We start from the raw sequence: 81,674 nt of genomic DNA on the forward strand, positions 1-81,674 counted from the left end.
AAACGCATGCACCGACACCAGCACGCCGGAGCGTACCAGGAAGGTACCCAGCAGGCTCAGCGAGAAGGCTGACAGGGCCAGCAGCACGGTCCACGCCTTGAAGGTGGCACGCTTCTCGCTCACCGTCAGCGAGTGCAGCAGAGCGGTACCCGCCAGCCAAGGCATGAAGGAGGCGTTTTCTACCGGATCCCAGAACCACCAGCCGCCCCAACCGAGCTCGTAGTAGGCCCACCAGGAGCCGAGCACGATGCCCAGGGTCAGGAATACCCAGGCCGCCATGGTCCATGGTCGCGACCAGCGGGCCCAAGTCGCATCGAGACGGCCGGTCATCAGCGAAGCTATGGCAAAGGCAAACGCCACCGAGAAGCCCACATAACCCATGTAGAGCATCGGCGGATGGAAGATAAGACCCGGATCCTGCAGCAGCGGATTGAGGTCACGACCATCTACCGGGAAATAGGGCAAGGTGCGGGTGAAGGGATCGGAGGTGAACAACACGAAGGCAGTGAAGCCGACCGAGATCAGCCCCAGCACACCGAGTACCCGAGCCACCGCATCGAGCGGCAGACGGCGGCTGAACATGGCTACCGCCGCGGTCCAGCCACCCAAGGTCAGTACCCACAGCAGCAGGGAGCCTTCGTGGGCGCCCCACACCGCCGAGATGCGATAGGCGAGCGGCAGCAGGCTGTTGGAGTTAGTGGCCACATACTGCACGGTGAAGTCGTTATCGATAAAAGCCCAGGTCAGGCAGATAAACGACAGCAGCAGCAACAAGAACTGGGCATAGGCGAGCGGACGGGCCGCCGACATCATGCCAAGACGCCCCCAACTGGCGCCCAGCAGCGGGTAGCTACCCAGCAGCAGGGCGGTGGCAAAGGCCAGGATCAGCGCAAACTGACCTAATTCCGGGATCATGAAGGCATTCCTTTCAATTGAACGGTGACAACAGCCGCACCACGCACGGCAGGCAAAGCGGAAAAGGCAAACACCACAGGGATCACTGCTTGGCTCCCTTCAACTGCGCCTCGGTATACTCCGGCTTGAAGTGCATGCCGTTGGTGGCATCGGCCACTTCCGGCGGCATGTAGTTCTCATCGTGCTTGGCCAGCACCTCGAACGCCTCTACGGTCGTGGCATCCTTGAGGGTGCCCTGGGCAACAATCCCCTGCCCTTCACGGAAGAGATCCGGCAGGATGCCATCAAATTGCACCATCACCTGATGACCACCATTGTCGATCAGGTTGAAGCTGACCTTGAGGCTGTTTGGATCGCGCTTGACAGTGCCGGGGACCACCAGACCACCAATGCGCAGGCGCTGCCCCTCTTCAGGCTTGATCTTGTCCGGCCCCTTCCCCTCCACCAGCTCGCTCGGGGTATAGAAGAGGTCGATATTCTGACTGAGGGCGTAGAGCACCAGCCCGCTGACGGTCGCCAGACCCAGGGTGATGGCAAGAATGATGGTGAGGCGTTTTTTGCGTCTCGGGTTCATAGGGTGTTCTCCATCTGCTGGGCCGCCTTGCGACGGGCCTCACGCGCCTGTTTGCTGCGCAACTCGGCGAGCAAGCTGCGGGTTTTCATGCGGGTAGAAATGATGATGCCGACCAGACACACCAGCGTCAGGCCAAATGAGAGCCAGACATAGAAGGCGTAACCGCCCATCGCCATAAAATCACTGAAAGACGCAAAGTGCATGCTTACTTCTCCTGCTCTGCAATCTCTTTGACCCAGGGGCGATGCCACTCCCGCATCAGGAGTTCATTGCGAAAACGCATCAGGGTCAGGGCACCGAGAAACGCGGCAAACGCCAAGATCATGATCAGCAGCGGCCAGAGCATCTCCGGTGAAATGGAGGGTTTGTCAAATTTGGTGATGGTGGCCCCCTGATGCAGGGTGTTCCACCACTCCACCGAGTAGTGAATGATGGGCAGGTTGATCACCCCAACCAGTGCCAGAATGCCGGCCGCACGGCCAGCGACCACCTTGTCGCTGAAGGCGTTGTAGAGAGCAATCACGCCGAGGTAGAGAAACAGCAGGATCAGTTCAGAGGTGAGCCGTGCATCCCACACCCACCAGGTTCCCCACATCGGCTTGCCCCAGGCGGCACCGGTAAAGAGGGCAATAAAGGTAAATACGGCGCCGACCGGCGCAATGGCTGCAACCGTCATGTCCGCCATCCGCAATTGCCACACCAGGCCGATAAAGGCGGCAACCGCCATGGTGGAGTAGGCTCCCATGGAGAGAATGGCGGAAGGCACGTGGATATAGATGATCCGGAACGAATCTCCCTGCTGGTAATCCGCTGGCGCAAACGCGAGGCCCCAGACAGTACCGATCACAAACGAGAGCAGACTAATCACCGCAAACCAGGGCAACAGCGTGCCTGCCAGCTGATAGGCACGCTCCGGTTTGGCATAAGGGTGCAACCATTTCCACATAGCTCACAAAACCTTTTTGTTATTAATCGTTTGGCGAGGCCTACCATACCGACCACGGGGCAGCATCAAATACCCCGAAAGCAATAAGCGGCACTCTCCTTGATCCATCGCAACATTATTTTTTGCAAAAAGACCCCATTCGGAGCCAAATTCGGTTCAGCTCACGGCCATCAGTTTAGGCTGACCCGCAACGCTGCCGACACAGCCAGCGGAGTCAGTGTCAAAGCCCCCACCAGCATGGCGGCCAGAATGGCCAGCTGCCCGCCATAGGGCAAGCTCATCCCCGCGGCATCGATGGCTGAGGTGGCAAAAATCAGTACCGGAATATAGAGCGGCAGGATCAGCAGACTAAGCAGCACCCCGCCTTTGCGCAGTCCCACCGTCAACGCGACTCCGACCGCGCCGAGCAGACTCAATACTGGAGTGCCCAGTGCCAGCGTCGCGACGACAGCCAGATAGGTGTTCATATCCAGCGACAGCAAAATCGCCAGCAAGGGAGAGATCAGCAGCAGCGGCAATCCGGTCAGCAGCCAGTGAGCGACCACTTTCGCCAGCGCCAGCAAGCCCAGCGGGTGCGGCATCAACATCATCTGCTCCAGCGCGCCATCGGCAAAGTCGTCGCGAAACAGTCGCTCCAGCGACAACATGGCCGCCAATAGCGCCGCTACCCAGATAATCCCCGGGGCAATACGGGCCAGCAGTTTGGGCTCCGGGCCAATCCCTAACGGAAACAGGGTGATGACGATGAGGAAAAACCAGAGCGGATTGAGAATATCGGAACGCTGGCGCAGAGCCATCAGCAGTTCACGGTGAATAAGGTGCATAACAGCGCGCAACATGGCGTTACTCCTGCAATGTCGATGCGAAGGGGGTCAACGAGATAGTCTTCAGCCGTCCCTGCATCAGGGTCAGATCCTGATGAGTGGTGAGGATCACCATGCCGCCCCGCTCGGCGTGGGCCAGAAAGAGCTGCTCGAGCACCTTGACCCCTTGCTTGTCGATGGCGGTAAAGGGTTCATCGAGGATCCAGAGTGCCGGTTTCTGTGACAGCCAGAGTCTGGCCAGAGCCACCCGGCGTTGCTGGCCGGCAGAGAGTTGCCCGGTCGGGTTCTCTTCAAACCCGGCCAGCCCTACCCGGGCCAATATCTGCCACAAGTCGATCTCTGTTTGCTGCGGGTGATGTAACTGCTGGTAGAACTTCAGGTTTTCAAAAGGGGTCAGCGCCGCTTTGACACCCGGCTGATGACCGAGATAGAGCAGATTGGCATGATACTCATCACGACAGTGACGAATATTCTCCCCATTCCAGCACACCTCACCGGCAAACGGCTGCGACAGCCCGGTCAACAACCGCAACAGGCTTGTCTTGCCGACCCCGTTGGGCCCTTCAATTTGCACCAGATCGCCGGGCGCAACAGAGAAAGAGAGGTGTTCAAACAGAGTGCGATCTTCGCGCACGCAGCTCAGATTGTTAACTTGAAGCAGCATGGGGATTTTTTCAGAGAAAATGAAGCGGTCTGCATCTTAACACAGTATTGGAATACGTCTTTTCAAAGATGCAACAATTGAACTGACTGGCGACCGGGATCACAAAGAAAATGTGGTAGAAACCATCCGCTCAACGCAGCTGGGGGAAAAGCGGCTGAACGCCATAAAATTCAGGAAGGCAATTGCCTTCCTGAATCATCAAGAGCGACCTTTTCGCAACGATATCAAGAGCTCAGCCTCTGCCTTTGGCAACTCGCACTCACTCATGACTTCATCAAGATCGGCGCCCAGTTCGACCATCTTGGCCGCTCGGCTGTAGAGCCTGCGTTCGGGATCCTGCATGGTCAGCTCTTGCTGGCGCTCATTGACCTGCTGCATCGCCCCTTCCACTGACTGCAGACGCTGCCCCATGCCAATGGCGCCGGTATGGAGTTCCATCATCTGCTTGCGCAAGCTTTCCAACTGACCTTGCAGCGTTGCCACACTGGCCTCGGACTCCTGCTTGCTGCGCTTGCTCTTGAACCAGATATAAGAGGCAAACGCCAAGGCAATCAGGGACATCCCCAAGGCAACCATCTCGATTATCAAAACATCACCTTACTTATCAGAGGGAACCGATATCTTCCCACTCTTCATCGGAGAGCAGCTTGTTCAAGTCAACCAGGATCAGCAGTTGCCCATCGCGGTTGCTCACCCCCTGAATAAACTTGGCGCTCTCTTCAGTGCCGACCGCAGGTGCCGCATCGATTTCGGAAGAACGCAGATAAACCACTTCCGCCACGCTGTCTACCATGATGCCGATCACCTGCTTCTCGGCCTCGATGATCACAATCCGGGAGTTTTCACTAACATCACCGGAAGGCAGACCGAAGCGGGAACGGGTATCGATGACAGTCACCACATTGCCACGCAGGTTGATGATCCCCAGTACGTACTCAGGCGCACCCGGCACCGGTGCAATTTCGGTGTAGCGCAACACCTCCTGAACCTGCATCACATTGATGCCGTAGGTTTCGTTTTCCAGTTGGAAGGTTACCCATTGCAGCACTTCATCTTCGGCCAGATTCTGTGCAATATTGCGCTTTTCTGTCATGTTTTTATTCCTTTTATGAAAACGTCTACTGCTAAAACTAGCAATAAAACAGCTCGATTGCAGAAGTTATCAGCGACCTTCTATGTTAACCCCACGTTCCAGCAACAGGAGCAGTTCGCGGACGTGTAACAGGGCACACATTTTTTCTTTGACCATACCAGCCAACCAGGGGCGCTTGCCCTCCTGATGGCGCCATTTCACCTGGTCACGGTGTAACAATTCAGTCCCTTTGAGATGATGGCAGGCTAATCCCCACGGCGATTCACCAAGCATAATCAGATACTTGTAATCATCGATCTCGAGATGCTGACCCGGCATGACCCACTGGGCAGTATCGACCACATTCATCTTCTGCTCGCGGGAGGTCATGATCCCCTTGTACCAACCCGGTTGGCCAAACAGGGAGGTGATCTCGCCCAGCTGATGAATACCACCCAGCTCGGTCAACGGCACCGCAAACGTCACACCCGCGACTTCAAAGAAAAGGGCCTGAAACTCTTTGCCGGTATCGATATTTTCCCAGGTGACCGGTTCACTGGCCTCTACCGGAGCAACCTCCAGCGCCGTCTCGGTCAGGATAGTAGTATGGGGCTCCGCAACCTCGGGGAGCAGCACCTCCTCAGGCCATTCAGGCTCCACCGGCAGCAGTGATTCCTCTGCCACAATCTCCAGCGGAGTGGTGAGTGTTATCTCCTGGGTGAAGGCATCATTTTCGAACTGGACTTGTCCCACCTGAGCCAATAGCTCACCAAGTTGGGCAAGCCGTGGATCGCTTTCGAGGTAAGGTGCGGCGACTACCTCAGGGACGCTTTGGGGCTGACGTTGCAACTGTAAAACAGGGGCGGATTGAGCCTCTTCCACCTCATCCAGCACCAGTGGCTCATCGAGCAGCAGGGAGTGGAAATAGTCATCCATCGCCCGAACTTGAATGGTATCTCTCATGCCGTCACCTCATGAACCCGTTGCCGCTCAAGGGCATCAAGATGATTGAGCAGCGTTTCATATGCATAGGTTCCACGACTCCCGGGAGAATAGATAGACGGGGGGATATGCAGCAAGCTGGCATCCCGAAACTTGGTATCAATAGGGATCACCGCGTTCCACACCGAATCCCCATATTGATCCTTGATCGACTTCAAGGTCATCAGAGAGGCACGGGTGCGCTTGTCGAACATGGTCGGGATCACGGTATAACGGAACTTGTCACGCTTGGAACGCTGCATGATCTCGAATGTTTTCATCATCCGCTCCAACCCCTTGAGGGCCAGAAATTCGGTCTGGACAGGCACCAGAATGCGATCGCAGGCAGCCAGCGCGTTGACCATCATCACCCCCAGTACTGGCGGGCAATCGATTAGCACATAATCATATTGCTCCTGAATGCGCAGCAGTGCCCGCTTCAGTACCAGTCCCATCCCCTCACGATTGCCCATCACCCGATCAAGGGTCGCCAAGGTAATAGATGCTGGCAGCAAGTTGATATTTTCAAACTTGGTCTTGAGCGTCAGTTTATTGACAAGCTCGGCTGTCGGTTTGACAGCTTGAAACAACTCATAGAGGGTTCCATCCAGGCGATCTGAATCAAAATCAAGATATGCAGTCAGCGAAGCATGGGGGTCGGTATCAATCAACAGCACCCGTTGGCCACGCTGGGCCAGGATCCCCGCAAGCGAGACCACTGTGGTGGTTTTACCCACACCACCTTTCTGGTTGGCAACCGTCCAAACAATCACTGTATCAATCCTGCCTTGTTGTTATGCGTATGCCACCACCGGGCAAGGTGATCACCTTTATCTCTCCTGCATCCACCGCCTGTTGTACAGCAGGAATCGGTTCAGCAACTACCGTAGGCGTTGCAACCACAGGTGCTGGCGGCACCCAGGCAAACTTGGAGATAGCGACCACAACCTTGCGATTCTGCAGTCTGCCCTGCTCGCTGCCGTTGTCAGCAAAGGGGGAAAACTCGCCATATGCCTCGAACGCCAGACGCTGGGGGGCGATCCCATCAGCAATCAAGCCATTGAGTACCGCTTCGGCCCGAGCAGCAGAAAGCGCCCAGTTAGAACGATAAATTTCATTATTTATCTGTTGGTTATCGGTATAACCCCGAACCCTTACATAGTTATCGACCGGTTTGAGAATACTTGAAAGAGTATTAATGACCGGTGCAGCGTTTGGTCCCAAAAAGGCACTACCGCTGCCAAACAACAACCCGGAACTAAGTTCTATCGTCAGCCAATTCTCATCTTGCGTCAGTTTGACGATACCGGCATCCACCAGCGAGCCCATGCTCTGTTGCAACTGCATATCGAGTTTTGCAAGTGTCGCGCCATCTTGCAGCACTGGCACACCAGAAATAGGAGCAAGTGAAGGAGAGGGGGATGCTGGGCTTTCCAGCAATGATGGAGAGGCAGATACCGGGTTATCCAGCAGGGAATTACCCTGCCCTTCAAGCAAGCCATTGCCGCCAGACTGCATGACACTGAACGCCTGGCTCATACCATCAATCACCGCGCGATACTTGTCCTTATTCACCAGTGCAACAGAGTAGAGCACCACGAACAAGGCAAAGATCAGCGTCATATAATCGGCATAGGAGACCAGCCAGCGGTCAAGATGCTCGCGACCCTGCAAGTGCAACCGATAGCGCTTGCGCATGGCTACTCTCCTTTCAAATAGGCCCTGAGCCGGCGTTCAACCTGCAAGCCGTTTTCACCATGGGCGATAGCCAGCAGCCCTTCAAGGGTCATCTCCTGAAAGAGTGCATAGTGATAGTGAAATGCGCGTAACCGATTGGCGATAGGCAGGTAGATGAGGTTGGCAAACCCCACTCCATAGATGGTTGCCACAAATGCCACTGCGATCCCCGCCCCCAGCGCAGACGGGTCTTCGAGATGAAACATGGCCTGGATCAGGCCCAGCACGGCACCGATGATCCCGATGGTCGGACTGTACCCCCCCATGGCTTCAAATACCCTGGCGGCATGTTCATTGCGCTCCTGCTCGATATCGATGTCCGCTTCCAGCAGCATACGGATATCCTCTGTGGAGACCCCATCGACAATCATACCAAGCCCTTGGCGGGTAAAGTTGTCTTCCTCCTGCTCGGCCTGATTTTCAAGGGCAAGCAGCCCTTGCTGGCGCGCAAAGACGGCCCATGACTGCAACCGTTCGGCCTGCGTCGCAAGATCCTGGCGGGGAGGGGTAAAAATCCATAACAGCTGGCGCAACGCCAGCAGGATGTACTTGGCTGGAGTCTGCAACGTGACGGCGCCGATGGTACCACCCAGCACGATCAAAAAAGCGGGGCCGTCCACCAGCGTCAACAGGGAGCCGCCATGCCACAGTTGGGCAATGGCAATAGCCCCCAATGCCAGGAGCAGACCGAGCAAGCCCATGATTAGCGCCCCAACTCAACCAGAATACGCTGGGCCACCTTGTCCAGAGGGAGTGATTCGCTGGCAATCCCCGCTTTAGCTACTGCTTGGGGCATACCATATACCACGCAGGAAGCCTCATCCTGAGCCCAGATGGTTGATCCCTGCTCTTTCAGCAGTCTGGCGCCATCACGGCCATCTGCGCCCATACCGGTCAGCACAATCGCCAATACCTTGTCGGCATAGGTCTTGGCCGCAGAGGCAAAGGTAATATCCACACAAGGCTTGTAATTTACCTTGTCGTTGCCATCCACGATGCGAATGCGAGCCCCTGCACCACGACCTTCCAGCAGCATCTGTTTGCCACCGGGAGCAAGGTAGGCATGTCCTGGTTTAAGCACATCGCCATCTTCCGCTTCCTTGACGCCAATCTGGCATAACCCGTTGAGACGGGCAGCAAACGCGGCGGTAAAAGTGGCTGGCATATGCTGGATAAGCAGGATTGGATGGGGAAAATCCCCCGGCAACTTGGTCAGCACATTTTGCAAAGCAACAGGCCCGCCGGTAGAAGTACCGATCGCCACCAACTGATAACTCTTGCCACTACGCTTGAATGAAGCACTTGGCACAGTGCGTTGCAGGTCAGGCTGACGATCAGGAGTTCTGGACGCTGTGCTGCCCAGAGGAGCACGAGCAACCGGTTCAGGTGCTTTGGGGCGAGCAGCGGATGTCATCAGGAAGCGCTTGCGGGAGATCTCCTTCACCCGCTGTTGCAACAGTCTGACCGCTTCATCTTTGTCTCTGGCAATGTCCTCAAACTTCTTGGGCAAGAAGTCGAGGGCACCGGCGTCCAACGCATCCAGCGTAGCCTTGGCCCCTTCATGGGTCAGGGAGGAGAACATCAGAATGGGGGTTGGGCACTTGGCCATGATCTCCCGCACCGCACTGATGCCATCCATCACGGGCATTTCGATGTCCATGGTGATCACATCAGGGCGCAGCGACATCGCCTTGTCCACCGCTTCACGTCCATTCTGGGCCGTATCAATCACCGTCAGCATGGGATCCTGATTGATGATCTCGCTCACCCGACGGCGAAAGAAGCTCGAATCGTCGACAACTAATACCTTGACTGCCATTGTTGTTTTTCTAACTCCTTGGGCCTGAGCTATTAATGTCTACGCGCATATGCTTTGAGCAGACTCGGCACATCCAAAATAAGAGCAATTCCGCCATCACTGGTAATGGTCGCACCGGCCATGCCAGGGGTGCCTTGCAGCAGATTATCGAGTGGCTTGATCACCACCTCTTCCTGACCAATCAGGCTGTCTACCACAAACCCGATTTGCTGAGTGCCAATCTGCACGATCACCACATGTCCGGTATCCTGGCGTGAACGCTTGTTGGCGCCACGAATCAACCACTTGTGCAGATAGAAGAGCGGTATCGCCTTCTCTCGCACAATGATGGTGAGCTGGCCATCAACCATGTTGGCCTTTTTCAGATCCAGATGGAAAATCTCGTTCACACAACCAAGGGGAAGTGCGAAGGTCTGCTCACCCACTTCCACCATCAGAGTCGGCAGAATGGCTAGCGTCAACGGAACCTTGATTTCGAGACGGGTACCTTTCCCCCAGGTGGAATCGATGTGCACCGATCCATTGAGGCTGACAATGCTGGTTTTAACCACATCCATTCCGACACCACGGCCAGAGATATCAGAGATCTCGGCCTTGGTTGAAAAGCCCGGAGCAAAGATCAGGTTATAGGCATCGTTGTCACTCATGCGAGCGGCAGTATCTGCATCCAGAACACCGCGACTGATTGCGATGGACTTGAGTTTCTCAGGATCCATCCCTGCCCCATCATCCTCGATGCAAAGCAGAATATGGTCACCTTGCTGGGAAGCGCTAAGGGTAATTGTCCCTTGCCGCGGCTTGCCCGCTTTCTCCCGCACATCCGGCATTTCGACCCCGTGATCGCAGGAGTTGCGAACGAGGTGAACCAGAGGATCGGCGAGCGCCTCTACCAGGTTTTTATCAAGATCGGTCTCTTCCCCCACCATCACCAGCTCAATCTCTTTCTTGAGGGTTCTGGCCAGATCACGCACCACGCGCGGGAAACGACCAAATACCTTCTTGATTGGCTGCATGCGGGTTTTCATCACCGCACCTTGCAGGTCAGCCGTTACCACATCCAGATTGGCAACCGCCTTTGACATCTCTTCATCATTACTGGCAATACCCAGGCTCACCAGCCGGTTACGAACCAGTACCAACTCACCTACCATGTTCATGATGACATCGAGGGTCTTGGTATCCACCCGCACCGTCGTATCGCTTTGCACGGCACTGTTTTCTGCTGGCGCAGGCGCCGCCTTGGCAGCAGGCGCTGGTGCCTTGGCTGCTTCAGCGGGTTTTGCGGGGGCTGCCGGTGCTGGTTTGGCAACAGGAGTGGCCGGTTTGGGCGGAGTCACCGCAGCAGGTGCGGCAGGTGCGGCAGGTGCGGCAGGTGCGGCAGGTGCGGCAGGTGCGGCAGGTGCGGCAGGTGCGGCAGGTGCCATAGTACTCTGAGGCCCTTGACCACGACCATGCAATTCATCAAGCAGGCGTTCAAACTCATCATCATCGATAAGCTCGTCCACCTCTTTTTGCACGGACTTCAGAGGATTCACCTCTGGCGCCCCCATGTGCTGTCCCTGGCCATGGAGCTGGTCCAGCAAGGCCTCAAACTCATCATCGGTGATATCGCCAGAGCCACCCGCTATCGGGGCTGCAGCAGCCGTCTTGGTCGGAGCCCCACCCACGCCGTGGAGCTCGTCCAGCAGACGCTCGAATTCGTCTGCAGAAATTTCATCGATCGAGCCGCCGCCATTGACAGGAGCAGGCTCGCTGCTGATGGCTGCGGGTTCAACAACTTCTGAAACAACTTCTTCAACAACTACTGGTGCTGCAGGTTCAGATTCTACAGCCGCAGCCGCACTGGTAGCCGTGCGCAGTTGCTCTTCCCCTTCCGGCTTGCACAACTCATGGAGGTCATGAAGCAAATCATCTGACGCAGGGCTGGGTGCTTCGCGATTTTGAACCTGGGCGAACATGACATTGATGGCATCCAGCGCTTGCAGGATCACATCCATCAGCTCCGCAGTAACGGTTCGCTTGCCATTACGCAAGATATCGAATACGTTTTCCGCACCGTGGCATACATCAACCAGTTCACCGAGCGACAGAAAACCTGCCCCCCCTTTCACGGTATGGAAACCGCGAAAGATGGCATTCAACAGGTTCTTGTCATCGGGCCGCTTTTCCAAGTCGACCAGTTGTTCAGACAACTGTTCCAATATTTCGGATGCTTCGACCAGAAAGTCTTGCAGTATGTCTTCATCAACTTCGAAGGCCATGCGTCACTCCATTAGAATCCCAAGCTAGACAGCAGATCGTCCACATCATCCTGACCATTGACCACATCGGCACGAGCCTCAGGGTTCATGATAGGGCCCTCTGCTTCAATCCCGTTGACAGGAATACTACGAGTTGAATGCTCAGCAGAAGCCTCACCAAACATGGTCAGCATTTCTATTAATTTTGTTTCAACTTCCTGAACAAGCTTGATGACCTTGCGGATCATCTGACCTGTCAAATCCTGAAAATCTTGTGCCATCAGGATTTCTGTCAGCAGTTGCCGTAATTTATCGGCATCAGACTCTGAAGCCTTAATAAAATCATCAAGTTGGTGACATAAGGATTTGAACTGCCCCACGCTCATGTCACGAGACATTAGGGCATTCCAGTTCGGCATCACCAACTGGATATTGTCATTCAGGCGATCCGCTATCGGCAAACTGGCTTCCACCGCATCCATTGTGCGATTGGCCGCTTTGTCGGTCATATCGATAACGTAGCTCAAGCGTTCCCGAGCATCGGGAATGTCATGAGTAGCCAAATCGGGAATACGGGGGTCGAGGCGAAATTCTTGAAGTGAATCATGCAGTTGTCGGGTCAGCTGACCTACTTTTTCAAACAGATCGGCTGCGTTGGGGGCACATACTTCGGCAAGCAGTTCATCGGCCAGCTCAAATTCGCCTTGCTCCAGATGAGCAACAAGCATCCTTGCCTGGTCGAGCGAAATCATTGCTCTCGTTTTGGCCATCATCCCTGCAGCTCCTTAGCCAATTCGTTCGAAAATTTTGTCGAGTTTTTCTTTGAGCGTTGCTGCGGTGAAGGGCTTGACGATGTAACCGTTGACGCCAGCTTGGGCGGCTTCAATGATCTGCTCACGTTTAGCTTCAGCGGTTACCATCAGTACCGGCAGATGCTTGAGCTTCTCATCGACACGGATGGCTTTAAGCAGGTCAATACCTTGCATGCCAGGCATGTTCCAGTCGGTAACTACAAACTGAAAATCACCATTTTTCAGCATCGGCAGCGCTGTATTGCCGTCATCCGCCTCATGGGTATTGTTGAATCCCAAGTCGCGCAGCAAGTTCTTGATAATCCGGCGCATCGTTGAAAAATCGTCAACAATGAGGATTTTCATGTTCTTGTCCAAAATTCCCTCCTAAATAGCCACCAGAGTGGCTCACTTACATGATGCTAAAAACGGGTTGTGTCGTGCGGATTATGCCTTAGAGTTTCATCTCAGTGTAGCCAGTACAAACACTTATAGATGCCAATCTCTCAAACGAGCACGTAATCTGTGCATTGCCTGACTGTGGATCTGGCTCACACGCGACTCGCTGACATTCAAAACCTCGCCAATTTCGCGTAAATTCAGCTCTTCATCGTAGTAAAGAGAGAGAACCAAAGCTTCTCTCTCTGGTAGACGACCAATTTGCTCGGATAATTGAATCTGAAATCGCTCGGCAGCCAATTCATCGAATCCCGAACCTGAAGGGGCATCATCGGGGTTGCCGATCACATCCTCGCTGACCCCCAAATCTTCAATGCCGATAATTTTGCCGCAGGAGACATCTTGCAGCATCGCATGGTAATCAGCGATGGAAACCCCCATCTCGGCTGCAACCTCGGTATCTCGCGCGTCACGCCCGTGAGTCTGCTCGACATTCTCGATCGCCTCTGCAATAGCGCGACTGTTGCGATGCACAGAGCGGGGTACCCAATCACCACGCCGGATCTCATCCAGCATGGCGCCTCGGATGCGGATCCCGGCATACGTCTCGAAGCTGGCCCCCTTGCTACCGTCAAAATTGCGGGAAGCTTCAAGCAGCCCAATCATACCTGCCTGGATCAGGTCATCCAGCAAGACACTGCTGGGCAGGCGAGCCAACAAATGCTGGGCAATTCGCTTGACCAGGGGAGCATGACGCTCCACCAGCACGTAGGAATCCTGATGACGCAAGTACGCTTGGGCTTTATTCACGGGAACCTTCCTGTGTTGTGGCCGGTTTCTGCAACAAATTTTCCAGGAAAAACTCCAGATGGCCGCCCGGCTGGTTGGGAACCGGCCAGCTCGCAGCCTTGTTGGCAAGGGCCCGGAACGCCAGTGCGGCCGGCGACTTGGGAAACGCCTCGACAATCAGCTTCTGCTTGCGCACAGCGGCACGCAGATTGGTGTCATAGGGTACACAGGCGACCAGTTCCAGCGAGGTATCGAGGAAACGATCCGTTACCCGGGTCAGTTTGGCAAAGAGCTCCTGCCCTTCCCGCAGACTGCGCACCATATTGGCCACAACCTTGAAACGAAACACACCGTGATCCTTGGAGAGGATCTTGATGAGGGCGTAGGCATCGGTGATGGAGGTCGGCTCATCACAAACCACCACCATGATGTCCTGAGCTGCGCGGGTGAAGCTCAGCACCATGTCGGAGATCCCCGCGGCCGTATCCACCAGCAGGATGTCGACCTGGGTCTTCATCTCGCTGAAGGCACGGATAAGCTCGGCATGCTGCACCGGAGAAAGCTCGACCATGGACTGGGTGCCCGAGGTCGCAGGTACGATCATCATGCCGTAGGGGCCTTCGACGATGATATCGTCGATGGTGCATTCACCCGCCAGGACATGAGAGAGGTTGCGATGAACCCGCAGCCCCAGCATGACGTCGACGTTGGCCAGACCCAGGTCGGCATCCAGCACCATCACCCGCTTGCCTTGGGCGGCCATGGCTCCGGCCACGTTCAGGGTCACGTTGGTCTTGCCCACGCCACCTTTACCACCGGAAACGGCGATTACTTTTACTCGATTGTTTTGACGCATTTTGCGCAGACCACTCGCCTGATCCATATACATGTTACTCATAAAACTCCGAATCTTCGGCCTCGCCAAAGCCTGCGCCCCAGAAATAGGGCTCCTCTGTTTCTCGCTCCAGCGAGCCCATGGCAGCCCCGACGAGCTGCGCCGCATTGGCAACCTGAATATCTTCCGGAACCCTTTGTCCGTCAGTGATATAGCTGATGGGCAATGAATTCTGGATACACACGTTAATCACTTCGCCCAGATTCAGACTTTCATCCAATTTGGTAAGTATGCAGCCGCTAAGCGGAATACGCCGGAAATGGTCCACCGCCTCCTGCATCACCCGACGCTGGGACGTTGCCGACATCACCAGATAACTGCGGATCCGCACCTTGGCATTCTTGACCAGGGTATCGAGCTGCTCGGTCAGCCGGATATCCCGCTGACCCACCCCGGCCGTATCGATAAGTACCAGCCGACGATGGCGGAACTGATAAAGGGCATTGGCCAGCTCTTCTGCATCACGCACCTGCCGCACCGGACACCCCATGATGCGACCATAGGTCTGCAGCTGTTCATGGGCACCAATCCGGTAGTTGTCGGTGGTGATCAGCGCCACCTGCTCGGCGCCATATTTCATGGCGAAACGGGCAGCCAGCTTGGCGATGGTAGTGGTTTTGCCCACCCCGGTCGGACCAAGCAGCGCCACCGCGCCACCCTGACGCATGATCTCGTCCTCACTGATCTTGAGCTGAGCCGTCAACACTTCCGCCAACTGGGCCATTGCCTGATGGATGGACATATCTTCGGGGATCAGTCCCGCAAGTTGATCGGCAAACGCATCATCAAAGCCCAGTTTCTTGAGCTCCTTGATCAGCAGGGCCCGCATCGGTTCGCGGCGCTCCACCTCTTGCCACATCAGCCCGGAGATCTGATGCTCCAACAATTTGCGGATGCTGGCCATCTCCTTGCGCATCCCTTCCATCTCCTGATCCCGCTGGGCAGGTTGAGGGGGGCGCTGGCCGGACGCAACCCGAGCTTTAGGCTTGGCAGGTTCGGGAGCTGCGCCCCACTGCCCCTGCTCGGCCAATGTTCTGGGCGCAGCATTGGCAGCTGCCAGCCCGACCGATTGGGTATTGCCCATTGGCGCCCCATTGCCCGGCTTGAGCTTCTGCTGGCGCGCCAGCAAGGCGGCCAGGGTATCGGCATAATGTTCGTTCTGCTCCTTCGCCGGCGTCGGCTCGGGGCGGATCATCTGCCGTGCAGCAGACGAAATATTGACGCTCTCATCGTTCAGCTGACGGCGAACCGGCGCATCTTTGGGCCCCGGGACCTGGGATTGATAATCGACTGCGGCGACTATCTCTACCCCTCCGGTGACCTTCTTGTTGGACATGATGACGGCGTCAGGCCCGAGAGTCTCCTTGACCTCGGCCAGAGCCGTTCGCATATCCTTGGCAAAAAACCGCTTAATCTTCACCCGTCGTCTCCGCTAACTAGTTCTGCCCTACCGCACTGACGATGCGGATCTGCTTGTCGTCGGGCACTTCCTGATAAGACAGAACGCGCAATCCAGGAATGGCATTCTTGACAAATTTCGCCAGGGTATTGCGCAAGATCCCTGATGTCAGAAGCACGGCCGGTTGGCCTTCCAATTCTTGTCGTTGAGTGGCTTCCACCAGCGAACGCTGCATCCGCTCTGCCAGACCCGGTTCAATACCGGCACCATCACCGCCACCTGCCTGCAGGGATTGATGCAATATACGTTCCAATTCCGGTGCCAAGGTAATCACCGGCAGCTCGGGATCGGGGCCTGCAATCTCCTGCACAATCAGGCGACGCAGGGCAATCCGGCAAGCGGCCGTGAGCACTTCCGGATCCGGACTGCGCGGCGCGTATTCAACCAGGGTCTGCAGGATAGTGCGCATATCGCGGATTGGCACGCCTTCATTGAGCAAATTCTGCAATACCTTCACAAGGTTACCCATGCTGATCACTTCCGGCACTAGACCTTCGACCAGCTTGCTCTGATGTTTGCCAATCATGTCGAGCAGCTGTTGTACCTCGTCATGACCCAGCAACAGAGCTGCATGGTTGGTCAGGATCTGGCTCAGATGGGTAGCCACCACGGTCGCGGTATCTACCACCGTATACCCCAGCGTCTGTGCCTGAGAGACCATCTCCTTGGCAACCCAGACCGCTTCCAGTCCGAAGGCGGGATCCCGGGTGGCTATCCCCTGGATCTGGCCGAACACCTGCCCCGGATTGATGGCCATCTCCTTATCATGGTAGACATTGGCCTCGCCGGTACTGACCCCCATCAAGGTGATGCGGTATTGGTTTGGCGCCAGATCCAAGTTGTCGCGAATGTGGACGGCCGGGACCAGAAAGCCCAGCTCTTGCGAGAGTTTCTTGCGCACCCCTTTGATCCGGTTGAGCAGTTCGCCACCCTGATTGCGATCCACCAGCGGGATCAGCTGATAACCCACTTCCAGCCCGATGATGTCCACCGGCATCACATCGTCCCAGCTCAGCTCTTTCTGCTCATGGGGTTGTTCGGCAGTGGCAGGCAGTAGCTCGCCCTTGGCCGCTTTGGCGGCAGCCAGTTTCTCGCGGCGCAGCAACCACCAGGCGCCAGCGGCGGCAAGAGCCCCCAGACTCAGGAAGGCGAAATGCGGCATCCCCGGCACCAGCCCCATCATCAGCAGAATCCCGGCCGAGATGATCAGCGCCTTGGGATTGTCAAACAGCTGGCCTAGTACTGCGGTACCCATGTCCTGATCGGTATTCTGACGGGTCACTATGATGGCGGCGGCGATGGAGAGCAGCAGGGAGGGGATCTGCGCCACCAGACCGTCACCGATGGCCAACAGGGTATAGATCTCGGCCGATTCGCTGAAGGTCAGCTGGTGCTGCATCATCCCGATGATGAAGCCGCCGATGATGTTGATAAAGAGGATCATGATGCCCGCAATGGCATCCCCTTTGACGAATTTGGAGGCACCATCCATGGAGCCGTAGAAGTCGGCTTCCTGGGTCACATCCTGGCGACGCTTCTTCGCCTCTTCCTGATTGATAAGGCCGGCGTTCAAATCGGCATCGATGGCCATCTGTTTGCCCGGCATCGCATCAAGGGTAAAACGGGCACTCACTTCCGCGATCCGCCCGGCACCCTTGGTAATGACCACAAAGTTGATGATCATCAGGATGGTAAAAACGATGATGCCGACCGCATAGTTGCCGCCGATCACCACGTTACCGAATGCCTCGATCACATGACCAGCCGCCGCACTACCATTATGACCTTCCAGTAACACCACCCGGGTCGAGGCAACGTTCAACGCCAACCGCAGCAAGGTAGCGAGCAGCAGTACGGTCGGGAAGGCAGCAAATTCGAGGGGGCGGCGGGTATAGACGGATACCAGCAGCACCACGATGGAGAGAGCAATGTTGAAGGAGAAGAGCACGTCCAGCATCAGCGGCGGGATGGGTAACACCACCATACCGAGCGCGGCCAATACCAGCAGAGGGGTGCCAAGGCCTTTGCCCAATACTCCCCGGTACTCTTTGAACTGGCCCAATACTGCCTTGAATTCCATCGCGCTTCTCAATTTCAACCTGCTGTTGCCAGATTAAAGCAAACATCAAGCCAACAATGCAAGACATTGAAATACAATGGATTTATTTTGACTACGTCAGAACTTTGTCATTTTCGATATTCAGTCGGAATGGGCAGATCTTTAGCCAGCGGCTGGGGACGGCGTCCCTGACCGCGGCGGAATTTCTTGAGCTGGAAGACATAGGCGAGCACCTGGGCAACCGCCGCAAACAGCCCTTCCGGGATCTCGTGGCCCAGCTCGGTTGAGTGGTAAATAGCCCGGGTCAAAGCCGGTGACGGCATGATGGGGATCTCGTACTCTCTGGCGATCTCCCTGATCTTCATTGCAATTTCATCGGTGCCCTTGGCCACGACCTTGGGCGCGGCACCGGGTTTTCCCGCATCATACTTGAGCGCTACCGAGTAGTGGGTCGGGTTGGTGATCACCACATCGGCCTTGGGTACATCCCCCATCATCCGGCGCATCGCCATCTGCATCTGCAACTGACGGATCTTGCCCTTTACCTCGGGCTTGCCTTCGCTGTCCTTGAACTCGTCCTTGACCTCCTGTTTGGTCATCTTGAGCTGACGCATGTGGTTCCACTGCTGGAACGGCACATCGATGGCCACGATGGGGAGCAGGGCGCAGCAGAGGATGATCAACATCCAGAGAAACAACTCCAGCGCATCGATAATACCGCCGGGGAAACCCTCCATGGATAGGTTGAGCAGATGATTAAACTGACTTGATAACATCCACCAGGCAAACAGGGTGATGAACACCACCTTGGCGATGGATTTGACCAGCTCAATCAGCGACTGCACCCCGAACATTCGCTTGAGGCCGCTGAGCGGGCTCAGCTTGCTCATCTTGGGCATCATGGCTTCGGTGGAGAAGTTCATCCCCCCCATCAGGGTGTTGCCGATAAAAGCGGCAATCGCCACCAGCGCAAACAAGAGTCCCAGCGGAAGCACCAGCTCCCCCAGCAGCGCCGGCACCATAGCGATCATGGCATTGGGATCGAAAGCCTGCTCCCTGTCCAGAGTAAAGCCCATGGTGACTACCTTGATCATGGCAGTCGCCAGCGAGCCCTTGAGCATCAGCAGGCCAAATACCGCCGAGAGCAACACGCTGGCGGTTCCCAACTCTTTTGAACGTGCAATCTGCCCTTTTTCACGGGCCTGTTGCAGTCGTTTGCCCGTGGGTTGTTCGGTACGTTCCTGGTCGGTATCAGCCATGAGCGCCCCCGAAGCACTGGGTGTTGATCAGCTCGCAGCTGACCTCCTGCACCCGCTCCCACATGATGTCGAAGTGGCCGAGGAACCCGCCGATAGTGAGCCAGAGGATGAGCAGACCCGACATCATGCTGACCGCAAAACCGATACTGAAAATGTTGAGTTGCGGCGCCGCCCGGGTCATGACACCAAAGGCGAAGTTGATTAAGAGCAAGGCGACGATGGCTGAAAGCGACATCACCAAAGCAGCCTGATACATCACACCCAGAAACGCACTCAGGGTTTTCATGGATGAAACCGAGAGGCCGTGCTCGGAGACAGGCAGTGTCTCGAAACTAAGAATGACCAGCCGCAGCATCACCAGATGACCATCCAGCGCCAGAAACACCAGGGTCGCCAGCATCAGATAAAACTGACCCACCACGGGGGCAGACTGGCCATTCATCGGGTCCACCAGGGTGGCAAAACCCAGACTGGTCTGCATAGCGATGACCTGACCGGCCATCACGAAGCTCTCCATCAGAAACTGGGTCATCAGGCCGAGGGCAATTCCGATCAGCAACTGCTGGCCCAATAACAGAAAGCTGCCGACCGAGAAGAGTTCAATGGAAGGCATTTTCGGAAGCAGCGGGGCAATCAGAAAGGTGATGGCCAAAGCCAGCCCCATCCGTACCCGCGCAGGAGCGAGGCGGCTGCCGAATACCGCCATCACCATCAGCAGGCTGCTCACCCGCGCCAGCGGCCAGAGGATGGAAGACAACCACTCCATGATCAGAGCGGTTGTGTAGGTCATCCCACCACCTCGGGGATTTGGTTGACCATCAGTATGAAGAAGTCCATTAGACTCTGCATTCCCCAGTGAGCACCAATTCCCAGGGCTAGCAGGGTCACGATAAGACGAGGCAGAAAGCTCAGGGTCTGTTCGTTGATGGAGGTGGCCGCCTGAAAAATGGCTACCACCAGCCCGATAGCGAGACTGGGCAGGATCACGGCGCTGACCATGATATTGACCAGCCAGAGCGCCTCGCGAAAGACGTCGACAAAGGTTTCAGGACTCATGTTCGGGCTCCTTGCGCTCGACCGGCTAACCGGCACCCAGTCCGAAACTGTTGGCCAGTGACCCCAGAATGAGGTTCCAGCCATCCACCATCACAAACAGCATCAGCTTGAAGGGCAGCGAGACGATCATCGGCGAGAGCATCATCATCCCCATCGCCATCAGAATACTGGCGACCACCAGATCGATGACCAGGAACGGCAAGAACAGCATAAAACCAATCTGGAAGGCGGTTTTCAGCTCGCTGGTGACAAACGCAGGAATCAGCACTCGTAGCGGCACATCGGCAGGTTTCTCCACCTGCACGTTGGCGATCTCCATAAAGGTGTTGAGATCCTTGATCCGGGTCTGGGCCAGCATGAACTGATGGATGGGCAACTCGGCCCGCTCCAGCGCCTCCTTTGCCTGAATGGTCTCGGCCAGATAGGGCTGCAACGCCTCATCATTGATGCGATCCAGCACCGGCGACATGATGAAGAATGACATGAACAGGGCGATGCCGATCAACACCTGGTTGGAGGGACTCTGTTGCAGACCGATCGCCTGGCGCAAGATACCCAACACCACAATGATGCGGGTAAACGAGGTCATCATGATCACCATGGCCGGCAAGAAGGAGAGCGCGGTCATCAGCGCCAGTACTTGCAGGGTCAGGCTGTACTCCTGAGAGCCATCCCCCATGGTCTTGACGGTCACCGCCGACATGGCGTCCTGTGCAAGCGCAGGCCAGGAGCAAAACAGTGGTATCAGCAGGCTGACCAGCAGCCCCGTTTTCAGCCATAAGCCGTTAGCTTTTTTCATGCTTGCCCATCAATTTGCCAAGCTGCTGGGAAAACGCCTGCGGCTGGTTTTCGTCCAGCGGCTCCTCCAGCCGGTAGAGAAAGTTGACCTGCTGCGGTGTTACGCCGACCAGCAGTTGCTGTTCGCCCACCTTGACCACCAGCAGCTTCTCTTTGTAACCCACCGGCAACGAGGCGATGACCCGCATCTGGCCGCCCCCCATGGCGGTTGCCAGCTTGCTCTTCTTGAGCAGAAAGCCCAGCACCAGAATGAGACCAATCACCATAAGACTGGAGAGCAACCAGGAGCTCAGACTAGGCACGTTGGCAGATGCCGCTGTCTCGGCAAAGACCGGAACAGGCAGCAATAACAACAGGAGGCGCATCATTTGAGCTTCTTGATCCGTTCAATCTGGCTGATGACGTCAGTCAGGCGGATACCGAACTTGTCGTTCACCACCACCACCTCGCCGTGAGCGATCAGGGTACCGTTGACCAATACATCCAGCGGCTCGCCTGCAACACGATCCAGCTCCACCACCGAGCCCTGGTTCAGCTGCAACAGGTTGCGGATGCTGATCTGGCTGCGGCCCACCTCCATGGCGATAGTGACCGGAATATCGAGAATGGTGTCGAGCTTGCGGCGCTCCTCGGCACTGATAGGGGCATCATCTTTCAACTCTTCCAGCGGGGCTGGCTTGGCTTCCGCCGTCACCTGCTCCTCCAGAGCCGCAGCCCAGGCATCAGCCATCAGATCCTCTTCCTCAGTTCCGCTCATCTTGTTTCCTTATGCTACTTCGTGACCGTTTACCGTAATAAACCGTCAATTATCGCTGTTGATCTTCGATACTGCGCTCGAGCTCTTCCAGCTCGGCCTCGCCATCAATTCGTACCCCGCCCCGGGTCACCAGATGCATCTCCGTCTTGACCCCTTCCGGACGTTTGAGCTTGTCGGTGATCTTGAGCGCCACATTATCCTTGGTGCGGCCCATCTTGGCGTGGAAAGTGGGCAAGTCCTCCACAAAAACCAGCAAATTTTCCGGCATATCGACCGGAATGATATCGCCGGGTCGCAGCTCCATCAGTTCACGCAGGGTGAGTTCGGTCTCCAGCAGCTTGGCCCGCAGCTCCACCTTGACGTCCATGATCTCGTCACGCAGCGCCTTGCTCCAACGTACGTCGGTATCCCCCTTGTCACTCTGCACACCGGCATCCAGCAGCTCGCGGATCGGTTCCAGCATGGAATAAGGCATCGCCACGTGGAAGTCGCCGCCGCCACCATCGAGCTCGATGTGGAACGAGCTGACCACGATCACCTCGGTCGGGCTGACGATGTTGGCCATTGCCGGGTTCACTTCGGAGTCGAGATACTCGAACCCCACGTCCATCACCGGCGCCCAGGCATCCTTGTAATCCTCAAACACCAGTTTGAGCAGCATCTGGATAATGCGCCGCTCGGTCGGCGTAAACTCGCGCCCTTCAATCTTGGCGTGATAACGGCCATCACCACCGAAGAAGTTCTCTACCAGGATGAAGACCAGTCGAGCCTCCATGGTGATGAGTGCCGTCCCCTTGAGCGGGCGGAAGCGCACCATGTTGAGACTGGTCGGCACAAACAGGGTATGAACATACTCGCCAAACTTGAGCATCTGCACGCCGTTGATGGAGACCTCGGCGGTACGACGCATCATGTTGAACAGGCTGATCCGCATATGGCGGGCGAAACGTTCATTCACCAGCTCCAGCGTCGGCATGCGACCACGGACGATGCGGTCCTGGGAGGAGAAGTCAAACTGGGCTACGCCGGGGTCTCCAGCGCCGCCTATCTCTTCCTCTTCGACATCATCGACACCGTGCAAGAGGGCATCAATTTCGTCCTGACTTAACAGATCGCTCACGCTTCACCTACTGCATTACAAAGCCGGTAAACAGCACTTGTTCGATAACGGGGGAAGAGACCAGGTCCTTGAGCACCCGACGGCACTCTTCCAGTGAATCCTTGCGCAGCTTCTCCTTGCCTTCGAAGGTCATCAGCTGTTCGGCACTGGCTGCACTGAATACCCGCAACAGGGTGCCTTCAATCAGGGGAATATTCTGTTTGGCCAGCGTCTCGTCGGCGGTACCGCGCACCATCAGCTGGATCTTGATCTGAACCAGTCGATCTCGCTGGGCACCTGCGACGTTGAAGACAAAGGGACGCGGCATACCGACATAGAGGGAAGGTTTAGGCGCTTCCTCCTTGGGTGCGGCCTCGGCACCTTCCGCCGCTTCAGCGGGCGGTTTATCGGAGCCGGAGAGCATCAGGAAGGCGCCAACACCACCACCGCCCAGCAAAATTACCGCTAGGGCAATGATAATGATCAGCTTCTTTTTCTTGCCCGCAGCCGGGTCTTTTAGCGTCAACTCGTTATCGTCAGCCATCCCTTGTCCACCCTAGTCTCAAACTTGTTCGATATCATAAACTTACTCGGGATTGCATCAAGCATAGAAATCAATTCCGGAACCGTTTGTCGATTCCACCAGCAAACTGGGGTTGGAAGTGGTGAGTTCCCCTTCAACCAGCCCGTTACCGGACCGCGGCTGACCGCTACTCTGACCTTGCTGCCCCTGCCCGTTAAAGGTGGGCTGGCCCTGTTGCTGCTGTTGTTGCGACTGCTGCTGCACCTGCGTCTGACCAAGCTGGATCCCCTGCCCTGCCAGCATGTCACGCAGCCGGGGCATCGCCTGCTCCAGCATCTCGCGGGTCTGTCCATGTTGTACCACAAAATGGACGTTGGCCTGGCTGTCAGCTCCCATCTGGATCTGGATCTTCATCTTGCCAAGGCCGAGGGGGTCGAGCTGAATTTCCGCCTGTTGCAGTTTTTCGGCCAGCATCACATTGACCTTCTGGTGCAATTCGGCAGGTGCTTCCTGACTGGCTAGTTTCAAATGGGGTAAATTCTGCGGCTCACGGCGCAGCGTCGTCTCAGCGGCGGGCGCCCGGCTATCGGCTACCTGTGGCTGAGTCTGGCTGTTCTGGCCATGCTGAACGGTCTGGCTCGGGCTGCTCTCACTGCTAGATGTCGTCGCAACCAGGCTCTTCTCCGCCTCACCGGCCTTCGGTTTTACCTCAAGCGAAGCCGCTTTGCGCACCTCGTCGGTGCCGGTCACTTCCATCTGCTTGATGCCGGCTGAAATAGTCGACAGCGGCGCTTGCGGCCCTTGAGATTCAGCCTGTGCCAACACCTGCTGCGGCGCCACCATCACGGGGGCGGCAGCACTATCGGTTGGAGTCGTCGCATTTGTCGTTACGCTGCTCTGGGCTGCGGCACTTTCTGCGGCACTTTGCGCCGTCGTCACGGGCGCCGAACCTTGATTAGCGGCAGTGGCTGGCTGCTGGCTTCCCTCGGCAGCACTCTTTTCTGCCCCCTTGCCAGCTACCCCACTTCCATCCGCAGTTGCTGAAGTGGTTGCAGCGCCCGCCTCAGGCTGCTTGAGCCCCTCGCTGAAGGCCTTGAGCGCAGCCCCCTGAGTCGCGGCTTGCGTCGCCTGCCCCTTGTTAGTCAAAGCATTGCTGGCGGCGAGATCGGATTTGCTGTCGCCAGCCTCTTTTGCAGCGAGTGACTCCGCGGATTTGGCGGTGCTTGCCGACTCATCGACCGGCAACATCTTGGCCAGCTGGGCCATTCGCTCTGCCCCCGTGAGGGGCTTGGTGTGCTTGCCATCTGCCCCGAGGGTCTCGCCCTTGGCAAAGGCTTTCTTCCCGGCCTGCCCATCCGCAGTAGTAGCGGCATCTTCACCTTCAGAGGAGAGAACGGCAGCAGAGGCATCGCCCTTAGCCACCACTCGCGCCGCTGAGGAGGATACGGTGGTTTCTGGAGTCGAGTTGGCGGTCGTCTCCAGCGGCGACTGCGCCCCGGTCTGACCGGCAAGCTGGCTGGCAATTCTGGCAGCGGCAGGAGTCTGCTCGCCTTCATCAAGTGCAATCCCCTCCTGCTCACCCTCTTGCGGCAACGGATTGCCGTCTACCGCAGTGGCGCTCTGTTGGGCCGCCACCGCCAGATGGGGAGTCACTAACGAGGTATCGAGCTTGAGGGAGTCTTGCAGACGGAGCAGAAAGTCGGTGGCAGGGACCTCCTCCACCTTGTTATCGGCGTCAGGATCCTCCTCCTTGCCGATCTCCTCTTTGGGAGAGGCGCTCTCGGTCGCCAAAGATTTGGCTGATCGGACATGGTTACCGCCCTGAGTGGCCTCGGCGGCGCCCTGCTCGCTGTTCCGGACCTTGGCAATCAGGATGGCGAAATCCCCCTTGCTGTCGCTGCCGGTTCCCCCATCGATACTTTTGCTCTCGACGGAACCGCTCAGAGGCGCTTTGTCCAACCCGTTCGCCGGAGCCGAAGGCGTTTGTGTCAACAGTGTCTGCATCATGATGGGATCCCTGAATTCTGGTGGCCCCCAAAGAGATGGCCGCCGACAATGTCCATATCAAAGCAAGTTACAGGCCAGATTGATGAAAACGTCGCAACATGGCGTACTCATCTAGCATCTTCTGCTCCTGACGCTGGGCTTTCTGCTGCTCGCGGCTCGCCTGCTTCTCCAGCAACAGCTCCACCGCCTTGCGCCGCTGCTGGGCCGCCAGCCACTCTTCACGGCGCTGTTCCAGCGCCTGACGCACCTGCAACACCCCTTCGTACTGCTGGGTCGCAGCCTGTTCGAGCTTGTTGATAAAGGCGTGATACTGGGTATTTTGTTGAGGCGAAATCCCCTGCAGGCCGCGATCGGTCCACTGCTGGTGATAGATCTGGCGGTACTGATTGAGGGCATTTTGCTGATCCATGAACAGCTTGAGATCCTGCTGCGCCTTCACCAGCGCCAGCGCACACTGCTGCTCCGCCTCCACCAGCCGATCGGCCAACAATACCAACCCTTTACTCATCGTCGACCTCTCTGTTACCGATCATCATCAGCGCATCAATGGCATCGCCACCATCTGCAAGGCTTGCAGGCCATCATCGTAGTGAATGACCTCGCGCATCCCCTGCTGCAAGAACTGATCCAGATAGGGTTTTTGAATGATGGCGCGGTCAATACGAGGATCGGAACCCTGACTGTAGGCACCGATGGTGATGAGATCCCGGTTCTGCTGATAGAGGGAGTAGAACTGCTTGAGGGTGCGCGCCAGATCCATATGTTCCGGCGAGGTCACCATAGGCATAACCCGGCTGATGGACTTCTCGATGTCGATAGCCGGATAGTGGCCCGCATCGGCCAGCTCGCGCGACAACACTATGTGGCCATCGAGGATCGCCCGCGCCGCATCGGCAATGGGATCTTGCAGGTCATCCCCCTCGGTCAGTACGGTGAAGAATGCCGTGATGGAGCCCTGGCCGTCACTGCCGTTGCCCGCCCGCTCCACCAGCGCCGGTAATTTGGCAAATACAGACGGTGGATAACCCTTGGTCGCTGGCGGCTCGCCCACCGCCAGCGCGATTTCACGCTGGGCCTGGGCATAACGGGTGAGGGAGTCCATCAAGAGCAGCACATTAAGCCCCTGATCGCGGAAATATTCTGCAATGGCCAGCGCCGTTTCACACCCCTTGAGCCGCATCAGCGGCGAGGCGTCAGCGGGAGCCGCTACCACCACGGAGCGGGCACGGCCCTCCTCTCCCAGAATGTCTTCGATAAACTCTTTCACTTCCCGGCCCCGTTCACCGATGAGGCCGACCACCACCACATCCGCCACCGAGCCACGGGTCATCATGCCCAGCAGCACCGATTTACCGACACCGGAACCAGCAAACAGCCCCATCCGCTGGCCCTGACCAACCGTCAGCACGGCGTTGATGGCGCGCACCCCCACGTCCATCGGCTGATGGATCGGGCGGCGAGAGAGCGGGTTGATGCGGTGCTGGGCAAACTGCACGGTCTGGGAGGAGAGAATGGGGCCGAGGCCATCGAGTGGCTGACCAATGCCGTCGATGACTCGACCAAGCAGGTTCATGCCAACCGGAATGCCGTGCTCTTCGGTGATGGGCACCACCCGGGCACCGGGGATCACCCCCTTGAGCTGCTCGCTCGGCATCAGATAGAGGCGATCGCCAGAAAAACCGACCACTTCAGCCTCCAGCGTGCCATCAAGGGTATCGATGCGGCAGAGGGCACCGATGGCTGCGCGACAGCCGATGGCTTCGAGGGTCAGCCCCACCACCCGGGTCAATTTACCGGCGACCGGCGGTTTGGGGGCGCTGTCGCGTACCTTGTACCCTTGCAACCGGTTCAGTAGCGAGCCGCTCATCTGGCCTCCTGAGAGCTAAAAAGTGCAGCCGGACAGCAACGTCCGGCATCGGTTATGGGCGTGGATCCTGCGAGGCCGGTTTCTGCGACGCATTGTCCCGCAAGAAGTTACGCAGCAACTGATCGATGCGCCCGGAGAGGGTCAGATCGATGCTGGAGAGCTCGGTAGCCAGTTGCAGATCGCCGGGGGAGAGGGTGGGATCGCTCTGCAATCGCCAGTGGCGCTTGGCGCACTCTTCGGCGCCAAATGCCTGCTCGATTCGCGCTATATCGTCGGGATGCAACATCAGAGTCACCCCCTGTTCGGCGGCAGGCAGCAAGGCCAGCCCCTCTTTAAGCGCCTCCAGCAGAATGCGGGGGGAGGTCTCCGCTTCGTGACGAATAAGCGCGCGGGCCAGTTGCATCACCAGCGAGACCAACTGCTGCTCCACCGCCTGATCCAACTCGTTAAGCGGATTGGCAAGGCGCGCGGCGAGCCCCTGCCAGTGGGCGATCTCCTGCTCCACCAGCTCGCGGCCCATGGCCAGCCCCTCCTCGCGCCCCTGTTCGAGACCGGCAGAGTGGCCCTGTTGCAATCCTTCCAGCTTGCCCTCTTCCATCCCCTTGGCATAACCGGACTCGCGCCCCTCGGCCATCCCCTCTTCCCAGGCGGCCTGACGGATCGCTTCAAGCTCTTCGGCGGTGATGCTGGGGGTCGGCTCCTGTTCGGGCTCCGGCTCCACCACCTCCTCTTCCTGCTGATACCAGTCAGGGGCCAGGCCAAGAGCATTGGTAGGCGCTCCCGCCTCTACCTCGACCTCCATCTCGGGCCAGCCCCAAGTCTCAACCCGGGCATCATCACCCTCGGGGCGCACATAACCACGCAGTTTGTTGTTCATGCTTTGCGCGGCTCCTCACCACTGCCTGATGCGGGCTTGGCATCGCGGTTCTGTTTATGGGCCATGGCTTAGAGGAACTCCTCGCCGCCACCGGCGCCCAGCATGATCTCGCCGGCATCCGCCAGACGACGGGCGATGGAGAGGATCTCTTTCTGGGCCGCTTCCACTTCGGAGACCCGGATCGGCCCCATGGCCTCCAGATCGTCCGCCAGCATTTCGGCCGCCCGTTTAGACATGTTCTTGAAGATCTTCTCGCGCATCTGATCGTCGGAGCCCTTGAGGGCGCGTTGCAGCAGATCCCCCGGCACTTCCCGCAGCATGGTCTGGATGCCGCGATCGTCCACATCGATGAGGTTTTCGAACACGAACATCAAATCCTGGATCTGCTGGCTCATCTCTTCATCCGACTCGCGGATAGAGTCCATCAGCTGGCCTTCGATATTGGTATCCAGGTAGTTCATGATGTTGGCCGCAGCCTTCAGGCCGCCCATCTTGGCTGCCTGGGCACCCGCCGCACCGGCGAACTGTTTCTCCATGATGTCGTTCAGCTCTTGCAGCGCCGCCGGTTGTACCTCTTCCAGGTTGGCGATACGCATCACCAGATCGAGGCGCACCTGCTCGGGGAACTGGCTCAGGATCTCGGCGGATTGCTCCGGCTCCAGATAGGAGAGCACGATAGTCTGGATCTGCGGGTGTTCGTTCTGGATGATGCTGGCCACCTGACGTGCATCCATCCACTTGAGCGAATCGAGGCCGCGGGCGCCGGAACCGAGAATGATCTGATCCACCAGATTGCTCGCCTTGTCCTCGCCAAGGGCCGCCACCAACGCCTTGCGCACGAAGTCTTCGCTGCCGATACCGATGTTGGTGTACTTCTGGATATCGTCGATGAATTGACGGTGCACCGCCGCCACCCGATCGTGACTGAAGTCGGACATGGAGGCCATCGACATACCGAGCCGCTGCACCTGCTTGGGCTCGAGATGACGGAAGATCTGGGCGGCATCCTCTTCATTGAGGCTCAACATCAGCACCGCAGCCATCTCCATCCCCGACATCTGGTCGAGGATCTGGCGCTGACTGTCAGTGATGTCATTGCCGGTGACTTGACTCTTCTTTTCTTCAGGCATCTTTGTTCGTTACCCATTCTTTAATGACCTGAGCGGCCAGATCCGGCTCGTTCGCCACCAGCGCACGTACCGCCTTGAGCAAGTCTTCGTCACGGTGCAGATCCGGCAGTTTCAGCTGGCCATCGCGTACACCAAATACCTGATCGTTCTCGACTTGTGCTGACAGCAGACTCAACTCGTCGTCGCCACCCAGTACGGTGTGGTTGTCGAAATCCACTTCCCCTTCCGGTTTGGCATCCGGGTAGAGCAGTCGCTTGAGCATGGGGCGAACCACGGTGACGATCAAGACGATGATCACCAGTACCGAGGCGGCAATCCGCACCGCACGCCAGAACCAGGGCTGATCGTAGAGCGGCACTTCGGCCACGGTATCCAGCTCTGGGCGATTGAACGGAATTGCGACCACCTCAAGGGTATCACCGCGGGTCACATCAAAGCCAAGGCCACCGCTCAGCAAACGGCGCAATGTATCGAGTTCTGCCTGGGTGCGCGCCTCACGGGTCACGGCCCCGTCGGCACCGGGCACCGCTTTGTAATCCACGGCAACCGAAACAGTCATGCGGCGAATGCCACCCATCTGGCGACGGGTATGGCTGACGGTGGTATCCAGCTCGAAGTTGCGGGTTGCCTCTTTGCGGGAACGGCCCGAAGCGGCAGCGCTGGCACCATCACCACCGGTCGCCTCCTCGGGAATATTGGAGGCGGCAGGGGGCTGGTTGGAGAGTGCACCAGGCACACCACCGTTGCTACCGCTGGCGCTGTTCTCTTCCATGGTCATCTCGGAGCGCACTGCAGGCAAGTCAGGGTTGTAAGTCTTGCGGGTCTGCTCCTGCTGGGAGAAGTCGAGGGAGAGATCCACTTCCGCCGTATAGTTGTCGGCCCCCAGCACCGGGATCAGGATGGCGTCAATTTTTTGTTTGTACTCCAGCTCCTGCTTTTGCTGCATGGCAAACTCTTTGCGAGTCTGGGCCGAGATTGGGTCTTGCGAGCCGGAGTTGAGCAGGCGGCCATTCTGGTCGGTGACGGTGACGCGGGTCGGCTCGAGACCGTGCACGGCAGAGGCAACCATATCGACGATGGAGTCCACCTCCCCCTGCCCCAGCGCCGCCCCTTTCAGGTTGAGCACCACGGTGGCACTGGGTTTGCGTTCGTTGCGGGCAAACACGTTGTCTTTCGGGATAGCCAGCAGCACCTGGGCCTTGGCCACATTCTGAAACTGCTCGATGGCGCTCGCCAGCTGGCGCTCGCGGCTCAGCTTCAGACGTTCACTCTCCATCCGCTGGCTGACGCCGAAACTGGAATCTTTCAGCAGGATATCTTCACCACCGATGTTGCTATCGGTGGCATTGGCAAGACCGGCACGGGTCAGGGCCAGTTGGATAGTGGGGTAGCTTTCGGCGTTGACCAGCACGCTCTTGCCATCCACCTCGTAGGGGATCTTCTGCTGATCGAGGAAATCGAGAGTCTTCACCAGCTCCTGAGTGGTGTAGGTGCCGAGGGGACGCATGTCCGGCTCCTTGCCCCACAGCAGGATAAACACCGCAATGGCCAGACAGATGGCAAGCCCCAGGATCAGGGTGATTTGCCGCAGCACATCGGTGTTGGACAGGAAGCCCAGCGCCGAACTCTTCTGCTCATTTTCATCGAGGGCGGCGGTGCCCTCATCGTTTATCAGCAGATCGCCGTTTTGGTCAGTAGCCACGATTTATGTCCTTATTGCTGACATGTTCATGATGTTCAGTCGTCATGGTTTATTGGCGTCGCTTATACCGGCATGTTCATGATGGTCTTGTAGGCATCGACCATCTTGTTGCGCACCTGTACCGTGGCTTCAAAGGCGATGGAGGATTTTTGGCCCGCGATCATCACCTCGGCCAGATCCACCGACTTGTCACCCATATCGAAACGGGTACGCAGATCATTGGCGGCCCCTTGCAGCTCGTTGACGTTGCCAAGCGCCTGTTGCAGCAGCTGACCAAAGTCGGAGGTTACCTGACGACCGGGTTGTGCCAGCGGCGTTGCGCCTGCTTCGATCTTGAGCGCCTGCATCTCTTGCATCAGGCTGCTTGCACTAATTTCCATTTTCCATCCCCAGACAAATCATTGACGCTGGCATGCAACAAGCAATTAGAGTGCCAATGCGTTAAAGCACGACACGGATGAGTGGCCAGACCAGGCCGGACGGGTTCGACAACGGCAGGTGGCTCTGATTAAATCCGACTCTGACGCCCACTTTTGCTGGCTGGCAAGGAGTCCGCTCTGGATTATCGCAAACCCGTGTTCAAGGCGATGGACTACATCAGCCACCATCTGGATGACAATCCGGGCCTGGATGAGGTCGCAGCGGCGGCAGCCATCTCCACCTTCCACTTCCACCGTATTTTCAAGACGATGGTCGGCGAGACCATTGCCGGATTTACCCGGCGCCTGCGTATGGAGCGCGCTGCCCGTCGCTTGCTCGCCTCCCCCCAGAGTGACATCACCACCCTCGCACTGGCCGCCGGGTTCTCCAGCTCGCAGAATTTCGCCAAGGCCTTTCGCCTGCACTTCGCCATGAGCCCCTCGGAATACCGCCAGCAGCAGGGGGGAAACTGGAAAAGCAAGATTGGAAACGATCCCCTTCCCTTTGACACCTATGATGGCCTGGTCATGCACCCGGTCACCGAACACCCGGGTCTGTTGCAGGGGGCTAGCGTCAGGCAGATGCCCGCCCGGCGCGTGGCGTACATGCGCCGCCTGGGCCCCTATGGCAAAGAGACCTGCGAGCAAGCTCATCGGGATTTGCTCGTGCTGTTCGCCTCAGACGAGGCGATGACACCGGCGGGTACCCTGAGTCTCTATTGGGATATCCCCGATATCACCGATGAGACCCGTTGCCGTACTGACGTCTGCATCGAGCTGGGGCCAGAGATCCCCGCAGGGCGCCAGTTAACCACCCAGACCATCGCCGCGGGCCCCTATGCGGTTTGTCAGTTTATCGCTCGCGGCGATCAACTGGTCGCTTGCTGGGAAACGGCGTTTCGCTGGGTAGTGGGCCAAGGGCTGAACTGCGACGATCGCCCGTGTTACGAGCAATACCACGCAGGCACGGACCCCGACCGGGAGCATTACGTGTTTGATATCTGTATCCCGCTGATCAACCGATAAGCCGATACCTCATTTCCATTTACCCACTTCGGTGCCTTCGGGCACCGAAGCGACGGAGTCATGCCCATGAATATCAAAACGCTGTTTCTCGCCAGCTTGCTGGTGACGCTGCCCGCTGCCGCCAATGCCCAGTCACAGAGCCAGACGCTGATCTTTGGCGGCACCATCTACAGTGGTGATCCGGCGAACCCTCACCCGGAAGCGGTCGGCATTGAAGGTAAAAAGATAGTGGCAGTCGGCAGCTATCAGGAGGTCAGTGCCCGCCTCGGCAGCCATGCCAAGCGTCTTGATCTGAAAGGAAAGTACCTGATGCCAGGGCTCATCGACAGTCATGTTCATGCGGCATTTGCCGGTTTTCAGGGGATGACGGTTAACTTTCCCGATGCCATGAGTGAGGTTGAGCAGGTGCAGCAATTTCTGACCCGCAGCAAGGATGATCCCCGCCTGACACTGGGCGATGCAGAGCTATACAGCAATGTCTCCCTCGACTACTGGCATCAGCTTCCCCTGCTCGATCAGGTGTTCAATGGCCCGCAATACCAGCAAATACCCGTAGTACTGGCCGGTTCGGATGCCCACACCGGTTGGGCCAATCAGGCCATGCTGCGCAAGGCTGGCATTGATGCCGACACCCTTGCCGGTCGTTATGCTCCGCTGAAAGGCAATTTTGGCCTCACCCCATCCGGCAAGCTCAATGGCTTTGCCTCGGAAGGCGGCTGGGATGCCATCCTCAAGGCGCTGCCCCCCGTCAGCGACGAGACGATTGCCAGTGCCATCATGACTGCCGCCAAACAACTCAATCAGGTGGGCATTACCGCCTGGATGGACCCTATCAGCAACATTCGCCCCCTCGCGCCCATCTTCAACGCCGAGCCGGATCGCCGCGATACCGGCCTGCTGCCTGCGTACAGCATGCTCTCCCGGGAAGGCAAACTGACCGGACATGTATCCGCACTGGCACTGGTGGGGATACATGCATCACCCGCCATCATTGATGACGTATTGGCGCTGCAACAGCAGTTTCAAGATGCCCCGGACGTGAAACTGGTGGGGATCAAGATCCTGCAAGATGGTGTCATCGAGTATCCATCCCAGACCGCCAAGTTGAGCGAGCCCTACCTCAACCGTCCCGGTTACAGCGGCAAGGACGATCTGGACAAGCAGCGTTTCAACGAGCTGATCCGCACCGCGGATGCCCATCACCTTATCGCTCACTTTCATGCCATCGGCGATCGGGCCGTCCGTGAATCCCTCGATGCCATCGCCTATGCCCGGGCCCACAATCAGGATCACCGCCTGCTGCACAGCATCACCCATCTGGAGGTGGTGAGCCCGGCCAGCATTGCCCGTTTCAAACCGCTCAATGTGGCCGCATCGATGCAACTCTTGTGGGCCGGGAAAAACGTGGCGACCACCCTGCTGCTTGAAGGAAACGTGCCCCCGACACTGCTAGCCCGCCTCTATCCGGCAGGCAGCTTGCTGCAAAGCGGCGCCATTATCGCCGGTGCCAGTGACTGGCCGGTCTCCAGCCCCAACCCTTTCCTCGCCATGTATACCGCGATCACTCGTCAAGGGGAGCTTGGCTTGCTGCCCCCCGCCAGCGAGCAGATCAGCCGTCAGGCCATCTTGCAGGCCTATACCCTCAACGCCGCCAAGGTAATTGGGCGGGAGAAAGAGATTGGCTCCATCAGCGCGGGCAAGAGTGCTGACCTGATCTTGCTGGATCGCAATCTGGAGCAAGTAGCAAGCGAAGAGCTCAAGGAGACCAAGGTGCTCTGGACCATGTTCAAGGGCAAGCAGGTCTATTCGGCCCACTGACACCGAGAGAACAAACAGGCCCGCACTGCGGGCCTGTTGGCAAGATCACGACAAGCGCATGGCGTGCAGTGAGCAACCGATAACGACAGGATTAGCGGCTCGTTTCAGTCAAGTCCTTGTCAATCCAGTATTTGGAGCCGGAGATATTGGCATCGAGCAGCAGGCCCTTCTCACCAATCTGGTAGATGGCCATGCCGCCATTGTATTTGGCTGTCAGTTCGGCGCTCTCCTTGCCGGCCACCACGCCCACTTCGGAAGTGGCCTCCCAACCCTGGGTCACGAAGGCATCAAATCTGGCCTTGTCTTCAAACAGGATCACCTGCTGATAGAACTTGCCGCCAATCCCGGCCGCCAGACCCGCACCAAACATCTTCATATAGGTGTGCTTGCCGGTTTTGCGATTGACTGCCACCCCGGCCCCCTGATTGGTATGCAGCATCAGGGAGAACTTGCGCGAATCGAACACTGCATAGCCATAAGCCTTGTCAAACAACAACTTGGCTGATGGCTGCTCGTTGAACAACCGGATCAGCGCAGTGTCGGCCATGGTATTGAGCGCGATCCTCGCCTCTTTCGCCGTCTTGGGGTTGAGCATCTCGTTGAGCTCCTTGTCGGCTGCCTTCAGCCACTCCTTGCCGGTCGCGATGCTCTTGTCGGTCCAGACCCCGGCGGTATTGAAGGCATCCTCCCCCCAGGCCGAGATGGAAGCCCAGCTCTTTTTGGAAAAATCGCTGACATCCTGCCACACCTCCTTGCTGGTCTCGCTCACTGCCGCTCCCAGATCGGACGCTGCGGCCTTGAGCTTGGCCCAGTCGGCATAACAAGGTGAGAAGGCCAGACTCAGTGACAGGGCCAGCAACCAGTTACGCTTGTTCATTTTTTCACTCCCGTATTGTCGAGTGTCTGGGTTACCTAGGGGGATCACCTACAACAGGCTACCCGCTGAAAATCACTCCCGCATTATCGGAAGGGGAATCCGGTTAAGCAATCATTGAGTCCTGTTTATCCCGCCACAGCCCGACTGCGGTTAACAAAAAGGCTGCTCATCAAAGAGGAGCAGCCTTGTTAAGCACAGTAAAACCGGACGGGCTTATTCGACCATCATCACCTTGCAGGTGTTGGTACTACCCACAGTTTCCATCTTGTCACCGTGAGTCAGCAGCACCATGTCGCCGCTCTGCAGCAGCCCCTTCTCCTTGAGCACGGCCAGCGCGTCGCGGCACACTTCGTAGACCGGTTTGGTCTCGTCACCGTCAAACATCACCGGAGTGACGCCACGGTAGAGGTTGGTCCAGGCCAGGGTCTTGTTGTGGGGAGACATGGCGAAGATCGGCAGACCGGAGCTGATTCGGGACATCAGCAGCGGAGTGGTGCCGGACTCGGTCAACGCCACGATCGCCTTGACCCCTTCCAGGTGGTTGGCCGCATACATGGTGGACATGGCCACCGCCTCTTCTACCGAGGTGAAGGTGTAGCTCATGCGGTGGTTGGAGACGTTCAGGCTCGGGTGCTTCTCGGCACCGACACAGACGCTCGCCATGGAGGTCACGGTCTCGATGGGGAACTGACCGGCAGCAGTCTCGGCAGAGAGCATCACCGCATCGGTACCATCCAGCACGGCGTTGGCCACGTCCATAACTTCTGCACGAGTCGGCAGCGGCGCATTGATCATCGACTCCATCATCTGGGTAGCGGTGATCACCACACGGTTCAAACGACGGGAGTGGCGGATCAGCTTCTTCTGTACGCCAACCAGCTCGGGGTCACCGATCTCGACACCCAGATCGCCACGGGCGACCATCACAGCATCGGAACCGAGGATGATGTCTTCCATCGCCTCATCGGTGGCGACGGTTTCGGCGCGCTCAACCTTGGCCACGATCTTGGCATTGGAACCGGCTTCGCGGGCCAGCTCGCGGGCATAGCGCAGATCATCGCCACAGCGCGGGAAGGAGACAGCCAGATAGTCCACATTCATGCGGGCAGCGGTCTTGATGTCTTCTTTGTCCTTCTCGGTCAGGGCCGGAGCGGAGAGACCGCCCCCTTTCTTGTTGATGCCCTTGTTGTTGGAGAGCGGCCCGGCCACGGTCACCGTGGTGTGAATGCGGGTGCCTTCAACCTGCTCGACCTTCAGCTGCACACGGCCATCATCCAGCAGCAGAATGTCGCCCTGAACCACATCGTCTGGCAGGCTCTTGTAATCGATGCCAACCTGCTCCTGGCAACCCTCACCCTTGCCGAGTGCCGCGTCGAGAATGAACTTGTCACCGATGGCCAGATAGATTTTGCCATCCTTGAAAGTGGAAACACGGATTTTCGGGCCTTGCAGATCACCCATGATGGCGACGTGACGACCGAGCTTGGCAGCAATGTCACGCACCTGATTGGCGCGCAGGATATGGTCTTCAGCAGTGCCGTGAGAGAAGTTCATCCGCACCATGTCGGCCCCGGCGCGGATGATCCCTTCGAGGATCCCTTCGCGGTCGGTAGCCGGACCGAGTGTGGTTACAATCTTTGTACGTCTAGGCATGAAAGACTCCAATATGAAGTTGATATGACTTGAGATTCTGCCCCATCAAGCCCATGGCTCGATGCACCCGTTTGCAAACCATCTGGGTGGTTTTTGTTATTAAATTACAATACTACACCAAGGCGGGTGGCATAGACAGTCGGGGGCCGGAGCCCCCGACGATTCAGGAAGAGTGCGGGGTTTCGAAACGGGATTCGCGCAATCCCTCTTTTACTTTCTTCAGATTTTCGCGAAATTTCATCCCTCGGCGCAGGGTAAAACCGGTCGCCAGCACATCCACCAGCGCCAGCTGGGCGATGCGGGATGCCATCGGCATATAGACATCGGTATCTTCCGGCACATCCATGGAGAGCACCAGATTGCACTCGCGGGCCAGCGGGGAGTCCTTGGCGGTCATACCGATCACGGTGGCGTCGTTTTCGCGGGCCAGCGCGGCGATCTCGACCAGCGCCTTGGTGCGGCCGGTGTGGGAGATAAGCACCACCACATCCCCTTCGCTGCTGTTGATGCAGCTCATGCGCATCATGACGATATCGTCAAAGCTCACTACCGGAATGTTGAAGCGAAAGAATTTGTTCTGGGCATCGCGGGCAACGGCGGAGGAGGCGCCAAGGCCGAAGAAGCTGATCTTCTTGGACTGGGTCAGGATATCGACGCAGCGGTTGATGGCAGAGATATCCAGGCTGTTTTTGGCGGCATCCAGACAAGCCATGGTGGATTCGAAGATCTTGGCGGTGTAGGTATCCGGCCCATCTTCCGCTTCCACGTGACGATTTACGTAAGGCGTACCATTGGCAAGGCTCTGGGCCAGGTGCAGTTTGAAATCAGGAAAGCCCTTGGTATCGAGACGGCGGCAAAAGCGGTTGACGGTCGGTTCACTGACGTCGGCCATCTTGGCCAGAGCGGCGATGCTGGAGTGGATAGCGGTCTGGGGAGACGCCAGGATCACCTCGGCAACCTTGCGTTCTGATTTACTGAAACTTTCCAAGTTGTTCGTAATTTTATCAAGGGTATTCATCATCACCACCAGGTGTTTTTGTAATTTAGCTTCAGTGTCTTTGCACTCAATCTACGGCTAAGCAAGTTTCCATTCAAGCTAAGGACTATACAAGACAAGCGGTTATGGCAACTAACGCCTGCCATACAAAGTATGACTCATCTCTAATTATTTCGTACTTTTCGTTACAAAACGTCACCTAGCCATGAAAGCGCTTACAAATGTTGCAAAGCAACAACACTGTGAGCAGGCGCACGTTTGTATCGATCCGACGGGTGAGCAAGCCTGAGCTCGGATAGAATGGGCCGTCATAATCCAACAATAATCTCGGGACACCAGAGTCGTCCCCATCCTGTAACGAAGGAGTTGTTATGCAGCATACCCATGCGCTGGTCGGCGATGTCGGCGGCACCAATGCGCGTCTGGCCCTGTGTGAGCTGGCTACCGGTACTATCTCTCAGGCAAAGACCTACTCAGGTCTGGCCCATCCCAGCCTTGAAGCCGTGGTACGCCTCTATCTGGAAGAACACAAGGTTCAGGTGGCTGAAGCCTGCATCGCCATCGCCTGCCCCATCAACGGTGACTGGGTCGCCATGACCAACCACAGCTGGGAGTTCTCCATCAGCGAGATGCAGAGCAATCTCGAGCTGGCACGCCTGCAAGTGATCAACGACTTTACTGCGGTCTCGATGGCTGTGCCGGTATTGGCTGAATCGGATCGTATCCAGCTGGGCGGCGCGGTGCCAGTGGCTGGCAAGCCCATCGCCATCTATGGTGCGGGTACCGGCCTTGGGGTCGCCCATCTGGTCAAGGCGGGCGATCAGTGGCTGAGCCTGCCGGGTGAAGGTGGTCATGTGGATTTTGCTGCCAACAGCGAAGAGGAAGATGCGGTACTGCAAGTAATGCGAGGCGAATTGGGCCATGTCTCGGCAGAGCGGTTCCTCTCCGGCCCGGGTCTGGTCAATCTCTATCGCGGGCTGGTGAAATCCGATGGTCGTGAGCCGGAGCCGTTTGCCCCCAAAGACATTACCGAGCGCGCACTGGCCGGGGAGTGCCTCGATTGCCGTCGCACCCTGAGCCTGTTCTGCGTGCTGATGGGCCGCTTTGCCGGCAATCTGGCCCTCAATATGGGTACCTTTGGCGGCGTCTATATCGCAGGTGGCATAGTGCCGCGCTTCCAGGAGTTCTTTACCGGTTCCGGTTTCCGGGTCGCCTTTGAAGACAAGGGGCGCTTCAAGTCCTACCTCAAGGAGATCCCAGTGTTCCTGATCACCCATGAAGGACCGGGGCTGCTCGGTGCAGGCGCTTACTTGCGCCAGTCGATGGGGATCACAATCTGATTGAAGAGGGGGGCGAGGCGGGATCATCCATGGTTCAGCCTCGATTCAGTGTGAATGGCATAAAGTAGCCGCACGTAACCAAGAGTGTTGTGCTTCACAAGGAGTGGAAAGCGACTCTCATCCGCTGGATACGTTTGTCACCTGACAAGCCTGAACTGTTTCAACCGGCCTTTTGGCCGGTTTTTTTTATGTCTGATATCCGGGATTACTGGGCCAGCGCCTTCAACTGCGCCTTGTCGGGAGGATTGTTCCAGTCGATGGGACCGTGGGTAAAACGGTACTGCAACCGTGGCAGGCTGGTCTCCAGCCACTCTTCCCGAAAATAGGCATAACCCTGATCCCAATCCGGATCATTGGCCCAACCGCTCTGGAGGAAGTAGAGGCGAGTGCCCTGCCCTTCCGGCACAAAGCGCAGGCAAACCTGGGTCTTTTGCTGGCGGATATGGGGCAGGCTGGGCGGGAAATTCCAGCTGAAACTGAGCAGGTCATAGGGCATGACGGCCATGACCCGGCACCCTTCGCTGCCACGTTCACCCAGCGGGGCATCAGGCCTGAAGTAGATCTCGAAAGGACCATTCGGTTCGGCCACCATCAAACATTCGGGAGCCAGAAAACTGCGCAGACCGCTTTCGGTAGTCCAGGCGTGCCAGACATCGTCTATGTGCGCCGGAACAAAAATGTTGCCTTCAATCAGTTTATTGTCCATAAATCAGCGATCCTCAAGCCATCCATACAAGGGACTCCGGCAGTATAGCCCCATGGCAAATACAATGGACAGTGCTTAATCACACCCTTGTCATTTGCATCGATTAACCTGCCGCTGTGCTGCGGCCTCATTGAACATTGGCTTGATCCGGGAGGACATCATGATCCGGCTCATGGAAGAACACGACATTCCCCAACTGGCCCGGCTGTTTTTAAAGAGCCGCCGCCACACCTTTCACTGGGTCGATCCCGCCCGTTTCCAACTCGAGGATTTCGAGGAACAGACCAAAGGTGAACAGGTGTGGGTAGCCGAGCAGGGGGGCAATATCTGCGGCTTTATCGCCATCTGGCAGCCCGCTCACTTCGTCCATCACCTCTATGTGTCAAACGACTGGCACGGTCAGGGGATAGGACGCGCCCTGCTGGAGCGGGGCCTCGCTGATTCGCCGCACGGCTCGCTCAAGGTTGCGACCCGCAACACGGCGGCAGTAGCCTTCTACCATCGGCTGGGCTGGCAAAACAGTGATGAGACAGGCCACTGCGAGGTCACCGGCCCCTGGTGCAAGTTGCTTAGAAGCTAGCGGGACGCCCAGCACCTGCGCTTTGCGGCTGAACAGGCACCAGCGGTGCAGGGGGGAAGAACCAGCGGTAGAGATCGAACCAGCCATCTCGCTGGGCAATCACGACCTCATGCACCGGATCGCGCTGGAAGATCGCCACCTTGTTTTCAGTCAGCGGCACCCAGGCATAGTTGACCAGCGCATATTGCGACTGGATCAGGTTGTACTCATTGAGATAGGAGTCATCGTTACCCGATTCGTGCAGTTGGGTACGACTGTCGATGAGGTAAACAAGCTGGTTGAAGAAGGTAAGTTGAAAACCGGTCACTCGCCACTTCTCCCTGGTCGCCTCCTCCTCTTCGATCACGGTGATTTTGCCCCAGCGGCACACCCCGTGATAGTTGACTCCATTGGCCGACATTTTCAGGTCGTAATGGCAGCCCAGACTGTTGATCAACATCCCGACCACAAACAGCAGCACGACAAGCAGTGGCAACAGCAGCAAGGTATTTTTCAGCGTTCGTTTCATCAGAGATCCCTTACAGCGTCTTTTCGAGCTCTTTATAGGAGAGCACGCGAACCTGGTGGCCGGAGACCAGCACCAACGATGCCGGTTTGACTGGTGGCACATCGCTCCGTGCCTCCATCTGGCAAACAACGCCGGTCGGCGAGTCGGTGCAGTGCACATGGAGCCACTCGAAATGGAGATAGCTGGCGACAAACGCCACCAGCACAACCAGTAGCAGATTGACGTATATCAGGCCCCTTGCCAGCATTGGCCGCCCGATACCACTGAGAAAGGCAAGTTTGGCGCGCTCACCAAAAGAACGGGGAGCAGCAGGCTCTTTAATGACCTCGTGGTCGGAGCTTGGTGATGTCGACGGTGGCTGCGCAGCCGCTGCAGGCGTGGGCTCGTTCATCGGCTCGGGCAAGGGCTCACTCTCTGTTGGCAGGGCCTTGCCGTAATAACTCTTCATCTTGCAGTTCAGATGCAGGGAGTACCCTTTTTTCGGGGTACTTCTGATATCCAGCGTCTGGGGGGATGAGGCGAAGTGGCGACGAATATTGGCGATGGCCACGTTCAGTGAGTTGGGGCTGATGGGGCGACCCAACCAGCCGATTTCGAGCAACAGATCCTTGTCGCACACCTCGTCATGGTGATCGAGCAGATAGCTGAAAATGAGGCTCTCTGCCGATGACAAGCGCACCACCCGGGCGCTTTGCAAGTTGTCCTTGTCGGCACAGAAGATCAGCTCTCGCCTTTTGACATCAAAGACATAATCACCGAAGTGATAGGCTGATATGTTATTGCCTGGCGCAACCCCCGTCATACCAACCACCTGTTATTTGCATTCATCATGAAGAAGATGGGATTCCACACCTGATAAAGCCAGATGGCGGCTCAGGACTTGCTGTAATTAAACGAAATTCTAAAGGGTCGGGATCAGCGGCACAATAGATGCAAGCAGGCATGAGCGGGGAAAATGAAAATATGCGTCCAGCGCTGTCGGACTGCGTATCGGGCAGAGCATGATGCTGCGAGTTTCGCGTATCACGATCACGCCAATCTCAGCTAAACAGTGACATGGGCATGACGAAAAACGCTGGTGGACAAGGCACCTTGCCCCTCACGACATCTCGCCACGCCTCAAATTAATGGGAACCGGCCTGCCCCGCAGGATGATCCAACGGGGCGAAGTTAACTGACTAGACCCGAAACTGCTTGAGCAGGGTGTCAAGCTGGGCCGATAGCTGCCGCAGATCACTGCTGGCCTCGGCAACCTTTGCCACTCTGGCTGCACTCTCGCTGTTGAGCGTCGCAATCCGGTTGACGCTATGGCTGACCGCCTCTGCCACCGAGTGTTGTTCTTCCGATGCCTGGGCGATATACATGTTCATCTCGCGGATCAGGCTGACCTGATTTTTAATCTTCTCCACCGATATCTGCACATCTGCCGCCTCGATGCCGGCGCGGGATGCCTTCTCCTGACTCTGTTGCATGCCGGCACCGACATTCTGGGTCGCTTGCTGCAACCGCTTGATACTGGCGCTGATCTCCTCCGTCGACTGGCGAGTACGGCCCGACAAGGTGCGTACCTCATCCGCCACCACCGCAAAACCGCGTCCCTGATCACCCGCCCGCGCCGCCTCGATGGCCGCATTGAGGGCAAGCAAATTGGTCTGCTCGGCAATGCCGTTGATCACCTCAATGATGGTGCCAATGCTGCTGCTCTCGGTCGAAAGGGTGCGCATCAGGGTGGCGACTCGCTCCACCTCCCCCACCAGTTGATGGATGGCCTCATTGGCATGGCCCGCCAGATTGTAACCCTGCTCCACATAGAGGTTGGCCTCATCGGTAGCGCCAGAGGTTTTCACTGCGTTACCAGCCACTTCCTGCACTGCCTGACTCATTTCGGTAATGGCGGTAGCGACCTGATCCAGCTCGGATTGCTGGGCGTCACTGCCTACCCGGGTATCTGCCGAGAGGGAGTCACAGAGTTCGGCGGTTTGCAACACACCGGCAGAGAGCTCGTTGATCTCCGCCACCATCTCCTGCAACTTGGCAATAAAGTGGTTGATGTTGGTGGCCAACGCGCCCATCTCATCCTGACGGCCGATCTTCAGACGCCGGGTCAGATCCCCCTCTCCTTTGGCCAGATCGAACACCGCCTGATTCATCTGGTGAAGCGGCCTGAGCACATTGCGATGAATCAGCACCATTAACAGGGCGATGATGCAGAGATCGAGCACCAGGATCTGCCAGACGGTGGTGATCAACTGCTGGCGCAGTTGGGCCTGAATGGCGGCATCACTGGTTTGCACCAGCAATCGGGCCACGGTGTTTTTCTGGCCGCTGTCGTCATAGACCAGATCATATCCCCCATAGGCAGCGGTATCGGCAGGCATGGCTGTCACGGGGGCAATGCTCCCCGCCGTGTCACGGGCAAACCCGGCCACCAGCTTGTCCTTGTTGACCACCAGCAAAGCACTCAGGATATCGGCCGCCAGCTCGGACTTGAGCGATGCCTCGATGAAAGCCGATTCATAATTCCACAGCGGGCCGGGCAGGGAGAGCTGCAGCCGGCCGATGGCCTGTTCGACCAGCACACTCTGTTTGCTGTAGCTCTCCGCCTTGACGGCGTGGTAGTTGTAAGCGCCAAACAACACCAGTAGCAGACTCACCGACAGGGAGGTCAACACGGCAATCCTGAACGTCAGACTTTTCCAATCCATGGTTTCCTCCCGGTTTTACGGCAGCCGGCGCAGTGCCATTGAGCAGCACTTTCTATTGGTACTGTTACTGGTACTTGGCATTGATCTTGTCGATGGTGCCATCCGCCTTCATGGCTGCGAGGATCTCGTTGAGCTTGGTGATGAGCTCATCGGGCGTATCCTTGTTAAACGCCAAGCTCATCTGGGTTTCCTTGAACACGAAGACCGGCTTGGGTGAGGCCACCTTCTCCTTGCTGGCCAGATAGGGGGCCAGATACTGGCCGGTAGCCCAGAGATCGATGCGACCTGCCTCCAGTTTTTTCACGTTGGCGGTATCGTTGGCGGCCAGCTGCAACTTGGCAAATCCCTGGGCCTTGAGATATTCGGCGGCCGCATCACCGTTATAGCCACCCACCGAATACTGCTTGGCATCTTCCAGCGACTTGACCGTGATATTGGCGGTCGAACTGGAGAAAAATACCCAGTTGTTATTGACCAGCGGCCCTACCCACTTGAACAGTGCTTCCCGCTCCGGAGTGCGGGTCGTGGAGTAGAGGGCGGTATTGGGAGTACCGAGGGTATCTTCGTACGCCCGTTTCCAGGGCATCAGGGTCAGCTTGTATTCGACCCCGGCACGCTTGAACAGTTCTTCGACCACCTCGGTCGATAGCCCGACAATCTTGCCCCCCTCCCCCTGCATGTTGAATGGCGGGTAATCCTCGGTCATCACGTTCAGTGGCGCAGCCTGAACAGCGCTTATCGCCATCATGGAAGAGACTGAAAAAATTGCACTTTTCCACAGCAGTTGATAGTTCATTGCAACCTCGCTTTGCTTGCCATTCATCCCTGAACATCCGCCGTTACCGATGGCGGTGCACGTCTGACCCGCTGGGGTCATGCCGGCTTTCACGGCTCGCCGCCCACCAACGTGCAGCAGCAAACAGATCCGGATTTTGCCTGTGCGCAACGAAACGCAACCGGCGAGGGAGGCTCACAACAAATCGAGGTGGAAACATGCCAGGGCAGCATGAGGGGAGTGCGGAGTGGGGCGGATAAGCCTCTGCCATACAACAGCGCCGTGGCAAAGAAAAAGCGCATCGTTTTATGACAGGGGTCTGGGAGAGAAATGATAGAAAACGCCAACATCCATTTTCCCATACTGCTCGAGGAGACCTCAGAGCCAAACCTGTCCTTTAGCTAAGGTCACGAAAAGAGATACGTCAAATGAGAATGCTAACCCCCTCATCTGCTTCCAAATTAGATTCCAGATGAGCTCCGTCGAGCCAAAAAGTGGCGCTAGATACGCGAAAATGAGAAGGCCACCGCGAGGTGGCCTTCTCCAAATCAACAATAAACGTCTGGTGAAACTCAGTCCTTGGCCGCGTCCATCACACCCTCTTCGGAGTGCGCAGGCAGGATCAGGTTGAGCAGGATGGCGGCAACAGAGGCCAGGCCAACACCGGCCAGCGCGAAGTCGCCAATCTTCATCTCCAGCGCACCGACACCGACGGTCAGAGTCACAGCGACGATGGCGATATTGCGTGACAGCCCCAGATCCACCTTGGATTCCACCAGCGTCTTGAGACCGATGGCAGCGATGGATCCGAACAGCAGCAGCATGATACCGCCCATCACCGGCATCGGGATGGAGGTGAGCAGCGCATTGAACTTGCCGAAGAAGGCCAGAATGATGGCAAACACCGCAGCCCAGGTCATGGTGACCGGATTGAAGTTGCGAGTGATCATCACGGCACCGGTCACTTCGGCGTAGGTGGTCACGGGTGGGCCACCGATGAAACCGGCGAAGCAGACGCCGATGCCGTCACCGGCCAGCGTACGGTGCAAACCCGGATCCTTGGTGTAATCCTTGCCAGTCACGCCACCAATCGCCAACACGCCACCGATATGCTCGATACAGGGGGCGATGGCTACCGGCAACATGAACAACGCAGCAGCCCAGTTGATCTCCGGGGTTTCGAAGTGGGGCAGCGCCAACCAGGGTGCGTTCACCATGCCATCGAAACTCACCTGGCCCATGAAGACAGCCGAGACATAACCGGCAATCACGCCGCACAGGATGGGGATCAGCTTGATCCACCCCTTGCAGAACACAGCTGCAATCAGGGTGACCGCCAGCGAGATACCGGCCAGCGTCAGCGCAATCCCCGCAGGTACCACCTGCTCACTACCGGCGCGGCCCATCGCCATGTTGCAGGCAACCTGCGCCACAGAAAGACCGATCACCATGATCACCGGGCCAATCACCACGGGCGGCAGCAATTTGTGCACAAAGCCCATCCCTTTTGCCCGGATCAGCGCAGCCAGAATGAAATACATGAAACCGGCGGCAAACAGGCCAAACATGGTGGATGGCAATCCCCAGGTCTGGGTGGCGTAGATGATGGGCGCGATGAAGGCAAAGCTGGAACCGAGGAAAATCGGGACCTGGCGGCGGGTGCAGAGCTGGAACAACAGGGTGCCCACACCGGCGCCAAGCAAGGCCATGGAGGGGTTCAGTCCGGTGAGCAGGGGCACCAGAACCATGGCACCGAAGGCGACAAACAGGATTTGCAGCCCGGCGACACTTTGCTTGACTAAGGAAAACATGGATGTCCTTAATTTTTTGATAACTGATGGGGATATTTATCACTTTTCAGTTATCACAAGACTTTTTCAAGGCACAAAATGAACACAAATTCGTCACTTGTTACCTTTTACTGCTTGGGAAGGGCATGAAACTGGCTTTTTAGGCGGGATTCGTTGCTACAAGCATCGAGTATGCGATTTTACGCATTATTGTGACGAACGCCAATCGTTTTTCCATCATGTTTATTGTGTTCATAGTCAAAAATGCCGCCGCTTGGGGGCGCTCTATACTGGATCCTGTGAATCAAGATGGACAAGGAGTCCCCATGTCACAGCCCCCATTCAATGCCAGCCAGCGCAGATTGCTTATCGGCTCGGCCATCGCACTCGCTCTGTTTGCAAACCCGTTCAGTTATGATTTCACCCACAATGAGTGGCAAATGAATCAGGCCTATGCCAAGTCCTGCTTTATCGCCGGCACTCGCATCACGATGGCCGATGGTTCCACCCGCCCCATAGAGACGCTCCGGGTCGGTGAACGGGTGCTGGATCAACACGGCGGTAGTAACCGGATCCTGGCGGTCGAGCGGGTCATACTGGGCAAGCGCAGACTCTACGGGATCAATGATCTGCCCCCATTTTTTACCGCAGAGCACCCTCTGCTGACCACGCGGGGCTGGGCGGCCATCTCACCGGCCATGACCCGAACCGAAAACCCGCAACTGGCGGTGCTGCCGCTATTTACCGGCATGCAGATAATGTGTCGCCCGACACCTGTCATGGTGACGGGCAATCTGGCCCTACAATCCCAGCCGGAATTACTGCTGGTTGAGTCACTCTGCTGGATCGAGACATCTCCCACTACCGCACTCTTCAATCTGCTGCTCGATGGCAGCCACAGCTACATCGCCAATGAGCTGATCGTTCACAACAAAGATGGCGATGGTGGCAGTGGGGGCAGCAGTGGTGGAGGCAGCAACAGCGGCGGTGGCAGCGACAGCGATGGGGGCAGCAACAGCGGCGGAGGCAGCAACAGCGGTGGTGGCAGCAACAGCGGTGGTGGCAGCAACAGCGGCGGAGGCAGCAACAGCGGCGGAGGCAGCGACAGCGGCGGTGGCAGCGACAGCGGCGGTGGCAGCGACAGCGGCGGTGGCAGCGACAGCGGCGGTGGCAGCAACAGCGGCGGTGGCAGCAACAGCGGCGGAGGCAGTGATAGCGACGGTGGCAGTGATAACGAGAGCAGCAGCCACGATAATCAGGGTCAGGGCAAGCATGCCGGCGGAGAGCAGCATGGTGGAGGTGAACGGCATGCTGGTGGAGAAAAACATGCAGGGGGAGAACGCCATGGTGGTGGCCGCGGGTTTGGCAATGGCGTTGATGACAACGGCGTGGATGCGGTCGATGCCAATGGCAACAAGCTCAGAGGCGATGGCACGGTCGATGACAACGGCGTAGATGCCGTTGATGCCAACGGCAACAAACTAAGAGGTGATGGCACGGTCGATGACAACGGTGTGGATGCCGTCGATGCCAACGGCAACAAGCTCAGAGGCGATGGCACCATCGATGACAACGGCGTGGATGCCGTCGATGCCAACGGCAACAAGCTCAGAGGTGATGGCACCATCGATGACAACGGCGTGGATGCCATCGATGCCAACGGCAACAAGCTCAGAGGTGACGGCACAGTCGATGACAACGGTGTGGATGCCGTCGATGCCAATGGCAACAAACTCAGGGGCGATGGCACGGTCGATGACAACGGTGTGGATGCTGTCGATGCCAACGGCAACAAACTAAGAGGTGACGGCACGGTCGACGATCGTCAGCAAGTGCTTACCGATGAGCAGGAGCGGGCGCTGCTCAACAACGGCTTTCGCCAACAGGGGCAACCATGATGCGTTATCTGCTAACACTCCTCCTGCTCGGCCTCGCTGGCTGCGCCACGGTCGACACTCCGCCGCTTTACCATCAGATGGATAAGGCAGATATTCAACTGGCCAATCAGGCCCTTGCCAAGGCGCTGGAAACCCGCACCAAAGGGCAGAGCCTCACCTGGTTCAATCCGGCTAATCGTCACTCGGGTAGCGTCACGCCGCTGCGCACCTTCCGCCATACCAGCGGGGAGTGGTGTCGCGACTATCGCGAGCAACTCTATATCGGCAAGGCGAGCCAGCAGTGGCAGGATACCGCCTGTCGCAATCAGGAAGGGCGCTGGCGACCATTGCGAATTTAGTGAATGCCACGGGGTAAACGAAAGGGGGTAGCAGCGCTACCCCCTTGTCATCTTTACCGATCCGTTATCCGGACGGTGAATACGCGGTTATACCCGACGATAGGGCAGGTAAACCGGCTCCCACATGTGGTTGAGGATATGCTGCTGCAGATCCTGACCGATCAGTGGGTGGGAGGGATCCCGGCGCACGATATCCTTGAGCACGGCGGTCGCCACATGCACCGAGATGCTGCGCAGCTCGCGAATGCGGGGATACACGGCCCCTTTCGCCAGGTCCACCTCGCTCACGCACTCAGCCAGCGCAAAGGCGGCGGTAGTGAAGACATCGGGTGTGATCTCGCGGATCTGGCTGACGATGGCCGCCAGACCTACACCGGGGAAGATAAAGACGTTGTTGCCCTGCCCGACCCGGAACTCCTGCCCCTCGTAGCTCACATCCTTGAACGGACTGCCGGTTGCAACGATGGCTTTGCCCTTGCTCCAGCGGTAGATATCTTCCGGCAGCGCTTCACAGTTGGCGGTAGGGTTGGAGAGCGGGAACACCATGGGGCGCTCGCAATGCTGCAGCATCAGCTGGATGTGCTCTTCCTGGAAGGCCCCGCCCGAGCCACTGGTACCCAGCAACACGGTAATGGGCACATGACGCAGCACATCGGCCAGATTGGCCTTGCCGGGCACCTCGGTATCCCAACCCGCCAGCAGCAGCCCCGGCTTGGCGTAGCGACGCTTGTACTCGTCGAGCCCGTCCCGGTTGTCGCACACCAGCCCCTGGGTATCCAGAATGTAGATTCGATCGCGGGCCGCCTGCGGATCCATCCCCTCGCGGATCATCCCCGCGCAGATCTGATCCGCGACGCCAACCCCACCGGCGCCAGCGCCATAGACCAGATAGTTCTGCTGGCCCAGGGTCTCCCCCTTGACCTTGACCGCGCCTATGATACCGGCCAGCACCACGGCACCGGTGCCCTGAATATCATCGTTGAATGACGGCAGTGCCTGCTGGTAGCGAGCAAGATTGTTGAAGGCATTGGATTTGCTGAAGTCTTCCCACTGCAGCACGGCGTTGGGGAAGTGGCGCTTGACCCCCTGCACGAACTTGTCGATGAACTCTTCATACTCCTTGCCACGAATGCGCTTGTGGGGGCGGCCCAGATACATGGGATCATCGAGCAGTTTCTGGTTGTCGGTGCCCACATCCAGCGCGATGGGCATGCAGCAGGCGGGGTGAATACCGGCACCCAGGGTGTAGAGCGCCAGCTTGCCGATAGGGATCCCCATGCCGCCAACCCCCTGGTCGCCGATCCCCAGAATGCCCTGGCTGTCGGTGACGACTATGATGCGGATCGATTTGGCATCGAAGTGACGGGCCTGACTGCCCATGTCATCCACGTTGTCAGGGGTGATGTAGAGGCCGCGCGGCTTCTGGAAGCGGTGGCTGAACTCCTGGCACGCCTTGCCCACGGTCGGGGTATAGATGTAGGGAGTCATCTCCTCCACATGGCGTGACAACAGGGCATAAAACAGGGTTTCGTTGCGATCCTGCAGGGCACGCAGGTTCTGGTACTTCTCGATATCGCTGCAAGCGCTCTTGAACCCCTCATACACTCGCTCGAGCTGGGCTTCAAAGGTTTGTACCTGAGGCGGCAGCAAACCATCGAGATCAAAATCGGCCCGCTCCTGTTCGGTGAAGGCCGTGCCCTTGTTGAGGTATCGATTGTTAAGCAGATCAGTGCCGGTCAGTGCAACGGGGCGAAAATCCTGTCCCTGTGCATCTTTCCACAGCAGATATTGTCCGGTAGCCATAGTCATTCTCTTTGATTTACGTGAAATTGCCGTTCGGCAGGAGAGCAAGACTCATAATGAAATCAATCATATGACGTTTACTCGATCGGTTTTGTGAGCTTGGGCATACCCTGTGGCCGAAATCCGCTCATCTCACTCCCCGAGTGATAAATATCCACGGAGAGGAATGAGGCTCATGCTAGCATTGCGATCAATTCCGCAACGTTTCACCATGCCGCAGCCGGGAGTGACCTGATGCCCTCGACTTTTTCAGCCAGCTTTTGCCTCCTCTCGCCATGCGTCTGATACTGCTCCTTGCCCTGTCACAACTGCTTGCCTGCCAGTCGGCTCTCGCCGCACAGGGGAGAGAACTCAACATCATCGTGGGTGAATGGCCCCCTTTCGTCTCCGAGCAGTCAAAACAGCACGGGCCAGTGGCCCACCTCATCCGCGATCTGTTCAAGGAGGCGGGCTACGAGGTGAAGTTCCACTTCGCCCCCTGGGGTCGGGTCTATTCGCTGGCAGCCAACAGCCAGCTCTACGATGCCACCGCCGTCTGGATGCACAAGCCGGAACGTGAGCGGGATTTTCTGTTCAGCAAAGCGGTGCTGCAGGAGCAGTTTGTCTTCTTTTCACTCAAAGCACGACATCTGCAAGCCGAGCGCCTCGAGCAGATCGTTGGCATGCGGTTGGGGGGCGATATCGCCTACAGCTACGGGCCAGAGCTGGACAAGATGGTGGCCGACGGCAAAGTGAGCCAGCAGCGTGTCACCGACGTGAAGCAGAATTTCGGCAAGCTGCTGCGCGGGCGGATCGACCTCTATCCGCAAGAGCTGCGGGTCGGTCTGGCCGAGTTGCAGAGTCAGCTCGATCCCGCCAGCGCGGCACTCATCACCCACAGTCAGACCCCTTTTCTGCGCAACGACAGCTTCGTGATGTTCCCGCGCAAAATGCAGGATTCAGCCAAACTGCGTGATCAGTTCAATCAGCAGTTGCAGCAGGCCATCGCCAGCGGACGTTATCAAACCTATTTCGACCGGCTGGCCCGGGGTGAATATTGACCGTGGCGAGGCAAAAACAGAGAGGATAAAACAACGGCGATGGCCCTTTGTGGCCGCCACCGCTGTGATGCTTGTCAGCGGCCGGCATTAGCCGCTGATGCCCACCTCCAGCTTGAAGGGCGTCTTGGCCTTGCTGCTCTCGGCCGCCCCCATCTGGTAGACCCGAATGGTATAAGTGCCCTTGGCGGGCAGGGTTGCCTCAAAGTTGTTCCCGTCACGAGAGCCAACAAAAATCGCTTCCCCCTTGCTGCCCGGCGGCAAAATATTGAAGTAGGGCTTGCCGGTCAGGATCACCACCATACTCTGGCCCTTGTTGGCCGTCAGCTTGTAATCGAGGGTCTGGCTACCCTGAATGGTGCCGTTGATAGTCGCCCCTGACTCCCCCTTCTTGAACTGCACCTGCTGAGTCTTGATCCCGTCAGCCGCCTGCGCCACGCCCGCAATACCACCGAAGAGCGCAGATGCACATACCGCTGCCAGCCATGTTTTTCTCATCATTTGTCATCCCTTGTATGAATGGAACCCCCTGTTACTGTTGCTCAAGGTGGCCCAAAAAACCATCGCCGTTTGCGGCATCGCTCAATCAATTTACCATCACGATCGACCTGCCATCAAAAGGGGCGCCGCAGCGCCCCTTCCCTTTACTCTTTGTCCGACCGTCAGCTTGATTTACCCACCTTGGGCTCATCGAGGGTGTGCTTCACCTCTTCATACCAGAGGTCGTGGTGCTCCTTGGCCCAGGTCTCGTCCACCTCACCGGTCACCATCCCCTCCAGCGCCCCTTCCAGCTGGAACAGGCCCATGTAGATATGGAAGATAAAACCGCAGATAAGGATCAAGGCGCCGACGATATGGATAAAGCTGGCCCACTCCATCTGACGGCGCAGCTGGCCGAAGATGGGAAAGTCCAGAAACAGCCCGGTCGCCACGACGATGCCGCCAAACCAGATGAGCAGCCAGAAGATCGCCTTCTCGCCGCCGTTGGAGAAGCCCGCCGAGGGGTGACTCCCCTTGTGGGGCCCCAGCATGCCGCCAGCCTTCATAAACCACTGCACATCCACCATGTTGACGATGTTGTGGCGGAACCACTTGATGAGTACACCGAGCAAGCAGAGGAAGAAGAGCGGCCCCACGTAGTTGTGGAACACCTTGGCGAACCAGATCCAGTTCTCCCACACCCCCATGCTCACCACCGGCTTGATGAAGTACTTGCCATAGATGATGGCCAGCCCGGACCCGGAGAGGGTCAGGAACATGGCCGCCGTGGTCCAGTGCAGCGCCCGATCCAGCCGGCTCCAGCGTTTGAGCTTGCGCCCGGTACGCGGTTTGGAGAGCTTGGTCGGCCCCACCACCAGGTACATCAGGCCGCACATGGCCAAGGATCCAAAGATAGCGATGGCACCGAGTGGCGACACCCACTTGGTCTTCACCTCGAACCAGAGCTGACCCGGCACCGAGATAAGCACTCCGTGCTCCGGCGAGCGGGAGGTGGTCACCCCCTCCTGCCCATCCTTCACCGCCCGCCAATAATCGGCGCCGGCAAAGCCGACCGCCTCTTTCTGCGCATCAGCGAAGCCGGGCGCGCTGAACAGCAGCAAGGCCGTCAGCAGCGCTGTCAGCCAGTGTCTCATTGGCCATCCTCCTGCTTGCCAAGCTTGAGCCCCTTGCCTCTGCCATCGTGAGGTTTGCTGGCGTCGCGATAGAGCGCCTGTTCATCAGCCCCCCAAGCTGCGTGAGGAGCACCACGATAGGCAACCCGCTCGCGGAAGATGTCGGAGATCACCTGCGCATCCCCCGCTAGCAGTGCCTTGGTAGAGCAGAGCTCGGCACACATCGGCAGCTTGCCCTCGGCGATGCGGTTGGCACCGTACTTCTGGCGCTCCGCCTCGCTGTGATCCTCTTCCGGGCCACCGGCGCAGAAGGTGCACTTGTCCATCTTGCCCCGATCGCCAAAGGCGGCGGTCTTCGGGAACTGGGGGGCACCAAACGGGCAGGCAAACAGGCAGTAGCCGCAACCGATGCAGAGATCCTTGTTGTGCAGCACGATGCCGTCGTCGGTGTGATAGAAGCAGTCGGCCGGACAAACCGCCATGCAGGGGGCATCTGTGCAGTGCATGCAGGCGACCGAGATGGAGGTCTCTCCCGGCAGGCCGTCGTTGAGGGTTACCACCCGGCGACGCTGGATGCCCCACTCGAGGGCATCGTCGTTCTCGTTCTTGCACGCCGTCACACAGCCGTTGCACTCGATGCAGCGCTTGGTGTCACACATGAATTTCATTCTGGCCATGGGATCAGGCTCCTACTTTGCGAAAACGGCACAGGGTGACCTTGGTCTCCTGCATCTGGGTGACCGGGTCATAACCATAGGTGGTGACTATGTTGACCGACTCCCCCAGCACATAGGGGTCAGACCCTTCCGGATATTTGGATCGCAGATCCTTGCCCTCGAAGTGGCCGCCGAAGTGGAACGGCATAAAGGCGAGCCCCGGTTTGACCCGCGGGGTCACCAGTGCCTTCACCTTGACCCGGCCCCCTTCCGGCCCCTCGACCCACACATCCTGACCGTCGCGCACGCCGACGTCGTTGGCATCCGCCGGGTTCATCTCGACGAACATCTCCTGCTGCAATTCAGCCAGCCAGGGGTTGGAGCGAGTCTCGTCACCGCCCCCCTCGTACTCCACCAGACGGCCGGAGGTGAGGATGATGGGGAACTCCTTGCTGACATCCTTCTCCTGCACCGAGGCGTACTGGGTCGGCAGGCGCCACAGGCTCTTCGAATCAGGCCAGGTGGCGTAGTCGGCCAGCAGATCACGGCGCGGGGTGTAGAGCGGCTCGCGGTGCTTGGGCACCTGATCCGGGAAGGTCCACACTACGCAGCGCGCCTTGGCGTTGCCGTAGGGGACGAAGCCGTGCTTGATGGCGACCCGCTGGATACCGCCGGAGAGGTCAGTCTTCCAGTTCTTGCCCTCGGCCTCTTTCTTCTCGGCCTCGGTCAGCTCATCCCACCAGCCAAGCTGTTTCATCAGGTCGGCAGTGATCTCGGGATAACCATCCTCCACCTCACTTCCCTTCGGCCAGGAGTCTTCGGCGAGCAGCGAGACGCCCTGATACTCGATGCCGAAGCGGGCGCGGAAACCGCCACCCCCTTCCGAGACCGGAATACTGGTGTCGTAGAGGATATGGCTGCCGGGGTGCTTCATCTCAGGGGTACCCCAGCAGGGCCAGGGCAGACCGTACACTTCGCCACTGACCGGGCCCCCTTCGGCCTTGAGGTTGGTCTTGTGGAAGGTGTGCCAGTTCTGCTGGTGCGCCTTGAGCCGCTCTGGGCTCTGGCCGGTGTAGCCCACGCTCCACATGCCGCGGTTGTACTCGCGGGTGATGTCTTCCAAGAGCGGCTGGTTGTTCTCTACCTTGATGTGCTTGAACAGCTGGTCGGCAAAGCCAAGCTTCTTGCTCAGGAGATACATGATCTCGTGGTCGACCTTGGATTCGAACAGGGGTTCTATCACCTTGTCGCGCCACTGCATGGAGCGGTTGGTGGCAGTGACTGAACCATAGGTCTCGAACTGGGTGGTGGCCGGCAGCAGGTAGACGCCGTCGGTGCGATCGTTCATGACGGCGGCGACGGTGGGATACGGGTCGACAATCACCATCATGTCGAGCTTTTGCATCGCCTTCTTCATCTCGGGGCCGCGAGTCTGGGAGTTGACCGCATGGCCCCAGTAGAACATGGCGCGGATGTTGGAGCCCTGCTCGATGAGATCGGCGTTCTCCAGCACCCCATCCACCCAGCGGGAGACCGGAATGCCGTTATTGTTCATCGGCAACTTGCCGTTGTAGGCCTTGTTGTCGAAGCGCGCCTTGATCCACTCGTAATCGACATCCCACACCCGGGCCCAGTGCTTCCAGGAGCCCTCTTCCAGCCCGTAGTAGCCGGGCAGAGAGTCGGAGGTGACGCCAAAATCGGTGGCGCCCTGCACGTTGTCGTGACCGCGGAAGATGTTGGTGCCCGCCCCGCTCTTGCCCACGTTGCCGAGGGCCAGTTCGAGGATGCAGTAGGCACGGGTGTTGTTGTTGCCGGTGGTGTGCTGGGTACCGCCCATGCACCAGACCACGCAGCCGGGGCGGTTGTCGGCCAGCAGTTTGGCAGCGCCATAGACCTGCTGCTCGTTGAGGCCGGTCACCCGCTCTACTTCGGCCGGAGTCCAGCGCGCCACCTCTTTTTGCACCTCATCCATGCCGTAGACGCGGGAGCGGATGAACTTTTTATCTTCCCAACCGTTTTTGAAGATGTGCCAGAGCATGCCCCAGATAAAGGCGACGTCGGTGCCCGGACGCAGGGAGAGGTACATGTCCGCCTTGGCGGCGGTGCGGGTACGGCGCGGGTCAACTACCAGGATCTTGCAGCCGTTACGCTCTTTCGCCAGCAGGATGTGCTGCATGGCGACCGGGTGGGCCTCCGCCGGGTTGGAGCCGATAAACATGATCGACTTGCTGTTGTGCATGTCGTTCAGGCTGTTGGTCATGGCGCCGTAGCCCCAGGTGTTGGCGACCCCGGCCACCGTGGTGGAGTGGCAGATCCGCGCCTGATGATCCACGTTGTTGGTGCCCCACAGGGACGCCATCTTGCGAAACAGGTAGGCCTGCTCGTTGGAGTGCTTGGCGGAGCCGAGCCAGTAGACGCTGTCGGGGCCGGACTCCTTGCGCAGACGCAGCACCTCGTTGCCCACCTCTTCGATGGCCTGATCCCAGCTGATGCGCTGCCACTTGCCGCCCACCAGCTTCATCGGGTACTTGAGGCGACGCTCACCGTGGCCATGCTCGCGCAGGGCCGCCCCCTTGGCGCAGTGACCGCCAAGGTTGAAGGGGTGATCAAACGCCGGCTCCTGACCGGTCCAGACGCCGTTTTGCACCTCGGCATAGACGCCGCAGCCCACCGAGCAGTGGGAACAGATGGTGCGCTTCACCTCGACCGGCACCCCGGCCGCCACGGTTTTGGCCTCGGCCCGCTGCATCATGGCCGGCGCCAGCCAGCCGGCCGCCACGGCGCCACCGGCCACCAGACCCGAGTTGACCATAAAGGCACGGCGGGTCAGCCCCTGACCGCGAATGGCCTCATTGCCCTGCTCGCCCGCCTGGGGCAGCTCGGCACGTTTTGTCAGTTTCATGAGTTCTCCTTCACTGATCCGGCTCAGTCGGTGCCGCGCAGGGTGCGATAAAAGTCGTGAACATGGGGGGTCTCCCGATAGCCCTTGTCAGGCTTGGTATCGTGGGTCAGCACTTCTTTGCCCACCACCCGACCGGTGGCACCGGCCAATACACCTATGGTGGCGACCACGCCAACTCCCTTGATCAGATTGCGGCGGGACGGGTCTTTCAGCTGTTCATCGCTCATTCTTGTGACCTCTGTTGTTGTTCTTGCTGGCGCCTGCGCGCCAGCTTCGCGTCCAATGGGATATCTCGTCTGTTCGTTTTGTTGTGGGTGGTTCGGGGCATTCAGCCCGGCACCACGCAGGCGCCAAACGGCAGGCGCAATTCGTTTTCCAGCTTGAAGAAATCTTCGGCAAGGGCCCCGACCGCCCGGTAGAAGCTGCCCCCTTTCGCCTGTTGCTGATCGCGGCAGCAGGCGAGTACCCAGGGGGCAAGGTGGCGTTCATAGAAGCGGTTGCGCTCCGGGTGCTGCTCGGCAATCAACACCGCCATCACCTCACAGAGGGCGGCGAGATGATCTTCCGGCTCACACACTCCGCTCTGGCGCTCAAAACCGAGGGACTGCAGATCAGCGCGCAGCACTGCCAACGGCAGCTCCATCAATGAGCCGGTGAGATACCAGGAGGCAAACGGCACAATCTCCCCGCGCCCCAGCCCGATAAAGAGATCCTGATACTCCTCGGCAAGCTCGTTTTCGTGGTGGCTACTGGCTGCCAGCTGCACCAGCCCGAGCCCTCTGGCAAAGGGGCCCGGCATAGCCTGCAACCCTTGCAGCCAGGCGAGCTGTTCACCACGGGGAGCGGCGCGCCAGAGACTCGCCAGCAGGGCGTAGAGATCGGCGCTGCTCTGTTCCAGTTCGGTCATGGTCAGTTCGCCAGCCTTTTCGTTATGTTGTTCACTCATCACTGGCCCCTCATACCTTGAGCTGGGAGACGGGGTCCGCCGCCAGCGCAGCAAACACATCCTTGACCCGACAGTCCTCGCACATCAGCAGCCGCTGGGCGGCCTCGTTCTGGAAGTGGGAGTGACCGGCCAGTTTTTGCTGGATGCGGCGGATCATCGAGGCGGGCGCGAACGGCTTGGAGCAGCGAATGCAGCAGGCCGCCTCTTCGGCTTTGAGGCTCTGCACGGCGCGGCGCGCCTCGGGCACGGGTTGCAGGCGGGGCATCAGTACGATGGCCTGCTCGGGGCACGCCTTTTCGCACATGCCGCACTGGATGCAATCCTGCTCGATAAAGTTGAGGCCGGGCGTGTGCCCAACCGCATGCAGGGCGCGGCTCGGGCAAACCGCCACGCAGCCCATGCAGAGGGTGCAGTCAGATTCTTTCAGCTCCACACTGCCGTATGGGGCGCCGTGAGGCACCGCCAGCGGCTCGCGGCTCCCCTCATTGGCCTGCCAGAGGGCATCGAAGGCGGCAAACAGGTTCTCCCGTTTGTCCCCTTTGAGCGGCTTGTCGAGCAGGGCAACGGTGGGCTGGCCGGAAACAGGCTCACCAGCATCTGCGTCAAACAGGGCAATGCGATCGGCAGCGAGACCGGCGCCCGCCAACAGCACGGCGGTGCTCGCCAGTTCCCGCTCAACCAGCGCACGGACGCTTTCGGGGGCATCGTCACCCAGCGCAATGCGCACTGCGTTGGCGCCATAGGCGAGGGCGGCAAACCAGCTCTCGATACCCAAACTCGCGCTCTCCTCCACCCAGACTGGCAGCCAGTTGGCGGGCAGGCGGGTGAGTTCGGCCTCCACCCATTCGCGCTCGTTTTCACCGGCGATCAGCAACTGGGGCGCTTCGCCACCCGCCTCCCGATAATGCTTGAGCAATCGGAACAGGTAGTCGCCGCTGGTGTTGGCATCGGGCTGGTGATAGGCAATCGCCCCGGTCGGACAGGCAGAGGCGCAGCTGCCAAAGCCCTGACACAAATGAGGATCGATCTGGATGCGACCATTGATGGGCTTGAGTGCATCAGTCGGGCAGACATCGAGGCAGCGGCTGCAACCGGGCACGCCGCGGGCGGTAAAGGCGCAGGCCTCGGGGTCGAGACGAAAATAGCGCGGCTTGTCGAAGATACCGGTCAGCGCGCAGATCTCGACAAGCCGTTCGGCCAGCCCTTGGTCATCGGCAAGATGCAGATAACCGACCGGCGGGCGCTCCAGCGCAAAGAGCGGGGCGCGGCCCAGATCGGCAACCAGATCGAAGCGCGATTCGCCATTTTCCGCAGCCTGCTGAGTAAAACAGAGAGCCGCTAGATTAACCCGCTCCCCCTGACCATTGAGGCCGGTAAGCTGGAACTGCCCCAGATACCCTGTCAGGCTCGGTTCGCGCAGAGTCAGGGCCGCGAGGGATGTGGTGGCATCGAAAATGGCTTCGAGATCGGCCGCCTCGGCGTCATGCACCGCTTCGGTCACCAGCAGGGTGGGCTTCACCCCGGCGGGCAGCAGGCTGGCGACGCGGCGAATCCGATCTTCCGGGCCGACCAGCAGCAAACGCCCCTGACTCTGGTAAGAGACAGTGGCCGGGATCAAGTTGTCGGTCTTGACCGTATGCTGCAGGGCATAGGCGCGAGCGCGCGCGTTATGCTCGGCCGCCCCCGCCCCATGGGCAAGATTGGAGGCTAGATTTGGGCTCAGATTTGGCAATGTTTGTTCAGTGCTCACATACGCTCCTGCGCGCGCCACCTCATGGGATGGGCGCTTGTTGGTAAGCCGAGAGAGCAAGAGGCGAGCCAACTCCCCCGGAAAAAAAGTGACTGACAGGGAGTCAGGATCCTGAGGGTTCCATTCCCCCACCTTTGGTTGGGACATTTTGTCCACCAGAGGAAACCAAAATGTCCCGATCGTCGGTGTGGGTTTGAGAATGGTTATCAGCCAGCTCGTCGGCGGAAGGTTCGCTGGCAAGCGCCACCGGTTCAGCGGACCCGCTGGCCGGATTGACCGATTCGCTCTCCGGGGCGGTTACCTGATCCACCAACCAGTTGCGCAGCCCGGCGGTCAGGGCCGCAGGCAGCAATTCGGGCTGGCTGAAATCCTGGGTGTAGTCGTCGAGCCCATCCGGCTTGTGGCTGCGAAACATGGCCCGCAGCGCCTCCTTGTCGGGGAGTTTGGCCTTGCCCAGCTGGGCTGTTGTTAGCGGCGGCTCGCCACTCTCGGCCCCCTCAACAGCAAGGGATTCACAGCTCCCCTTGTCAGTGCTGACTACGGGGCTATCCAGCGCGGTATCTGGAGTTTCAGCTGCGCCACTGCCTTCGATGGGGGCGGCAACCGACTCGGGGATAGCCTCTTCCCTCGGCTGCAATGCCTGATGCTTGCGAGACGACCAGCGCTTGAGAAACTCACTCATGGGCGCTGTTTCCGGCACTGTTTCCGGCGTTGTTTACGGCACAGGTTCCGCCGTCACTGCCACGCTCGCGGCCATCGGGGCCTGTGGCTTTAACGGCACCGCAGCTGGCTTGATCCTGGCTATCGACACCCAACTGATCCTGCGCCCGCCCCTTGCCCTTCTTGCCCTTGCGACGGGCCTCCAGCAGCTCGCCGTGGCGGCCGATAAAGGCCTCCACCCAGGCTTGCAGCGCCTCGGGCAGCGGGCAGGAGAGCACCTGCCGCTCGCCATCCATATAGGCGGCGGCCACGGTCTGGCTCAGGGTCAGACCATCGGCCACAAAGCCACTGTCCACGCGGCTTCCGGTGACAAAAAGGCGGGGCGAACCGGAGCTCAGATTGAAGCGATAATCCCCCCGCTCATCGCGAAACAGGGTAAGGGGCAAGGCACCTGCAGCCTCCGGTTCGGCGGGATGGAGCGCCGCTATCTCGAAACGGCGGCTCTGCCAGCGGCCAACCTGGCTGTCGATGGCCTTTAACTCCAGTTGCAGCCAGCGCTGCGGGGGCAAGGTATTGGTTGTCTCTTGCACTGTCACGGCTCCCATCAGAAGGTCTCTACCGGGCCGCCCTCCCCCGTGATCCACCCCGTTCGGGGCGGTTCAGAGCAGGAGATTTATGGCGGCCACGGCCATCAATGGGATAAGACATAGCAAGAGTGGGGCCAAGGCCGGTTTGATGGCTGATGGGGCTTTGATACGGGTTGGCGTGTCGTGCGGAGTATGGGTTGGCGCGAGCGTAGGTTGGCGCTGAGCACAGCGAAGCCCAATATGCGGCGTAAAACCAATCCGCCAGAGCCTGATTGAGGGAATGGCAATAATCGAATAAGGCCGAATTATCCGATTATTACCTTGATAAAGTGTTCGCGGTAAACGTTGGGCTTCACTTCGTTCAGCACCAACCTACGATTTGGCCCATGATACGAAACTACTCTTCGTAATCATCATACTCTGGCTCTATATATCCAAAGTCGATGGTATTTATAGGACTTACAATTTCAACCTCATCTATAGATAGTTCATCAAGCGGGCCATTTAGGTCACCAGAAATTGTAATTAGAATTTCCGACTCGAACTCACGTTCCACTCGTACAGTTACTCCTCCCATCGATACATGATCTCTATCAATAGAGTCATATACAGATAATGAAAAATCACCCTCTGCCTCGACAACAATATTAGCTGAGGCTTCTAACACGACCCAGTCTTCATCCTTATCAACTATACGAAACTCATGCTCAAGCAATGAGAAATCTTTGAACCAGCCATGACTACCATCAGCTTCCCAATAAAACGCTGAATCAGCCTCTTGATCTGGTGTAAATCCATCCAAAGCAGATTCTAAAAGAGAATTTATTTCAGCAAGAAACTTCGTGGCTGAACCTGAATTTAAAGCTGTCTCAAGATTTGCTAACAACGTATATGGTGCATTGGTTTGGTTAAAAACTTCCAAACCGCGAGAAAAATCATCTTGATAGTTTATTCTCGTTGAATTTTGACAAAAACTTTTCCAATCTCCATCTTTGGCAATAGCTAGAACATATTCGTTATTCTTATCAGCCCAAGCTTCAACAGCCATAAGAACTATAGCGTCAGGAAATTCATTTTTCTTTTTCCCTGTCTCTGCAAATGGTGGCTCATTGGAGAAATATTTAGAAAGTAAGTCAGAAACTGAAACATAATTCCCAGTTTCCAGAACCAAAGCGCCTGTGGAATCTATAAATTTATTCATCCGACTCTCAGCGAGTCCATTAACCTCTTTACTGTCAACAAGCATTTTCTTTGCATCATTCAATTCACTACCATCAAAGAAGAGATGGTCACCAGCCTCATTGAGGGCTTTTTCTAAAGCTGCACGTGAAGCACTAATTTTACTTTCTAAGTGCCGCTGAACTTCATTTTTCACCACATCGGGTAAAATGTATTCTATAGGGCTTTTTTTGAATTGTGACAGTTTTCCCAACAACCCTTTTTCCAGTTTTAATCCATTACCATCAAAAATTGATGTATCGACTAAAATAGCGCCATATTCAATTTCATCATCTGACATTTCTCATGTCCTCACAGAAATAATGTCAGCATTATGATTTAGGTCATACAACTCGTCCAAGGCATACTTTTAATCCAATAAATTCATAATTAAAACTTTAGAGCTCTCCCTCACTTTATAACTACAAACATTATTTTTACATAATCTGGAACAAAACTTGCTGTGCCCCTCACCTTAGATCCCGGCAACCGGTCGCGAGGGGCCCATGACACCGACCTTTATCAAAAGCAATGCTGCCGCCCAGCTCACCATGGCCGTCGAGGTGATGGATGAGCAGGGCACAATGAACACCCGCCAAATCGCCTGCGAGCGGCCACTGACGGTCTACCTCAACTGGAAGGAGATCGTAACCCTGATGACGCTGGGGGCCCGCCCCGAGGCGCTGGTGCTGGGTTATCTGAAAAATCAGGGCTTTATCGAGGATATTGCGGCCATCGAGTCGGTGATCGTCGACTGGGAGAGCGAGGCCGCCGCCGTGGTGAGCAGCCAGCAGGCCGCCGATCTCGACAAATCCTTGGAGAAGAAGACGGTCACCTCCGGCTGCGGTCAGGGCACCATGTATGGCAGCGTGATGAAGAAGCTCGAAGGGGTGGTCTTGGCGGCGCCCGAGCTTAAACAGAGCACCCTCTACGCCCTGCTCAAGGCGCTGTCGGCCCATAACGAAACCTACAAGATGGCCGGTGCCGTCCATGGCTGCGCCATCTGTCGCGGCAGCGAAATCCTCTCCTTTGTCGAGGATGTGGGGCGCCACAATGCGGTGGATACCCTGGCGGGCGAGCTGTGGATGCGCGGCGAGAGTGGCCATGACAAGATCTTCTACACCACCGGGCGGCTCACCTCGGAGATGGTGATCAAGGTGGCGCAGATGGGCATTCCGGTGCTGCTGTCGCGCTCCGGCGTCACCCAGATGGGGCTGGATCTGGCCCGCCAGCTCGGCATCACCATGATTGCCCGCGCCAAGGGGCGCCATTTCGAGGTATTCAGCGGCCACGACCATATGGTGCTGGACGAGAAGCCGCCGGTGCTGGCGCCCGGTTCAGCCGGTCGCGGGATGCGGAACTAAGCAATGAACGAATTTATGAACGTCAAGCAGGTGGCGGAATACCTCGATCTCAACGAGAAGAAGGTCTACCAGCTCGCCAACGAGGCGCGCATCCCCGCCACCAAGGCGACCGGCAAGTGGCTGTTTCCCCGCTCCCTGCTCGATCGCTGGCTGCTCGGCAGTTGCCACGAGGGGGTGATGAACGACCGGCTGCTGCTGGCAGGCTCGGACGATGTACTGCTCCACTACGCCAGCAGCCGCTTGGCCCAGCAGCTCGGCACCCAGGCACTGGTGGGCTACACCCCGTGCGGTACCCGTCAGGGGCTGGCGATGCTGGCACGCGGCCATGTGGATCTCTGCGCCATCCACTGGGGGCAGGCCGAGGAGGCGCACCTGCGCCACCCGGCACTGGTGCAGCAGTATCAGGGCCACCGACAATGGGTGATCGTTCATGGATTCAGGCGGGTGCAGGGGCTGGTGCTGCGGCAAGGGCTGCAACCCAAGGAGGCGAAAGAGGCGCTCGACTGGCGCTGGGCCATGCGTCAGGAGGGGGCTGGCAGCCAGCGCGCCCTGCAGGAGTGGCTGCAAACGCAAGGGGAGTCGCTGACCCGGCTGGAGCGCACCCTCGAGGTCAACAGCGAGCGGGAGCTGGCCGCCGCCATCAGCCGTGGCGATGCGGATGTCGGGCCCGGCGCCCAGAGCACAGCCACCGAGTTTGGCCTCGGCTTTATGCCGCTGTCGCAGGAGTGCTTCGATCTGGTGATGCCGCAGGGGGTCTTCTTTCGCACCCTGCTGCAACAGCTGATCGGCTGGCTGCAATCCCCCGAGGGGCGCGAGCTGGCGGCTCGCCTCGGCGGCTATGACCTGACCCAGAGCGGCAAGCTGGTATGGAGTCCGCAGTAAATAACCACTCCCCCACCGACAAAACAGCCCGCCAACCATGTTGACGGGCTGTTTTTATCACGGGCCTTTTTATAACAGCATCAATCGCTTGTCTCACGACCCTCGGCATTGAGGGCGATGCGCCACCCTTCCAGTTTCGCGGGCTCGCTGCCGCTTGGCAGCAGGGCGTGGCTGCGCAGCCGCACGGTAAAGCAGCTCCCCTGCCCCGGGGTGGAGTCCACCAAGAGCTCGCCGCCCCAGCGGCTGATGATGCGGTGACTCAGGGCCAGCCCCAGTCCGGTCCCGGTGGCGCGGGTGGTGAAGAAGGGGTCGAAGATCTTGTCCATGATGGCGGCGTCTATGCCGCTACCGTTGTCGATCACCCGCACCTCGGCCCCGCGCAACTGACCCAGTTCATCGACCCAGTCGCGGCTCTCGACCCGGATCTCCCCCTGCTCCCCCAGCGCGTGACTGGCATTGACCAGGAGGTTGATCAGCACCTGCAATAGCTGCTGGCGATCCGCCTCGATGGGCTGCTGGGCCCTGAGATCGGCCACCAGCTCCACCTGCTGCTGGCGCAGGGCGGAACGCACCAGAGTCAGGCTCTCCTCGATGATGGGGTTGAGGTGCTGCCACACCGGCGCCGTCTCGTAGTCGCCGGGGCGCGAATATTGCAGCAGGCTGCGGGTGATGGCACGAATGCGCTCGATCTGGGCCAGCACCAGTGCCAGCTCCTCGCTGACCGGCTCGGCCGCCTCCCCCAGCTCCAGCTTCATCAGCTCCACATTGCCGAGGATCACCGCCAGCGGGTTGTTGATCTCGTGGGCCACCCCGGCCGAGAGCTCGCCGAGGGCCGCCAGCTTCTCGCTGATGAGCAGCTGCTGGCGCGCCTCGGTCAGCATATGAATATGATCTTCCAGCTCCGCAGTCTTGAGCTCGAGACTTTGGGTGCGCTCGGCCACCTTCTGCTCCAGCTCATCGGCGCTACGGGCCATCTGCTGCTGGTGCGCTTCTTGCCTGTCCAGCATGGCGTCGAACTGGCGACCGAGTTGGGCCAGCTCGTGGTCGGGGTCGAGGGCCAGCGGGCCGATGCGAGCCGACTCCCCGGCCTGCACCTGCCGCACTACCTTGTGCATCCGCTCGATGGGGGAGAAGAGATCCCGCGCGCCGCGATAGACCAGTAGGCCGGAGAGCAGCAACAGCAGCACCACACCGGAGCCCAGCTCCACCAGATTGGTGAGGTAGGTGCGGATAATGGGCCACTCGAGAAAGCCAACATAGAGCATGCCGAGCCGCTCGCCCCTGGCTCCCAGCAGCGGCTCGTAGCCAGAGACATACCAGGCGTCGTGGACGAAGGCGCGGTCAACCCACATCTCCCCTCGCCCCAGTACTTGCTCGCGCACCGGCGGCGAGACCCGGGTGCCCACCGCCCGACCCACCTGACGGCTACTGCTGACCGGTACGTTGGTGCTCACCCGCAGATCGTCGAGAAACAGGGTGACAGTGCCAACGCTGCCATCTGGCAGGGTATTTTTGGCAAACACCTGACCCTTGAGCTCATCCACCAGCCGGGTGCTGCCGTTGACAAGCTCGCCCCCCTCCAGCACGGCCCAAAGGGAGCCGTCGCGGCCCATCACAGGGGTCAGTGACAGGCTGATCAGTCCCCTGTCCTCCACCACCCTGGTGCCATCCCGTTGCCACAGCACGGCCCGCTTGGCCAGTTGCGGGGAGAGGGCGATCATCTCCTGCTGCGACCAGACCACGAAGTGACTGACGCTGCGCCCGGCCGTGAGGGCGGCGCGCTCTTGCGCCGTCAGCTGATCCAGCTCGGGGCCACGGCGCAAGCGCAGAAAATCGAGACCATAGTTGGCCGCCAGCGGCATCACCCAGTCATGCAGCTGATCCGGCGATTCCCGCAGCCGTAACTGAAAGGCCCAGGCATCGCGCAGATGCTCCAGATGCTCGGTCTGGCGCTGCTGCTGCACCGTGATGGCGTGGTGGGCCACCCCGAGATCGCTGCGCACCGTGGTGAGCAGGTTCTGCCAGCTGTAGGTGAGAGTCCAGTAGAGGGTGAGCGCGATCATGCCCACCAGAGTGAGCATGATGGGCACCGAAGTAAGCAGCAGCAGGCGCCAGCGCACCTTGGTGCGCACGCAACGGGGCAACAGGGCGCGCATGCAGCGGGGGAGCAGGGTCAGTTTCATCGCCACCCCATCCAGTCAGCCTTCCTCATTCGATGGCCCACTCCTTGAACTTGCGATCCAGCGTCTTGCGCGCCACCCCGAGCACCCGGGAGGCGGCCGACTTGTTGCCATCATGGCTCGCCACCACCTGCAGGATGTGGGCTTTTTCCACCTCCGCCAGCGGCCACGCCAGCGGATAACCCTCCTCGCTCGCGCCCTGTTCGGCCGGCTTGCTGCTCTGCCAGTAATCCGCCGGGGGCTTGCCCAGCAGCAGGCAGCGCTCGATAAGGTTGCGCAGCTCCCGCACGTTGCCGGGCCAGGGGTAGGCCTGCATCGCCACCACATCCTCGTGGGTCCAGCTCAAGGAACCCATTCCCATCTCGGCGGTGAGCTGGCGGGTGAAGTGGTGCACCAGCGCGGGGATATCGTCTATCCGCTCGCGCAACGGGGCCACCGGCAGCGCCACCACGTTGAGGCGATAGAAGAGATCTTCGCGAAAGCGGCCCGCCTCCACCTCAGCCTTGAGGTTGCGGTTGGTGGCGGCGACGATGCGCACATCCACCGCCAATTCGCGCTCGGCCCCCACCGGGCGGATGGCCTTCTGCTCCAGTGCCCGCAGCAGAGAGGCCTGCATGGCAAGGGGCATTTCGCCGATCTCGTCGAGAAACAGGGTGCCCTGATGGGCGACCCGGAACAGGCCGTCGCGCCCCTTGCGGGCGCCGGTAAAGGCCCCCTGCACATGGCCGAACAGCTCGCTTTCCAAAAGCTCCGGCGCGATGGAGGCGCAGTTGAGGGGCACAAAGGCTCCCATCCGGCCAGAGAGTTGATGCAGGGCGCGGGCCACCAGCTCCTTGCCGGTGCCGGACTCCCCCTCCACCAGCACGGCGGCATTGGAGGGGGCCACTCTGGCGATGAGCGTCTTGAGCTCGCGGGTCTTGGCACTGTCGCCAATCAGGGTGGGCGGGAAGAGCTTGCTCACCTCCCGGCGCAGCAGCAGGTTCTCCCGCTCCATCTGGCGGCGCTCGATGACTCTGTCCACCGCCTGCACCATCTGATCGAGGTTGAAGGGCTTGAGGATAAAGTCGCTGGCGCCGAGGCGCAGCGCCTTGAGGGCGGTCTCCATATCGCCAAAACCGGTCATGAAGATAATGTCGCTGCGGCGAGTGGCCGGGTCTATGGCCTCATGCCACTCGATGCCGGAGCGCCCAGGCAGCCGGATGTCGGCGATGATAAGGTCGAAGTGAAGGCGGCAGCGCAGGGCTTCCGCCTCTTCCACGCTGGCGGCAGTCTCAATCTGGGCAAAACGCTTGGCCAGCGCCTTGGCCAGAAAGCTGCGCATGCCGGGCTCATCGTCAACGATAAGCAGGGAGAGGGCAGACCAGCGGCTGGGAGGGAGTGTCATGGAAAAAAGTACCTCGGATGCACGTACGGTCGGTGAATGTCCCGATAACCGGAACCTTAGTGGGACATTTTGTCCTTACCGTATCAAAAGCACCAACACCAATTATTAAAAGCGATAACAAGCTCACCTAATTGATTCTAATAAGCTTCTGTTTTTAAACGGCAAACCGTGAATGCAGCGGCAAAGGAACAGTTTGGCACCCTGCTTGCTTACTCTTGCCCTCTCCTCAGCCACCCTGAAAAAAGTTGCATCACGATGACGATAAAAACCAGCCTCAAACGTTTTGCCTTCTCCCTCGCCGCCAGCCTGCTGATCGCCGGTGCTGCCCACGCCGAAGCGGATACTAATGCCACAAAAGCGCCGATCCGCCTCGCCACCACCACCAGCACCGAGCAGTCCGGTCTGCTGGGCTGGCTGCTGCCCCAGTTCACCAAGGAGACCGGTTATCCGGTGCAGGTGATGGCGGCCGGTACCGGCCAGAGCCTGAAGATGGGCGAGAACGGCGACGCGGATCTGGTGATGACCCACGCACCGTCTGCCGAGAAGAAGTTCGTTGATGCGGGCTTTGGCATCGAGCCGGTGCACCTGATGTACAACGACTTCGTCATCGTTGGCCCGGCGAAAGATCCGGCGGGTCTCGGCAAACTGCACGACGCGGCCAAGGGGCTGCAAGCCATCAAGGATAAGGGCCAGACCTTTATCTCCCGCGGTGACGAGTCCGGTACCCACATCAAGGAGAAGACCCTGTGGCAAGCCGCTGACGTCAAACCCGAGTTTGCCGGTTACAAATCCATCGGTCAGGGGATGGGCCCGACCCTGACCATGGCCTCGGAGCTCGGTGCCTACACCCTGACCGACCGCGGCACCTGGCTCGCCTACCAGAGCAAGCTGGATCTCGCCGTACTGCTGGAGGGTGACAAGCGCCTGTTCAACCCCTATCAGGTGATCCTGGTCAACCCCAAGCGCTACCCGGATCTCAACACCGAAGGGGCCCGCACCCTGAAAAACTGGCTGGTCTCCGAGCATGGCCAGAAGCTGATCGGTGACTTCAAGGTGGCGGGTCAAGCGCTGTTTGTAGCGGATGCCAACGGGAAATAATGGCAACCCTGACCCCTGCGATGACCTGGATGGCCCTCCCCCGGTTCGCTGAGGGAGGCGCCTGATGCCGACCCTGCTCGACACTACGTTGGCTGCCCTCGCCCTGCTGTTCAGTGGTGACACCGAACTGTGGCAGGTGGTGGGGGTCTCCTTCTCCGTCTCCTGCATCGCCCTGCTGCTGGTGCTGCTGCCAGCCTTGCTGCTGGGCTTTGCCCTGGCCTATCTGCCGCTGCCCGGCCGCTGGCTCTGGCTCTCCTGCATCAATACCCTGCAATCGGTGCCGACCGTGGTGATTGGCCTCTTGCTCTATATGCTGCTGTCGCGAGCCGGCCCCTTTGGCGACTGGAAGCTGCTCTTTACCCAGCAGGCGATGGTGGTGGGGCAGATGCTGATCGCCTTCCCTGTGATCGCCACCATGGCCCACGCGGCGTTTGTTCAGAGCGATCGGCGCGCCTGGGAGACCGCCCTGACCCTGGGGGTCTCCTGGCCCAAGGCGCTGATCGGCCTGATGCACGAGTGCCGCTTTGGCCTGCTGGCCGCCATCATCGGCGCCTTCAGCCGCATCGTCACCGAGGTGGGCTGCTCCATGATGGTGGGGGGCAATATCCTGCACTTTACCCGCAATATCCCCACCGCCATCGCGCTGGAGACCCAAAAAGGGGCCTTCACCCAGGGGGTGGCGCTCGGCATAGTGCTGCTCACCCTCGCCCTCTTGCTCAACCTGCTGCTGACGGCGTGTCGCGGCCACAGCTATCTGAAGAACTGACCATGCCCCCACTGTGTACCAACAGGAGTACCCCATGGCTCTGACCGCCCACCAGCTGACGATGCGCTTTGGCGAGCGCCAACTGTTCGAGATTGACCGGCTCGCCATCGCACCGGGGGATGCCATCTGGCTGCATGGAGCCAACGGGGTGGGCAAGACTACTTTGCTCAAGATCCTGGCGGGGCTGCTGGCCCCCACCCGCGGCCACACCAATCTGCCGGGACGCTGGCAGCAGCGGCTAAACCGGCTGCTCAAGCGGGATCTGGGGCCGGGCCGGGTCACCTATCTGCACCAGACCCCCTATCTGTTCGATCGCACGGTGCACGACAACGTCGCCTGGGCGCTCGATAAACAGCTCGGCAGCGAGATCCGGGTGTTCGAGGCGCTGCGCCGGGTCGAGCTGGAGGGGCTGGCGCGGGAGCACATCAGCATTTTGTCCGGTGGCGAACGGCAACGGCTGGCGATGGCCCGTGCCTGGGCACTGCAACCGGCCTTTCTGCTGATGGATGAGCCCACCGCCAATCTCGACACACATTCGGTTGCCCTGATGGCCGCATTGGCGCAAGATCTGCGGGAACATGGCAGCGGCCTGGTCGTCATCAGCCACCAGAGCAACGCATTGACCTCCCTGTGCGAGCGGCAATGGACCCTCGCCCGTGGCCAGCTGCAAGAGACGACCCCTTTAAAAATCATCGAGCGACATGACTTCAAAAAGCGACAGCCACTCTGATCCCGTTGCCGTATCAGCAGTGATCCTGGCAGGAGGCCGCGCCACCCGGATGGGGGGCGAAGACAAGGGATGGGTAGCACTGGCGGGACGCCCTCTTATCGACCACGTTCTGGCACGGCTGCGCCCCCAGGTGGATGAAGTGCTGATCAACGCCAACCGCAGTCAGGCCCGCTATCAAGCGCTGGCCCCAGTCATCAGCGATGACAACAACGACTATCTCGGCCCGCTGGCGGGCATGCAGGCAGGTCTTGCTGCCGCCCGTCACGACTGGGTGCTGTTTGTCCCCTGCGATGGCCCCGCCCTGCCGCTGGATCTGATGAGCCGCTTTCGCGCCGCCCTGACCCCGGATACCGAGCTGGTGGTAGCCCACGATGGAGACTGGCTGCAACCCGTGGTGGCCCTGCTGCACAAATCCCTGCTCCCCTCCCTCACCGCTGCGCTGGCAGAGGGAGAGCGCAAAATCGATATCTGGTTTGCCCGCCACCATATGGCGGTGGTGAGCTTTGCCGATCAGCCGGATGCCTTTATCAATCTCAACAGCCCTGCCGAGCTGGCTGCCTACGAGGCCCGTCTGCTTGCCCCGGCTATCGACCCCCAACAAGGAGTCACCTCATGACCCCGGCCCCCACTCTTCCCCTGCTCGGCTTCGCCGCCTGGAGCGGCACCGGCAAGACCACCTTGCTGGAGCAGTTGATCCCCCTGCTGGTGGATCGCGGCCTGCGCATCGGGGTGCTCAAGCACGCCCACCACGACTTTGATATCGACCAGCCGGGCAAGGACAGCTACCGCCTGCGCAAGGCGGGCGCCCGGCAGATGATGGTAGCCTCCCGCCGTCGCCATGCCCGCATCATTGAAACGGAACTGGCCGAAGCCGATTTTCGCCAGCTGCTGGCAAGCTTCGATCAGACAGAGCTCGATCTGCTCTTGGTCGAGGGGTTCAAGCACGAACACTTCCCGAAAATCGAGCTGCACCGCGCCGAGATTGGCAAGCCGCTGCTCTTCCCCGAAGACAGCGACATCATCGCGCTGGCCAGCGATCAGCCCGCAGAGACCATCCTGCCGCAACTCGATATCAACAACCTTGAGGCTATCACCGACTTCGTCTGCCGCTGGCTTGACGGCTGCCAGAGCAAGGAGCCGGAGGCGGGCAAGGGCTTTCTCTCGGTCGAGGCGGCCCGCAACGCCATTCTGGCGGCCCTCACCCCGAGCACTGCCTGCAGCGACAAACCGCTGGCCCAGTGCCACGGCGCTGTGCTGGCCGCCGATCTGATAAGCCCCATCAATGTGCCTCCCCACGCCAACTCGGCGATGGATGGCATTGGCCTTCGTAGCGACGATCTCGCCACCGGTCGCTGGCAGCTGGTGGGGGAAGTGCTGGCGGGCCAGCAGCGCCACGAGCCTGTGCTGGCCGGTCAGGCGGTGCAGATCATGACCGGCGCCCCGCTGCCCCCCGGGGTAGATACTGTGGTGATGCGGGAAGAGACACATATTGAAGGTGAGTGGGTCACCGTCACCGCCCCGATCCGGGCTGGGCAGAATGTGCGCCTCGCCGGCGAAGATCTCGCCAAAGGTGCGGTCGCCATCCCGGCCGGAACCTGGCTTGGCGCCCCCCAGCTGGGGCTGGCGGCATCACTCGGTCAAGCCAGTCTCACAGTGCGCACCCCGCTGAAAGTGGCGCTGTTCAGTACCGGCGACGAGGTGCAGGCACCGGGCGAGCAGCTCGCCCCCGGCCACATCTTCGACAGCAACCGCTTCACCCTGATGGCCCTTATCCGTGCCGCCGGTTGCGAGGTGATGGACCTTGGCATCATTCCCGATGACAAGACCATGCTGCGCCAGCAGCTGGAGCAGGCCGCCGCCAGCGCCGATCTGGTGTTGAGCTCGGGTGGGGTCTCGGTAGGCAACGCCGACTTTATCAAGCTGGTGCTGGCGGAGCTGGGCCAGATCGATTTCTGGCGCATTCAGATGCGCCCGGGCCGCCCGCTCGCCTTTGGCAAGCTGGGGCAGACCCCCTTCTTCGGCCTGCCGGGTAATCCGGTAGCGGCGATGATCTGCGTGCTGCAGTTTGTTGAGCCTGCCATCGCCCGCTTGCAAGGCAAGCGGTGGCAGCCGCTGCGTCTGTCGGCACTGGCGGACGAGAAGATGAAGAGCCGCCCGGGGCGCACCGAGTTTCTGCGCGGCATCTTCCATCAGGACCGTAACGGCCAGCTGCGGGTGCGTACCACAGGGCCACAGGGCTCCGGCATTCTCAGCTCCATGGCCGATGCCAACTGCCTGATCGAAATCGTACCGGATCAACCCGGGATCGCCATTGGCGAGCGGGTCTGGATCCACCCCCTGCAGGGACGACTGGCCTAAATCCCGACGGGGCGTCGGCCGGATGCACGGCGCCCCGTCCCCCACCTGACAGGAGGCAGACCGTGCGTCTTGATGCCCCCCTCTCCCGACTCGATCTGCTGGTCTATGGCCGCTACCGGATCGTCCATGGCCTGCGCATTGCGCTCGCCTTTATGCTCACCTTTCTGCTGACCCGCGAGCTTAAACTGCCGGAGAGCACCTGGCCGCTGATCACACTCGTGGTGGTGATGGGCCCCATCTCGTTTTGGGGCAATGTGCTCTCCCGCGCCCTGCAGCGGGTGGTGGGCACCATCTTCGGAGCCAGTTGCGGGGTGGTGGCACTTTATCTCGAGATCTACTCCCTGCCACTCACCCTGGTCTGGTGCGGCTGCATCATGTTCCTCTGCGGCTATCTGGCCCTCGGCAAGCGCCCCTATGTGGGGCTGCTGATCGGCATCACCCTGGGGGTTACCATGGGGGCCATGCCGGGGGATATAGAGACGGCGCTGTGGCGCAGTGCCGATGTGATACTGGGCTCCCTGCTGGCACTGCTCTTTTGCAGCATCTATCCCCAGCGGGCCTACAGCCACTGGCGGCTGCAACTGCACCAGATCCTGCAGCAGTCGGGGCGGCTCTATCACACCCACCTCTCCCCCAATGTGCTGGAGCGCCCGCGCCTCAAGCACAATCTCTCCCAGCTGTTGGCACAGACCGGCAAACTGCGGGCCCTGCTGGCCCCTGCGGCCAAGGAGACGCGCCACAGCGTCGCCCTGTTTGATGCGGTGCAGGTCACCATGCGCAACACCCTCTGCACTCTTGAGATGCTGGCCAACACCTACTGGAACGATCGGGAGAGCCACTTCCTGATGCAGAGCACGGCTGCGCTGCAAGCCTGCCATCTGGCCACCGAGGAGGCGATCAACCAGCTTGCCCTGATGATGCAAACCGGTGACGGTCGCGGGGCCGATGCCGCCATCGCCCGCCTGCACGAGGTCGCGACCCAGGTATCGCTGCCGCCCAACGCAGAGGCGGCCATCAATGGCTACCTCTGGCTCAACGTCCAGCTGACCGAACAGCTCACCCACCTGCGCCGCCTGCTGGGGCTGATCCTCACCCCGCCCCATCGCAAGCAGCCCGACTAGACCCAATACAAAACGCCCCGCAATTGCGGGGCGTTTTGCTGTCTGACTGGCCGTTTGGGCCATGAAGGCAGCAAATCTTAACTGGCATTGGCCAGCGGCTGCTCGGTGGTGAGGTAGAGGGAGAAATCCTGAATACCCGCCTGCAGGGCGGCAAAACAGTCAGGGTCTATTGCGGTGCCCAGATTCTCCGCCATCATCTCCAGCGCCTGCGGCACAGGGATGGCGCCGCGATAGGGGCGCTTGGCGGTGATGGCATCGAAGATGTCGGCTGTGGTGATGATGCGCGTCTCAAGGGTAATCTCGTCCCCTTTCAGCCCCTTGGGGTAGCCCTTGCCATCGAGCCGCTCATGGTGGGCGCCCGCCACTTGCGCCAGCTCCTCGAAGGCGCCGATGCGGCTCAGGATCTCCTCGGTGTAGGCGGCATGCATCTGCACCGCCGCCCACTCCTGCGCATCGAGCTTGCCCGGCTTGTCGAGAATGGCGTTGCTCACCCCGAGCTTGCCCACATCATGGAGCAAGGCGCCCCGCTTGAGCCAGCGTCGACGCGACTCGGACAACCCCATCTGGGTGGCAAGAATGTCGGTATAGAGCGCAACCCTGCCGCTGTGACCCGCGGTGTAGGGACTTTTGGAGTCCACCACCTGCCCGAAGGCCGCCGCGATTTCGTCCAGATAATCTTCATCCAGCGCCACCTCCCCTTGCCCGGCCGGGTGGACCAGCACCCACTCGGTCAGTCGGGGATCGGCCAGTCCTTGCCAGAACTCTTCGTCGGCCAGCGCTTCAAATTCCCGAACCAGTGCCGGATCAAACCAGCTGCCGCTGCGCTCGCGCAGCTCCTTGAACGCCGCATCCGGACCTGCGGCCGCGTGAAACACATCCACCACCTGACAGAGCAGGGCAATGCGCGAGAAGAGCGGGATCGCCTCGCCTGCCAGTTGCAGGGGCCGACCTTTGCCATTCCAGTGTTCATCAAGGGAGAGGATGCCATCGGCTACCTCGTCACTGAAACGGAGCTGGCGAGCGATATCCGCCCCCCGATGACAACGGGTCTGGATCAGTTCGTTGGCAATCTGGTCGCCGTTGCGAAAGATATGAAACAGGCTGCGAAAACGTCCCAGCAGATCCGCCTGCAAGCCGGTGTGGCCCAGCACAAAGTTGACTACCTCGGAGAGGGAGCCATCCACCAGTTTGAAATCGCGTTTGAAGTGAAGATCGTCGGTGAGATAGAGCTCGCAGATACGGGCAGCATTGCTGCTGCACCCAAGATCCTTAAGCAGGAGCGTGTAGTAGAGATCATGGCGCAGCCGGGCATCCAGTCCCAGCCGCTCCCCCAGACGGGAACCTATCCAGCAGCAGCGAATGCAGTGTCCTCTTGGTTGCCCCTCAGTCATATCGAGCGCATGACTGAGGGAACCAATCAACTCCGCCAATCGCAATCCATTCACCGTCATAGTCTACTCCCTTAGACATCATGGCGATTTTGCCAGCAGATTAGGTATACCCCATCTGAAGCTGGATCGATCTGGATTCAGTTGAATTTAGGCAGCAGCCTTGCCCTGATTCGCCCGCTCTTCCAGCTCTGCACGGCTCAGGGTAGATACAAAGCGGCCATCGAAGTAGATATCCATCAGCTCGCCACGCTTCTCGCCACGCATCATGCTGCGGCGGCCATCCAGATAGTGCACCTCCATCTGGGCGGTATGCTCGTCCGGGTAGCTGATCTCCACCTCGCGCACCCCTTGTGGCAGCATGGCCAACGGCACCGTCTTGAGGGCCGGATCCAGATGCTGGTTCACCTTGATCACCGGATTGGCTTTCATGTCCACCACAGCCGGAGATTTGCCGGTGATGGGGTTCTTGCCAGACCAGAACTCGATGGTATTGAAGACGAACAGGTCAGCGGTCGCGGCCAGACCGTAGACAGGGGAGAGCAGCATAAAGACCCCGGCACGAGCGTAGCGGTTATCCACCACGCTCAGGTTGCCCTTGGTGACCATGCCGGAAAGCCCCATCTGCCCCATACAGCCGCCCAGACCCATGCTCGCGACCATAACCAGCAGGGCCATTGCCCGCCCCTTCTGTTGTAATGCCATCGTGTTCTGTTCCTGCTCTGAAATAAATGAGGCGGCAAGCCTAATCAAGGGGCCAGAAGAGGACAATTCACAATGGCGGGACGATACAGGAGGGGTTCAGATTGGGGCACTGACTGCTCAAATATGAGTCAATGCCCCGGCATGACAGGAAGTCTGGGGGTTCAGATTGCCAGATCAGAGACGGTGCTGGAGACGTTGCTCGCCTCCCGGCGGATGTCGCTCATCACCTCGTTCACCTCACCCACCTGCTGTTTACCCAGCTCGGCGCTGCTGGCGACGTCGGACATCTCGGAGGTGACCTTGGCGGTCAGCTCCCGGTTGTTCTGTACCACCTTGGCAATCTCGTCGGTAGAGAGAGACGTGCGGGCCGCCAGCTGGCGAACCTCGTCGGCCACCACCGCAAACCCACGACCCTGATCCCCGGCCCGGGCTGCTTCGATGGCCGCGTTGAGGGCCAGCAGATTGGTCTGGTCGGCGATGCTGCTGATAGTGGAGACGATCGCCTCGATACTGCGCGACTGCTCGTTGAGCTGATTGATAAGGCCGATGCTGTGAGTCAGCTGGCTGGCAATCAGGCTGGAGGTATCGACTACCGAGGAGAGCAGACCCGCGCCGCGCTCGGCGCAGTTCAGGGTCTCCCGGGCCGCATCGTGGGCCAGCATGGCCGCTTCCCGCACCGCATCGCTCTTGTTGATCCGCTCGGTGATGTCGCTGGCGAACTTGATCACCTTCACCACCTTGCGATGCTCATCAAGGATCGGGTTGTAGGTCGCCTCCAGCCACACCTTGCTACCGTGACTGTTCTGACGACAGAAGAGACCGGACTTGAACTGACCACGGCCCAGCTCATCCCAGAAGTGGGGCTGGTCTCGATAAAACTGATCGTCGCAGAAGATACGGTGATGCTTGCCCTGCACCTGAGCCAGCGTATAGCCCATGGTATGGAGGAAATTGCCGTTGGCAGCAATCACCTCTCCGCCGGGGGTGAACTCGATGACCGCCAGCGACCGATCCAGCGCCGTCACCACCGCCTGCTGGCTGAGCAGTTGCAGGTGGTGCTCGGTAATATCGGCCGCGATCTTGATCACCTTGGTCACCACGCCCCGCAACTTGACCGGAAAATAGGTCGCTTCCAGCCAGATCGCCTCGCCCCGTTTGTTGAAGCGCTGGAACACTCCGGTACGGGAGCGCCCCTGCTTCAGGTCCGCCCAAAACTGCTGATAGTCGCTGCTCTGGGCATAGAGCTTGTCGCAAAAGATACGGTGATGCTGGCCGATAACCTCGGGCGCACTGAAGCCCACCACGTTGAGAAAGAGATCATTGGCGGCCAGCACAGTGCCATCCGGCGTAAAGGTGATGGTCGCCACGCTGCCGTGCACTGCGTCAAAAAATCCCTGCTGTTCCAGAAGTTGATCCTGGCACTGCTGCAACTCGGCTTTCAGTTTGCTATTGAACATCGAAACGTATCCTCCAGACTGGCACCCACCATGGCCAAACCACGCAGTGGATCAATAAGATAATGGTGGCGTGCTCCATCAGCATAGTTGGCGGCTTTGCCGCGATCCCATCTGACGCCATATTTATTGCTGTAAATCAAATTCACCGACCAAGCACCACTCATGAAGAGCTGCAACCCTTACTCCACCACCGGTTGCCACTCCAGATAGGCCGGATTGGCGACAAAGCCGATCCGCTCATAGAGAGGGCGCCCCTGCTCGCTGGCATGGAGCCACACCTTGCCCAGCTGACGCGAGCTGGCGAAGGCTGTAATGGCATCGAGCAGCGCCGTGGCGATCCCCTGCTGGCGCCATTGTGGCCGCGTATACATGTTGAGCAGATACCCCTCCATCCCCGCCAGATTGCCGAGATAAGGTGGCCGTTCAAACAATACCAGCGTCCCGGCCGCCACGATCTGTTTGCCGCCATCCTGCGTATCGGCCTCAGCCAGCCAGGATAAAGCACTCTCTTCACTCATCGCCCGGGTGAAATAGTCAAGGGTGGCCTGCCACAAGGCCGGGTCTGCCTGCGGCGTCAACAGCTCACCGACCTCACAAAACAGCTCCATGCGCAGCGCCACAATTGCGGGAATATCTGCGGCCCTTGCCTGACGAATAATCATTGGCTGCTCCTTTTCTCTCATGGGAAATTTCGCCGGCCGTCATTATGACAAAGAGCGCCTTGTGGCGCTCTTTGTGATTGGGGAAATCACTGATAAATCAATGGTTGCGACGTGTCAGCCAGTGATCCAGGCTCAGCACACCACCGCCCCAGATGGTCAGGGTCAGCAACATCCAGCCCCACAACTGGTGATCGTAAAAGCCGCCCGCCCAGAGGGTCGGATAGGAGATCACCGCCATGATATTGAAGCCAAACAGCAGCAAGGCGGCCGGGCGGGTAAAAAGCCCCGCCAGCAGGAAGAGCGGCAGCAGCAGCTCGGTCGCCGTACCCAGATAAGCAGCCCACAACCAGGGCAGCAGGGGCACCTGATACTCGGATTCAAACAGATAGAGGGTGGAATCCCACGCCGTCAGCTTGAGCCAGCCTGAAGTGATAAAAACCGACGCGACCCAAAGCCGCGCCAGCAACAGCACACCGGTACTGCTCCAGCGCGGCAAATCACCACTTGAGCTGGCCAGCGCCAGCCATTTGTTTGCCATCATGGCATTACCTCCATATCCACCAGCAGACCAAGGGTTATCAGGCGAGTGAGATGTTCACTGGCCGCAGGGTCGGCCGCAAGCAGATCGACCAGCGCCGTACCAGCGAGACATCCCTGTAGCAGCGCCCACTCACCAGCCGTCAGGGGCAAGGGGGCAACCCGGCAATCCGGCTGTTTCTTCAATGCCAACCAGACGGGGGCATCAAGCACCTCCACCGCTTCACCACCGTGCAGCGCCATCTGCCACAGGGCCAGCACCGGATAATCGCTGGCAACCAGCAGCAGATCCGTGGCTGGAAACAGCCGCAGCCGCTCCCATTGTTGCGGCGATAATGCGGCCAGACGCTCGGCTGGCCAGCAGCGTGATTCCAGTGGCAGCAGACTGGCACGCTCAAGCTGCCATTCGAACTGCGCCAGCGCCTCCAGCCAGGGTAACTCGGCCGTGGTTGGCAAGCGGGCCAACCATTGGCCAAATCCGGCGCCATAGTGCATGACGCTCCCTTCCCTGAGCGGCTCGGCCAATACGAAGCCACGGGCCGCCGCTGCAAAAAAGTCATCCCCGACCATAGCCTTGACGGCGGGATAACTGCTCGCCAGCACCTCGCCAAGGCTCAGGATGAAATGGTTGCGATAGACCTGCAGCACAGATTCGGCAGAAAAGAGCCGGGAGCTGATGTGAGGGGCAATGGCGTCAGGCGCCCCCAGCAAACCATCGGCAAAGTGCTGTTGCAGCTGTGCCAGTTCAGCCATGGGCCACCTCCCGTGGCGCACTCATGGCGCACGCCTCATCCAGAATGGCGCCAGCCTGCGCCGCCTCTGCCAGCAAGACCGGCAGCGGCGGGATCTCGAGGTCCCACTCAATCAGGGTGGGAATGGCCTGCTTGCGGCAGATCTGGCGATAGAGTTCCCAGACCGGCTCCACCACAGGGGCGCTGTGGGTATCGATATAGAGGGAGCCTTCCGGCAGCTGCTTCTCGGTATAACCGGCCAGATGGATCTCCCCGACGGTGGCGAGATCGATCGCCGCCAGATACTCATCGCTAGAGAAACCGTGATTGAAGGCACTGACATAGAGATTGTTGAGGTCGAGCAGGATGCCGCACTCGCTGCGCTGCTGCAGCTCGGCCAGAAATTCCCACTCGCTCATCTCCCCGGCCAGTTGCAGATAGGAGGAGGGATTTTCAATCAGCATGCGGCAACCCAGGGTCTGTTGTACCTGCTGGATCTTGTCGCTCATGTTGCGCAGGGAGGCGCGGGTATAGGGCACCGGTAGCAGATCGTTGAAATAACGCCCGCCAATGCTGCCCCAGCTGAGATGTTCGGAGATCCGTACCGGTTTGATCGCCGCGGCCAGTGTCGACAACTGCTGCAGATGGTGCGGATCGAGCGGGTCGGCAGAACCAAGGGACATGCCAACGCCGTGAAGACTGACGGGGTAGTGTTGCGCCAGTTCGGCTAGCACCTGAAAACCCTGGCTGTGCCGTTCGAAGTAATTTTCACTGTGCACCTCCAACCAACCGACTGCCGGCAGGGTTTGCCGGATCTCATCGTAATGGGGAGTGCGTAATCCGATACCAATCAAAGGGTTCATCGCAAGACTCGCTTTCGCCAATCAGAGAAGATGCAGGGGGCGACCCGTTGGCCATCCCCTGCCCGATGTCTCTTACTTGGGTTGCAGCGAACCGCCGACCAGCTTCTCGCACAGCCCTTTGGGCATCACCACAAAGGCATCACCCTGAGCATCTTCCTTGGCAGTACCGGCGCAGGAGCTGCTCTTGGTCGCACAGTCATTCTTGCTGGCCTTGACCACGCCGTAGCACTTCTCCTTTTCATCGGCAGCCATTGCTGGTGCCGCGATAAATTGGGCGCCCAGCGCCAGCAGACCGGTCATGGCGGAGGCGATAGCAGTGCTTTTTTTAACATTCATGTTCATGTTCCTTTTGATGTCGTTGGATGTTGCTGATATCCCCGATTTGTCGCAACCGGGGACCTGCAATAGAACCGGCAAACGGGATATTCCCTTTCAAAAAAACACAAAAAGAGTTAAAAAATCCAAAGGCAGACACTCAATCAATTGATTTTAAACAGCTATTTCATCATTGAAAATTTCTCGACGACCACCCATTTATGAACAAGAAAAGTGCCATATGGTGCTTTCACCCCGTTAATCTTTTTCACTGCTTCCATCAAAAGAGATGTGTCAGACATAAAGAATCCCCGCCAACAGACAGGGCTGAATGCAACTTGCAAGAAACAATAAATCAACAAGCGGGGGGGGGGGGGAGGTTGGGAGCCAGGAGTTGCGGCAAGCAGATAGAAAAAGAGACAGCTTTGGCTGTCTCTTTTTGCACATGGTGCGAATGGGGTTTAGTAGAAGATCCGCTCGCCACGCTCGCTCATTTTGAGCCACACCGGTTTGGTGCTGGTTTTATTCCAGATCCGGTGCAGATAGCTGTAGAAGCGGGCACGATCGCTGCGAAACAGCATCACGGGGAAAGCCAGAATGCCCACCAGCAATACATAAATGCGACGAAGAATAATCTGAGTCAGGGAAAAGGGATGAAACATGATGTAACTCCTTACTGGTAAGACCACTGAACAAAGATTACCCCACTCCATGTAGGATTACTACATCACTAACGCATTTTTTTATAAAAAAATGGTGAAAAACGGGAAATACTGAAAACGGGTTACGTCATTAACCAACAGTTAACAAACTTGCGAAAATCGTGCGCTTTGCCACAGTTATCAGGGGAAAAACATGCAGTAGGGAGACACGCATGAAACTGCCGGAAGTGGCACTGCTGGTGCTGATGGTTGCCCTGACACGGGCACAACTGGAGGAGTGGCAACTGAATCGGGAAGATGCCATCGTGCTGGCCGAACGGGGCGTGCCCACCGTCAGCCTGTGGCAATGCGGCACACTGAAGCAACGGATTGCGGATCTCAACCAGCACAGTGCCGAGGTGCAGTTTCAATATCGGGGGCAAAACATGGCGGATGTGAGCCACTATCTCGAGCGCGAGTGGAAACAGGCTGGCTGCGAACAGTTACCGGTACAGCAAGGATACTGACCAAGGTTCAGACTCGAAGAGTGACGATTGAGATAAACAAAGAAAAGATGGAGGCACGTTCCGGAGTCGAACCGGACTAAACGGATTTGCAATCCGCTGCATAACCGCTTTGCTAACGCGCCAT

The 81,674-nt window shown here is 58.7% G+C and carries 82 protein-coding genes, 1 tRNA gene and 1 pseudogene (1 of these 84 only partly in view); 16 read left to right on the top strand and 68 right to left on the bottom strand.

Going from position 1 to position 81,674, the window contains the following annotated elements:
- From OKB77_RS17070 to fliE, 35 genes are all read right to left on the bottom strand, one after another.
- A protein-coding gene (locus OKB77_RS17070; RefSeq protein WP_270818020.1) for a heme lyase CcmF/NrfE family subunit crosses the window boundary here: on the bottom strand, nucleotides 1–915 show its start. The gene continues 1,041 nt to the left of window position 1, outside the view; 915 of the gene's 1,956 nt are visible here — the first part of the coding sequence; its start codon is at nucleotides 913–915; its stop codon lies off the left edge, out of view.
- Between the two features lie 82 nt (nucleotides 916–997).
- Nucleotides 998–1,489 carry a cytochrome c maturation protein CcmE gene (gene ccmE / locus OKB77_RS17075; RefSeq protein ID WP_201949994.1) on the bottom strand — a complete coding sequence of 164 codons (492 nt, stop codon included), beginning with the start codon at nucleotides 1,487–1,489 and terminating at the stop codon, nucleotides 998–1,000.
- Nucleotides 1,486–1,692: a heme exporter protein CcmD gene (gene ccmD, locus OKB77_RS17080; protein WP_005353657.1), complete on the bottom strand. Its 207-nt coding sequence runs from the start codon at nucleotides 1,690–1,692 to the stop codon at nucleotides 1,486–1,488. Before ccmD ends, ccmE begins: the two co-directional genes overlap by 4 nt.
- Before the next feature lie 2 nt (nucleotides 1,693–1,694).
- Nucleotides 1,695–2,435 (bottom strand): heme ABC transporter permease, encoded by a 741-nt coding sequence (locus OKB77_RS17085; RefSeq protein WP_005334687.1) that lies wholly within the window; start codon nucleotides 2,433–2,435, stop codon nucleotides 1,695–1,697.
- Between the two features lie 170 nt (nucleotides 2,436–2,605).
- Nucleotides 2,606–3,274, bottom strand: coding sequence for a heme exporter protein CcmB (gene ccmB, locus OKB77_RS17090; RefSeq protein ID WP_005353658.1), 669 nt, complete (start codon nucleotides 3,272–3,274; stop codon nucleotides 2,606–2,608).
- Nucleotides 3,275–3,278: 4 nt separating this feature from the next.
- Nucleotides 3,279–3,923, bottom strand: a complete 645-nt coding sequence (gene ccmA, locus OKB77_RS17095) for a cytochrome c biogenesis heme-transporting ATPase CcmA (RefSeq protein WP_005362034.1) — start codon at nucleotides 3,921–3,923, stop codon at nucleotides 3,279–3,281.
- 198 nt (nucleotides 3,924–4,121) lie between these two features.
- Entirely contained in the window at nucleotides 4,122–4,499 is a 378-nt protein-coding gene (locus OKB77_RS17100) for a DUF2802 domain-containing protein (RefSeq protein ID WP_005334692.1), read from the bottom strand.
- Between the two features lie 28 nt (nucleotides 4,500–4,527).
- Complete coding sequence (locus OKB77_RS17105; protein WP_005298836.1) at nucleotides 4,528–5,016, bottom strand: chemotaxis protein CheW; 489 nt, start codon at nucleotides 5,014–5,016, stop codon at nucleotides 4,528–4,530.
- Nucleotides 5,017–5,085: 69 nt separating this feature from the next.
- Complete coding sequence (locus OKB77_RS17110) at nucleotides 5,086–5,958, bottom strand: chemotaxis protein CheW (protein ID WP_270657367.1); 873 nt, start codon at nucleotides 5,956–5,958, stop codon at nucleotides 5,086–5,088.
- Nucleotides 5,955–6,749: a ParA family protein gene (locus OKB77_RS17115; RefSeq protein WP_005353663.1), complete on the bottom strand. Its 795-nt coding sequence runs from the start codon at nucleotides 6,747–6,749 to the stop codon at nucleotides 5,955–5,957. Before OKB77_RS17115 ends, OKB77_RS17110 begins: the two co-directional genes overlap by 4 nt.
- 4 nt (nucleotides 6,750–6,753) lie before the next feature.
- Nucleotides 6,754–7,674, bottom strand: a complete 921-nt coding sequence (locus OKB77_RS17120; RefSeq protein WP_270657368.1) for a flagellar motor protein MotB — start codon at nucleotides 7,672–7,674, stop codon at nucleotides 6,754–6,756.
- Between the two features lie 2 nt (nucleotides 7,675–7,676).
- On the bottom strand, nucleotides 7,677–8,414 hold the full coding sequence (locus tag OKB77_RS17125; protein WP_167570997.1) for a flagellar motor protein: 738 nt from the start codon (nucleotides 8,412–8,414) through the stop codon (nucleotides 7,677–7,679).
- Nucleotides 8,415–8,416: 2 nt separating this feature from the next.
- Entirely contained in the window at nucleotides 8,417–9,532 is a 1,116-nt protein-coding gene (locus tag OKB77_RS17130) for a protein-glutamate methylesterase/protein-glutamine glutaminase (protein ID WP_113740463.1), read from the bottom strand.
- 32 nt (nucleotides 9,533–9,564) lie between these two features.
- Entirely contained in the window at nucleotides 9,565–11,793 is a 2,229-nt protein-coding gene (locus OKB77_RS17135) for a chemotaxis protein CheA (RefSeq protein WP_270818021.1), read from the bottom strand.
- Nucleotides 11,794–11,804: 11 nt separating this feature from the next.
- On the bottom strand, nucleotides 11,805–12,545 hold the full coding sequence (locus tag OKB77_RS17140) for a protein phosphatase CheZ (protein ID WP_005353668.1): 741 nt from the start codon (nucleotides 12,543–12,545) through the stop codon (nucleotides 11,805–11,807).
- A 12-nt stretch (nucleotides 12,546–12,557) separates the two neighbouring features.
- On the bottom strand, nucleotides 12,558–12,929 hold the full coding sequence (gene cheY, locus OKB77_RS17145) for a chemotaxis response regulator CheY (RefSeq protein WP_005334709.1): 372 nt from the start codon (nucleotides 12,927–12,929) through the stop codon (nucleotides 12,558–12,560).
- Nucleotides 12,930–13,052: 123 nt separating this feature from the next.
- Entirely contained in the window at nucleotides 13,053–13,772 is a 720-nt protein-coding gene (locus OKB77_RS17150) for an RNA polymerase sigma factor FliA (RefSeq protein ID WP_019444723.1), read from the bottom strand.
- On the bottom strand, nucleotides 13,765–14,640 hold the full coding sequence (locus OKB77_RS17155; RefSeq protein WP_013723550.1) for a MinD/ParA family protein: 876 nt from the start codon (nucleotides 14,638–14,640) through the stop codon (nucleotides 13,765–13,767). Before OKB77_RS17155 ends, OKB77_RS17150 begins: the two co-directional genes overlap by 8 nt.
- Before the next feature lies 1 nt (nucleotide 14,641).
- On the bottom strand, nucleotides 14,642–16,066 hold the full coding sequence (gene flhF / locus OKB77_RS17160) for a flagellar biosynthesis protein FlhF (RefSeq protein WP_270818022.1): 1,425 nt from the start codon (nucleotides 16,064–16,066) through the stop codon (nucleotides 14,642–14,644).
- A gap of 16 nt (nucleotides 16,067–16,082) precedes the next feature.
- Nucleotides 16,083–18,185 carry a flagellar biosynthesis protein FlhA gene (gene flhA, locus OKB77_RS17165; RefSeq protein ID WP_005353675.1) on the bottom strand — a complete coding sequence of 701 codons (2,103 nt, stop codon included), beginning with the start codon at nucleotides 18,183–18,185 and terminating at the stop codon, nucleotides 16,083–16,085.
- 107 nt (nucleotides 18,186–18,292) lie between these two features.
- The gene (gene flhB, locus OKB77_RS17170) at nucleotides 18,293–19,423 is read right to left on the bottom strand and encodes a flagellar biosynthesis protein FlhB (RefSeq protein WP_005334720.1); all 1,131 of its coding nucleotides are present in this window, start codon (nucleotides 19,421–19,423) and stop codon (nucleotides 18,293–18,295) included.
- Nucleotides 19,416–20,213: a flagellar biosynthetic protein FliR gene (fliR, locus tag OKB77_RS17175; RefSeq protein ID WP_058058389.1), complete on the bottom strand. Its 798-nt coding sequence runs from the start codon at nucleotides 20,211–20,213 to the stop codon at nucleotides 19,416–19,418. The genes flhB and fliR overlap by 8 nt, the downstream gene beginning before the upstream one ends.
- Nucleotides 20,210–20,479 (bottom strand): flagellar biosynthesis protein FliQ, encoded by a 270-nt coding sequence (fliQ, locus tag OKB77_RS17180; RefSeq protein ID WP_005334727.1) that lies wholly within the window; start codon nucleotides 20,477–20,479, stop codon nucleotides 20,210–20,212. The genes fliR and fliQ overlap by 4 nt, the downstream gene beginning before the upstream one ends.
- 25 nt (nucleotides 20,480–20,504) lie before the next feature.
- The gene (fliP, locus tag OKB77_RS17185) at nucleotides 20,505–21,278 is read right to left on the bottom strand and encodes a flagellar type III secretion system pore protein FliP (RefSeq protein WP_005334729.1); all 774 of its coding nucleotides are present in this window, start codon (nucleotides 21,276–21,278) and stop codon (nucleotides 20,505–20,507) included.
- Nucleotides 21,265–21,645 carry a flagellar biosynthetic protein FliO gene (gene fliO / locus OKB77_RS17190; protein WP_005353678.1) on the bottom strand — a complete coding sequence of 127 codons (381 nt, stop codon included), beginning with the start codon at nucleotides 21,643–21,645 and terminating at the stop codon, nucleotides 21,265–21,267. The genes fliP and fliO overlap by 14 nt, the downstream gene beginning before the upstream one ends.
- Entirely contained in the window at nucleotides 21,642–22,034 is a 393-nt protein-coding gene (fliN, locus tag OKB77_RS17195; protein WP_005298791.1) for a flagellar motor switch protein FliN, read from the bottom strand. Before fliN ends, fliO begins: the two co-directional genes overlap by 4 nt.
- A 49-nt stretch (nucleotides 22,035–22,083) precedes the next feature.
- Nucleotides 22,084–23,154: a flagellar motor switch protein FliM gene (gene fliM, locus OKB77_RS17200; RefSeq protein ID WP_005334736.1), complete on the bottom strand. Its 1,071-nt coding sequence runs from the start codon at nucleotides 23,152–23,154 to the stop codon at nucleotides 22,084–22,086.
- Between the two features lie 7 nt (nucleotides 23,155–23,161).
- A complete protein-coding gene (gene fliL / locus OKB77_RS17205) occupies nucleotides 23,162–23,677 on the bottom strand; it encodes a flagellar basal body-associated protein FliL (RefSeq protein ID WP_042054463.1) in 516 nt (171 codons plus the stop codon).
- A 57-nt stretch (nucleotides 23,678–23,734) separates the two neighbouring features.
- Complete coding sequence (locus tag OKB77_RS17210) at nucleotides 23,735–25,663, bottom strand: flagellar hook-length control protein FliK (protein WP_270818023.1); 1,929 nt, start codon at nucleotides 25,661–25,663, stop codon at nucleotides 23,735–23,737.
- Nucleotides 25,664–25,730: 67 nt separating this feature from the next.
- A complete protein-coding gene (gene fliJ / locus OKB77_RS17215; RefSeq protein ID WP_005334746.1) occupies nucleotides 25,731–26,171 on the bottom strand; it encodes a flagellar export protein FliJ in 441 nt (146 codons plus the stop codon).
- Nucleotides 26,172–26,198: 27 nt separating this feature from the next.
- Nucleotides 26,199–27,530, bottom strand: coding sequence for a flagellar protein export ATPase FliI (gene fliI, locus OKB77_RS17220; protein WP_005334747.1), 1,332 nt, complete (start codon nucleotides 27,528–27,530; stop codon nucleotides 26,199–26,201).
- Between the two features lie 52 nt (nucleotides 27,531–27,582).
- Nucleotides 27,583–28,407, bottom strand: coding sequence for a flagellar assembly protein FliH (gene fliH, locus OKB77_RS17225; RefSeq protein WP_042054466.1), 825 nt, complete (start codon nucleotides 28,405–28,407; stop codon nucleotides 27,583–27,585).
- A gap of 68 nt (nucleotides 28,408–28,475) precedes the next feature.
- Nucleotides 28,476–29,537: a flagellar motor switch protein FliG gene (gene fliG, locus OKB77_RS17230; RefSeq protein WP_005334749.1), complete on the bottom strand. Its 1,062-nt coding sequence runs from the start codon at nucleotides 29,535–29,537 to the stop codon at nucleotides 28,476–28,478.
- Entirely contained in the window at nucleotides 29,530–31,239 is a 1,710-nt protein-coding gene (fliF, locus tag OKB77_RS17235; protein WP_005334750.1) for a flagellar basal-body MS-ring/collar protein FliF, read from the bottom strand. Before fliF ends, fliG begins: the two co-directional genes overlap by 8 nt.
- Nucleotides 31,240–31,301: 62 nt before the next feature.
- On the bottom strand, nucleotides 31,302–31,619 hold the full coding sequence (gene fliE, locus OKB77_RS17240; RefSeq protein WP_005362062.1) for a flagellar hook-basal body complex protein FliE: 318 nt from the start codon (nucleotides 31,617–31,619) through the stop codon (nucleotides 31,302–31,304).
- 153 nt (nucleotides 31,620–31,772) lie between these two features.
- Between fliE and OKB77_RS17245 the strand changes: the two genes are divergently transcribed.
- Nucleotides 31,773–32,684: an AraC family transcriptional regulator gene (locus OKB77_RS17245; protein ID WP_270818024.1), complete on the top strand. Its 912-nt coding sequence runs from the start codon at nucleotides 31,773–31,775 to the stop codon at nucleotides 32,682–32,684.
- A gap of 66 nt (nucleotides 32,685–32,750) precedes the next feature.
- On the top strand, nucleotides 32,751–34,502 hold the full coding sequence (locus tag OKB77_RS17250) for an amidohydrolase (protein ID WP_270818025.1): 1,752 nt from the start codon (nucleotides 32,751–32,753) through the stop codon (nucleotides 34,500–34,502).
- Between the two features lie 91 nt (nucleotides 34,503–34,593).
- Here the strand turns inward: OKB77_RS17250 and befA are convergent, their stop codons facing one another.
- The 3 genes from befA to OKB77_RS17265 form a co-directional block, all read right to left on the bottom strand.
- Entirely contained in the window at nucleotides 34,594–35,379 is a 786-nt protein-coding gene (befA, locus tag OKB77_RS17255; RefSeq protein ID WP_005353696.1) for a beta cell expansion factor BefA, read from the bottom strand.
- A gap of 213 nt (nucleotides 35,380–35,592) precedes the next feature.
- Nucleotides 35,593–37,032 carry a pyruvate kinase gene (pyk, locus tag OKB77_RS17260; protein WP_005362071.1) on the bottom strand — a complete coding sequence of 480 codons (1,440 nt, stop codon included), beginning with the start codon at nucleotides 37,030–37,032 and terminating at the stop codon, nucleotides 35,593–35,595.
- A gap of 163 nt (nucleotides 37,033–37,195) precedes the next feature.
- Nucleotides 37,196–38,050 (bottom strand): MurR/RpiR family transcriptional regulator, encoded by an 855-nt coding sequence (locus OKB77_RS17265; protein ID WP_005334759.1) that lies wholly within the window; start codon nucleotides 38,048–38,050, stop codon nucleotides 37,196–37,198.
- A gap of 347 nt (nucleotides 38,051–38,397) precedes the next feature.
- Here OKB77_RS17265 and glk point away from each other — a divergent pair.
- Nucleotides 38,398–39,369: pseudogene (glk, locus tag OKB77_RS17270) on the top strand (glucokinase); the annotation flags it as partial.
- A gap of 205 nt (nucleotides 39,370–39,574) precedes the next feature.
- Here glk and OKB77_RS17275 read toward each other — a convergent pair.
- The gene (locus tag OKB77_RS17275) at nucleotides 39,575–40,075 is read right to left on the bottom strand and encodes an SRPBCC family protein (protein ID WP_005334766.1); all 501 of its coding nucleotides are present in this window, start codon (nucleotides 40,073–40,075) and stop codon (nucleotides 39,575–39,577) included.
- Nucleotides 40,076–40,235: 160 nt separating this feature from the next.
- Between OKB77_RS17275 and OKB77_RS17280 the strand changes: the two genes are divergently transcribed.
- On the top strand, nucleotides 40,236–40,655 hold the full coding sequence (locus OKB77_RS17280) for a GNAT family N-acetyltransferase (protein WP_247823207.1): 420 nt from the start codon (nucleotides 40,236–40,238) through the stop codon (nucleotides 40,653–40,655).
- On the opposite strand, the gene OKB77_RS17285 is transcribed toward OKB77_RS17280, so the two are convergent.
- The 5 genes from OKB77_RS17285 to OKB77_RS17305 all read right to left on the bottom strand — a co-directional run bounded on the left by OKB77_RS17285 (nucleotide 40,645) and on the right by OKB77_RS17305 (nucleotide 46,454).
- Entirely contained in the window at nucleotides 40,645–41,163 is a 519-nt protein-coding gene (locus tag OKB77_RS17285; protein ID WP_019445799.1) for a hypothetical protein, read from the bottom strand. The genes OKB77_RS17280 and OKB77_RS17285 overlap by 11 nt on opposite strands.
- A gap of 10 nt (nucleotides 41,164–41,173) precedes the next feature.
- Complete coding sequence (locus tag OKB77_RS17290) at nucleotides 41,174–41,965, bottom strand: winged helix-turn-helix domain-containing protein (protein WP_247823208.1); 792 nt, start codon at nucleotides 41,963–41,965, stop codon at nucleotides 41,174–41,176.
- A 376-nt stretch (nucleotides 41,966–42,341) separates the two neighbouring features.
- A complete protein-coding gene (locus OKB77_RS17295) occupies nucleotides 42,342–43,868 on the bottom strand; it encodes a methyl-accepting chemotaxis protein (RefSeq protein WP_270818026.1) in 1,527 nt (508 codons plus the stop codon).
- 64 nt (nucleotides 43,869–43,932) lie between these two features.
- The gene (locus tag OKB77_RS17300; RefSeq protein WP_005334783.1) at nucleotides 43,933–44,664 is read right to left on the bottom strand and encodes a substrate-binding periplasmic protein; all 732 of its coding nucleotides are present in this window, start codon (nucleotides 44,662–44,664) and stop codon (nucleotides 43,933–43,935) included.
- A gap of 551 nt (nucleotides 44,665–45,215) precedes the next feature.
- Nucleotides 45,216–46,454 (bottom strand): uracil-xanthine permease family protein, encoded by a 1,239-nt coding sequence (locus tag OKB77_RS17305; RefSeq protein ID WP_069528628.1) that lies wholly within the window; start codon nucleotides 46,452–46,454, stop codon nucleotides 45,216–45,218.
- Between the two features lie 305 nt (nucleotides 46,455–46,759).
- On the opposite strand from OKB77_RS17305, the gene OKB77_RS17310 reads away from it, so the two are divergent.
- Nucleotides 46,760–48,331: a hypothetical protein gene (locus OKB77_RS17310; protein ID WP_418135342.1), complete on the top strand. Its 1,572-nt coding sequence runs from the start codon at nucleotides 46,760–46,762 to the stop codon at nucleotides 48,329–48,331.
- Nucleotides 48,328–48,669, top strand: a complete 342-nt coding sequence (locus OKB77_RS17315; RefSeq protein ID WP_227342189.1) for an RT0821/Lpp0805 family surface protein — start codon at nucleotides 48,328–48,330, stop codon at nucleotides 48,667–48,669. Before OKB77_RS17310 ends, OKB77_RS17315 begins: the two co-directional genes overlap by 4 nt.
- An 87-nt stretch (nucleotides 48,670–48,756) precedes the next feature.
- Here the strand turns inward: OKB77_RS17315 and OKB77_RS17320 are convergent, their stop codons facing one another.
- Nucleotides 48,757–50,472, bottom strand: a complete 1,716-nt coding sequence (locus OKB77_RS17320) for an NAD-dependent malic enzyme (protein ID WP_064339679.1) — start codon at nucleotides 50,470–50,472, stop codon at nucleotides 48,757–48,759.
- Nucleotides 50,473–50,747: 275 nt separating this feature from the next.
- On the opposite strand from OKB77_RS17320, the gene OKB77_RS17325 reads away from it, so the two are divergent.
- A complete protein-coding gene (locus OKB77_RS17325; RefSeq protein WP_270818027.1) occupies nucleotides 50,748–51,512 on the top strand; it encodes a substrate-binding periplasmic protein in 765 nt (254 codons plus the stop codon).
- Between the two features lie 87 nt (nucleotides 51,513–51,599).
- On the opposite strand, the gene OKB77_RS17330 is transcribed toward OKB77_RS17325, so the two are convergent.
- The 10 genes from OKB77_RS17330 to OKB77_RS17375 all read right to left on the bottom strand — a co-directional run bounded on the left by OKB77_RS17330 (nucleotide 51,600) and on the right by OKB77_RS17375 (nucleotide 62,142).
- Nucleotides 51,600–52,010 (bottom strand): DNA breaking-rejoining protein, encoded by a 411-nt coding sequence (locus tag OKB77_RS17330; protein ID WP_233267718.1) that lies wholly within the window; start codon nucleotides 52,008–52,010, stop codon nucleotides 51,600–51,602.
- Between the two features lie 161 nt (nucleotides 52,011–52,171).
- Nucleotides 52,172–53,143: a formate dehydrogenase subunit gamma gene (locus OKB77_RS17335; protein ID WP_270818028.1), complete on the bottom strand. Its 972-nt coding sequence runs from the start codon at nucleotides 53,141–53,143 to the stop codon at nucleotides 52,172–52,174.
- A complete protein-coding gene (gene fdh3B, locus OKB77_RS17340; RefSeq protein ID WP_005353752.1) occupies nucleotides 53,140–53,799 on the bottom strand; it encodes a formate dehydrogenase FDH3 subunit beta in 660 nt (219 codons plus the stop codon). Before fdh3B ends, OKB77_RS17335 begins: the two co-directional genes overlap by 4 nt.
- Nucleotides 53,800–53,803: 4 nt before the next feature.
- Nucleotides 53,804–56,680: a formate dehydrogenase subunit alpha gene (locus tag OKB77_RS17345; RefSeq protein WP_270818029.1), complete on the bottom strand. Its 2,877-nt coding sequence runs from the start codon at nucleotides 56,678–56,680 to the stop codon at nucleotides 53,804–53,806.
- A gap of 23 nt (nucleotides 56,681–56,703) precedes the next feature.
- Nucleotides 56,704–56,907, bottom strand: a complete 204-nt coding sequence (locus OKB77_RS17350; protein WP_042054479.1) for a transcriptional initiation protein Tat — start codon at nucleotides 56,905–56,907, stop codon at nucleotides 56,704–56,706.
- Between the two features lie 101 nt (nucleotides 56,908–57,008).
- Nucleotides 57,009–57,626, bottom strand: coding sequence for a TorD/DmsD family molecular chaperone (locus tag OKB77_RS17355; RefSeq protein WP_019446250.1), 618 nt, complete (start codon nucleotides 57,624–57,626; stop codon nucleotides 57,009–57,011).
- Nucleotides 57,627–57,636: 10 nt separating this feature from the next.
- Nucleotides 57,637–59,376 carry a 4Fe-4S binding protein gene (locus tag OKB77_RS17360; protein ID WP_270818030.1) on the bottom strand — a complete coding sequence of 580 codons (1,740 nt, stop codon included), beginning with the start codon at nucleotides 59,374–59,376 and terminating at the stop codon, nucleotides 57,637–57,639.
- Nucleotides 59,377–59,479: 103 nt separating this feature from the next.
- Entirely contained in the window at nucleotides 59,480–60,058 is a 579-nt protein-coding gene (locus tag OKB77_RS17365; RefSeq protein ID WP_270818031.1) for a DUF3306 domain-containing protein, read from the bottom strand.
- Complete coding sequence (locus OKB77_RS17370; RefSeq protein WP_270818032.1) at nucleotides 60,051–60,641, bottom strand: DUF3305 domain-containing protein; 591 nt, start codon at nucleotides 60,639–60,641, stop codon at nucleotides 60,051–60,053. The genes OKB77_RS17365 and OKB77_RS17370 overlap by 8 nt, the downstream gene beginning before the upstream one ends.
- A 379-nt stretch (nucleotides 60,642–61,020) precedes the next feature.
- Nucleotides 61,021–62,142: a PIN domain-containing protein gene (locus OKB77_RS17375; protein WP_270818033.1), complete on the bottom strand. Its 1,122-nt coding sequence runs from the start codon at nucleotides 62,140–62,142 to the stop codon at nucleotides 61,021–61,023.
- A 205-nt stretch (nucleotides 62,143–62,347) separates the two neighbouring features.
- Between OKB77_RS17375 and OKB77_RS17380 the strand changes: the two genes are divergently transcribed.
- Both OKB77_RS17380 and OKB77_RS17385 read left to right on the top strand, forming a co-directional pair.
- The gene (locus OKB77_RS17380) at nucleotides 62,348–63,205 is read left to right on the top strand and encodes a formate dehydrogenase accessory sulfurtransferase FdhD (RefSeq protein WP_270818034.1); all 858 of its coding nucleotides are present in this window, start codon (nucleotides 62,348–62,350) and stop codon (nucleotides 63,203–63,205) included.
- A gap of 15 nt (nucleotides 63,206–63,220) precedes the next feature.
- Entirely contained in the window at nucleotides 63,221–64,087 is an 867-nt protein-coding gene (locus OKB77_RS17385) for a helix-turn-helix transcriptional regulator (RefSeq protein ID WP_013723539.1), read from the top strand.
- Nucleotides 64,088–64,167: 80 nt separating this feature from the next.
- Here OKB77_RS17385 and OKB77_RS17390 read toward each other — a convergent pair whose 3' ends face one another.
- A complete protein-coding gene (locus tag OKB77_RS17390) occupies nucleotides 64,168–66,270 on the bottom strand; it encodes a sensor histidine kinase (protein ID WP_270818036.1) in 2,103 nt (700 codons plus the stop codon).
- Nucleotides 66,271–66,295: 25 nt separating this feature from the next.
- The gene (locus OKB77_RS17395) at nucleotides 66,296–67,651 is read right to left on the bottom strand and encodes a sigma-54-dependent transcriptional regulator (protein WP_058055711.1); all 1,356 of its coding nucleotides are present in this window, start codon (nucleotides 67,649–67,651) and stop codon (nucleotides 66,296–66,298) included.
- 255 nt (nucleotides 67,652–67,906) lie between these two features.
- On the opposite strand from OKB77_RS17395, the gene OKB77_RS17400 reads away from it, so the two are divergent.
- The 6 genes from OKB77_RS17400 (at nucleotide 67,907) to OKB77_RS17425 (ending at nucleotide 73,724) form a co-directional block, all read left to right on the top strand.
- The gene (locus tag OKB77_RS17400; RefSeq protein WP_270818037.1) at nucleotides 67,907–68,749 is read left to right on the top strand and encodes a substrate-binding domain-containing protein; all 843 of its coding nucleotides are present in this window, start codon (nucleotides 67,907–67,909) and stop codon (nucleotides 68,747–68,749) included.
- Nucleotides 68,750–68,813: 64 nt separating this feature from the next.
- Entirely contained in the window at nucleotides 68,814–69,515 is a 702-nt protein-coding gene (locus OKB77_RS17405) for an ABC transporter permease (RefSeq protein ID WP_005347674.1), read from the top strand.
- 34 nt (nucleotides 69,516–69,549) lie between these two features.
- The gene (locus OKB77_RS17410; protein ID WP_019446237.1) at nucleotides 69,550–70,245 is read left to right on the top strand and encodes an energy-coupling factor ABC transporter ATP-binding protein; all 696 of its coding nucleotides are present in this window, start codon (nucleotides 69,550–69,552) and stop codon (nucleotides 70,243–70,245) included.
- Nucleotides 70,217–70,861 (top strand): molybdenum cofactor guanylyltransferase MobA, encoded by a 645-nt coding sequence (gene mobA / locus OKB77_RS17415; protein WP_103422356.1) that lies wholly within the window; start codon nucleotides 70,217–70,219, stop codon nucleotides 70,859–70,861. Before OKB77_RS17410 ends, mobA begins: the two co-directional genes overlap by 29 nt.
- Nucleotides 70,858–72,603 (top strand): bifunctional molybdopterin-guanine dinucleotide biosynthesis adaptor protein MobB/molybdopterin molybdotransferase MoeA, encoded by a 1,746-nt coding sequence (locus OKB77_RS17420; protein WP_270818038.1) that lies wholly within the window; start codon nucleotides 70,858–70,860, stop codon nucleotides 72,601–72,603. The genes mobA and OKB77_RS17420 overlap by 4 nt, the downstream gene beginning before the upstream one ends.
- 62 nt (nucleotides 72,604–72,665) lie before the next feature.
- A complete protein-coding gene (locus OKB77_RS17425) occupies nucleotides 72,666–73,724 on the top strand; it encodes an FUSC family protein (RefSeq protein ID WP_139433190.1) in 1,059 nt (352 codons plus the stop codon).
- A 77-nt stretch (nucleotides 73,725–73,801) separates the two neighbouring features.
- Here the strand turns inward: OKB77_RS17425 and OKB77_RS17430 are convergent, their stop codons facing one another.
- From OKB77_RS17430 to OKB77_RS17475, 10 genes are all read right to left on the bottom strand, one after another.
- A complete protein-coding gene (locus OKB77_RS17430; RefSeq protein WP_270818039.1) occupies nucleotides 73,802–75,175 on the bottom strand; it encodes an HD-GYP domain-containing protein in 1,374 nt (457 codons plus the stop codon).
- Between the two features lie 87 nt (nucleotides 75,176–75,262).
- Entirely contained in the window at nucleotides 75,263–75,817 is a 555-nt protein-coding gene (locus OKB77_RS17435) for a DUF3332 domain-containing protein (RefSeq protein ID WP_047439970.1), read from the bottom strand.
- Between the two features lie 161 nt (nucleotides 75,818–75,978).
- Nucleotides 75,979–77,274, bottom strand: a complete 1,296-nt coding sequence (locus OKB77_RS17440) for a methyl-accepting chemotaxis protein (RefSeq protein WP_270818041.1) — start codon at nucleotides 77,272–77,274, stop codon at nucleotides 75,979–75,981.
- Nucleotides 77,256–77,450 carry a hypothetical protein gene (locus OKB77_RS17445; RefSeq protein ID WP_270818042.1) on the bottom strand — a complete coding sequence of 65 codons (195 nt, stop codon included), beginning with the start codon at nucleotides 77,448–77,450 and terminating at the stop codon, nucleotides 77,256–77,258. The genes OKB77_RS17440 and OKB77_RS17445 overlap by 19 nt, the downstream gene beginning before the upstream one ends.
- A gap of 3 nt (nucleotides 77,451–77,453) precedes the next feature.
- Nucleotides 77,454–77,936 carry a GNAT family N-acetyltransferase gene (locus OKB77_RS17450; protein ID WP_270818043.1) on the bottom strand — a complete coding sequence of 161 codons (483 nt, stop codon included), beginning with the start codon at nucleotides 77,934–77,936 and terminating at the stop codon, nucleotides 77,454–77,456.
- A gap of 97 nt (nucleotides 77,937–78,033) precedes the next feature.
- Nucleotides 78,034–78,477 (bottom strand): DoxX family protein, encoded by a 444-nt coding sequence (locus OKB77_RS17455; protein WP_270818044.1) that lies wholly within the window; start codon nucleotides 78,475–78,477, stop codon nucleotides 78,034–78,036.
- Entirely contained in the window at nucleotides 78,474–79,226 is a 753-nt protein-coding gene (locus OKB77_RS17460; protein ID WP_270818045.1) for an HvfC/BufC N-terminal domain-containing protein, read from the bottom strand. Before OKB77_RS17460 ends, OKB77_RS17455 begins: the two co-directional genes overlap by 4 nt.
- Nucleotides 79,219–80,067, bottom strand: a complete 849-nt coding sequence (gene bufB / locus OKB77_RS17465) for an MNIO family bufferin maturase (protein WP_270818046.1) — start codon at nucleotides 80,065–80,067, stop codon at nucleotides 79,219–79,221. The genes OKB77_RS17460 and bufB overlap by 8 nt, the downstream gene beginning before the upstream one ends.
- Before the next feature lie 72 nt (nucleotides 80,068–80,139).
- Entirely contained in the window at nucleotides 80,140–80,403 is a 264-nt protein-coding gene (locus tag OKB77_RS17470; protein ID WP_005334862.1) for a BufA1 family periplasmic bufferin-type metallophore, read from the bottom strand.
- A 440-nt stretch (nucleotides 80,404–80,843) separates the two neighbouring features.
- Entirely contained in the window at nucleotides 80,844–81,044 is a 201-nt protein-coding gene (locus OKB77_RS17475; protein ID WP_005334863.1) for a YbfA family protein, read from the bottom strand.
- A gap of 212 nt (nucleotides 81,045–81,256) precedes the next feature.
- Between OKB77_RS17475 and OKB77_RS17480 the strand changes: the two genes are divergently transcribed.
- The gene (locus OKB77_RS17480; RefSeq protein ID WP_270818047.1) at nucleotides 81,257–81,550 is read left to right on the top strand and encodes a hypothetical protein; all 294 of its coding nucleotides are present in this window, start codon (nucleotides 81,257–81,259) and stop codon (nucleotides 81,548–81,550) included.
- Nucleotides 81,551–81,598: 48 nt separating this feature from the next.
- On the opposite strand, the gene OKB77_RS17485 is transcribed toward OKB77_RS17480, so the two are convergent.
- Nucleotides 81,599–81,672: transfer RNA gene (locus tag OKB77_RS17485), tRNA-Cys, on the bottom strand.
- Nucleotides 81,673–81,674: the final 2 nt, after the last annotated feature.

This window comes from Aeromonas sp. Y318-3 (genome assembly GCF_027706185.1).
Lineage (GTDB): Bacteria > Pseudomonadota > Gammaproteobacteria > Enterobacterales > Aeromonadaceae > Aeromonas > Aeromonas veronii.

Coding starts and splice junctions, on each gene's coding strand:
- ccmE (WP_201949994.1), bottom strand. CDS start 1,489: ATGAACCCGAGACGCAAAAAACGCCTCACCATCATTCTTGCCATCACC.
- ccmD (WP_005353657.1), bottom strand. CDS start 1,692: ATGCACTTTGCGTCTTTCAGTGATTTTATGGCGATGGGCGGTTACGCC.
- OKB77_RS17085 (WP_005334687.1), bottom strand. CDS start 2,435: ATGTGGAAATGGTTGCACCCTTATGCCAAACCGGAGCGTGCCTATCAG.
- ccmB (WP_005353658.1), bottom strand. CDS start 3,274: ATGTTGCGCGCTGTTATGCACCTTATTCACCGTGAACTGCTGATGGCT.
- ccmA (WP_005362034.1), bottom strand. CDS start 3,923: ATGCTGCTTCAAGTTAACAATCTGAGCTGCGTGCGCGAAGATCGCACT.
- OKB77_RS17100 (WP_005334692.1), bottom strand. CDS start 4,499: ATGGTTGCCTTGGGGATGTCCCTGATTGCCTTGGCGTTTGCCTCTTAT.
- OKB77_RS17105 (WP_005298836.1), bottom strand. CDS start 5,016: ATGACAGAAAAGCGCAATATTGCACAGAATCTGGCCGAAGATGAAGTG.
- OKB77_RS17110 (WP_270657367.1), bottom strand. CDS start 5,958: ATGAGAGATACCATTCAAGTTCGGGCGATGGATGACTATTTCCACTCC.
- OKB77_RS17120 (WP_270657368.1), bottom strand. CDS start 7,674: ATGCGCAAGCGCTATCGGTTGCACTTGCAGGGTCGCGAGCATCTTGAC.
- OKB77_RS17125 (WP_167570997.1), bottom strand. CDS start 8,414: ATGGGCTTGCTCGGTCTGCTCCTGGCATTGGGGGCTATTGCCATTGCC.
- OKB77_RS17130 (WP_113740463.1), bottom strand. CDS start 9,532: ATGGCAGTCAAGGTATTAGTTGTCGACGATTCGAGCTTCTTTCGCCGT.
- OKB77_RS17135 (WP_270818021.1), bottom strand. CDS start 11,793: ATGGCCTTCGAAGTTGATGAAGACATACTGCAAGACTTTCTGGTCGAA.
- OKB77_RS17140 (WP_005353668.1), bottom strand. CDS start 12,545: ATGATGGCCAAAACGAGAGCAATGATTTCGCTCGACCAGGCAAGGATG.
- cheY (WP_005334709.1), bottom strand. CDS start 12,929: ATGAAAATCCTCATTGTTGACGATTTTTCAACGATGCGCCGGATTATC.
- OKB77_RS17155 (WP_013723550.1), bottom strand. CDS start 14,640: ATGTATATGGATCAGGCGAGTGGTCTGCGCAAAATGCGTCAAAACAAT.
- flhA (WP_005353675.1), bottom strand. CDS start 18,185: ATGGAATTCAAGGCAGTATTGGGCCAGTTCAAAGAGTACCGGGGAGTA.
- flhB (WP_005334720.1), bottom strand. CDS start 19,423: ATGGCTGATACCGACCAGGAACGTACCGAACAACCCACGGGCAAACGA.
- fliR (WP_058058389.1), bottom strand. CDS start 20,213: ATGACCTACACAACCGCTCTGATCATGGAGTGGTTGTCTTCCATCCTC.
- fliQ (WP_005334727.1), bottom strand. CDS start 20,479: ATGAGTCCTGAAACCTTTGTCGACGTCTTTCGCGAGGCGCTCTGGCTG.
- fliP (WP_005334729.1), bottom strand. CDS start 21,278: ATGAAAAAAGCTAACGGCTTATGGCTGAAAACGGGGCTGCTGGTCAGC.
- fliO (WP_005353678.1), bottom strand. CDS start 21,645: ATGATGCGCCTCCTGTTGTTATTGCTGCCTGTTCCGGTCTTTGCCGAG.
- fliN (WP_005298791.1), bottom strand. CDS start 22,034: ATGAGCGGAACTGAGGAAGAGGATCTGATGGCTGATGCCTGGGCTGCG.
- fliL (WP_042054463.1), bottom strand. CDS start 23,677: ATGGCTGACGATAACGAGTTGACGCTAAAAGACCCGGCTGCGGGCAAG.
- OKB77_RS17210 (WP_270818023.1), bottom strand. CDS start 25,663: ATGATGCAGACACTGTTGACACAAACGCCTTCGGCTCCGGCGAACGGG.
- fliJ (WP_005334746.1), bottom strand. CDS start 26,171: ATGAGTAAAGGGTTGGTATTGTTGGCCGATCGGCTGGTGGAGGCGGAG.
- fliI (WP_005334747.1), bottom strand. CDS start 27,530: ATGAGCGGCTCGCTACTGAACCGGTTGCAAGGGTACAAGGTACGCGAC.
- fliH (WP_042054466.1), bottom strand. CDS start 28,407: ATGAACAACAAACTGCGTGGTTATGTGCGCCCCGAGGGTGATGATGCC.
- fliG (WP_005334749.1), bottom strand. CDS start 29,537: ATGCCTGAAGAAAAGAAGAGTCAAGTCACCGGCAATGACATCACTGAC.
- fliE (WP_005362062.1), bottom strand. CDS start 31,619: ATGGAAATTAGTGCAAGCAGCCTGATGCAAGAGATGCAGGCGCTCAAG.
- OKB77_RS17250 (WP_270818025.1), top strand. CDS start 32,751: ATGAATATCAAAACGCTGTTTCTCGCCAGCTTGCTGGTGACGCTGCCC.
- befA (WP_005353696.1), bottom strand. CDS start 35,379: ATGAACAAGCGTAACTGGTTGCTGGCCCTGTCACTGAGTCTGGCCTTC.
- pyk (WP_005362071.1), bottom strand. CDS start 37,032: ATGCCTAGACGTACAAAGATTGTAACCACACTCGGTCCGGCTACCGAC.
- OKB77_RS17265 (WP_005334759.1), bottom strand. CDS start 38,050: ATGAATACCCTTGATAAAATTACGAACAACTTGGAAAGTTTCAGTAAA.
- OKB77_RS17275 (WP_005334766.1), bottom strand. CDS start 40,075: ATGGACAATAAACTGATTGAAGGCAACATTTTTGTTCCGGCGCACATA.
- OKB77_RS17280 (WP_247823207.1), top strand. CDS start 40,236: ATGATCCGGCTCATGGAAGAACACGACATTCCCCAACTGGCCCGGCTG.
- OKB77_RS17285 (WP_019445799.1), bottom strand. CDS start 41,163: ATGAAACGAACGCTGAAAAATACCTTGCTGCTGTTGCCACTGCTTGTC.
- OKB77_RS17290 (WP_247823208.1), bottom strand. CDS start 41,965: ATGACGGGGGTTGCGCCAGGCAATAACATATCAGCCTATCACTTCGGT.
- OKB77_RS17295 (WP_270818026.1), bottom strand. CDS start 43,868: ATGGATTGGAAAAGTCTGACGTTCAGGATTGCCGTGTTGACCTCCCTG.
- OKB77_RS17300 (WP_005334783.1), bottom strand. CDS start 44,664: ATGAACTATCAACTGCTGTGGAAAAGTGCAATTTTTTCAGTCTCTTCC.
- OKB77_RS17305 (WP_069528628.1), bottom strand. CDS start 46,454: ATGTTTTCCTTAGTCAAGCAAAGTGTCGCCGGGCTGCAAATCCTGTTT.
- OKB77_RS17310 (WP_418135342.1), top strand. CDS start 46,760: ATGTCACAGCCCCCATTCAATGCCAGCCAGCGCAGATTGCTTATCGGC.
- OKB77_RS17315 (WP_227342189.1), top strand. CDS start 48,328: ATGATGCGTTATCTGCTAACACTCCTCCTGCTCGGCCTCGCTGGCTGC.
- OKB77_RS17320 (WP_064339679.1), bottom strand. CDS start 50,472: ATGGCTACCGGACAATATCTGCTGTGGAAAGATGCACAGGGACAGGAT.
- OKB77_RS17325 (WP_270818027.1), top strand. CDS start 50,748: ATGCGTCTGATACTGCTCCTTGCCCTGTCACAACTGCTTGCCTGCCAG.
- OKB77_RS17330 (WP_233267718.1), bottom strand. CDS start 52,010: ATGATGAGAAAAACATGGCTGGCAGCGGTATGTGCATCTGCGCTCTTC.
- OKB77_RS17335 (WP_270818028.1), bottom strand. CDS start 53,143: ATGAGACACTGGCTGACAGCGCTGCTGACGGCCTTGCTGCTGTTCAGC.
- fdh3B (WP_005353752.1), bottom strand. CDS start 53,799: ATGGCCAGAATGAAATTCATGTGTGACACCAAGCGCTGCATCGAGTGC.
- OKB77_RS17345 (WP_270818029.1), bottom strand. CDS start 56,680: ATGAAACTGACAAAACGTGCCGAGCTGCCCCAGGCGGGCGAGCAGGGC.
- OKB77_RS17350 (WP_042054479.1), bottom strand. CDS start 56,907: ATGAGCGATGAACAGCTGAAAGACCCGTCCCGCCGCAATCTGATCAAG.
- OKB77_RS17355 (WP_019446250.1), bottom strand. CDS start 57,626: ATGAGTGAACAACATAACGAAAAGGCTGGCGAACTGACCATGACCGAA.
- OKB77_RS17365 (WP_270818031.1), bottom strand. CDS start 60,058: ATGAGTGAGTTTCTCAAGCGCTGGTCGTCTCGCAAGCATCAGGCATTG.
- OKB77_RS17370 (WP_270818032.1), bottom strand. CDS start 60,641: ATGGGAGCCGTGACAGTGCAAGAGACAACCAATACCTTGCCCCCGCAG.
- OKB77_RS17375 (WP_270818033.1), bottom strand. CDS start 62,142: ATGTCAGATGATGAAATTGAATATGGCGCTATTTTAGTCGATACATCA.
- OKB77_RS17380 (WP_270818034.1), top strand. CDS start 62,348: ATGACACCGACCTTTATCAAAAGCAATGCTGCCGCCCAGCTCACCATG.
- OKB77_RS17385 (WP_013723539.1), top strand. CDS start 63,221: ATGAACGTCAAGCAGGTGGCGGAATACCTCGATCTCAACGAGAAGAAG.
- OKB77_RS17390 (WP_270818036.1), bottom strand. CDS start 66,270: ATGAAACTGACCCTGCTCCCCCGCTGCATGCGCGCCCTGTTGCCCCGT.
- OKB77_RS17395 (WP_058055711.1), bottom strand. CDS start 67,651: ATGACACTCCCTCCCAGCCGCTGGTCTGCCCTCTCCCTGCTTATCGTT.
- OKB77_RS17400 (WP_270818037.1), top strand. CDS start 67,907: ATGACGATAAAAACCAGCCTCAAACGTTTTGCCTTCTCCCTCGCCGCC.
- OKB77_RS17405 (WP_005347674.1), top strand. CDS start 68,814: ATGCCGACCCTGCTCGACACTACGTTGGCTGCCCTCGCCCTGCTGTTC.
- OKB77_RS17410 (WP_019446237.1), top strand. CDS start 69,550: ATGGCTCTGACCGCCCACCAGCTGACGATGCGCTTTGGCGAGCGCCAA.
- mobA (WP_103422356.1), top strand. CDS start 70,217: ATGACTTCAAAAAGCGACAGCCACTCTGATCCCGTTGCCGTATCAGCA.
- OKB77_RS17420 (WP_270818038.1), top strand. CDS start 70,858: ATGACCCCGGCCCCCACTCTTCCCCTGCTCGGCTTCGCCGCCTGGAGC.
- OKB77_RS17430 (WP_270818039.1), bottom strand. CDS start 75,175: ATGACGGTGAATGGATTGCGATTGGCGGAGTTGATTGGTTCCCTCAGT.
- OKB77_RS17435 (WP_047439970.1), bottom strand. CDS start 75,817: ATGGCATTACAACAGAAGGGGCGGGCAATGGCCCTGCTGGTTATGGTC.
- OKB77_RS17440 (WP_270818041.1), bottom strand. CDS start 77,274: ATGTTCAATAGCAAACTGAAAGCCGAGTTGCAGCAGTGCCAGGATCAA.
- OKB77_RS17450 (WP_270818043.1), bottom strand. CDS start 77,936: ATGATTATTCGTCAGGCAAGGGCCGCAGATATTCCCGCAATTGTGGCG.
- OKB77_RS17455 (WP_270818044.1), bottom strand. CDS start 78,477: ATGATGGCAAACAAATGGCTGGCGCTGGCCAGCTCAAGTGGTGATTTG.
- OKB77_RS17460 (WP_270818045.1), bottom strand. CDS start 79,226: ATGGCTGAACTGGCACAGCTGCAACAGCACTTTGCCGATGGTTTGCTG.
- bufB (WP_270818046.1), bottom strand. CDS start 80,067: ATGAACCCTTTGATTGGTATCGGATTACGCACTCCCCATTACGATGAG.
- OKB77_RS17470 (WP_005334862.1), bottom strand. CDS start 80,403: ATGAATGTTAAAAAAAGCACTGCTATCGCCTCCGCCATGACCGGTCTG.
- OKB77_RS17475 (WP_005334863.1), bottom strand. CDS start 81,044: ATGTTTCATCCCTTTTCCCTGACTCAGATTATTCTTCGTCGCATTTAT.
- OKB77_RS17480 (WP_270818047.1), top strand. CDS start 81,257: ATGAAACTGCCGGAAGTGGCACTGCTGGTGCTGATGGTTGCCCTGACA.